The 115,343-nt window shown below is 61.9% G+C and carries 80 protein-coding genes and 2 pseudogenes (1 of these 82 only partly in view); 74 read left to right on the forward strand and 8 right to left on the reverse strand.

Translation table 11 applies throughout. The annotated features are described in order from the left end of the window. Positions 1-168: 168 nt before the first annotated feature. The 4 genes from IPI01_15835 to IPI01_15850 all read left to right on the forward strand — a co-directional run bounded on the left by IPI01_15835 (position 169) and on the right by IPI01_15850 (position 4,286). Complete coding sequence (locus IPI01_15835) at positions 169-897, forward strand: T9SS type A sorting domain-containing protein (protein ID MBK7259240.1); 729 nt, start codon at positions 169-171, stop codon at positions 895-897. Positions 898-1,068: 171 nt separating this feature from the next. Then, the gene (locus IPI01_15840) at positions 1,069-2,601 is read left to right on the forward strand and encodes a glycosyltransferase family 39 protein (protein MBK7259241.1); all 1,533 of its coding nucleotides are present in this window, start codon (positions 1,069-1,071) and stop codon (positions 2,599-2,601) included. Between the two features lie 89 nt (positions 2,602-2,690). Continuing rightward, complete coding sequence (locus IPI01_15845; protein ID MBK7259242.1) at positions 2,691-3,842, forward strand: tetratricopeptide repeat protein; 1,152 nt, start codon at positions 2,691-2,693, stop codon at positions 3,840-3,842. 33 nt (positions 3,843-3,875) lie between these two features. Next, on the forward strand, positions 3,876-4,286 hold the full coding sequence (locus tag IPI01_15850) for a DUF3788 family protein (GenBank protein ID MBK7259243.1): 411 nt from the start codon (positions 3,876-3,878) through the stop codon (positions 4,284-4,286). A 188-nt stretch (positions 4,287-4,474) separates the two neighbouring features. Here the strand turns inward: IPI01_15850 and IPI01_15855 are convergent, their stop codons facing one another. Both IPI01_15855 and IPI01_15860 read right to left on the reverse strand, forming a co-directional pair. Then, complete coding sequence (locus IPI01_15855; protein MBK7259244.1) at positions 4,475-6,802, reverse strand: carboxypeptidase-like regulatory domain-containing protein; 2,328 nt, start codon at positions 6,800-6,802, stop codon at positions 4,475-4,477. A gap of 75 nt (positions 6,803-6,877) precedes the next feature. Next, positions 6,878-7,447: a TetR/AcrR family transcriptional regulator gene (locus tag IPI01_15860; GenBank protein ID MBK7259245.1), complete on the reverse strand. Its 570-nt coding sequence runs from the start codon at positions 7,445-7,447 to the stop codon at positions 6,878-6,880. A gap of 262 nt (positions 7,448-7,709) precedes the next feature. Between IPI01_15860 and IPI01_15865 the strand changes: the two genes are divergently transcribed. From IPI01_15865 to IPI01_16190, 66 genes and pseudogenes are all read left to right on the forward strand, one after another. Next, complete coding sequence (locus tag IPI01_15865; protein ID MBK7259246.1) at positions 7,710-8,300, forward strand: TetR/AcrR family transcriptional regulator; 591 nt, start codon at positions 7,710-7,712, stop codon at positions 8,298-8,300. Further along, positions 8,297-9,064 (forward strand): outer membrane lipoprotein-sorting protein, encoded by a 768-nt coding sequence (locus IPI01_15870; protein MBK7259247.1) that lies wholly within the window; start codon positions 8,297-8,299, stop codon positions 9,062-9,064. Before IPI01_15865 ends, IPI01_15870 begins: the two co-directional genes overlap by 4 nt. Positions 9,065-9,066: 2 nt before the next feature. Beyond that, entirely contained in the window at positions 9,067-10,308 is a 1,242-nt protein-coding gene (locus IPI01_15875; protein ID MBK7259248.1) for an ABC transporter permease, read from the forward strand. A gap of 74 nt (positions 10,309-10,382) precedes the next feature. After that, positions 10,383-11,597, forward strand: a complete 1,215-nt coding sequence (locus tag IPI01_15880; GenBank protein ID MBK7259249.1) for an ABC transporter permease — start codon at positions 10,383-10,385, stop codon at positions 11,595-11,597. Positions 11,598-11,602: 5 nt separating this feature from the next. Next, positions 11,603-12,301, forward strand: a complete 699-nt coding sequence (locus tag IPI01_15885) for an ABC transporter ATP-binding protein (GenBank protein MBK7259250.1) — start codon at positions 11,603-11,605, stop codon at positions 12,299-12,301. A 176-nt stretch (positions 12,302-12,477) separates the two neighbouring features. Continuing rightward, entirely contained in the window at positions 12,478-13,671 is a 1,194-nt protein-coding gene (locus tag IPI01_15890; GenBank protein MBK7259251.1) for a hypothetical protein, read from the forward strand. A 334-nt stretch (positions 13,672-14,005) separates the two neighbouring features. Continuing rightward, entirely contained in the window at positions 14,006-16,894 is a 2,889-nt protein-coding gene (locus IPI01_15895; protein ID MBK7259252.1) for a TonB-dependent receptor, read from the forward strand. Beyond that, on the forward strand, positions 16,894-20,301 hold the full coding sequence (locus IPI01_15900; protein ID MBK7259253.1) for a hypothetical protein: 3,408 nt from the start codon (positions 16,894-16,896) through the stop codon (positions 20,299-20,301). Before IPI01_15895 ends, IPI01_15900 begins: the two co-directional genes overlap by 1 nt. Before the next feature lie 11 nt (positions 20,302-20,312). Continuing rightward, positions 20,313-21,362 carry a PorV/PorQ family protein gene (locus IPI01_15905; protein ID MBK7259254.1) on the forward strand — a complete coding sequence of 350 codons (1,050 nt, stop codon included), beginning with the start codon at positions 20,313-20,315 and terminating at the stop codon, positions 21,360-21,362. 18 nt (positions 21,363-21,380) lie between these two features. Beyond that, positions 21,381-22,856 (forward strand): peptidyl-prolyl cis-trans isomerase, encoded by a 1,476-nt coding sequence (locus tag IPI01_15910; GenBank protein ID MBK7259255.1) that lies wholly within the window; start codon positions 21,381-21,383, stop codon positions 22,854-22,856. After that, positions 22,853-25,897: a fibronectin type III domain-containing protein gene (locus IPI01_15915; GenBank protein MBK7259256.1), complete on the forward strand. Its 3,045-nt coding sequence runs from the start codon at positions 22,853-22,855 to the stop codon at positions 25,895-25,897. Before IPI01_15910 ends, IPI01_15915 begins: the two co-directional genes overlap by 4 nt. A gap of 72 nt (positions 25,898-25,969) precedes the next feature. Continuing rightward, complete coding sequence (locus tag IPI01_15920) at positions 25,970-28,498, forward strand: T9SS type A sorting domain-containing protein (protein ID MBK7259257.1); 2,529 nt, start codon at positions 25,970-25,972, stop codon at positions 28,496-28,498. Positions 28,499-29,209: 711 nt separating this feature from the next. Continuing rightward, on the forward strand, positions 29,210-30,226 hold the full coding sequence (locus IPI01_15925; protein ID MBK7259258.1) for a LacI family DNA-binding transcriptional regulator: 1,017 nt from the start codon (positions 29,210-29,212) through the stop codon (positions 30,224-30,226). Between the two features lie 104 nt (positions 30,227-30,330). Next, entirely contained in the window at positions 30,331-34,002 is a 3,672-nt protein-coding gene (locus IPI01_15930; protein ID MBK7259259.1) for a T9SS type A sorting domain-containing protein, read from the forward strand. A gap of 63 nt (positions 34,003-34,065) precedes the next feature. Further along, positions 34,066-36,762 carry a TonB-dependent receptor gene (locus IPI01_15935; GenBank protein MBK7259260.1) on the forward strand — a complete coding sequence of 899 codons (2,697 nt, stop codon included), beginning with the start codon at positions 34,066-34,068 and terminating at the stop codon, positions 36,760-36,762. 56 nt (positions 36,763-36,818) lie between these two features. Next, complete coding sequence (locus tag IPI01_15940) at positions 36,819-37,628, forward strand: hypothetical protein (protein ID MBK7259261.1); 810 nt, start codon at positions 36,819-36,821, stop codon at positions 37,626-37,628. A gap of 75 nt (positions 37,629-37,703) precedes the next feature. Continuing rightward, positions 37,704-40,076 carry a hypothetical protein gene (locus IPI01_15945; GenBank protein MBK7259262.1) on the forward strand — a complete coding sequence of 791 codons (2,373 nt, stop codon included), beginning with the start codon at positions 37,704-37,706 and terminating at the stop codon, positions 40,074-40,076. A gap of 13 nt (positions 40,077-40,089) precedes the next feature. Beyond that, positions 40,090-41,130 (forward strand): PorV/PorQ family protein, encoded by a 1,041-nt coding sequence (locus IPI01_15950; GenBank protein MBK7259263.1) that lies wholly within the window; start codon positions 40,090-40,092, stop codon positions 41,128-41,130. A gap of 20 nt (positions 41,131-41,150) precedes the next feature. Beyond that, positions 41,151-42,767 carry a hypothetical protein gene (locus IPI01_15955; GenBank protein MBK7259264.1) on the forward strand — a complete coding sequence of 539 codons (1,617 nt, stop codon included), beginning with the start codon at positions 41,151-41,153 and terminating at the stop codon, positions 42,765-42,767. Further along, positions 42,764-44,071, forward strand: a complete 1,308-nt coding sequence (locus tag IPI01_15960; GenBank protein ID MBK7259265.1) for a sugar ABC transporter substrate-binding protein — start codon at positions 42,764-42,766, stop codon at positions 44,069-44,071. The genes IPI01_15955 and IPI01_15960 overlap by 4 nt, the downstream gene beginning before the upstream one ends. Beyond that, positions 43,984-44,964 (forward strand): sugar ABC transporter permease, encoded by a 981-nt coding sequence (locus IPI01_15965; GenBank protein MBK7259266.1) that lies wholly within the window; start codon positions 43,984-43,986, stop codon positions 44,962-44,964. Before IPI01_15960 ends, IPI01_15965 begins: the two co-directional genes overlap by 88 nt. Further along, positions 44,961-45,770 carry a carbohydrate ABC transporter permease gene (locus IPI01_15970; GenBank protein ID MBK7259267.1) on the forward strand — a complete coding sequence of 270 codons (810 nt, stop codon included), beginning with the start codon at positions 44,961-44,963 and terminating at the stop codon, positions 45,768-45,770. Before IPI01_15965 ends, IPI01_15970 begins: the two co-directional genes overlap by 4 nt. Beyond that, positions 45,767-48,343, forward strand: a complete 2,577-nt coding sequence (locus IPI01_15975; GenBank protein MBK7259268.1) for a hypothetical protein — start codon at positions 45,767-45,769, stop codon at positions 48,341-48,343. Before IPI01_15970 ends, IPI01_15975 begins: the two co-directional genes overlap by 4 nt. After that, positions 48,340-49,713, forward strand: a complete 1,374-nt coding sequence (locus IPI01_15980; protein MBK7259269.1) for a hypothetical protein — start codon at positions 48,340-48,342, stop codon at positions 49,711-49,713. The genes IPI01_15975 and IPI01_15980 overlap by 4 nt, the downstream gene beginning before the upstream one ends. A 76-nt stretch (positions 49,714-49,789) precedes the next feature. Then, complete coding sequence (locus tag IPI01_15985; protein ID MBK7259270.1) at positions 49,790-52,627, forward strand: LamG domain-containing protein; 2,838 nt, start codon at positions 49,790-49,792, stop codon at positions 52,625-52,627. Further along, entirely contained in the window at positions 52,608-52,946 is a 339-nt protein-coding gene (locus tag IPI01_15990; GenBank protein ID MBK7259271.1) for a T9SS type A sorting domain-containing protein, read from the forward strand. The genes IPI01_15985 and IPI01_15990 overlap by 20 nt, the downstream gene beginning before the upstream one ends. 254 nt (positions 52,947-53,200) lie before the next feature. Continuing rightward, a complete protein-coding gene (locus IPI01_15995) occupies positions 53,201-55,654 on the forward strand; it encodes a glycoside hydrolase family 2 protein (protein ID MBK7259272.1) in 2,454 nt (817 codons plus the stop codon). 37 nt (positions 55,655-55,691) lie between these two features. Then, complete coding sequence (locus IPI01_16000) at positions 55,692-56,786, forward strand: family 43 glycosylhydrolase (GenBank protein MBK7259273.1); 1,095 nt, start codon at positions 55,692-55,694, stop codon at positions 56,784-56,786. A 47-nt stretch (positions 56,787-56,833) separates the two neighbouring features. Further along, a complete protein-coding gene (locus IPI01_16005; GenBank protein MBK7259274.1) occupies positions 56,834-57,910 on the forward strand; it encodes a glycosidase in 1,077 nt (358 codons plus the stop codon). 118 nt (positions 57,911-58,028) lie between these two features. Continuing rightward, on the forward strand, positions 58,029-58,814 hold the full coding sequence (locus IPI01_16010; GenBank protein MBK7259275.1) for a hypothetical protein: 786 nt from the start codon (positions 58,029-58,031) through the stop codon (positions 58,812-58,814). A 385-nt stretch (positions 58,815-59,199) separates the two neighbouring features. Further along, entirely contained in the window at positions 59,200-59,604 is a 405-nt protein-coding gene (locus IPI01_16015; GenBank protein ID MBK7259276.1) for a hypothetical protein, read from the forward strand. Positions 59,605-59,689: 85 nt separating this feature from the next. After that, positions 59,690-60,706 carry a tetratricopeptide repeat protein gene (locus tag IPI01_16020; GenBank protein ID MBK7259277.1) on the forward strand — a complete coding sequence of 339 codons (1,017 nt, stop codon included), beginning with the start codon at positions 59,690-59,692 and terminating at the stop codon, positions 60,704-60,706. 88 nt (positions 60,707-60,794) lie between these two features. Beyond that, complete coding sequence (locus IPI01_16025; GenBank protein ID MBK7259278.1) at positions 60,795-60,980, forward strand: hypothetical protein; 186 nt, start codon at positions 60,795-60,797, stop codon at positions 60,978-60,980. 2 nt (positions 60,981-60,982) lie between these two features. After that, positions 60,983-63,463 (forward strand): glycoside hydrolase family 95 protein, encoded by a 2,481-nt coding sequence (locus tag IPI01_16030; protein ID MBK7259279.1) that lies wholly within the window; start codon positions 60,983-60,985, stop codon positions 63,461-63,463. Between the two features lie 123 nt (positions 63,464-63,586). Next, a pseudogene (dmeF, locus tag IPI01_16035) lies at positions 63,587-64,430 on the forward strand (CDF family Co(II)/Ni(II) efflux transporter DmeF). Positions 64,431-64,583: 153 nt separating this feature from the next. After that, positions 64,584-65,144 (forward strand): cysteine hydrolase, encoded by a 561-nt coding sequence (locus tag IPI01_16040; GenBank protein ID MBK7259280.1) that lies wholly within the window; start codon positions 64,584-64,586, stop codon positions 65,142-65,144. Continuing rightward, a pseudogene (locus tag IPI01_16045) lies at positions 65,141-66,341 on the forward strand (MFS transporter). The gene IPI01_16040 and the pseudogene IPI01_16045 overlap by 4 nt, the downstream one beginning before the upstream one ends. A gap of 535 nt (positions 66,342-66,876) precedes the next feature. After that, on the forward strand, positions 66,877-68,274 hold the full coding sequence (locus tag IPI01_16050; protein ID MBK7259281.1) for a sugar porter family MFS transporter: 1,398 nt from the start codon (positions 66,877-66,879) through the stop codon (positions 68,272-68,274). A 3-nt stretch (positions 68,275-68,277) separates the two neighbouring features. After that, positions 68,278-69,222 (forward strand): ROK family protein, encoded by a 945-nt coding sequence (locus tag IPI01_16055; GenBank protein ID MBK7259282.1) that lies wholly within the window; start codon positions 68,278-68,280, stop codon positions 69,220-69,222. Beyond that, positions 69,222-71,003 (forward strand): class I mannose-6-phosphate isomerase, encoded by a 1,782-nt coding sequence (locus tag IPI01_16060; GenBank protein MBK7259283.1) that lies wholly within the window; start codon positions 69,222-69,224, stop codon positions 71,001-71,003. The genes IPI01_16055 and IPI01_16060 overlap by 1 nt, the downstream gene beginning before the upstream one ends. After that, complete coding sequence (locus IPI01_16065) at positions 70,990-71,562, forward strand: cupin domain-containing protein (protein ID MBK7259284.1); 573 nt, start codon at positions 70,990-70,992, stop codon at positions 71,560-71,562. Before IPI01_16060 ends, IPI01_16065 begins: the two co-directional genes overlap by 14 nt. Continuing rightward, entirely contained in the window at positions 71,559-71,939 is a 381-nt protein-coding gene (locus IPI01_16070; protein ID MBK7259285.1) for a phosphomannose isomerase type II C-terminal cupin domain, read from the forward strand. The genes IPI01_16065 and IPI01_16070 overlap by 4 nt, the downstream gene beginning before the upstream one ends. A gap of 70 nt (positions 71,940-72,009) precedes the next feature. Next, positions 72,010-75,969 carry a chitobiase/beta-hexosaminidase C-terminal domain-containing protein gene (locus IPI01_16075; protein ID MBK7259286.1) on the forward strand — a complete coding sequence of 1,320 codons (3,960 nt, stop codon included), beginning with the start codon at positions 72,010-72,012 and terminating at the stop codon, positions 75,967-75,969. Positions 75,970-76,307: 338 nt separating this feature from the next. Beyond that, positions 76,308-79,355 carry a chitobiase/beta-hexosaminidase C-terminal domain-containing protein gene (locus IPI01_16080; GenBank protein ID MBK7259287.1) on the forward strand — a complete coding sequence of 1,016 codons (3,048 nt, stop codon included), beginning with the start codon at positions 76,308-76,310 and terminating at the stop codon, positions 79,353-79,355. Positions 79,356-79,386: 31 nt separating this feature from the next. Beyond that, entirely contained in the window at positions 79,387-80,424 is a 1,038-nt protein-coding gene (locus IPI01_16085; GenBank protein MBK7259288.1) for a PTS transporter subunit EIIC, read from the forward strand. After that, on the forward strand, positions 80,421-80,720 hold the full coding sequence (locus IPI01_16090) for a PTS fructose transporter subunit IIB (GenBank protein ID MBK7259289.1): 300 nt from the start codon (positions 80,421-80,423) through the stop codon (positions 80,718-80,720). Before IPI01_16085 ends, IPI01_16090 begins: the two co-directional genes overlap by 4 nt. Positions 80,721-80,735: 15 nt before the next feature. Beyond that, on the forward strand, positions 80,736-83,246 hold the full coding sequence (ptsP, locus tag IPI01_16095; GenBank protein ID MBK7259290.1) for a phosphoenolpyruvate--protein phosphotransferase: 2,511 nt from the start codon (positions 80,736-80,738) through the stop codon (positions 83,244-83,246). A gap of 294 nt (positions 83,247-83,540) precedes the next feature. Beyond that, a complete protein-coding gene (locus tag IPI01_16100; GenBank protein MBK7259291.1) occupies positions 83,541-85,967 on the forward strand; it encodes an alpha-mannosidase in 2,427 nt (808 codons plus the stop codon). Continuing rightward, a complete protein-coding gene (locus tag IPI01_16105; protein ID MBK7259292.1) occupies positions 85,964-86,203 on the forward strand; it encodes a hypothetical protein in 240 nt (79 codons plus the stop codon). The genes IPI01_16100 and IPI01_16105 overlap by 4 nt, the downstream gene beginning before the upstream one ends. Positions 86,204-86,290: 87 nt before the next feature. Further along, entirely contained in the window at positions 86,291-87,463 is a 1,173-nt protein-coding gene (locus IPI01_16110) for a Gfo/Idh/MocA family oxidoreductase (GenBank protein MBK7259293.1), read from the forward strand. A gap of 11 nt (positions 87,464-87,474) precedes the next feature. Then, the gene (locus IPI01_16115) at positions 87,475-88,467 is read left to right on the forward strand and encodes a sugar phosphate isomerase/epimerase (protein ID MBK7259294.1); all 993 of its coding nucleotides are present in this window, start codon (positions 87,475-87,477) and stop codon (positions 88,465-88,467) included. Positions 88,468-88,694: 227 nt separating this feature from the next. Next, positions 88,695-90,017 (forward strand): Gfo/Idh/MocA family oxidoreductase, encoded by a 1,323-nt coding sequence (locus tag IPI01_16120; GenBank protein ID MBK7259295.1) that lies wholly within the window; start codon positions 88,695-88,697, stop codon positions 90,015-90,017. 28 nt (positions 90,018-90,045) lie between these two features. Beyond that, positions 90,046-92,922: a ThuA domain-containing protein gene (locus tag IPI01_16125; protein MBK7259296.1), complete on the forward strand. Its 2,877-nt coding sequence runs from the start codon at positions 90,046-90,048 to the stop codon at positions 92,920-92,922. 164 nt (positions 92,923-93,086) lie between these two features. After that, positions 93,087-93,644, forward strand: a complete 558-nt coding sequence (locus IPI01_16130) for a DUF1080 domain-containing protein (GenBank protein ID MBK7259297.1) — start codon at positions 93,087-93,089, stop codon at positions 93,642-93,644. Then, positions 93,556-94,002: a DUF1080 domain-containing protein gene (locus IPI01_16135; protein MBK7259298.1), complete on the forward strand. Its 447-nt coding sequence runs from the start codon at positions 93,556-93,558 to the stop codon at positions 94,000-94,002. The genes IPI01_16130 and IPI01_16135 overlap by 89 nt, the downstream gene beginning before the upstream one ends. Positions 94,003-94,016: 14 nt before the next feature. Beyond that, entirely contained in the window at positions 94,017-95,069 is a 1,053-nt protein-coding gene (locus IPI01_16140; GenBank protein MBK7259299.1) for a Gfo/Idh/MocA family oxidoreductase, read from the forward strand. A gap of 2 nt (positions 95,070-95,071) precedes the next feature. Continuing rightward, on the forward strand, positions 95,072-96,289 hold the full coding sequence (locus IPI01_16145; protein ID MBK7259300.1) for an MFS transporter: 1,218 nt from the start codon (positions 95,072-95,074) through the stop codon (positions 96,287-96,289). Positions 96,290-96,296: 7 nt separating this feature from the next. Then, the gene (locus IPI01_16150) at positions 96,297-97,559 is read left to right on the forward strand and encodes a Gfo/Idh/MocA family oxidoreductase (GenBank protein ID MBK7259301.1); all 1,263 of its coding nucleotides are present in this window, start codon (positions 96,297-96,299) and stop codon (positions 97,557-97,559) included. A gap of 14 nt (positions 97,560-97,573) precedes the next feature. After that, the gene (locus IPI01_16155) at positions 97,574-100,927 is read left to right on the forward strand and encodes a DUF1080 domain-containing protein (protein MBK7259302.1); all 3,354 of its coding nucleotides are present in this window, start codon (positions 97,574-97,576) and stop codon (positions 100,925-100,927) included. 19 nt (positions 100,928-100,946) lie between these two features. Beyond that, on the forward strand, positions 100,947-101,558 hold the full coding sequence (locus tag IPI01_16160; GenBank protein MBK7259303.1) for a Gfo/Idh/MocA family oxidoreductase: 612 nt from the start codon (positions 100,947-100,949) through the stop codon (positions 101,556-101,558). A 12-nt stretch (positions 101,559-101,570) separates the two neighbouring features. Beyond that, positions 101,571-102,269, forward strand: a complete 699-nt coding sequence (locus IPI01_16165; GenBank protein ID MBK7259304.1) for a hypothetical protein — start codon at positions 101,571-101,573, stop codon at positions 102,267-102,269. Between the two features lie 309 nt (positions 102,270-102,578). Continuing rightward, a complete protein-coding gene (locus IPI01_16170) occupies positions 102,579-104,138 on the forward strand; it encodes a hypothetical protein (GenBank protein MBK7259305.1) in 1,560 nt (519 codons plus the stop codon). Beyond that, a complete protein-coding gene (locus tag IPI01_16175; GenBank protein MBK7259306.1) occupies positions 104,135-104,791 on the forward strand; it encodes a hypothetical protein in 657 nt (218 codons plus the stop codon). The genes IPI01_16170 and IPI01_16175 overlap by 4 nt, the downstream gene beginning before the upstream one ends. Next, entirely contained in the window at positions 104,791-105,618 is an 828-nt protein-coding gene (locus IPI01_16180; GenBank protein ID MBK7259307.1) for a hypothetical protein, read from the forward strand. The genes IPI01_16175 and IPI01_16180 overlap by 1 nt, the downstream gene beginning before the upstream one ends. Continuing rightward, the gene (locus IPI01_16185; GenBank protein MBK7259308.1) at positions 105,615-107,168 is read left to right on the forward strand and encodes a hypothetical protein; all 1,554 of its coding nucleotides are present in this window, start codon (positions 105,615-105,617) and stop codon (positions 107,166-107,168) included. The genes IPI01_16180 and IPI01_16185 overlap by 4 nt, the downstream gene beginning before the upstream one ends. Next, positions 107,165-108,082: an FAD:protein FMN transferase gene (locus IPI01_16190; protein MBK7259309.1), complete on the forward strand. Its 918-nt coding sequence runs from the start codon at positions 107,165-107,167 to the stop codon at positions 108,080-108,082. Before IPI01_16185 ends, IPI01_16190 begins: the two co-directional genes overlap by 4 nt. On the opposite strand, the gene IPI01_16195 is transcribed toward IPI01_16190, so the two are convergent. Further along, positions 108,042-108,779, reverse strand: a complete 738-nt coding sequence (locus IPI01_16195) for a glycosyltransferase (protein ID MBK7259310.1) — start codon at positions 108,777-108,779, stop codon at positions 108,042-108,044. The genes IPI01_16190 and IPI01_16195 overlap by 41 nt on opposite strands. Before the next feature lie 305 nt (positions 108,780-109,084). Between IPI01_16195 and IPI01_16200 the strand changes: the two genes are divergently transcribed. From IPI01_16200 to IPI01_16215, 4 genes are all read left to right on the forward strand, one after another. Next, complete coding sequence (locus IPI01_16200; protein MBK7259311.1) at positions 109,085-109,627, forward strand: carbonic anhydrase; 543 nt, start codon at positions 109,085-109,087, stop codon at positions 109,625-109,627. A 42-nt stretch (positions 109,628-109,669) separates the two neighbouring features. Beyond that, positions 109,670-109,894: a hypothetical protein gene (locus tag IPI01_16205; GenBank protein ID MBK7259312.1), complete on the forward strand. Its 225-nt coding sequence runs from the start codon at positions 109,670-109,672 to the stop codon at positions 109,892-109,894. A gap of 61 nt (positions 109,895-109,955) precedes the next feature. Further along, positions 109,956-110,714: a prolyl oligopeptidase family serine peptidase gene (locus IPI01_16210; GenBank protein ID MBK7259313.1), complete on the forward strand. Its 759-nt coding sequence runs from the start codon at positions 109,956-109,958 to the stop codon at positions 110,712-110,714. Positions 110,715-110,733: 19 nt separating this feature from the next. Next, on the forward strand, positions 110,734-111,039 hold the full coding sequence (locus IPI01_16215) for a hypothetical protein (protein MBK7259314.1): 306 nt from the start codon (positions 110,734-110,736) through the stop codon (positions 111,037-111,039). Positions 111,040-111,118: 79 nt separating this feature from the next. Here the strand turns inward: IPI01_16215 and IPI01_16220 are convergent, their stop codons facing one another. From IPI01_16220 to IPI01_16240, 5 genes are all read right to left on the reverse strand, one after another. Beyond that, on the reverse strand, positions 111,119-111,535 hold the full coding sequence (locus tag IPI01_16220) for an acyl-CoA thioesterase (GenBank protein MBK7259315.1): 417 nt from the start codon (positions 111,533-111,535) through the stop codon (positions 111,119-111,121). A 215-nt stretch (positions 111,536-111,750) separates the two neighbouring features. Then, positions 111,751-112,251: a hypothetical protein gene (locus IPI01_16225; GenBank protein MBK7259316.1), complete on the reverse strand. Its 501-nt coding sequence runs from the start codon at positions 112,249-112,251 to the stop codon at positions 111,751-111,753. A 61-nt stretch (positions 112,252-112,312) separates the two neighbouring features. After that, a complete protein-coding gene (gene amrS, locus IPI01_16230; protein MBK7259317.1) occupies positions 112,313-113,377 on the reverse strand; it encodes an AmmeMemoRadiSam system radical SAM enzyme in 1,065 nt (354 codons plus the stop codon). Between the two features lie 204 nt (positions 113,378-113,581). Next, positions 113,582-114,334: an SDR family oxidoreductase gene (locus tag IPI01_16235; GenBank protein MBK7259318.1), complete on the reverse strand. Its 753-nt coding sequence runs from the start codon at positions 114,332-114,334 to the stop codon at positions 113,582-113,584. Positions 114,335-114,345: 11 nt separating this feature from the next. Then, positions 114,346-115,343 carry the 3' portion of a sodium:alanine symporter family protein gene (locus IPI01_16240; GenBank protein MBK7259319.1) on the reverse strand. It continues 364 nt past the right edge of the window, so the window shows 998 of its 1,362 coding nt (coding positions 365-1,362); its start codon lies off the right edge, out of view; its stop codon occupies positions 114,346-114,348.

The raw sequence follows: 115,343 nt of genomic DNA on the forward strand, positions 1-115,343 counted from the left end.
ACACCGGTCAGCATGCCGTGTCTCGTCGGCCCGTTGTCATCCATGGCCGATCTCAATAACGACGGGATGCCGGATCTCTGTTCGACCGATCCCTACACGGGGACCCTCCGCGTGTATTCCCATGAAGGGAATGGATCCTTCCGGCTGCGCCTCACCACGACCCCCGGTATGAACATCCGTCAGGCGGTGCCGGGAGATATGAATGGCGATGGTGCTTGCGACCTCACCGTCGGGGGCACGGGTGCCAATGGCCACGAGGGCGTCACGGTTCTCCGCAATACCGGCGGGTGGACGTTTGCCGCGCACTCCTTCGTTGAAGTGTCCAGTCATCCGTATGGCCATGCACTCGCGGACCTCGATGGTGACGGTGACCTCGACCTGATCAGTGCGAACACGATCGATGGGACCATGAACACCGCACTGAATGATGGCAGCGGCGTGGTCACGGTGCACCAGCATCTCCCGGTGGCGACGGAGCCTACGGATGCCTATGCTGTGGATATCGACAGCGACGGTGATCTCGATGTCGTGATCCGTGCGTACGTTGGCGGGGTCCGGTTGTTCCGCAACACGATGATCACATCTGCAGACGGCGGTCGGTCGGTGGTTCCCGCGGAATTCGGACTGCTGCCGAATTATCCGAACCCGTTCAATCCGTCCACGATGATCACGTTCGCGCTTCCCGCGGCGAGCCGCGTTCGTCTGGAGGTCTACAATACGATCGGACAGCGTGTTGAGGTCCTGAAGGATGGGATCATGGACGCCGGCACCCATCAGGTGCGTTGGTGGGAGTCGCATGCCCCTGCAGGGATCTACTGGTGCCGGATGCGGGCGGAGACGACCGGGAGCGCGCACGAGCGGTTTGAACGGACGATGAAGATGGTGTTGATCCATTGAGGGGATGGCACGCGTGGGCTGTTTGAAATGTGGGGTGCTTTCGGTATCATGAGGAGCACATCAGATCCGCTCGATCCGGTGGCGGGTGCCATGAGGGTCGCGCGGCAACGGGCGTCGATCGTGTTCCGAAAGACCGGAACGTGGTCGCGTGGAGCATGAAAAGGAACTCTCATGATGACCGGCCTTCACCCCCGGCGGATCTCCCGTCCGGCACTGGCACTCCTCCTTCCGGCCACGGTACAACTTCTCATCCATCTTTTCTTTGCCACAGGGTACGGACTCGGCGGCGACGAGCTGTATGCGATCGCGTGCAGCAACACTCCTGCCGCCGGTTATGTGGACCTCGCGCCTGCGCCGGTCCTCCTTCTTGCGCTCCAACGAACGATCGGCGGGGATGCGCTCATCGCGATCCGTTTCGTTCCTGCCGTGATCGCTGCCGTGGCCGTGTACTTCACCGGACTGATCGCGCGCAGGATGGGGGCCGGAGCCTATGGACAATTCCTTGCGGCCCTGTGCGCGCTCATCGCCCCGGCCCTTCTCGTCGCCGGACACGTTGCCACGCCGTTCGGTTTCGCCGTTCTGTGGTGGACGATAGGGACCTATGTTGTGGTCCGCTTACTGCAAGAGAACACGCGGCTCTGGGTGGATCCTGCTCGGCCTCGTGAGCGGGGCCGGGCTCCTCTGCAGCTTCAGCATGGCATTCTTCGTCGTGGCGGCATTCCTTGCGGTCGCCCTTACGCCGCTCCGCAAGCAGCTTCTCACGATCTGGCCCTGGGCCGGTGCCGCCACTGCGGTGGTGATGATGATCCCGTGGGCGCTCTGGCAGTCGGCGCATGCGTGGCCGACCATCGAGTGGATGAGCGTGGCCTACGGCCGCCATGCATCGGCAATGCCCATCCTGGATGTCCTCATCGATCAGGTGAAGCTCCTTCATCCGCTGACCATCGTGGTCTGGCTGCCAGGCCTCGGCGCACTCTGCTTCGCCCGGCCCTTCCGTCCATGGAGAGCCATCGGCTGGATGTACATTGCCACGCCATCCTCATGATCGCCGTGGCAATGGAGCCGCACTATCTTGTGCCGGCGGCCGCCGGACTGTTCGCCGCGGGTGCGGTGCTTGTTGAGAAGGTCCTTGCGCGGTCCTGGATGCGCGTGACAACGGTGGTGGTACTGGTGCTGGCGGGCGTTGCCACGCTCCCGATGGGCCTTCCGGTGCTCCCCGCGCGCACGTTCATCGACTACGAGAAGATGAGCGGATTCCGGATGACGATGGGGAACGCCGAATGCACCGACCGTCTGCCGGGGTACTACGGCACGATGTTCGGACGCAAAGAGCTCGCCACCGTGATGAATGCGGTGTTCACCACCATGCCTCCCGAAGAGCGGGGGCGGTACGGCATCTTCTGTGAAACGGCAGTGCAGGCAGCCTCACTGGACTTCTACGGGAAGGACTATAACCTCCCCGCTGCGGTGTCCGGCGACAGGCAGTACTGGTACCGCGGCCCCGGAGGGTACACCGGCGATCGGCTCGTTGTGGTGGGGGTGAACGAAGAAGATCTGCGCACGCTGTTCGGTGAGGTCCATCTCCGCATGCGGTTCCGTGACGAATACCTGCATCCGGGGAACGGCATGACGCCGGTCTGGCTTGTGGGGCGCCCCGCGCAACCGCTGGAGAAAGCCTGGACCCAGTTGTGGACGATACGGTAGCGGAAGGGATGGAGGAGGAATATGGAGAGTGGACCTGGAGCAGAAATGAACAGTTGTCTCCACAAGCATAAGGCATTGGTCAGGTCGCTATGACCATCACACGACACCGTCTGTCGCTGCTTGCCCTCCTCTGTGGCATCGCCGTGTGCGCGCCGCTGCGTTCGTCTGGCCAGACGCACGCCGACAGTGGACGCGCACAGTTCTTCCAGTTGCAGTATGCTGATGCCCTGGCGTCATTCGAACGTGCGGTGAGCAAGGATCCGTCGGACATAGAAGCCCGCTCGTGGTGCGCAGAGACACTCCGTCGCCTGGGAAGACCCGCGGATGCACTCCGGACGGCACGCGAGGCCATTCGCATGGGAGGTTGTTCCTCCCTCGCACATTGCGTGATCGCGCAGGCTGGCGCCGTCGACGAGGACACTGTCCGTGTGCATGCACGCGCAGCCATTGCCTGCGATCCCTCCGACCCGAATCCGTGGTTGATGCTCTGCGGCGAGGGGATGAAACGGAACGATCCCGTCCTGCACGACAGCGCCATCACCATGATGCGCACGACGGGGTTCTTTACGCCTGCAGCCCTTGCGTGGGGGCGCGCTGAACTGCGCACGCTGCCACCGGATGCGGTGCTCATCACTGCCGGCGACATGGACACGTATCCGGCCCTGGCCGTACAGATCACTGAAGGCTTCCGTACGGATGTGACGGTGATAGAACAAGAACACGCGGGCATCGATTGGGCTCAACGGTTCTACGGCCAGCAGAAGCATCTGAGCTTTCCCCGCGCGGAGGCCGCGTTGTCTGGAGGAAATGACACGGCCACTTCACGGCCGGCCCTGCCGGGATCTGCTGAACGGGCTTTCCACGCGCTGCTTGAAGCCCGCAGGCAGAGGGAGTTCTCGCGCCCCATCGCCCTTGCACTGACGCTGGATCCGCAGTTCCTTGCGTCCGAGAGAGAAGAATTCCGGTTGAACGGTACCTACCTCCTTCATGTGCCGGGCGCGCATGCCGCACCGCCTGACACTGCGGCTCTCCGCGCCTGCCTCGATGCGATCGTGCCGGAAGAGTTCGGGGATCATGGACAGGTGCACGGGACCGGAGCCCTGTCAGGCGATTCTACTCCGACGGACTTGCCGGGATCATTGCCGAATTGTACGGGACGTACGCCGGTGAACTCGCAAAGGCCGGACGGATCGCAGAGGCGAACGAGGTGCGCCGCAGGGCAGAGGCCTATATCCGTGTGACGACCGCGCCCAAACGTTAAAGGAGAGGCTCCTATGCTTACCGACCCCCGGGTCTTTCCGGACGACAGCATCATCGCGCAAGCCCTCGGGAAGACCCACACCTTGTGGCGGACATTCTTTCAGGAACTGCATGCGGCCCATCCGGCCCTCGAAGCCGAATGGCGGTACTACAACGACGGCAAGCGATGGCTCATGAAGATCACGCACAAGAAGAAGACCGTGGTCTGGCTGGGCATCCAGGACGGACACTTCCGCATCACCGCATATCTCACCGAGAAGGTCCGCGCCGCGGTCGAGGCGAGCGATCTCTCCGACGACTGCAAGGAGCAATTCGCACACAGCAAGCGCTACGGAAAACTGATCGCCGTGTCCGTGCCGTTCAAAAAGAAGGGGGCTGTGAAGGAAGGACTGGCGCTCGTGGGCCTGAAGCTGTCTCTGAAGTAGAGCCAGGTGCTCGACTCAGGGAGTGTGGCCCGGGGTGGTGCCCCGGGCCCATGCTCTCAACCTCCCGTTCTATCTTCCCGCTTACTTCTATCCCCTACCCCCTACCTTCCACTTTCTGTCTTCTTTATCCTACCTCCTTACCTTCAACCCTCTTCCCTCTCTCCTCTCTCTTATTGCTCTAGTTTCCTCTAGAATTCGATCTTCACCCCTCCCACCGGAAAGAATCCGATCTGGTTCACGTTCATCAATTCATGCGTCTTCTCATTCCAGACGGTCATGAAGAGGTTCTCTCGGGCGTACACATTCTGGATCTCGAAGTAGGTCACCAGATTCCAGCCTTCGAAATGCGCACGGTAGTCCATGCGGATGTCCAGCCGGTGGTAGTCGGGCCGGCGGACGGTATTGGCGCGCGTAAAATCATAGACGCTGCGGTTGTACCGTTGCGACGCGGCCTCGTTGAGCGGCGTGTACGGCCGTCCGGTGGCGTAGGTGAACCGCGTGGAGAATTCCCAGGCGCTGTTCAGCCGGTAGCCGCCGGTGACGGACACGAGGTGCGGCACGTCGAAGACCCCGACGCGACTGACGCCATCCAGCGCCGTGTACTTCGCCCGGGAGTATGAGTAGCTGATCTGCCCGTAGAACTGCTCGGTGAGCTTCTTCTGCAGGTACAGTTCGATGCCGCGCGTTTCGCCGGTCCCCTGGCTTGTAAGAGGGAAGAGGAATCCGGCGATGGTGTACTGGTCCCCGGCGTTCGCCAGGGTGATCGCCGGATGCTCGACGCTCACCGGGTAGTCCTTGTACTTCTTGACGTACGCCTCGACCGAGAACTTCAGGTCTTCCGCAGGATAGAGTGCGATGCCGGCCATGTAGTGATCGGCGCGGATCGGAGCGAGCGACCGGTTGGAGGGGATGGACAGGACGAAGACAAGTGGCGCCGTCTGGTAGTAGACACCCGTGGCCGCATGGAGTTCCACCGTGGAAGAGACATCAAATTTGAGTCCGATCCGGGGCGACCACCGCTGCGCATCCCCCTCCGTACCGAAGTCGTCGTACCGCATGCCTGCGGTGATGGACAGTGCCTCGACAGGTGTGACGGTCCACTGCAGATACGCCGAGGGTTGGGTGAGATGATGGGTCTCGTTGATGTTCAATGTATCAACACGCTTGTCGGCCGGGTCCCATGCGTTCGGCATACCGAACGGCTGGCTGACGAACAGCTTGCTCTCCACGAACTTTCCTGCGACGCCTGCCGTGAGCTGTCCGAATTTGCCTGTGTTGAGGACGGCATCATACTTCACGGTGGTCTGACGGTCGCGGGAGCGGTTCGCGAACACTTCCGCCATGTTGAGGTCGTGGTCGTAGGCGTCCTGGTCGTAGCCTTCGAGCGCATCCGAGATTCCCAGTGTGCCGTATCCTGCGTTGCCCCAGAGCCACTGCCAGTTGATGCCGGAGATCGTGCGCCAGCCGCCGCTGTTCACTTCCAGCGATGATGGTTCCTTCGTTTCGGCGGGATCGTATTTGAAGTCGATCTGATCGATGCCGCCGAGGCTGATGAACCAGAGCTTGTGCGCAACTGCGATGTCGTAGGTGGCCTTCGCCTGGTAGTTGCTGTATTTCGGGATCGCGGTGAGTCCGTAGTTGCCGGCGAGGAGATCGAGGTAGCTGCGCCGTGCCGCGATCATCCACGACCCGCGCGCGCCGATGCCGCCTTCCATGATGAGTCCGGCGCCGGAGAAGCCGAGGTCGAACATCCCGCTGAGGTTCCCGCGGTTCCCTTCACGGAGTCCGACGTTGAGGACCGACGAGAGGCGGTTGGCATACATCGCCGGGAAGCCGCCGGCGAGGAACGATGCTTCGCGCACGAACTCGGTGTTCAGCATGCTGATCGGTCCGCCCGTTGCGCCCTGCGCGCCGAAGTGGCTGAGGTTCGGGATCTCCACGTTGTCCACGATGGTGAGGTTCTCGGCCGGGCTGCCGCCGCGCACCACGAGGTCGTTGCGCTGGTCGCTGGTCGGCACGATGCCGGGCATGCCCGACATCACGCGGCTGATATCGCCGATGGCGCCGGGGGCGCGGCGGATCTCTTCATACGACATCGCGTAGCGGTTCACGACGATCTCGCGCGGGCGCGTGAAGAGGGAACCGGTAACGGTGACGTCGTCCGTGAGTTCGATCGGTTCCTCATCGAGTGCGATGGCGAGTTGCATCGGATGGCCGGTGCTGATCACGACGTCGGTGGAGGTTACCGGGCGGAAGCCGACGCAGGAGACGCGCGTGGTGTACGTGCCCACGGGGATCCCGTCGAGGGAGAAGTGGCCCGCGGTGTCGGTGCTTGCGCCGAGTTTCGTGCCGAGGAGTGTGATCACGGCACCGGGGACCGGTTGTCGTGTTGCGGAGGCGACGACGGTGCCGGTGAGTCGCCCGCTCTTGTCCGGCTCCTTTGCGAAGGAGACGGGGAGCGGGAGGAGGGCAGTGATGATGGCCGCCGCAAGGAGTACGCGGATGGTCAAAGTCATGGCTTCACCTTGTTGCGAGTATGAACGATACATGTTTTATGAACACTGTTCAGTGAGTGGGCAAAAAAATCATGGTCAAGGCTTGAGGGATTCCATGAGATACGTGAGGACAGGATCCACCATTCTTGTGACAAGTTCCTTATCCACCATGGGGATCCGTTGCCTGATGATGAGTGAAGCGAGTCCATGGACCGTGGACCAGATACCCATGGCGATGACATCCGGGTGGTTCGGCTTGATGCGCCCCGCGGCTATGCATTCTTCGACGATCGTGCGGAGGACCTGATATGTCCTGATGCTCACGCTCCAGTCGTATTTCTCTTTGTTCTGGATGCGGGGCACGGGGATGAGGAACATCAGATCGTACTTCTGCTGATTCTTGAGCGCGAAGTCGACGTACACCCGGCCGAGTGCCTGCAGCCGATCGAGGGGATCGGGGATGTTGGCGACGGTCATCTCGGCATCCAGGAAAGCGCTGAAAGCATCGAGGTGCGCTTCGTAGAGGATATCGTCCTTGTCTTCGAAGTACAGATAGATGGTGCCCGGGCTGTATTCGATACGGTCGGCGATACGGCGGATGGAGACCTGATCGATGCCTTCCTCGACGAGGATCTGCGTTGCTGTCTCGACGATCAGCTTCCGCATCTCCTGTCTGTCTCTATCACGCCGGTCTGATGTGCCCATATCCTGAACGATGTTTAGTTAGTGAACATAGTATACTACAGGGCAGATCGAAAGTCAAGTGGAGGGGAGTTTTTTTTTGGACAGGGTGGTGCATGCACCGCCCCTACAAAAGCTGGTTCGTTCACATCTGTTCGGGGCTATGCAGTACGCGGCTTGATGAAACTTGACATGAGTTCAGACGTATAGTATATTGACTGACCATTCAGTCAATACAAAGAGAAACATGTCGCCGAGAGCACCCGAAAGATCTGCTGAGCTTCGTGAACGAAGCCGCGCCGCGATCCTTGCAGCCGCAACCGACCTTTTTGCACGCAAGGGGTACGATGCCACCACCACGGAAGAGATCGCCGCCAAAGCCGGGATCTCCAAAGGGCTGATCTATCATCACTTCAAGAATAAGGAAGCGGTCCTCGAAGGGCTTCTGGATCACATCATGGCGCTGACGCTGGACATCCCGGCGTTGCGCTCGGGATCCCTCGAAGAACGGCGCGCGGCACTGGTCGGCTTCATTCATTCCTGGTTCCAGAACATCCGGACGAACCCCGCACTCGTGAAGCTCGGCATCCAGTTCCACAACGACCCATCGATGGTCCGCATCGCCCGCCGTAAACAGGCCGCGATGCTCGAGCAGTATCTTGCCACATTCTCGACACTCTTCCGGGACCTCGGCTCCGCCGACCCGGACGCGGAAACCTTCATGCTCGGCGCGCTGATGGACGGGATCGGATTGAACTACCATGCCATGCCCGATGCCGTGCCGCTGGACCGGATCGAGAAACTCCTCGTTCATTATTATCACGGCTTCCGATCATGAACCACCCACACGATCACACCGTTCTCAGAGCCCTGTTCCTCGCGGGTCTCGTTGCCACCGCGCCCGCACTCCACGCGCAGACGGCGAAGGAGATCGTGGCCCGGTCCAATGACCTCATGCGCGGGTCGAGCTCCTATGCGGAAGTAACGATGACGATCGTGAAGCCGGAATGGTCTCGCACCGTGGCCATGAAGATCTGGTCTGTGGAACCGGACTATGCAATGGTGTATGTGACCGCACCGGCGCGCGACAAGGGGTCGGTCACCCTCAAGCGGAAGAACGAAGTGTGGAACTGGCTGCCGTCCGTGCAGCGCGTGATCAAACTCCCGCCGTCCATGATGCTGCAGTCGTGGATGGGCTCCGACTTCACCAACGACGATCTAGTCCGGCAATCCTCGATCATCGACGACTACACCCACACGCTCCTGGGGGAAGAGACCATCGAAGGGCGGACAAGCTGGAAGGTGTCACTGGTTCCTCGCGCCGACGCCGGGGTCGTGTGGGGGAAAGTGATCATGTGGATCTCGAAGGTGGACTACCTGCAGCTCCGGACGGACTTCTATGACGAGGACGGCGAGCAGGTGCGGACGTTCACCGGCAGCATGATCCGGAAGTTCGGCGACCGCACCCTGCCGGCACATTTCGAGATGGTCCCGGTCCATGAGCCGGGGAAGAAGACCGTGCTGCACTACAACGAGCTCCGGTTCGACAAAGGCTATGAGCCGTCGTTCTTCTCGGAGCAGAACATGAAACGGGTACGCTGACCATGGCTCCCGCCGTCACAACGGCCGCCACGCGCGGACTTCTGTTCCGTCTTGCCTGGCGCAATCTCTGGCGCAACCCGCGGCGCACGCTCATCGCCTGCGCATCGATCTTCTTCGCGGTGTTCCTGTCCGTGCTCATCTCCTCCACGCAGGTCGGACAGAACCAACTGCTGATCGACACTATGGTAGGGTTCTCCACCGGCCACGTGCAGGTGCACGGCGCGGGCTACTGGGAGAAACGGTCGCTGGACCAGAGCATGCCGGCGGACAGCACCCTGCTCTCTGGCATCGCAGCCCTGCCGGGTGTCGACCATGTCGTGCCGCGGCTCGAGACCGTCGCGCTCATCGCGCACGGGAACGTCACCAAAGTGGTCCCGGTCTTCGGCGTCGAGCCGTTGCGCGAGGACGGCATGACGGGATTCGGCAAGCGGCTGGAACGGGGGACGGCGCTGGCGGCGTGGACAGACGGCGCGCTGGTGGGTGCCGGGCTTGCGCGTATGCTGGGCGCGAACGTCGGCGATACGCTGGTCCTGTACGGACAGGGGTATCAGGGCGTGACGGCGGCCGGTCTCATCCGTGTTGCCGGCATCCTGGCGTATCCTATTCCCGATATGAACAACAACGCGTTCTTCCTCACGCTCACGGAAGCGCAGCGAACGTTCGCCGCCGAAGGACGGGTAACATCGATCGCCGTTATGCTGGCCGATCAGGAGACAAGCGATGCTGCCGCCGCGGCCATTCGTGCGGCCGTGGGGAGCGGACGCGAGGTGATGACGTGGCGCGCGCTGATGCCCGAGCTCGTTCAGGCGATCAATGCGAACAACGGCGGCACGGTGATCATGCTGCTGATCCTGTACATCGTGATCGGGTTCGGGATATTCAGCACGGTGGTGATGATGACCACCGAGCGCAGGAAAGAGTTCCGGATGGTGATCGCGCTGGGCATGCGGCGCGGACGGCTGGCGTTGGTCACGGTGATCGAGGCTGTCCTCATCGCGCTCACGGGCGCCATGGCGGGCATCATCGGTTCGATCCCCGTGATCCTCTGGCTCCATGCGCATCCGGTCGTCCTCGGCGGAGAATATGAGAAAGTGATGCTCGCGTATGGCATGGAGCCGATCCTGCCATTCAGTGCGGATCCGCTGGTGTTCTGGTCGCAGGCGCTCATCGTCGGCACCCTGGGCATACTCAGCGCATTGTACCCGGTCGTCATCGTGTCGCGAATGACCACCTCGACGAAGTAATCATTCAGCATGCGGTTCAGATATCAGCTATCAGAAATCAGCCCTCTTCATTTCGTGACAAACAACGTCCTTACATGCTGATCGCCCTTGCCTGGAAGAATATCTGGCGTTCGAAACGCCGCAGCGCCATCATGATCGCTGCCATTGCCACCGGACTCTGGGGCGGTCTCTTTGCCGCCGGCATCTTCACGGGCATGTACGATTCCATCGTCAGCACGTCCATCGACCGCGACCTCGCGCATCTGCAGGTGCATGCCCCCGGTTTTACGGAGGAACGGCTGCTGTCGATGGCCCTGCCGGGCGCGGACAGCATCGAACACACGGCACGTGCGATCGCAGGGGTGACCGGCGTCTCGCCGCGCACACTGGTCGACGGCATGGCATCGTCCACCGTAACGGCCAGCGGCGTGCGCATCGTTGGGCTGGAACCCGCGAAAGAACGCGCGGCGACGGCCATCGCACGCCGGATCACGGAAGGATCATTCTTCGAGGGTTCGGAACGACTCCCCGTGCTCGTCGGCAAGAAACTGAAGGAAAAGCTCGGCCTGCGCCTGAAGGGGAAATTGGTCCTGAGTTTCCAGCGGCCCGACGGCACCATCATGTACAGTGCATTCCGCGTCGCCGGGATCTTCAATACGGAGTCCACCCCGTTCGACGGTACCACGGTCATGGTGCGCAGCTCCGATCTCGCGGAGCTCCTCGGTGCACACCCTGTGCACGAGATCGCGATCCGTCTCGCCACCAACGACAGCCTCGGTTCCGTGCAGCAGCAGCTCGCCGCGGCCTGGCCGGCGGCACGAGTGGAGAGCTGGAAGGATCTTGCCCCCGAACTGAAGCTTTCCGCCGAAAGCGCGGATGTCACCGCCGCGGTCTTCCTCGGCATCATCCTGCTCGCATTGCTCTTCGGCGTGACGAACACGATGCTCATGTCGGTGCTGGACCGCGTGCGCGAGTTCGGGATGCTGATGGCCGTGGGGATGAAACGCCGCCGGCTCTTCAGCATGATCATGCTCGAGACCCTCTTTCTCTCCCTGACGGGAAGCCTCGCCGGGACGGTGCTCGGCGCACTGACGCTGGCATGGGCGGGATCCGCCGGGATCGATCTCGCCTGGTTCTCCGAGGGACTCACGATGTACGGGATGAGCGCGATGCTCTACCCCGCCGTGCACGCGGTGCTCTATCCGACGCTCGGCGCGATGGTCATGGCGTCGTCGTTCCTTGCGGCACTCTATCCCGCGATCAAGGCCGTCCGGCTCGTGCCGTCGGCCGCTCTTTCAACGTTCGGATGATCTCCATGGCACTCATGACGGTCGACTCCATCATCAGGATCTATGACCACAGCGCGGTACCGGTGCGGGCGCTGGACGGCGTGAGCTTCGGCGTGGAACGGGGCGAATTCACCGCCATCGTCGGGCCGTCCGGTTCGGGGAAGACCACACTGCTGAACATGATCGGCGGGCTGGACCATCCCACCGAAGGCAGCGTCACGATCGACGGCGTGAACATCACCGGCATGGGGACCGATGCGCTGATCGATTTCCGTCTGCGGCACATCGGGTTCGTCTTCCAGGCGTACAATCTCATACCCGTACTGACCGCCGCCGAGAACGTGGAATTCATCATGCTGCTGCAGGGTGTCCCGAAGGCCGAGCGCGGTACGCGGACGATGGAACTCCTGGCATCGGTCGGACTTGCGGACCGTGCGGACGCGCGTCCCTCGGAACTCTCCGGCGGGCAGCAGCAGCGTGTTGCCGTGGCGCGCGCCCTGGCGTCGCATCCGTCGTTCGTGCTTGCCGACGAACCCACGGCGAATCTCGATGGAAGGTCGGCCGTCGCTTTGCTCGAGCTCATGGAGCATCTCAATGAGGAGCACGGCATGACGTTCATCTTCTCCACCCACGACCCACGCGTCATCCAGCGCGCGCACCGGGTGATCACGCTCGAGGACGGCCGCATTGCATCCGATGTGCCCGGTGCGGGGGCGCACGCATGAGACACGGGTCCGGAGTCCTTCCTGTGCTGATCGTGCTCATGCCAGCTGCAGGGGTACGCCCATGAACGGCCGGAACCCTTCTTGTCCTATCGCGCTCGGCCAGCCGCAGGGACGCCCATGAGCACGGCGGAACTTATTGTCCTGATGGTACTCATGCCAGCTGCAGGGGTACGCCCATGAGACACGTGACTGGAACCCTTCTTGTCCTGATCGCGCTCGTACCAGCCGTCCGCGCGCAACAGGAGAGCTATGAGATCGGCGGGTACGTGAAGTATCTCTTCAGCGGCAGCACTTCGCCGTCTGCCGATGTGCGGTACGATCATCTCGTGCACGGACGCTTCAACGCCCGATGGTATCCCACGGAGAGCGTCAGTGCAGTGATGGAGTTGCGTGCGCGTGCATTTCAAGGCGGCACGGTACGATCCACTCCGGACTTTGCCGGCACCCTGGGGCAGGACCGTGGCTTTGGAAGGTTGGGGGGCGTGCTCTGGAGTGCTTCGTCCTCTGCGGGGTATGCTGAGATGGACCGCATGTATATCAATGCCGTGGCGGGGAAGTGGCAGTTCACCGTGGGGCGGCAACGCATCGCATGGGGCACGAACCTGGTGTGGAATCCGATCGACCTTTTCAATCCCCAGTCGGTGCTCGACTTCGACTACGAAGAGAGGCCGCCGGTGGATGCGGTGCGCGTGCAGTACTACACCGGCGAAGTGTCGAAGCTCGAAGTGGCGGTGACGCCCGGATGGCATGGGGGTCACACGAAGGCCGGGTTCCAGTGGACCTTCAACAGGTGGGACTATGACGTCCACATTCTGGCGGGTCTTCGTGACCACGGCGCGTATGGAGGGCTGGCGTGGGCAGGCGACATCGGCGGCGGCGGCTTCCGCGGAGAGGCCCTGGTCTCGAGTTTCGATGATGGGCAGATGGCACAGGATGATGTCATACTTCCCGGGACCCCGTCACCGGTCAGATATACAGGCGCCGGCACCATGGTCTCCGTGGCGCTTTCGGGCGACTACACATTTCAGAACTCGTTCTACATCCATACCGAGGTGCTGTATAATAGTGAAGGCGCGGAGGAGAAGACGTTGTTGAACACCGGCCACGCCTCGCGCATCGGGCTGCTTTCGCCTGCCCGATGGTCCGTGTTTCAGGAATTCAGTTACGACATCACTCCGCTCGTCCGCGGCGGACTCTTCGCCATCTACAACCCATCCGATCGCTCATCGGTCATTTTTCCTTCCGCAACATGGTCCGTTGTCACCGACCTCGATCTGGCGCTTTTTGCGATGTTCTTTTCCGGAGGCCCCGGAACGGAATACGGAGAGGGGGGCACGGCTGTGTTTGTACGGTTGCAGTGGTCGTACTGATGGGATACGGCGTTGCAAGCACCGCCGCTACCGATACGCTGTTCGGTGCGACGAATCCTGTGCGTTATCTCCCGCCTGAAACCCCGTCCCCCTTCGCGCGTGCTCGTCCCCACTTTCCTGAGATACATCGCCATTAGTTGTTCACACCAACCAAATAATCAGATATGAATGGCAAAATAATTCAGCACAAATTCTGTTAATGTGTGTTGAATTGAATTTTATATTTGACTTGTAGCCCACTTGTTACTTTATTGTTCCCACAGTGAGACCCCGCACTCTCGCTGGGTGGTACATAAGCTGTTCACTTCACCACACACAACCCTCAGATCCTCTGATGAAAGCACGTACTATTGCCGTACGCATTGGTATGGTCATGCTCATTCTCCCCGTCTGGTTGCTCCATGCAGGTACGACAGGCAAGATCGCAGGCAGGGTCACCGATGCCGTCACGAAGGAGGCATTACCCGGCGCGACCGTCCTCGTTGAGGGAGCGAACCTCGGTGCAAGCGCGGATGTCGATGGATACTACACTATCATCAACGTCCCACCCGGTACGTATGCCGTGTCTCTCCGGCTTGTGGGCTATGCGCGCACGGTTGTGCGGGGCGTGAATGTGAGTGCCGACCGCACAACGACGATCGATATCAAGGCCGCCACTGAGGAGGTCTCCCTGCGCGAGGTGGTGGTCCAGGCGGAACGTCCCCCCATTCAGCGCGACAAAACCTATAGCGGTGCGATCGTCAATGCCCAATCCATCGAAGCGATGCCGGTCACCTCGGTTGCGGAAGTGATCAGTCAGCAGGCCGGCGTGGTGTCCTCGGGCGGTGAATTGCATTTCCGGGGAGGTCGCGGACGCGAGGTTGCCTATATGATCGACGGCATTCCGGTCTCCAACGCGTTCAACCAGAGCGGCGGCACCGAGGTCTCGGTCGAGAACAGCATGGTGCAGGAGATCGCTGTCCTCAGCGGTACCTTTAATGCCGAGTATGGCTCCGCACAGTCGGGGGTGGTCAGCATTGTCACCCGCCCCCCGGCACCGACCCTCAGTGGCAGCGCCTCCGTGTATGCGGGCGACTGGGTGAGCAACAGACAGGACGTCTTTCTCGGGATCCAGCGCGTGAACCCTCTCAGCGAGAAGGACGTGCAGTTCTCGCTGACCGGCCCGCTGCTCTTCGACAACCTCGGGTTCTTCCTTTCCGTGCGCCACAACCGGTCCGAATCGCCGTACTGGTACCAGCGCCGCTTCACCTCGCTTGACGGGTGGCGGATCGCGGCATACGAGCAGTGGTTCCGCGAGCACAACCCGGATGCGGTCGGACAGACGCAGGCGATCGCGATCCCCGATTCGCTCAGCACCGGCGACGGCGGTGGCGGGCCGCTCGGCACATCGATCGCGACTTCGTTCACCGGCAAGCTCGAGTTCGCACCTGTGGCACAATTGAAAGTGGCATACCAGATCTTCGGTTCAGTGGACGATACCTGGGGCGGCTCCTTATCCCGCAGATATCAACCCGACGAGCAGGGGAGCGGGCGCACCGTGGCGATGAATCACATCGTGACGATCCACCACTTCCCGGCAGAGAACTTCTTCTACAACATTGGTCTTTCCTACCAGCACGCGACATCGGATTCGTGGTACAGGAAGGACAATCTGGTTGCGCAGTTCCCGGGTGATGCGGGGATCCAGCCGATCGGCCTGTCTTCCAACGGGTTCTCGCTCGGAACAACGGGTGACTTCTACACGGGTGCGACCGGCAAGAATTACCGGAACGTGCTGTTGATCAATGGTGACCTGAACTGGCAGTTGGACCGCTTCAACCTCCTGAAGGTAGGGTTCGAATACAAGCAGCATGACATCAACACCTACAGCTGGACGTATCTCTCGACACCCGAGTGGCAGAACTACCGCTGGCCGTCATCGGAAGTGCTCGACGCCGCATCGATGCCGTATGAGGCATACTGGAGCGGATTGACCCAATACTGGAGGAACTGGCAAACGACGTTCGGCACATCCCAGTACCGGCGGGCCGCGGCATCAGAGGTCAACCTCTGGCGCGATTACACGATCAGCCCGCGGCAGTGGGCGGTGTTCGCTCAGGACAAGCTTGAACTCGGTGAGATCATCGTGAACGGCGGCATCCGTCTCGATGTGGTCGACCCGAATGAGAACGTCCCTCTCGTATGGAATACGGAATCCTACAACCTCGGACACCCGGCCAATCTGAAGCGGGCGACCGTGAAGTACCAGGTGAGTCCCCGCTTCGGGCTCTCGTTCCCGATCTCGGAGTCCGGTGCGTTCCACGCCGCATACGGGCACTTCTTCCAGATGCCGAGCTTTCAGTACATGTACAACACTCCGGTGCAGGCACTCACCGCGTTGCAGCTCGAGGGGATGACCCTCGGGAACGCGGACCTCGAACCGGAGAAGACCATCAGCTACGAGATCGGCCTCCAGCAGGAGGTGATACCCGGGCTGCAGGTGGACGTGACCGTCTACTACAAGGATTTCCGGAATCTGCTGGGTGTTGAGCGGATCACGACGATCGATGCTGTGGGGTATCAGCGCTTCATCAACCGCGACTACGGCTATTCGAAGGGGCTCACGCTTTCGGTCCGCCAGACCATGGGCATGATCACGGGCGCTCTCAACTACACGCTCTCCTATGCGCATGGCAGCTCCTCTGATCCCACGGCGATCCAGCTCATCAACGCCGCAACGCAATATGGCGGACAGCCCGTGCAGTTCGTGGACCGGCAGATCCTTCCGTTGGACTGGGACCAGCGGCACACGCTGAATGCTTTTGTGAACATCGCACGCGAGAATGATTGGAGCGTGGGCATCTATGCGTACGTTAGCTCGGGGCTGCCGTACAGTCCGACCTTCCTCGAACGCTTCGATATCCTGACCACGGAATACCGGCAGGCAGGCGAAAAGCCGGCACGCTGGAGTGTCGACCTGAAGGCGATGAAGTATCTCGACTTCTTCGGGCAGCGTCTCCATGTGTATCTCAAGGTGGACAACGTGTTCGATCATTTGAACGAAGAGGTCGTGTACGCAAGTACGGGACGGTCGACGAGTCCGGCCCGGTTGCCCGACCAGAAGCAGTTGCTCCTCACCGCTCTTGCGCAGGAGGGACTGTTCACGCTTGGTGAGATCGACACGCATCCCGAGTACTATTCGCTTCCCCGGAAGATCACCCTCGGACTGGAATGGAGGTTCTGATGATGAGCATGACATACCGCGGGCGTTTGGTCTGCATCCTTGCCGGTACGGCTCTGCTGCTTGGCGCTGTGCTGCAGACCGGCAACGCCGGTGAGCGGTACGACCTGAAAAAAGGCACGCGGGCAAAGTCGGGGTCCGTGAACGGGCTCACCGCCGAGGTGGGCAACGCCAAGTGGTTCCGGTTCGGCATCGTGGACGGCAACCTGGTCAACGGTGGCATCACGAATTCCGGGCTCCTCGGCTACCACTACGTCAGCGGCACGCCGTTCCTTGCATGGCCGAAGGGTGCGAAGACCGTCGAGTATCTGCACGGCGCGGTGTTCTACGTCGCCGGCCAGGTGATCGGGGAAGCGGGTGACACGCTGTACGTCAACTCGAACAACTACCGCCGCAATGGCGTCCAGCAGTCCATTGACGGTACCCACTGGTACTCGTTCATGCCGTTGCCGAAGTACTTCAACAATCATTCGTCGGGGTCCGTGACGTGGGACATGGACGGCATCAGCGAGGATGTGGGCGAGGATGGGATGCCCGGCACGCACGATGCGGGCGAGGGCGACGGGAAGTTGCAGACAGAGGAAGACTTCAACCGGAACGGAAAACTCGATGTGAGTATGGTGAACGGTGCCGGGTGGTTCTCGTTCAGCCACAAGCGCGAGACCTGGCCCCGGGTGTGGCCCCAGGGTTCCTATCCGGGTGATCTCCGTCAGCCCGGCGCAGAGGAGCCCGACGTGCGCTCAGGCCGGTGGAACGGGAAGTACGGCGCGTATGTCCGCGCCGACCAGGAATCATATACGGTGATGGACGACCGGGAGAACGATGAGTATCCGTACTATCCCTTCACCGATGCGGAATCGCGGCTGGCATTCCCGAATGGCCGGCGCGGGCTCGGCATCACCGTGGCCACGCGCAGCTATCAGTGGTCGTCGCCCCTTGCCGAAGACATCCTGATCACGACCTACGACATCACCAACTATGGCAAGAACCTGTCGAAGTGCGTTGTGGGGATGTACGTTGATCCCGATATGGGCGGCAGCCTTGAAGGAGACGACGCCTCCTTCGACAAGCTGCTCGACATCACGTACACATGGACCAGCGGGTTGGCACGCAACGGCCTGAAGGTTGGATACTTTGGCTTTGCATTCCTCGAGAGCCCGGGCATCGACTCGGACGGCATCGACAACGATCAGGATGGTTACGTTGACGAGAACCAGTACAACCACATCGACGAAAACCACAACTGGAACAAGTACACCGACCTGAATGGCAACGGCCGGTGGGATTCAGAGGACCTCAACCACAACGGTGTGCTGGATGTGGGTGAAGATAGCAACGGCAATGGTGTGCTGGACTACGAACCGATCAACGATGACATCGGATCCGACGGCATCGGGCCGGATGATGAGGACTACCCGGGCCCGGACATCGACGGGACCGAGGGGAACGGCCTGGCGGATTGGGGCGAGCCGGATTTTGACTTCACGGACAACATCGAGATCGACCAGGTCGGCCTGACCTCGTTCTATCTGCGCGATGTCAATGATAACATGTCGCTTGAAAAATACTACTGGAACACGGAGATCGTGCCGGGGCAATTCGTTGTGAAGCCCGGATTCCAGCGCGATATCTGCTTCAGTTATGGATGCGGCTATGTGCCGATCCGCAGCGGGCAGGACGGTTCCCAGCGGTATGCCATCTCCTGCGTCTTTGCCAACGACCAGGACGGGATCATCCGCAACAAGCGGACGATCCAGGTGATCTATGACGCGAACTACAACTTTTCCAAGCCTCCGCGGAAGCCTGTTGTGACCGCTCTGGCAGACGATGGCCGTGTCGTGCTGGATTGGGACGATGCTGCCGAACGTTCCAAGGATCCGGTGTATGGCCAGGATTTCGAGGCATACTACATTTATAAGTCGACGGATCCCACGTTCGAGGACATCAAGACGATCAGCGATGCATACGGCAACCCGTTGCTCTTCAAGCCCGTGGCGATCTACGATCTCAAGGATGGCCTGAAGGGCATCCATCCGGTCCGTCTCGGATCGAATCTGGGTCCCGACAGCGATCTCGGCGTGTCGTATCAGATGGGGACGGACAACGGTCTGCAGCATCGGTACATCGACACCGATGTGACCAATGGCCGGACGTACTACTACGCTGTTGTCGCGATCGACAAGGGATATCAACCGTCATTCTATCCGGTCCTGTCGGACCGTCAGGGGTTGCTGGAGATCCCGCCGACGCCGTGTTCGGCCGACATTCAGGTGGACCTTCTCGGGCGGGCGATCGCCACGGACAAGAACACCGTGATCGTCACGCCGGTGGAACGGAGTGCGGGATGGATAGCCCCGGTGGTCAGGGATGGGGTCGAACACGTGGCCGGGTATGGCACGGGATCGATCGCGGTCGACATCTACAATCGTACCGCGGTCGTGTCGGGGAGCGAGTACGAGATCAGCTTTACAGACGACAGCTCCTTCGTCCGATACTATGGCAACGGCTTGACCACCGCATTCATCCTGAAGAACACGACGACGAACACCGTGCTGTCCTATATCAACGGACCGGACACGAGTTCGAAGACCGGAGAGATCCTGGCGGAAGGATTCAAGGTCAGCATCGCGAACAGTGCGATCAGGATCGATACGGCACTGACCCGTTGGACCACCGGCACGTCGTCACTCCGCGTCTCGGCACCGCCGGAGTCGCAGTTCGCCGTGCCACGCGATTTCGAGTTCGTGATCGTTGATGACAGCAGTGTGGTGACAGCGAATGCGCGCCGGAGCAACGTGGAACTCTGGGACGTCACGAATACCGCAGCGAAGTTTCGCGTCCCGTACCGCTACACCGAGCTCTCGAGCAAACCGCTGAAAGGGCGACTGGGTGCGGGCGACCGGATCCTGGTCCTCTCCTCCGACTCGGTCTCACGTTCGTGGGCCTTTGACGTCGTGACCGCCGGCACCGAAGTGCGCCCGGTGAAAGGCGATATCTTCCACATTGCGACATCGAAGAACTGGGACAGGCTGGACCGGTACCGGTTCACGCTCGTCGGCAATGAAGTGGGCGGGCAGCAAGCAAGCGTCGCCATGGGCAACATTTACACCGTCCCCGACCCGTACCTTACCGTCAGCAGTCTCGAGCGGAAGATCATCAACGAATCGGAAGGGCGCGGTGACCGTCGCATCGATTTCGTGAACCTCCCGGCCCAGTGCAGGATCAGCATCTTCACAACCTCGGGCCGGATGGTGCGCGTGTTGCAGCATCAGGCGACAGAGAACAACTCCCGTGAAGCGTGGGACCTCCGGACCAAGGACGGACTGGAGGTCGCGAGTGGCATCTACCTCTATGTCGTCGAGGCGGATGGTGTGGGCACATTCCGCGGCCGCATGGCCATCATCAAGTGAGGACCGCAACGATGAACCCGATCAGTCGAATCTGTATCGCCGTGATGATCCTGCTTGCCTCACCTGAGGCCCCTGGGCAGGCGAACGCGGTTCCTTTTCAAGCCGATGTCTCGGCGGTCGGCACGAGTGCGGCCACGTTCCTGGAGATCGGCGTTGGTGCCCGGCCGATGGGCATGGGTGGTGCCTATGCCGCAGTCTCCAATGACGCGAGCGGACTCTATTGGAACCCCGCCGGGCTTGCCTGGACGTCCAATCTCGAGATCGAGGCGACGCACAACTCGTGGCTTCTCGGTTCCAGTCATGATTTCGTAGGCCTTGTGGTGCCCGTTCCTTCCCTCAACTCCACACTGGGCGTCAGCTTCCTCACGCTCGGCTTCGGCGACCAGCCGGTACGGACCGTGGACCGCCCCGGGGGGACCGGGGAGACCTATGATGCGCGCGATCTGGCCATCGGTGTGTCGTACGCGTACAGGCTCACCGACCGCTTCGCGTTCGGCGTGACGGCGAAGTACATTTCGCAGAGGATCTGGTTCGAATCCGGCAGCGCATTCGCCGTCGATCTGGGCATCTTCTATGCGACGCCGCTCGAAGGGCTTCGTCTTGGCATCAGCATGAGCAACTTCGGCACCTCGCTGCAGCTCGCGGGGAATAACCTGGCCTCGACGACCTCGCCTGATAAGACGGTGCAGACGTTCGACCGGGCACCGGTGCAGTATGAGACCTCAGCCGGCTCGCTGCCGGTGCTGTTCCGCGGCGGGGTCGCCTATGAAGTGGCGATCGGCGACCTCGGCACGGCACTTGTGACCGCGGATGTGAACCATCCGAGCAACGCCACGGAGAGCATCAACACCGGAGTCGAGCTAGGCTTCCAGGACATGTTCTTCATTCGCGGCGGATACTCCAGCCTGTTCGAACGCGACCGTGTGGCTGGTCTCACGCTGGGGGCCGGGATCGACTGGCGGCCGGATGAGCAGAGCTTCGGCGTCCGCGTGGACTATGCCTGGGCCGACTGGGGGATACTGCAGAGTGTCCAGCGTCTGAGCATCGGTATCATTCTCTAACGAAGGGGAACACCTTTGGTGCGTGCGATCAAGAACCATCCCTTCATGACCGTGGGTGTCATAGCGGTGATGACGGCGGCGGCAGTCGTTCTTTTCCTGAGGATCGGATCGCATCAACCGGAGCCGGACGATGTTGTCCTGGCACAGGTTGGTGACCGTGCCATTACGGTGGGCGATTTCCGGATGAACTATGAATTCGGCTATCCTCACCTGAAGCGGGGTGCCGATGGCGTGGCCAGGAAGAGAGCATATCTGGACGCGATGGTCGGCGAGCTGTTGCTGGCGAACGACGGGTTTTCCCGCGGCCTCGCCGATGCTCCGCGCGTGCATGTCAACGACCAGCGTGTGCTGGACGAACTGCTGATCGAAGAGCTCATCCGGGTCGAGGTTGTCGAGCGGACCACGGTCTCCGATCAGGAGGTCCGGGATGCGGTCAACAGGTCGAAGGCCCGGTTCAAGCTCCGGTACTGGGGCGAACCGACACAGCTCCGTGCAATGGGGGTCCGCATGGCGATGCTGCGCGACGGCTACATGCGCGTGGCAGACAGTCTCCGCGCGATGCATGCGGATATTCCCACAGACCCATCCATGTTCGAATCGGACTATCTGAACGCGTTCGATGTGGACCCCGTGGTGCTTGATGCAGTGAAAGACCTTGGTGCAGGCGATATCTCGATGCCCGTGCCGATGAACAGCGGATTCTACGTGTTCCAGGTGGTGGATGTGCGCCGGGAAGGGATCATGGAGCACGAGTACGCGGCGAAGTTCGAGAGCGTGAAGAAGGTGCTGCTGAACACGAAGTACGATGAAGGGATCGCGCGCTACGTGGAAGGGTTCATGACCCCTCAGAACGTGGTGACACGCGGAGAGCCCTTCTGGAAACTCTGTGACGCGGTCGTTGCATGGAAGGCAAGCGGGGATCACCAGACCATGATGCTGCGCGAAGCCATCGCTGTGCATGCGGCCCGGCCTGCGTATGCCGCACTGCGGACAGTCCTGGATCAGCCGTTGGTGACGTACAAGGGGGGGCAGAGGACCGTGCGGCAGTTCCTGGATGTCTTCTGGCCTTCATTGCGCGACATCGACACGGTGACGACAGCACGTACGCGGCATCTTCTGAGTGAACAGGTCGGACTCACGATGCGCGATCAATTGCTCGCTGCGGAAGCGCGGCGGAGGGGGATGGACCGGGCACCTGCCGTCGCCCATGAACGGCTCAAATGGCTCGAGAAGACAGTGTACGAAGAGGTCCGTGACGAGGCCGCGGCAATGGCTCCGGCCGCGGTGGCTGCCGGTGCTGTGCGTGCCATCCTGCAGCGAAGAGCCGACTCGCTGAAGGCCGCCTATCCGGTCACCATCCGGTACGAGATCCTGGACACGTTGACCGTTTCCGATTCTCCGGCATCGCGCCAGATGGGCCTGCAGCTGTTCAAGCTCGGCAGCAAACGGCTGGCCGTGCCGGTCACGGACGGGATCTGGGGGGCAGGGCTATGAGCATGAGGGGAAGCCGTTCACTGACGTCGGCATTTGTTCTGGTGGTTGCTGGACTCATGGTGGCGCCGCATGTCCAGGGCGCGATCACGCCGTACCTGCAGACACCGACGCAGACCTCGATCCATGTCTGCTGGCAGTCGACGTCTGCTGAATCGCCGTCCGTGCGCTTCGGCACATCGTCGCTGAACAATACTGCGACGGGAACGTCGGACCAGTTGGCGACGGGCGTTGTGTGGCACGATGTTGTGTTGAGAGGACTTCTTCCCGGGACCGTCTATTCCTACCGGTGTGTCCAGGGCGCCGACAGTTCGGCGGTCTTCACGTTCGCAACACCACCGGCCGCATCGGTCACGTCAGGCCATATCCGGTTCGGGATCATCAGCGATTCGCAGGAGTACTCCGCGCAGTCCGCCCGTGTGGTGGATTCCATGCGGGCCATGGTGATGCGTTTGTGGGGGAACGACCTCACGTCGGCACTGGCGCTCGTCATCCATTGTGGCGATATCTGCACTTCGGGAGGCGTCCTTGCGCAGTATCAGTCCCAGTACTTCAGCTCCATGGCGCCGCTCAGTGCTTCTGTCCCTTTCATGGTGAGCATCGGGAATCATGAAGGAGAGAGTGCATACTTCTACAAGTACATGCGGTACGGAGAATTCGGCGGGCCGGCGGGCGACAGATATTACAGCTTCCGGTACGGGCGCATCCAGTTCATCGCACTGAATACGAATACGCAGTATCGGAACGATACGCAGATCGCCTGGCTGGATTCGGTCTGCGCCGCCGCGGAAGGTGACGACACCATCGACTGGATCTTCTCCTACGGGCATCATCCGGCGCTCAGCGAGACGTGGCCGGATGGGAACACGCCGTACACCGAGACGCGCATTCTGCCAACGCTGGCGAAGTACTCGAAGACCACGCTCCACAGTGCCGGACATACGCACGCCTACGAGCGGGGAGCTCTGCAGGAATTTCCACTGCACACCCTCATCTTCGGAGGTGCAGGCGGTGCGCTGGACAGGTGGGGCGCGTATGCGAACCAGACCGACTATCCGTCCGTCAACCGCTCCCACGATCACCATGGGTATGCTTTGGTGGACATCGATCTGGCTGCCGGATCGTATACGTTTCGTGCGTTCAGTCTGGGGAGCCAGGATGTCACCGGCTCCGGATCGTCTCTCCCCAACACGCTCATGGACATGTACACTTCCTGGAAGCGCAAGCTCAAGCCGGTCAAGCCCGTCACAGCCGGTCTTCCGGATACCGTCGATCTGCCGGTCGCATTGACGTCGTCGGCATACAGCGGTTCCCGCAGCCATTGGAGCACACAGGTCCAGGTGAGGACCGCGACAGGGTCGTTCGCTTCCGGAGCGGGCGTGCCGGTGGACGTTCACAGGGATGCCGAGAACGTGTATCGCGATACCGGCTCGCCCCTGTATGCACCGATCGACAAGAATGCAGGCATCGACCTCACCCGCTTCATCCTGAGTGAATCCCCGAATCTGGGACCGGGGCGGCATTACTGGCGTGTCCGCTACCGCGATGCGAACCTTGACTGGTCCGACTGGTCCGCCGAACAGACGTTCGTGATCCGCGATCCGGCGTTGGCGGTCGACGAGAACCGGGCGGTGCGCTTCGATGGGGCAACTGCGTATGTTGAGGTGGCTTCATCACTTTCAGGCGCGGTTCTTCCTTTGCAGGGCATGACCGTTGAGGCGTGGGTTCGTCCGGAGTCCTTCCCGTTGTATGGAGGATTCATCGGCGCGTTTCAGGATAACACAGGGTACCAGAAGGGATGGGTCCTGGGAAATGTTCTCAATCACCTGAGCTTTGGACTGGCAAGCCAGGGGGCGGATGACGGGAACGGCGTGATGACGTACCTGCAGGATCCCTCCGTTGCGGTGGCGGGGCAGTGGTATCATGTTGCGGGGATCTATGATGGGTCTCTGATGAAGCTGGTCGTCAACGGCGTGCAGGTGGCATCGTCGCCGGCGCAGACAGGAAACATCCTGTATGATACCACGAGCCGCGTAACGATCGGGGCGTATCGGGATGCCGATGAGTTCACGAAGTACACGGGGGCCATCGATGAGATGCGCCTCTGGAATACGGCCCTCACGGTCGATGATCTGCGCGGATGGATGTTCCGCAAGATGAGTGCGGTCCATTCATCGTATCCGTCCCTCATCAGTTGCTGGCATCTCGATGGGCCGGCAGGGACGACGCTGACGGACATCACCGGCAGCAATCCGGGGGCGATCAACGGATTCAACGCATCATCCGTGATCCGTTCCACTGCGCCGATCGGCGTGGACGGATCGCTGTTCATCACGCAGACGGGGGGAATCGTTGGTGGAACCGGAGCGGGGGTGCAGTTCAATCCGGTTTCGCCGCTCTCCAGCGCGAACTACCTCGGCATCTACACGCTTGGCCGGGCGGCAGGGACTCCTGTGCAGAACGAGATCTTCCCTCCGGGGGTCCAACGCCGTGCGCATCTCTCCTGGGGATTCTGGGAGCATGGTGTGGTCACGGGCTCGGCGGCTTTGCGGTATGGCGAACTGACGCGGAGCGGGACGGATGCCGCGCTCCGACTTCTCCATCGTCCGGCCGTTGATACAGCCTGGACCGATGTCACGGACGAGCAGTATCACGATCTGACGAATACGCAGTACATCATTTCCGGGCCGATGGCAACGGGGTTGTTTGCGATCGGGTGGGATGGCACGGCATCGGTGGAGGGGGCGGACGGCACGGGCATCCCCACGTCGACGAGGTTGTATCAGAATTTCCCCAACCCCGGAAATCCGTCGACGGAAGTGCGATTCGATCTGGCGGCGGCGGGGGATGTGCGGTTGGACGTGTATTCATTGCTCGGTCAGAAGGTGCGCACGCTGGAGTCCGGTGCATTGCCGGCGGGGACGCACGTGAGACACTGGGATCTCGGTGATGACAACGGATCGCCGGTTGCCAGCGGCATGTATCTCTGTACGCTGCGCGGACCGTCGATCGTGTCCACGATCAAGATCCTGGTCATTCGATAAGACGCACACGTTCTCTGAATCATTCACATGCATCGCGCGATCTCAACCATCCACAATACAACAGGAGCGCATATGATGAAAACAATGCTACGATCTCTGGTCATCCTGGCCATCGGAGCGACCATCGCGTCGGCACAGGTCATGCCGACCAGCGGGCTGAAGGGGTACTGGAAGTTCGATGATGTCGGGAACCTCGGGAAGGCCGAAACCGGCAACCCTCTGCTCCTGAAGCATATGATCACAGCTGCCGGTGATGTGAACAAGTTCGTCGCGATCACGGGTCCGGCCCTGGGCGATGGTGCCGTCACGGTCGGCCTGGGCAGCTATTTTGAATGCACACCTGATATGAACGCCAACGGGGCCGACACGGCGACGATGGTGAACCGGTGGACCATCGCCATGGACTTCCGTGTCCCGGCGCTGGAATGGCATGCGTTCTTCCAGACCGATCCTTCGACCTATCCGGATACCCTCAAGGATGGACTGGGGAACCCGACGCGTACCGGTCCGCGGTTCACCGGAGACGCCGATCTGTTCACGCGTCCCGCGGGAACTGTCGGTGTCGGTGCTTCCGGCTACTCCCTGGATACGACGGGGGCGGGCAGGTGGTACCGTCTCGTTGTGACCGCCGATCTCGGCGCGCATTCGTTCCGGACGTACCTCGACGGGCAACTGCTCCATGTAGGAACGGCGAGTGGTTTCAATCTTGACAACCGTTTTGCGCTGCAATCGATCGACGGCATGAACAAGCTCATTTTCCTTGGCGACGATGACGGTGATGACGGTGAGATGGATGTCGCATTCATCGCGCTGTATGACCGTCCATTGACGGAGGCAGAAGTGTCCGGGTGGGGAGGCTATGGTCAGGCGGTCCGCACCCAGGCCCCGATCTCACAGTGGGATTTCGATGATTTGCTTCTGCCGTTGAAGGCGGCAGCGGGTAAGGACCTTGTGCTCGTCGGAACTGACGCTTCTGTTGATGGTCCGTCGGGTGCGGACAAGGCCCGCCGGATCACATCGGGGAATTCGTACACGGTCACCTCTCCCGTCCCGGCGAACGGCGACGTCAGCGCCACGCGCACGAACCTGTACGCGATGAAGATCGATTTCCGCGTCACATCGCTTTCGCAGCCGCATCCGCTCTACCAGACCGACAGCACCAATGCGGGCGGCGCAGAGCTCTATGTGTCCACCGGGGGGTTGATCGGCAATGGTGTGCTCGGCTATTCCGACGATGCGATCACGCTCGGGAAATGGCACCGTCTGATCGTGAATGCCGACCTGAACCAGAAGTATGAACTGTGGCTCGACGGCGCCCCGTTGTCGCGCAAAGGCCCACAGGCCTTGAACGGCAGATATTCGCTTGCGCCGAGCGGGTCGATCAAGTCCTTCCTGCTGTTCGCTGACAGCGCAACCTATGCGGGAAGCTCGATCGATGTCGCCGGTGTCACCGTGTGGAACCGCAGCCTGGATTCCACGGAGATCGTGCAACTCGGCGAGGTGCCGGTCACGCCCACCGATACCACGGCCGGTCCCGGGGGTTTCTCCATTTTCGGAGATGGGACCGCGACGAATCAGTATGCCCGTGTTGCTCCGCACGCGGACTTCGACTTTGATTCAACGAAGTCGTTCTCCATCGAGGTGTGGACCAAGGCGAATCAATTCTGGTCGGGCGATCAGGCGATCATCAGCGACAAGGCGTGGACATCGGGTGGAAACCCGGGTTGGGTGATCGCGGCCGATGCGGGCCGGAACTACACGTGGAAGTTCAACATGGCGGACGAGTACCGGAACCGTGTAGACATCAACATGAACAACGATTCGCTCTCGAACCTGAACGACGGCAAGTGGCACCACATTGTGGTGACCGTGGATCAGACGAACGACGTCGCAAAGGCGTACACGGATGGCAGATTCATCAGGAGCTCCGCGATGGCGAACCTGGTGGGTTCCGTACGCGGGCGCAATCCTGATGCGATGACCCAGTTCTATCCGATCTGTTTTGCGGAGGACGGGACCGAGAATTATCCTGATGCCGGCGCGTACGGCGGGTACATCGACGAAGTGCGCATCTGGAATGGTGTCGCGCTGGATTCTCTGACGATCCTGGCCTGGAAGGACAAGATGGTCACCCCATCCCATCCGTACTATGCTTCACTTGCCGGGTACTGGAAACTCGATGAGGGTACCGGCACGACAAGCGCAGATGCGACCGGCAAGGGTCATGCGGCGACGTTGCTGAACGGCATGATGTGGCGGACGTCGCTGGCCTTCACGGACGTTGCGCCGATCGATCGCGGCGTGCCGACGGGGTATGAACTGGCGAATGCATTCCCCAACCCGTTCAATCCGTCGACGACCATCCGGTTTGCGTTGCCCTTTGCTTCGAAGGTGCGTCTGGAGGTCTTCAATCTGCTCGGCCAGCGTATTGCGGTTCTCGCGGAAGGCTCGTTTGCCGCGGGGCATCACGAAGTGCAGTGGAACGCCCTTTCTGATGCGCGGCGGTCTGCGGCCAGCGGTGTGTACTTCTACCGGCTGGACGCAACGGCGTCCACGGGAGAGCGTTTCCTTGAAACCAGGAAGATCGTCCTTCTGAAATAGTATCAGGTGATACCAAGGTGTCGGTGGGTATTGCATGATACGTTCTGGTCCTTCAGGAGTCAAGCGGTACGAGATCGAGGTACTGCTTGACGATTGAAGGACTCAGTCGAATGATACGAGAGATGACGTCGACGATCATTGGACTGGAGCGACGAGAACACAACGATGGAGTGTGTGCAACGGGCCCCCGGAAGGGGGCCCGTTCGTTTTGGTACGCTCAGCATATCGTCTACTCTGATGGTGAGCGCTTTCTCGAGCGTTGATCGTCCAGCTTGAAATGAGACGCGCCTGTACCGGCAACTGCAGAGAGAACGATTCGAAGATCCGCGACCGGCTGCAGCTCCTGCCGCCCTTTGAACGGCACGGTCCTCCACCGGGGCCTCGCCGGGGTGGGTATCGCAGGGATCGTTGTGGTTCACCTGTCGACACCCGCCTGATCGATGTCCTCACCCCAACCCATTGTGACCCATGTTCTTGCGGCAGAACATATCAATAATGACTTTAACGTTTCGATTACCCTGTTGATAAATTATCGCATATTCGGCTCTTTTGGCTTGACTTTGAGTCCAAATCACCTTTCTTAGTAAAACGTTTCGATACAAATGAAGCATGAAGTCGATTTCTTCCCGTGCAGCCTCATTTACGTCACCAACTGGTGTGCTCATGAGCAGGCCGTCGATCAAGGATGTCGCTCGTCAAGCGGGATGCTCCGTGTCGACGGTTTCCCTTGTCGTGAACGGGCACGGGAACGTGAGTGACGAGACGCGGACCCGCGTCATGAAGGTTGTGCATGATCTCGGCTATTACGCAACACGCGCGGCGCGCGGACTCGCATCGCGCACCAGCGGCAACATCGGCTTCATCCTCCGCGAAGATCATTTCTCCCAGGTAGAACCGTTCTATACACGGGTCTTCCTGGGCGCAGAGTTCGCTGCACGCGATCACCACTTCTACGTCCTCCTCGCCACCGTCAGCCAGCGCTTCTCGGAAAAGAAAGACCTCCCGCGCTTCCTCCTCGAGCGCAACGTCGACGGCATCATCATCGCCGGCAAGGTGTCGCAGAGATTCATCGACGAAGCGGAAACATTCGGCATCCCCATCGTGTTCGTCGATTTCGAAGTGCGGAAGAAGAGACACGCCTCGATACTCATCGACAACAGATCCGGTGCGCGGGCTGCGGTGGAACATCTGCTCTCGTGCGGACACAAAGACATCGCATTCATCGGCGGCGACATCACGCATCCGAGTCTCGCCGACCGTCTGCAGGGATACAAAGAAACTCTTGCCGAACACGGGATCGCGGTGCAGGACCGCCTGATCGACACCAGGGAGGCGGACACCCGGATCCCGAATGGTGCGAATGCCATGGCGCGGCTCCTCCAGCTGCGTCCGCGGCCGACGGCGGTCTTCGCCGCCAATGATGCGATGGCCATAGGATGTATCCAACAGATCCGCGAGCATGGGCTCTCCATCCCCGGCGAGGTCGCGGTCGTTGGCTTCGATGATGTAGAAATGAGTTCCCTCATGCTTCCCCGGCTCACCACGCTGCGCGTGTTCAAGGAAGAGCTTGGCAGTCAGGCGGTGAATACCCTCGTTGAGATGATCCACCATGGCGAGAACGTTGTCGTGACGAAACATCTCCCTGTGGAGCTTATCGTTCGTGATTCCAGTTGTACCCCGGTCCCTGTGAAGGATCTCACTGCCGCGCAGGATCGGATCACGCGATAGTAATTCATCTCCGCAACCGCACAGACTGCTCTCACGCACCCTCCGTACGGAAACGGATCACCCTTCTTCACTTTTCAGTGCTTCACTTCCCTATGGAGGTATATATGACCTTGCGTCCAAAGTTCCTTTGGCTGGGCTTTGCTGTCGCATTCCTTTCCACTGCCGTGATCTCCCAGCCGACCAACCTGAACACGATCGGAACCTTCGAAGGTTCGATGCCGTCGTTCTGGAACGTCGGCAATGCCGGTGGTGCAAAGTTGACGTGGGCAACGGACCAGCACCGGTCAGGTCTTCGGTCCCTCAAGATCGAAAAGACCACGACCGGCGACAGTGCCTCGTTCGTGTCGGACAACATGGCCGACATCTGGGCCCCGTTCCACAACAAGAACGTCGACATCTTCCTCGGCGCATGGGTCCGCACCCAGGGCGTCAACACCGCCCCTGCGAACGACGATGCGCGGTGGTTCATCATCCACGAATTCTACGATACGCTGGGTGTGAAGATCGGTACCTTCAAGCTGCCGGTGCCGCAGACCTCCGCATCGACGGGTGGCTGGGTGGCTGACACGAGTGCTCCGGGTGATGTGATCCTGCCGAAGGATTCCTACCGGACGATCGTGAAGCTTGTTGCCGGTAAGAATGCCACGGGTACGGTGTGGTTCGATGACATCATGTTCTATGGCCGCAGCGCATGGGCCGGGCAGAACTGGGGCACGAACCTCGAATTCCCCTCGGGGTACTACTACTGGCTCCCGCCGGTGGGCGGCAACGACGGCGTGCTCGACAGCGGCTTCGAGAACAGCGTCCTGACCACCGAAGCGGCACACAGCGGCCTCACCTCGTTGAAGTTCGTCCTGCCTTTCAACCGGGTTGCACATGACGGCTTCATCGGTGCGAAGCGCCTGCTCTTCAACAGCTTCGGCACAGGGATCAAGCCGGGCGACAGGGTGCGCCTTTCCGTATGGTTGAAGGCGAGCGATCTTGTGCCCGATTCCGCGGCGTTGTATCCCGGCACATGGTCGGTCGGCTTCACGCCACTCTGGTTCGCGAAGGTCGGCAACAACGACGGCTATGATGTCCTCTCCTCGAACGACTTCACGTGGCAGTTCCCCGCCGTGACGGCCTTCGACTGGAAGCAGTATACGCTCGATGTCGAGGTCCCCGCGAACGCGAAGGGGCTCGAGGTCCGCATGCACATCTATGCCCGCTTCACCGGGACGATCTACTGGGACGATCTCACCGTCGAGAAACTCGATGTCCCGACGATCACGGAAGTCGGCGGCTTTGAAGGCACCATGCCGGCATTCTGGAACACCGGCAACGTGGGTGGCGCGAAGCTGTCGTGGGCGACCGACCAGCACCGTTCGGGCCTCCGTTCGTTGAAGATCGAGAAGACCACGACCGGCGACAGTGCGTCGTTCGTGTCGGACAACATGGCTGACATCTGGGCCCCGATCCACAACAAGAATGTGGATATCTTCCTCGGCGCATGGGTCCGCACGGAAGGCGTGAACACCGCCCCGGCAAATGACGATGCACGGTGGTTCATCATCCACGAGTTCTATGACACACTGGGCGTGAAGATCGGTACCTTCAAGCTGCCGGTGCCGCAGACCTCCGCATCGACGGGTGGCTGGGTGGCCGACACGAGCGCTCCCGGCGATGTGATCCTGCCGAAGGATTCCTACCGGACGATCGTGAAATTGGTAGCGGGCAAGAATGCCACCGGTACCGTGTGGTTCGATGACGTCATGTTCTACGGCCGCGGCGCATGGGCCGGACAGAACTGGGGCACGAACCTCGAATTCCCGACAGGCTGGTACTACTGGCTCCCGCCGGTGGGCGGCAACGACGGTGTCCTCGACAGCGGCTTCGAGAACACGGTGGTCTCCACCGAACAGGCGCACACCGGAATGAAGTCCGTGAAGTTCGACCTGCCGTTCACCCGTGCGTCGCACGACGGCTTCATCGGTGCGAAGCGCGTGATGTTCGCATCCACGCCGACATCGTTGTCGTCGATGGCTCCGGGTGCACCGCGCGACATCGCGCAGATCTCGGGTGTCAATCCTGGCGACAGGCTGCGCCTGTCCGTATGGCTGAAGGCGAGCAACCTCGTCCCCGATTCCGCAGCGCTGTATCCGGGCACCTGGTCGGTCGGCTTCACGCCGCTCTGGTTCGCCAAAGCCGGCAACAATGACGGCTACGATGTGCTGTCGTCCGCCGATTACACGTGGCAGTTCCCGGCCGTGACGTCCTTCGGCTGGTCGCAGTACACGCTGGATGTCGAGGTCCCGGCGAACGCCAAAGCCCTTGAGGTCCGCCTGCATGTGTATGCACGTTTCACCGGTACCATCTACTGGGACGATCTCACCGTCGAGAAGCTGGACATCCCGGCGCTCGCGGAACCCGGGACCTTCGAAGGCACCATGCCGGCGTTCTGGAATGTCGGCAATGCTGGTGGAGCAACGCTCTCATGGGCAACGGACCAGCATCGGTCAGGCCTCCGATCCCTGAAGATCGCGAAGACCACCACAGGCGACAGTTCGTCGTTCGTGTCCGACAACATGGCCGACATCTGGGCCCCGATCCACAACAAGAACGTGGACATCTTCCTCGGCGCATGGGTCCGCACGGAAGGCGTGAATACCGCCCCGGCGAACGACGATGCGCGGTGGTTCATCATCCATGAGTTCTACGACACGCTGGGCGTGAAGATCGGTACGTTCAAGCTCCCCGTGCCGCAGACGTCAGCATCGACCGGTGGCTGGGTGGCAGACACGAGTGCTCCGGGCGATGTGATCCTGCCGAAGGATTCCTACCGGACGATCGTCAAGCTGGTTGCGGGTAAGAATGCGACCGGTACCGTGTGGTTCGACGACATCATGTTCTACGGCCGTGCCGCATGGGCAGGCCAGAACTGGGGTACGAACCTCGAATTCCCGACAGGCTGGTACTACTGGCTGCCGCCGGTGGGTGGCAATGACGGCGTTCTCGCCGATGGTTTTGAGAACACGGTGGTCTCCACCGAGGCCGCACATACCGGGATGAAGTCGCTGAAGTTCGACCTGCCGTTCACGCGCGCATCACACGACGGCTTCGTCGGGTTGAAGCGTGTTGCTCTCGGCACCAACGTGAAGTCCGGCGACGTCATCCGCATCACCGCGTGGTTGAAGGCATCCAACCTTGTACCGGATTCCGCGGCACTGTATCCCGGCACGTGGTCGGTCGGCCTCACTCCGCTCTGGTTCGCAAAGGGCGGGAACAACGACGGCTACGATGTGATGCAGTCAAGCGACTACACATGGCAGTTCCCGGCAGTGACGTCCTTCGACTGGACGCCGTATACGCTGGATCTCGTTGTGCCGGAAAACGCCAAAGTGCTTGAGGTCCGGACACATATCTATGCACGCTTCACCGGGACGATCTACTGGGACGATATCACGGTCCAGGTGATCGGCGCACTCACCGGCGTGGCAGGTGCGAAGGACCAGATGCCGAAGACGTATGAACTGGGCGAGAACTATCCGAACCCGTTCAACCCGTCGACGACGCTGCAGTTCGGCTTGCCGACGGATGGACAGGCATCCATCGCCATCTTCAACACGCTGGGTCAGGAGATCCGGAGGCTGGCGGATGGCTTCTATGCCGCTGGCCGCTATGAAGTCGTGTGGGATGGCCGCGACAACAGCGGTCGGACGGTGGGCACGGGCGTGTATCTCTATCGCCTTGTTGCCGGCCAGACGGCCGTGGTCAAGAAGATGCTGCTTGTAAAGTAGCAGGTCACGCAGGGGATGCCCGGTCCGGGCATCCCCTGTTCTGTTTACACGGAGAGCATGACCATGAGGACTGTCCTAGTAACCTGCCTGATCGCCGTCCTGTGTGGGACCGCGGCTGTCCATGGCGGAACGACAGGGAAGATCGCGGGGAAGGTCACGGATGCCCGGACCGGTGAGCCACTCATCGGTGTGAATGTGCTTGTTGTCGGCATGACGCTCGGGGCAAGTTCGGACGTTGAAGGTGAATACTATATCCTCAATGTCCCTCCCGGCACCTACACCATCAAAGCGTCGTCCGTGGGGTATGCCCCCATGACCGTGAACGCGGTGAGGGTGACCGTCGACCAGACCACGCGCATCCCGTTCCAGCTCGGTTCCCAGACGGTGGAGATGGGCGATGTGCTCATTACCGCCGAACGTCCCATCGTGCAGAAGGACCTGACCTCCACGACCTCATCGGTGAGCGGCGACGAGATCGCTGCGCTGCCGCTGGAGGATGTGGCATCGGTCGTGAATCTGCAGGCCGGTGTGGTGGACGGGCATTTCCGGGGCGGTCGATCCAATGAAGTGAAGTATCTCATCGATGGTGTGGCGGTGAACGATGTGTTCTCCGGCGGGTACACCATGCAGGCCGAAGTGAACAGCATCGCGGAAGTGCAGGTGTTGAGCGGCACATTCAATGCCGAATATGGCGAGGCCATGTCCGGTATCGTGAACCAGGTGACAAAGATCGCGGGCGAACGGTATACCGGTGAGGCTTCCGGCTACATCGGTGGATATATGAGCAACAGGACGGACCTGTTCACCGGTCGAGCGGCAAAGAAGTTCCTCGGGTTCCTGCCCGACCTCTATTCTACGGTGTACAACGTGCAGGCGAGCCTGAGCGGTCCTCTTCCGGTGTTGCCCGAGCTTTTCAGCTTCTTCGCTTCGGGGCGTTCTCTGGATGACCACGGTTCGATCTATGGCACGCGGCAATTCAATCCCTCCGATTCCTCCAATTTCTCCGCCAACGATCCCGCCGCATGGCATATCGGGAACACCGGCGATGGCACCGCGGTCGCGATGAATTCCTCGCGCCGCCTCACGCTGCAAGCCAAGCTGCAGGCGCAAGTAGGAAGCGGGAAGGGGATCGTCCTCCAGGGGTTGTATCAGCAGAATACCTACCGCGAATACGACCATGCGTTCCGGCTGAACCCGGACGGCGATTACGAGCGGCACCAGACAAGCGTTCTGGTGAGCGGCGGCTACACCCATGTGTTCGGCGGATCGTCGTTCCTGGACGCCACGGGGTCGGTCTATGTCAGCGATTACAAGCAATACGTCTTTGAGAACCCGTACGACGCACGCTATGTGAACCCCGAGCGGCTGCAGGATGCAGGTGGGAACTCGTTCCTGACCGGGGGGACGGCCAACTGGCATTTCAAGCACACCACCACCACGGCAACGGGACGTCTCGACTTCACCTCGCAGCTCACTGCGGTGCATCAGTTCAAGATGGGAGTGGAAGCACAGTTGCACACGCTGAAGTATGAAGACTTCCAGATCCGCATCGATGCGACCACCGGCTACCGGCCGCAACTGCCCCCGGTGGGGAGCTTCGACTTCAATGCGTACACGAACCACCCGAAGCAGTTCGCCGCCTACATCCAGGACAAGATCGAATTGGAGTACCTGGTGGTGAACGCCGGGCTGCGGTTCGATTACTTCGAGCCCGACGGGATGACGCTGGTGAATGCGGACAGTATCGCGTCTCTGGACACCATGCAGCCGCCGTACTCCGGTCCGCTCTTCGCAAAGGCAAAGGCCAAGTTCCAGATCAGCCCGCGCTTCGGCATCTCGTATCCGATCACCGACCGGGGCGCCGTGCATCTTTCCTATGGCCATTTCTTCCAGATCCCGGCCTTCTCGTACCTGTACAAGAATCCCAGTTTCCGCATCCCGCTCACAGGCAACTATCCCGAGTTCGTCGGGAACACGATCGGGAATGCGGACCTCGAGCCGCAGCGCACCACGATGTATGAGATCGGCCTCCAGCAGGAGATCGCTCCGGCCATCGGTGTGACGTTGACCGGCTACTACAAGGACATCAGGAACCTGCTGGGCCTGGAGATCCACACCAAGAATGATTTCAAGAAGTACGGGAAGTACGTGAACCGGAACTACGGCTCCGTCCGCGGCATCACGGTCTCCTTTGAGAAGCGGCTCACCGATGGGTTCGGTGCCAACGTCGACTATACCTATCAGATCGCCCGTGGCGACGCATCGGACCCAAGCGACGACTACAACAAGGCGCAGGCGAGTCCGCCCATCGAGAGCAACCGGGCCTTCGTGCCGTTAAGCTGGGACCGCAGGCATTCGTTGAACGCCACGCTCACGATGGGGACGCCGGGGGACTTCATCGCGAGCGTCATTGCCCGCTTCGGTTCGGGGTTGCCGTACACGCCGTCGCTGGTGAACCAGCGCACGGGATTGGAGAACTCCGACAACCGTCCGGCGATCCTCAGCGTGGATCTGTACGGCACCAAAGAGTTCGAGCTCGACGGGCTTGTGCTGTCGGTCTTTGTGAAGGTCTACAACGTGTTCGACACGGCCAACGAGCTGAACGTCTTCGGCGACACCGGCCGTGCCGGCTATACGCTCGAGTTGACCCGGGCGCAGGAGGCACCGCGCGGTGCCAACACCCTCGCGCAATACTATACGCGCCCTGATTTCTATTCCGCACCGCGGCAGGTGGTTGTCGGTGCTTCCGTAGGTTTCTGAAGCCTTCTGTTCACGAGAGGGATCTCACAGCAACGAGGTTGGATATGCAGTGGACGATGCATAACGCGTGGCGCCTGATGGTCCTGGTGCCCCTGTGTGCGATGCTCACCGGTACCGGACAGGCGCAGGTCCTGGTGGACAAGAACAAGGGAACGCACAATGAGACGAAGAAGGGATACATGGACGGGAACCTGGTGGGGACCGTCTATTATAACTTCGGCGAGGTGGCGGACTGGCAGAACGAACCGGTGCGGAGCGGCGTGTGGCCGAAAGGCACGAACCACACGTATGTCGATGGCGTCGCCATGATCGTCCAGGCCGAAGCCACGGCCCCGGACCCTGCGAACCCGGCCTCGACGCTCCTGTTCCATCCCCTCGAGACGAACTACTATGAGTACACCCGCTACGACCGTTCGACCGGCGTGACGTACGGCTGGTGGCCGTTGCCGGGATACGCCGCACGCTTTCAGAACAGTCCGGCCGTGAGCAACGACCAGAAGACCTGGCCGACACACTGGCCCGACCGGCTGTCGGATTGGGATGGGTACTGGAACGGGTATTTCGGGAAGGGTATTCAGAATGCGGACCTGGAAACGTACTTCGTGTATGACGACAACGAGGACCAGGAGTACGCATCGCGATACCGGTTCTATCCGGATGCAGCCGACACCACGCGCGGTGGGCTGGGGATGCAGGTGCGCGCGCGTGGCTTCCAGTGGTCGCAGGTCCTTGCCGAGGACGTGATCTTCTGGCACTATGAGATCACCAACATGTCCACCACCGACTATGCGCGCACATTGTTCGCACAGTATGTGGACTGGGGGATCGGCGGACACGACAACTCCTCCAACAACGCGGGCGATTAAAACAAGCTGCTGAACATCTCGTATGCGTGGTCCACCGTGTCGCGCGGCAACCCCGGCAACTGGAGTCCCGTCGGCATGTCCGGCTATGCGTTCCTGGAGAGCCCCGGACTGGCGAACGATGCGAAGGACAATGACCTGGATGGGCTCACGGATGAGCGGCGTGACAACATCGCACGCGTGTTCATCACCGATCCGTTCAGCGATCCGTACCTCAGGGATGTCGCGCATGATACGGCGGCGTTCCGGACATTCTACGGCCTCCCCTGGAAGGCGCACTGGGATGCGGATGAGAACTGCAACTGGCGGCCGTTCGAGGATGTGAACAAGAACACCAGCTGGGATGCCGGAGAGCCATTGAACGACGATGCCGGGTCGGACGGTATCGGTCCGCTCGATGAAGGGTACCTCGGGCCGGATGTGGATGGGACCGAAGCGAATGGCCGTCCGGACCAGGGTGAGCCGAATTTCGGGATCCTGGACAAGGACGAATCGGACCAGCTCGGCCTGACGGGATTTCTTATTTCGTCCGTGCATACCTACGATCTGAACAATGACGAACGGAACTGGCAGGCGCTCTCCTCGCTGCCGGCGCCGCATGGCGGCGAACTTGTGGGTGTCAACCTGGCGAACCACTTCTCCAGCTACCTCTTCCCACTGGCAGGGCGGAACAGTTATGGCGCGCAGACGGGGACGATCGGGGAGACGGGGGGATCGGAGCGGTTCTCCATGGCGATGATCTACGGCATGGACCTGAGCGATCTGTTCCGCCGCAAGCGCACCGTGCAGCAGATCTACAACGCCAGCTACCGCTTCGCAAAGCCTCCCGAGAAGCCTTCGGTGAAGGCCATTCCGGGTGACGGGCGGGTGACGCTGTACTGGGACGACCGTGCGGAGAAGACGTTCGATGCATTCTATCAGCGGTACAATTTTGAAGGATACCGGATCTACAGGAGCACCGATCCGAACTTCCTCGAGGCCAAGACCGTCACCGACGCCTATGGCAAGGCGACCTACCGGAAACCGCTCGCGCAGTTCGATGTCGTGGACGGCGTCACCGGCCTCCATCCGGTGGATGTGAACGGCGCGCTCTTCTATCTGGGTGATGATTCGGGGTTGCAGCACTCGTTCGTGGATTCGACGGTGCAGAACGGGCAGACCTATTACTACGCCGTGGTATCGTACGATCAGGGGTTCACGACGACCACCATCCAGGGAGAATTCCTGGGCATCCCGCCGTCGGAGTGCACCAGCATCATCAAGACCGACATCAACGGGCAGGCGAAGACGGACATCAACACCTCGGTGGTGATACCGCGGGCGGCGGCGGCGGGATACATCGCGGCGCAGCTCCCGATGGTGGCGGTGACAGGCCCGGGCACGGGCACCGTGACCGCCCGGATCCTGGATCCCGATTCCCTCCGTCCGAAACATATGTACAAGCTCGCCTTCATCGATTCCACGGCATACCACACCGCACCCAATCCGTACTACTACCTTGTGGACATGACGCGGGGCGACACGCTCATCAGGCCGCAGCGGATGACCGGACGGAACGTGACGACCCCGGCGCTTGCCGGTTTCGCGCTGACCCTGCAGAACGACCAGACGGTGGACATCGACCGGGTGAAGACCGGATGGAAGACGGGGAGCAGCAACTACGTCGTTGAGGCGGGTTTCAACTCGGCGTTCGGACAGGGAGCGCTGGCGATACGCCGCGTGAACTATCCGGCAGACTTCGAGATCCGGTTCACCGCGCCGGGGCAGGGTGTGGTGGCGCTGCCGCGCTCCACGTTCTCCGAACCGAATCCTTCCAACGTGATCGTGAAGAACATCACCGAGAACCAGGACAGTCTCTCCATCGTGTTCTTTGACGAGAACAGCAATGCGGAACTCGAACCGGGCGAAGCACTCTTCATTGCCGTCGGCGATTCGGCGGGCAAACGTCCGGCATCGTTCCGTGAGGCACAGTTCACCTGGTCCATCGCCTTCACGAAGGATACGCTGCTGTCGGTGCAGCGGGCGCCCGTTGCCGGGGATGTGTACCGGATCATGACCACGAAGCCCTTCCGGACCGGCGAGTACTTCGGGTTCCAGTCGGTGCCACCGGGGTATGATGCGGCTCGTGCGCAGACCGATCTCGCAAAGGTCGCGGTGGTCCCGAACCCCTACGCAGGTGCAGCCTCGTGGGAGCCGGCGACCACATCGGTCGGCCGCGGAGAGCGGCGCGTGTTCTTCATCCACCTGCCACGCACATGCTCCATCCGCATCTACACGATCGCAGGGCGCCTGGTGCAGACCCTCGAGCATGCATCATCGATCGACGACGGCCAGGAGTCGTGGAACCTTGTATCGCGCGACGGCATGGACATCGCCTTCGGTGTGTATGTCTTCCACGTCGACGCCCCCGGGATCGGGACCATGATCGGCAAATTCGCAGTCCTCAAGTAAAAGGAGAGCACGTATGAACGTGCATCGCAGTGTGCTCGTAGTGCTCGCGCTTGCCCTCCCGCTGCAGGGGTTCGCGCAGATCGGTTCCCGGAACGTGGCAAAGACCGGGACCGTGGGGGCTGCCTTTCTGGAGATCCCCGCGGGGGCTGCGGCCGTCGGCATGGGGACAGCATTCGTCAGCCATGCATCGGACGCCTCGGCACTCTATTGGAATCCGGCGGGTGCCGCCCGCTTCGAGAAGAACCAGGTGCTTGCCAATCACATGTCCTGGATCGCTGAGACGCGGTTCGATTTCGCGGCGCTGATCCTCCCCCTGGGCGAGGCCGGCACGGTCGGCGTGAGCTTCCTTTCGCTCGGCATGGAGGACATGAAGGTCCGCACCGTGGATATGCCCGAAGGGACCGGAGAGTACTTCAGCGCGAACGACCTCGCGGTCGGGCTTTCCTACGCGCGCAAGCTCAGCGACCGGTTCGCGGTGGGTGCGTCCGTGAAGTACATCCAGCAGAGCATCTGGCATGAGACCGCCAGCGCATTCGCACTGGACATCGGTACGCTGTTCCGGACCGACCTGCTCGGCGGCATGGTGATCGGTGCGTCGCTCTCGAACTTCGGCACGTCGTTGACACTGGATGGCCGCGACACGCGGCAGTTCGGGCGCGTGGATGAGACCATTCTGGGATCGAACGACCGTATCCCTTCCACGATCGAGATGGATTCCTGGGAATTGCCGCTGCTCTTTCAGATCGGCGTGTCCTTCGACCCAGTTGCGGTGGATGCATACCGATGGACCGTGGCCGTGGATGCGCTCCATCCGAATGACAACGACGAGAGCATGAACATCGGCACGGAACTCGCCTACAGCGAGGCGCTGTTTCTCCGTGCCGGCTATCATTCATTGTTCCTGCCCGAGTCCGAAGGCGGGCTGTCGCTCGGCTTCGGCGTCACATCGGCACTGCTGTTCTCATCCACGACCGACGTACAGCTCGACTATGCCTATCGGGACATGGGGCGGCTGGGGGGGGTGAACATGATCTCCTTCGGCGTACGGTTCTGAAACGGAGAGGATGACACGGGATGAGGTGCAAGGCGTCGACAGGCATGGTGGTGCGCGGGAGCGCGCTTTTCCTCGCGGGCATACTCGTGCACGGCCTGGCCGTTGCGCAGGGTGCTGGCAGCCGCGACCTTCCCCTTCTCCATACCCTTGACCCCCTGATCGCGAACACCGTTGTTGCCCGTGTCGGGCCCATTGCCATCACCGCACAGGAATTCTTCGACAGCTACGTCTTCGGGCCGGCGTTCGTGAAACGCCATGCCGATGGACGGCGGCGCCATCTCGATCACATGATCAGCGAAAAGATCCTTGCCCTCGGCGAACGCGCGAACGGGAACGCACACGATCCGCGTGTCGTGGCCGGCGTGGATGCCGTGGAGGGCGATCTTGCCACGGAAGAGTTGTACAGGGAGGATGTGCTGTCCGGCGTGCACGTGAGCGGCGAAGAGGTGGACCTTGCCGCCCGTCGCCGCAGTGTGGAAGTGACGGTACGCTGGCTGTATGCGGCAGAGCGGAAGGGGATCGACACCCTCGCGCGCCGGCTGGAGCGGGGCGGGAATTTCGATCGCTTGTTCGCGGAAGAGTGCCGGACCGTCCCGCGTGAAGACCGTTCCATGGTGGTGACCATGATGGACCTCATGATGCGCAATGCGTCGATGGGGCGCATCGTGGAGAACCTGCACCCCGGTGTGCCGTCGGGCGTCATCATCGTTCCGGATGGACACTATATCGTTCAGGTCGATTCGGTCTGGACCACCGCGATCACCACGGCCACAGCAAAGGCGGAAGCACAGTCCGATGCGCGGCGTGCACTCGCGCAGCACAAAGCCGACAGCCTGTCGGGTGTGTATATCCAGGGACTCATGCTCGATGCGGGCCCGGTCATTCAGCGCCGCAGCTTTGACATCCTGCGCGCATATCTGGGGTCGCAGCTCGTGGACGATCCCACCTTTGATGCGTGGGGGTTGGCGGATCGCTTCCGGTCGACCGGCGACAGTGTGGCCTTTAGGGAGATCGGGCGGTATGAAGAGGACACGCTTGTGACGCTCCGTACAGGAGGCATCAGCATCGGCAGTTTCCTCGGGTGGTACCATGTGCGCGAGCGGAACCTGAAGCTCCGCATCACCGGTCCGCAGGAGTTCTTCCTGTCGCTGCAGGATTTGGTGTGGCGCATGGTGCGCGATGAGCTGTTGGTGGAACGGGCCATGGCACGCAGGCTCCAGGAACGTCCGGCCGTTGTGGCGCAGAAGCGGTGGTGGGAAGACAAGCTGCTCTATCAGGTGGCGAAGGATTCGCTGGCGAAGACGATCACGTGGACAGATTCGACCCTGCGGGTGTACTATGATGCCCATCCGCGCTTCCGCCGGAACGCGTTGGGCAAGCAGCAACGTTTCGAAGATGCGCGCGAAGATGTGCTGCGCGAATGGTATGGCATCGCCCTCAATGAGCGGGTGCTCCGGCGGTTGAACGAACTCAGGAGCAGGTATCCCGTCATGGTCGATGACAATGCACTTGCTCGGGTGCCCGTGGATGCCCAGGATGATCCGCGCGCCATCGATGTTGCGGTCGCGAAGAAGGGCGGCACGTTCCCGCGCCCCGCGTTCCCGTCGATAGATCCGTACTGGCAGACATGGCAGTGAACACGACACGGGTGGTGATAGGATCGCTTGCGGCCCTCCTGGTGATGGGTGGCTGCGGGAACCAGGAGCGCCGTACGGCGGAAGGGGGGGCGGTCATCGAGCTGACCTACTGGCCCGCACCCAATCCGCAGGAGATCCAGCTCGCCGATACGCTGGTGCGGCGATGGAATGCGGCCCATCCGGGCATCCAGGTGCGCATGCAGCCCATCCCGGTGAGCCAGTCCACGGAGGAAGTGCTCCTCGCCGCCATCGCAGGGAGGACCACGCCGGACGTCTGTTCGAACATCCAGCCCGGTGCGATGTATGAGTTCACGCGTACCGGCGGGCTGTTGCCGCTGGACGGGTTCGAGGGATTCGACTCGCTTGCCGAGATCCGTGCCGGAGCGGAATTACTCGAAACATTCCGGAGCCCGGACGGGCATGTGTACCAGCTTCCCTGGAAATCCAATCCCGTGATGATGTTCTATAATAAGCGCCTGCTGCGCGAGGCGGGGTACGCCGATGTGCCGCGCACCTACAGTGCGTATCTCGAAGCCGGGCGACATGTCACGCGCGACATCAATGGTGATGGTGAGATCGACGTCTGGATGGGCGAGCGGGACATACGTCCGATCTGGTGGCAGAGACTCTTCGACTTCTATCCGTGCTATATCGCCGCATCCGGCGGGAAGACGCTCTTCGAGCGTGAAGCCTTCCATATGCACGACAGTGCGGCAGCGGAGGTCTTTGCATTCTTCCAGTCGTGTTATCGGGAAGGGATCTTCCCGCGCACGTTCTTCCAGGGTGGCGATCCCTTCATCCTGGGGAAGAAGGCAACGCACTTCTCCGGCCCGTGGGAAGTGGCGACATTGCGGAAGTTCGCGCCGGACATGGAGTATGGCGTTGCACCCCTGCCCGTGCCGGATGCCATGACGGGGCCTGTGTACACGTACGGTGATTTCAAGAACATCGCGGTGTTCAGCACATGCGAGCATCCGGAGGCAGCCTGGGCGTTCGCGCGGTACCTCGTGCAGCCCGAACATGATCTGCTGCTGCTCGAACTCTGCGACCAGATCCCCGTGCGGACCGACCTTGTGACCCATCCGTTGTTCGCGGACTACTTTCGCAGGAATCCGGTGATGGCGGAATTCGGCAAGCAGCTCCAGCACATCCGGGGGATCGATGCGGCACCCGACCTGAAGGAGATCTTCGATACCCTGTCGCAGGTGTATGAGAAATGTTCGGTGTATGCCACCATTGCGCCGGCGGATGCCGTGCGGGAACTGCGTGCGCGGACCGTGATGATCGTGGAGTGGAACAAGTGAGCACCGTGAGCACGCGGCAGACATGGAAGAGCAGGTTCGGCGACCGGAGCGGCTACGGCATGGTCCTGCCGTATGCCATCTTCTTCCTCGTGTTCGTGGCCTATCCGCTTGCCTTCTCGCTCCTGCTCGTCTTCCATCGCTGGAACATCGTCACACCGATGGAGTGGATCGGCCTCAAGAACTTCAGCCGCCTGTTCCAGGACCCGCTGTTCTATGCATCGCTGTGGAACACGCTGGTCTTCCTTCTGCTCCATATCCCCGCGCAGGTCATCGTGGCGTTGGGTTTTGCGCTGCTGCTCAACGGCCGGTTGCGCGGGCGGGGGTTCTTCCGGGCCATCTACTTCCTTCCCGTCGTGGTCTCGGGCGTCGTGGTCACGATCCTCTGGCAGCAGTTGTATGCCTACGACAACGGGCTGCTGAATGGCATGTTGACGGCGATCGGCCTGGGGCGCGTGCCGTGGCTTGTGGATCCGCACGTGGCGATGCCCGCCATTGCGGTGATGGCCACCTGGAAGAATGTGGGTATTTACATCGTGTTGTTCCTTGCCGGACTGCAGACCATCCCGACGGAGGTCTACGATGCCGCGAGCGTGGATGGCGCATCACCGTTCCGGCAGTTCCGGCACATCACGCTGCCGATGCTCCAGCCCACCATGATCGTCATCGTCGTGCTCTCCACCATCGGCGGGTTCTCGCTGTTCATCGAGCCCTACGTGCTCACCGGCGGCGGCCCCATGCAAAGCACGTTGTCAGGCATGCTCTACATTTATAATCAGGGCTTCTACTTCAATCATATGGGATATGCCGCCACGCTCGGGTTCGTGTATGCCGTGATCATCCTGCTTATTGTGCTCGTGCAGCGCAGGGTCCTCGGGAAGGAAGAGGCGGCATGAAGACCACCCTCCGGTATCTCGTGCTGACCGTCGGGGCCGTGGTATTCGCGTACCCGTTCCTCTGGATGATCGCCGGCTCGTTCAAGCCGGAGATGGAGATCACAGGCTTCGGCCTCTGGTCCCCGAATTTCTCCCTGCACGCGTACGACATGGTGTTGGGCAAGATCCCCCTGGGCCGGGCGTTCCTGAACAGCTGCATCGTCTCGGGAGCGACCACCGCATCGGTCGTGCTCTTCGGGTCCATGGTCGGCTACGCGCTCGCGCGGCTCCGGTTCCTCGGATCAAAGGCGGTGTTCACGCTGCTCCTGTTCACCATGATGGTCCCGTTCCAGCTCGTGCTCATCCCGCAGTATATCCTGATGGTGAAGCTGGGGCTGACCGACACCTACATCGGCATGATCGCGCCCACCATGATGAGTGCGTTCAGCATCATTCTGTTCCGTCAGTTCTTCATGGCGATCCCGCAGGGGTTCATCGATGCCGCGCGGCTGGACGGTGCGGGCGACCTCACCATCCTGTTCCGCGTCATCTGGCCGTTGTCGCGCCCGGTGATCATCACCGTGGCGATCCTGACCTTCATGACAAGCTGGAACGAGGTGCTCTGGCCCATGCTGGTGGTGCGTGAGCGGACGCTCATGACCATGCCGCAGATCGTCACCATCTTCACCATCGGCGGCGAGAGCGAGGCGCATCTCGGTTCGCTCCTGGCGGCGGCCACGCTCCTGGCGCTTCCCGTGATCGCGGCGTACGCCTTCTTCCAGAGGTACTTCATCGAGAGCATGGCATCTTCGGGGATCAAGGGATGAACAGATACCACATCATGGGGCTATTGGTGGCCCTTTTCGCCGGGACCGACGCTTCCGCACAGCCGGGGTTGGCGTGGGAAGGCCCGTATGCGGTCCGGTTCGAAGGACGGTACGGACAGGTGGAAGCCGGAGGGCCTCTGGCCGGTATCGAGCACCACGACAGCCGACCGTTCCCATCGCGCATCAGCTTCTACGTCCCCGTGGCGAACAGCATCGACCTCAGCACGGACTATTGGAAGCGGGGGGGATCCCGTCCGGTCGTGGCGGGGATCCGTGTGGATGGCGGTGCGCGGCACTGGATCGGCAAAGAGCCCTGGAACTACGTGCAGTCGCCGCACAGCGTCCGGTTCGATCGCGGGGATGGTGATCTCCGGTTCGCGGTGCAGTACGACTTCGGGGGGCGGACGGCCGCGGCCGTGATGCGGATCGTTGTCAGGAATGCGGGGACGGGCGCACACGACATCGAACTGTACACGCATACCATGCTCGCACTGCGGAGCTGCCAGACGTACACGCGGTACACCCCTGTCCGCACGCGGTATGACACCGCACATCGTGCCGTGGTCGCGGAGTACGATGACCTGCAGCTTGCAGAGGCCAACGTGATCGTGCAGAATGCCGGACTTTCACCCGCCTCCTGGTCGACGAATGGCGCGGTCCTCGCGGCCGCGGATTCGGGGTGGTCCAACTGGATCGATCGCAACGGTGCCTTGAGCGGCGTAACGTCTGTGCGGGGGACTGCGAACACGCCCGTCGCCGCATTCCAGTACGTTGCCCGATTGGCGCCCGGCGATTCGCTCCAGGTGATCCTTGTCTACAGTTGCGCGCCGGCGAACGCCGTGACCGCCACGCTGAGCAGGAACGCACGCGGTTGGTTGGATGACATCGACGCATACGCGGGTGATGTGGAACAGTCGGCAGCGGCCATCGCCGGTTTCCGCACGGGCGACGCCTGGACCGACAGCAGCGTGCACTACGCCGGGGCATTGCTGGCGTCGAACCATCACATGCTCGACGGAGCTCTGCTGCCCATGCCGTGCCCGGCAGAGTACAACTTCTTCTTCACCCATGATGTGCTTCTGAGCGGACTCTCCGCGGTGGCGTATGATCCGGCCCGGGTGAAGCGCGACCTGGAGTACATCGGCAGGCATGCAAAGGACGGGATCATCCCGCACGCCCGCTACTGGAAGGACGACGGATACAAGACCGAGTACTGTCAGCCGGGGAACTGGAACCATGTATGGTTCATCCTGGATGCTGCGGCCTATCTGCGCCACACCGATGATACCGAGGAGATCCGGTGGATGATGCCGTTGCTGACGGGGTCGCTTGAGCAGACGCTCCTGCGCAGGAAGGGGAGCATCATGCACGGCACGGAGCCCGACTGGTGGGACTTCGGCAAGGCGGAAGGCGGTCGCGCGTACCTCACGATCCTGACCATCCGGGCTCTGGAAGAGTATGTCTATCTTGGAGCGCGGACGCGCTCCGATCTCAGCAGGCTTGCGGGGTTCGCATCAGCCGCTGCGGAGCTGCGCACCGGCCTGATGCGGGAACTCTGGAATGAGGATGCCGGCACGTTGCTGAACACCATCGGGACGGACCGCGATCAGCACGTGTACATGGGGCCGTTGCTGGCGCCGGTGTTCGGTGCGGTGCCGGGTGTGGCAGGCAGGCGGATCGTGGAGACCGTCCGGCAGCGACTGTTGGATCCGGCGGTCGGCGTGCGAACGGTGGACCCGGCGGATTTCCATACCGACAGCGTGAAAGCCCTCTACAGTGTGAAGGGGAACGAGGCCGGGGAAGCGTACTGGTATGCGAACGGAGGGATCTGGTATCTGGGCAATGCATGGTATGCCGCGGCACTGCACGCCGTGGGTGAGGCGGACAGTGCACTGGCGTTCTACAGGCGCACCATGACGCTGGACGGCATCACGCGGAGTCCGAACGGGCAACCGGCGCTGTACGAGTATCGATTCGGGGATCCCGCATCGCCGCAGCGCGGGACCGTGGACAAGCCGACCATGATGTGGGCCGCGGGGTTCTGCATCGGCACCGCCTACCGGCTGGCGGGGATCCAGGACAATATCTGGAACGTCACAGTGGCAGGCAGCATGCCGGCAGGATTCACCGATATCTCCGTCCCCTATGCGTTCGGAAGGCAGAAGCATATCGTGCGGACGGGCAAGGGAGCAATGCTCACGCGGATGACAGCGGACGGCCGCCAGATCGCATCCCGCATCCTCCCGCTCGATGCCGCGGATGCCGGGCAGATCGCCATCACGATGGGGCCGGTCCTGTATCCGTTCCTCGACAGCCTGAACGCCGTCCTCCATTCCGCGAACGTCGATCCACAGCGGCGCACGTTCACCTGCACCGCATCGTCCTATCCGGGACATGTCACCACCATGAGGATCATCACTCCCTGGCTTGCGGAGGGTGTGACGTTGAACGGGAAACCCTGGACCACCTGGCGTACCGTGTCTACGCCGCCCGGAACGATCGTGGTGGAGATCACGTATCCGGGTTCGGACGGCATGGACCGGGTCGAGGTCAGCTTCGGAGGGAAGAAATGAAGAACGTGCTGGTGGGCCTCGTGATCGGATGGACCGGACTGGCAGGATGCCATGGCGCTCAGGACCAGGGGGTCGTGAATTTCAAGCACCTGGACCACCTCACGGAGAACGTCGTGGTCGGCGGCGACTCCGTAGCGATCGTGCACGTCTATGCGAACTACCCGGACTACGCATGGGTGGACGCGAAGGAATCGGGGCCGGAGGGGATCGCGTGCGTGGATGATGCTGCGCGTGCCGCCGTGGTGGCGCTGCGCGACTTCGAGTTGCATGGGCGTCGTGAAAGCCTTGAGCGTGCACGTCCGTTGCTCCGGTTCGTGCTGGCGATGCAGACCGGGGACGGGCGGTTCTACAACTTTGTGTTGAAGGACCTCACGATCAATCGGGAGGGGAAGACCAGCTTCTCGTCGTTCGGGTGGTGGGCGGCCCGCGGGGTGTGGGCATGCGGGACCGGGTACCGCATCTTCAAGGATATCGACACCGTGTTCGCAGCGCAACTCCGGGCCGCCATGGAGCGGTCGTTGCCGCAGGTCGAGCACATGCTCGCAACGTATGGTCAGACGGAACAGGAAGGCGGCTTCACGATGCCGCGCTGGCTTCTCTATGGATCAGGCGCCGATGCGACCTCCGAGCTTCTCCTCGGACTCCTTGAGTTCCAGCGTGCCGCGCCTTCGCTCCGCGTGGAACGCATGATCAGGAAGATCGGAGACGGGCTCATGCTCATGCAGGATGGTGATGTCGCCACGTTCCCGTTCGGGGCACACCGGTCCTGGCGCACGTTCGTGCATCTGTGGGGGAACGCTCAGGTCGTGGGGCTTGTAACGGCGGGGGGCCTCCTCGGCGACAAAGCCATGCTCGCTTCTGCCCAACGGTCGGCACGGGGCTTCTTCACCCGCGTCGTCTGCAACGGGATGTTCAAGGAATGGGACCTCCGGGAGCCCGGCGGCAAAAAGGAATTCGATCAGATCGCGTATGGCGTCCGGCCGATCGTGCTCGGGTCGCTCCGGATGTATGATGCTTCGGGAGATACGGACTATCTGCGCCTCGCCGGGCTTGCGGCATCGTGGTTCTTCGGCAACAATCCGGCGGGCAAGGTCATGTACGACACGCTCACCGGCCGGTGCTATGACGGCATCAGGGACAGCAGTACGGTGAATCTGAATTCGGGGGCGGAATCCACGATCGAAGCACTCTATTGTATGGTGGAACTCTCGGCATACCCGCAAGCCATGCCCTACGTGCACTGCCGGCAGGTTCGGCTGACGTCCACCGCGGACATGATCACCGGCGTGTTTGTGTATCCGGGCGGCAAGCAGACTGTGGTATATGTGGACCTGCGCAAGGGCCGGTTCTGGTTCGACGAAGAGGGATGAGCGTCGCGGGCACATCGAGGTGGGAGAGACAAATGACGGGCGTGGGCGCATCGAGGGCAGAAGAGGGATGAGGATCGTGTTCAGACCGAGGTACATAGCAGCAGGACTTCTGCTGGCCGCCGTCCCGCTCTGCCTCGCTCCGGCGCGAGCGCAGCAGATCGCCATCCCCCGCATCGAGCAGATGCCCGCCATGCCGTCGCCGTATCTCATGCGCGATTGGAAGTCGGTGGCCCGCGGTTACGATTCGCTGGCCTTCGACCTGGACCGTACCGGACAGTATCTGCCGCTCGTGTTCCTGAACACCGGCACGGTGAATTACCCGGGTACGACCAGCTTCGGCCTCCACTCCTACGTGGGCGATGACCGGTCGGAGAGCGGCGAGGCGATCAATGTCCTTCCCGCCGTCCTGAGCGGCGTGCTCAACGGCATCGACAAGCGGAGCCAGAACGGCCGCGATTGGGTGGTGATGAGCCAGGAGTATTTCAACAACCGTCCGGCGGAGGATGTGTATCTCAATTCTCCGGCATCCAACAGCGGATCGGACTGGTGGTATGATGTGATGCCGAACGTCTTCTTCTACCAACTCGCGGGCAAGTACCCGGGTGCGGGAGACGAGGCGCATCAGTTCACGCGTGTGGCGGAGCGCTGGCTGCAGGCGGTGACGGCGATGGGTGGCTCCGTTGCGCCGTGGTCGCACCCCGGGCTCGAGCACCGGGGGTGGCATCTGTCGACCATGACCCCCAACAATGCGATGCCGCATGAGCCGGAAGCCGGCGGATCCATCGGATGGATATTGTATCATGCCTGGGTGGTGACCGGTGATGCGCGATACCGGTATGGCGCGGAACTCTGCATGGAGGAGCTCAACGCCTACATGACGAATCCCGCGTATGAATTGCAGCTTGCCTATGGCACCTCTCTTGCAGCGCGTATGAACGCGGAGGCGGGAACCGCGTTCGATGTGGAAAAGATGGTGAACTGGTGTTTCGACATCTCTCCGATACGGAGCTGGGGGGCGACGGTCGGGAGGTGGGGCAGTTACGATTGCGCAGGGCTGATCGGCGAGGTGAACGGCTCGAATGACTATGCGTTCGCGATGAACACCTTCCAGCAGATCGGGGCGCTGGTGCCACTGGTCCGGTATGATGCACGGTTTGCGCGGGCGATCGGCAGGTGGGCCCTGAACGCGGCGAATGCATCGCGATTGTTCTATGGCGACTACCTGCCGGATGCGAACCAGGACAGCAGGGCATGGTCGCGGCAGTACGATCCGGCGTCGGTCATAGCGTATGAGGCACTGCGCCAGCGCGGAGCGGGAACGGTGGCGCCGTATGCGACCGGTGATGCCATTGCCGGTGGATGGGCGCCGACGAATCTGTCGCTGTACAGCTCTTCCCATGCGGGCATTCTCGGAGCGATCATCGACACAACGGAAGTGCGTGGCATCCTGAAGCTGGACCTTCTGGCAACGGATCATTTTCATGCGCCGGCCTATCCGTCGTACCTGTTGTACAACCCCGACAGTATCGCGCATGGTGTGCAGTTGGCCGTTGGTGCTGGCAATGCGGACGTCTATGATGCGGCTGCCAGGGCGTTCGTGGTGCGCGGGGCGACGGGTGCCGCAACGGTCACGATCCCTGCACGCGGCGCCATCGTTGCGGTCATCACGCCCGCCGGCGGTGCGGTGAGTTACGATGAAGAGCGGATGAAGGTGAACGGGGTCGTCGTCGATTTTCATTCGGCGAACATTCCTGGCGTCCACCGCCCGCGCATCAAAGGGATGGGTGCAGCGCCATCGCTTCTTTTCCTCAATGGAACAGCGGCGCTGTACTGTACGGCAACGGACAGGGATGGCGATGTGCTGTCGTATCATTGGACCGCTTCGGCCGGGGATCTTGCCGGCAGCGGTGCAAGCGTTGCATGGAAGGCCCCCGGGGTGAAGGGGACATACGTTGTGGCCTGTACCGTCGTGGATGCGCAGGGCGACAGTGTTACCGGCCAGGTGAACATCGGCGTGGTGGATTCAGCGCTGTCGGTGCCGGTGATACGGTCGATCGTTGCGGTACCTGGCAAAGTCGACCTCGGTGCGCAGGCAACGGTCACCTGCCAGGCGTCCGAGGACTCCGGTGCACTCCTGAGCTACGCGTGGCGCGCGAGTGCGGGATCGATCACCGGTGCCGGATCGACCGCCGTGTGGACCGCTCCACAAACCGCGGAGAATGTGTATATTGTGTGCTCGGTGAAGAATAGCGTGGGCGGCGCCGATGCGGAGAGCGTGCTGGTACCGGTGCGCGACCTCTCGAAGACCGGCTCAGGGAGTTGCATCCTGAACATCCCGTGCAACGGGACACTGGCGGATGTGAGCGGTTCCAACGGCCAGGTGCATGGCACAGACATCACATTCGTTGCCGACCGCGACGGAACGGCGGGGCATGCATGCGGGTACAACGGGGCGAGCAGTGCGTTGCGTGTGACGGAGAGCGCGGTCCTGAACTGCGACTCCGCCATCACGGTGAGCTTCTGGATGAAACCCGGGATCGCCGCCAACAAAGAGATGTTCCTGATCTCTCACGGAAGCTGGCAGAACCGATGGAAGATCTCGCTCACGCCGGAGCGGAGGATACGGTGGACCGTCAAGACGAGCGTTGGCGTGAAGGATGTGGATTCGCGTACCGTGGCCGCCTCCGGGACATACTATCACGTCGCCGGCGTGTTCAACGGCACCGATCTGGAAGTGTATCCCGTTGACGGGGCGGATGCTGACACCGGCCATCGATCTGATGGTGGGGCAGATGCTGCCGACGGACGCCAATTACAACTTCGCGGGTGTCATCGACGACATCGCCATTTTCAATTTTGCCATGATGCCGGCGCAGATACGAGACCGGTACGGGGTGTCCACGGGCGTCCATGAATCGCCCGGCGGCGACCTGCCACTGCGTACAGGCCTCACCGGAGCCTATCCGAATCCTTTCAATCCTTCCACCGTGATCGGGTTCACTGTGGGGAAGGAGAGTGCAGGCGGTGAGGCCGGACAGGCGCGCATGCAGGATGTGCGTGTGGTGGTGTATGATATCCTCGGCAGGGAGGTGGCCCGGCTCGCGCACGGTATGTATGCTCCCGGCCGGTATGCGGTGACGTTCGATGCACGCCTGGCCGCAAGCGGCGTGTATCTCTGCCGCTTCACGGCAGGGGATCATGTGGAAAGCGTTCGGATGTTGCTCCTCCGATGAGCAGGGTTGAAGCGGTCAATGCTCATGAGAGCGTACGAGCTCCAGAGGCATAAGCAGAATGAGAAACAGTAATAGTAACAGTAACAGAATCAGTATTAATAGTAGTATCAGTAGCAGAACCAGAACCCGCCCAGAATCAGAATGACAATCAGAATCAGAACCAACGGCGAAGCAGAATCAGATCCAACGGCAGAAGCAGAACTAGAACCAGAACCAGAAACAGCAATAGAAACAGAAAACAGGAGACAGCTCCAATGAAGTCCATCGATCTGACTGGCGCATGGCAATTCCGCTGTGATGACACTGAAGGCGTGGTACCGGGGAGCGTTCGCAATGTAACACGATGGATGCCCGCTGTGGTACCCGGGACGGTGCACACGGACCTCATGGCGGCCGGGAAGATCCCTGATCCGTTCCACCGGAAGCAGGAACTGGATGTGCAGTGGGTGGATATGGCGCGGTGGATCTATCGCACCACCTTCCGCGTGCCGGAGGATCTGCTTCAGGAGCGCAACATTGTTCTCGTCGCTGATGGGCTGGACACCTTCGCCAGCGTCAGCATCAACGGAACGCGGGTTGGCACGTCTTCCAATATGTACATCGGCCACCGGTTCGATGTGCGTGGCGCATTGGTCGCCGGCAAGAATGAGATCGAGATCGCCTTTGACTCTCCGGAGGTCACGGCCCGCGCCCTCGAACAGACCCACGGCAAGCTCGAGGTCCCGCTTGTCACGGAACGGGTCTATACGCGCAAACCCCAGTACTCGTACGGCTGGGATTGGGGTCCGAAGCTGACGACCTCCGGTATCTGGTTACCCCTCCGTATCGAGGCCTGGTCGGGTCCGCGCCTGCGCCACCCGGCGGTACGCGTGGACGAACTTGCCTTGGAAGGTGCGAAGCTGGTGTTGAGCACGGGGTTGGAGGGTATGGAGGGGCAGAGGGGGCAGCTCGAGGTCCGCATCACCGGGCAGGGCGAGGAAGTCAGGACGCAGTCGCCGGTGGAAGGCAATGGCGTGCTGCTCAGTTGCATGCTGCCGTTCCCGGAGCTCTGGTGGCCGAACGGTCTCGGCGAGCAGCCGTTGTACACAGCGGAGTTCACGTTGCGTACCGGCGACACGGTGCTGGACACGGTGCGCGTGGTCTTCGGCGTACGGACCGTGCGTCTCGTGCAGGAGCAGGATGAGGAAGGGCGGTCGTTCATCATCGAGATCAACGGGCGGAAGGTCTTCTGCAAGGGGGCGGACTGGATCCCGGCGGATACCTTCGTCCCCCGCATTCCGGATTCGCGTTACGAGCGCCTGCTGACGATGGCGAAGGATGCATCGATGAACATGATCCGCATCTGGGGCGGCGGGATCTATGAGAAAGAGATCTTCTACGAGACGTGCGACCGGCTCGGCCTGATGGTCTGGCAGGATTTCATGTTCGCCTGCGCCGAATATCCGGAGTATCCATCGTACCTGCAGGAAGTGAAGCACGAAGCGGAAGAGGTGGTGCTGCGGCTCCGCAATCACCCTTCCATCGTCCTCTGGTGCGGCAACAACGAATGCGAATGGGGGTACTGCACCAATCATCCCGGCAGCGTGCCGGACAAGATGCGCGGTGCCACGATCTTCCGCGACCTCCTCCCGCAGGTCGTGCAGGCGCTGGACGGGACCCGTCCGTACTGGCGCAGCACGCCGTTCGGCGACGGGTTCCCGAACGACGAGGGGAACGGCAACCACCACGAATGGGATGTGTGGAGCTTCTGGAAGGACTACACGGCCTACCGGAAGGTCAATGCACGGTTCATGGCGGAGTTCGGTTTCCAGGCGCCGCCGGACCGCCGCACGATGGAGCGGGTCATGGATCCGGCGGACCGCACACCGCAGTCGGCGGTGATGGAGCATCACAACAAACAGGTGGAAGGGCCGGAGCGCATGTACCGGTTCATGGCCGCGCACTTCCCCGTGCCGGCGGACTGGGAGTCGTACTTCCACACCGGACAACTGTTGCAGGCGGAAGCGCTCCGCTGCGGCGTGGAGCACTGGCGCAGGAGGAAGTATCGCACCGCGGGTTCGCTGTTCTGGCAGCTCAACGATTGCTGGCCGGTCACGAGCTGGGCGGTGATCGACAGCGACCTTCGTCCCAAGGCGGGCTACTTCTATGCGAAACGTTTCTATGCAGAGACCCTCGTGTCCTTCGCTGAACACGATGGTATGATCTCTGTGTGGGGGACGCACGACGGTGATGGGGCGGTCGACGGACGGCTTGTGGTGAAGCTCCGGACGCTCAAGGGGGCGACGCTGTGGCGCCAGTCCGTACCCGTTGCGTTGCCGCCCGATTCCTCGCAGGTCCTGTATCAGATCCCCGCGTCCGTCCTCATGAAGGCCGATCCGGCGACCGTGACCCTGACCGCGGAGATCGTGGTCGGGAGGCGGCCCATCGCCGCCAACAGGCATTTTCTTGTCGAGGTAAAGCATCTTGCGTTGGCGCGTGTGCGGCTCCAGTGTTCGGTGCACGTCGTTGCCCGCGGGCGTTACCGCGCGCGGATCCGGGCGAATGCCGCCGCCGTGGCGGTGGCGCTGAGCATGTCCCGCGGCGAGGCGGAGTTTCAGGACAACTGGTTCACGATGGATGCCGGGGAGACGCGCGAGGTGGAATTCACCTCGGCGTTGCCGCTGGCTGCTGTGCGCCGGGCCATCAAGGCCCGCGCTCTCAATTCATAGCTGGTGATCACAAGGTGTCTCCATGAAAACAATTCCCATGACAGTTGAACGCTGCAACAACGGCAAGCCGGTCGTGTCGCCGACGGTCAACTGGTGGGAAACGGGGGTGACGTTCAACGCCGCCGCCGTCTATCTGGATCGGTCCACGGTCAATGACCGGATCATCCAGACGCTTCTTCCGATGTTCCGTCTCAACGACCCGGCGCTCGCCGACGGTGTCGTGGCAGTTCACTACCGTGCCCGGCCGGAACAGGATCCCGGCGTTCCCTTCGTTCGCAGTTTCATCGGCCTGGCGATCTTCACGCCGGAATTCCGTGAACTCTACCGGTACAAGGAACCGGTGATGTTTCCCGATCCGATGGATGACGGAGACGATGTGCTGGGGGTTGAGGATCCGCGCATCACGCGGATCGGCGACACCTTCTATATGATCTATTGCGGTTTGAAGAAAGATCCGGCGACCGTCTATTTCACGCAGCTCTGTTCGGCGCGGTCGAAGGACCTGCTGCACTGGGAGAAGTTGGGGCCGATGAAAGGGGATGTGAACGCCAATCGGAACAAGGATGGCGTGCTCTTCCCGGAGAAATTCAACGGGAAGTACTGGTTCCTGCACCGTCCGTGGTGGGACGGGTTGGCGCACAGGGACTATGCGATGCATCTCGCGGTGTGCGATACACCCGAAGGGATCTGGAAGGACCTCGGGCAGATCATGCGTTCATTCCCGAATCCGCAATTCACGGAATCGTGGATCGGTGCGGGGTCGGTGCCTGTTTCGCTGGGTGGCGGGCGCTTCATGGTGATCTACCATACAGGGAACAGCAGAGCTGACGGCTCGATGGAATACGATCTGGACGCCGGGCTGCTCGACCTGACAAAGTCCGAGCAGGACCCGGGCTCCGTCGTGCGGGGGCGCATCGAACACTTCATGGTGCCCGAGACACCGGAAGAGCTTCGCTCCGAATCGTCGCTGCAAGTGCAGAACGTTCTCTTTGCGTGCGGTTCGTACGAGTACAAGGGAGACCTGTACATCATCTATGGCGGGGCGGACACGTATCTGCTCGCCGCGCGCATCAAGACGGCCGAACTCTGGCGCGCCCTGGAAGAGGCGGACTGCGCCAATCCTTTTCAGTAGGACGCGAGCATACCGTTGGGACCATCAGCACATCCATGGGGGAATACATGACAGTACCCGCACCACGCGTCGAGCGGCTGCATGCCGGCCGCCCGGTTCTGGAAAAGAACGACGGACATCCATGGGAGAACAAGGTCGTCTTCAACACGGCGTGCATCCTTGTGGACACACCCGGGCGGATCGGGAAGTTGGCAGAGGCGCTGCCCGTGGATGCTGCAACGAAAGCCATCGTGCAGAAAGAACGGGCGGTGGTAGCCCTGGTGTACCGCGCGCAGGGGGCGAAGACCGCTGAGAAGGATCACACACGGTCCACGCTCGGCCTGGCGCTGTTCACACCGGATCTCCGTCTGCTCGTTCGCCTGCCCGAACCGATCATGTGCCCGGAGGAGCCGTATGAGGACCTGGGCGTCGAGGACCCGCGCATCACGCGGGTGGGCAACCAGTACATGATGGTGTACACCGGGTATGCGTCGGGAGCTGGCGCGAACCGCGTACGGATCATCCTTGCAACGTCGACCGATCTGGTGCACTGGACAAAGCACGGCGTGCTGCGGGGCGACTTCAACACGATCGACAACAAGAACGGCATGTTGTTCGAGCCGATGCCCGACAAGCCGTGGCGGATGCTGCACCGTCCGATGGAGGGGAAGGACGCGATGATGGTGCACTGGGCGGAGAGCACGCACCTGTTCGGGGAATGGAAGAGCAGGGGTGTTCTGCTGCCGTGGTTGCCGGATCCGGCGTTCAAGGAGGTCTGGACGGGTGGTGGAGCGCCGCCGTTGCTGCTTGCCAATGGGAGCCACCTTGTTCTGTATCACATCGGGAACAGGGATGCCAAGGGAAAGCGGGAGTATGATCTTGGCATTGCGCTGGTGGATCTGGACGCGGCGGACCCGGTGGTGTTGCGTGCTGAGCCGTTGATGCGCCCGGAGACGCCGCAGGAGACGATTGGCGACGAGGATCTCGGCGTGAACAACGTCGTCTTCATCTGCGGCGCGTACTTCTGGGAAGGGGATCTGTATTTTCCGTACCAGGGATCCGATACACGGATCCTGGGTGCGCGGATCGTACGGGGGGAGCTGGACCGATTCCTGAACGCGCGGCCCTCCCTCAGGATTCCGTGACAAAAAAGTAACATTGTGGATGTGTTTCAGTCATGTCTCCCTTGTATATTGGAGCAAGCAAGGGATCCCCGTTCGGACCCACCGTACTCTCCCAATTCACGTTCCGTTGGAGTCACTTATGGATATGAAGAACCGCCTTCTTCTGGCAGCCCTTCTTTTCATGGCGGCCGGCGTGCTGCGCGCGCAGGACCGTCCGTTCCTTTTCACCTTCACGCCCTCTTCGGCGGAACAACCCGGTGTCTTCCTGCAGTACGCGGCGGCCTACGGGAAGCAGACATTCGAACCGCTGGGTGGTGATGCCTGGGAGCAAAGCATCGGGGTGCAGGCAAACATCACGGCCGACTGGACGTTGCTCGGCCACTTCGGGCTGGCGATGCATGAAGCAACCAGCCGTTCTTCACAGCATGTGGAGCTCCTGGCGCGTGTGCTGAAAGCGGATGCCCATGTCGTCGATCTCCGCGCCGGTGCGGGTCTGAGGCACGAGTACAGTGGCACGAACGTCCTGCTCGGCCGCGCATCGATCGGCCGGCGGTTCAGCTCGATCATGGCCTATGGCAATGTTCTGTTGGAGAAACCGTTGTCCTCCGACAGGGACGCCGTGGATATCATGTTCACCATGGGTGCATCCTACGACATCTCGCGATCGCTCCGCATCGGTATCGAAGCGGTCGGACAGGACCTCGAGGGTTTCTGGGACGATGAGGAGGCTGAAGGGGGGGCGCGTCTTTTCGTCGGACCCACCGCGAGTCTTGCCATTGAAGGCACACCCTTGCATGTTACGCTCGGTGGAGGTGCGATCATCCGGGCCACGACAAGCAGCCGTGTGAGCAGTGCGCTGCGTGAACTCCCGGCAACCACCGGGAATGGCTTCCTCATCCGCACCATGATCGGGTTCGCGTTGTAGATCTCCTCCTTCTGACCGCAGGGGCGGTGCATGCACCGCCCCTACACCCCGTATCTCACCGGATATATCCGATCCAATTGTTCTGCTTCCATCCGGACACGCCGTTGCGGGCGGTGCATGCACCGCCCCTACACCCCGTATCTCACCGAATATGTCCAATCCAATTGTTCTGGTTCCATCCGGACATGCCGTTGCGGGCGGTGCATGCACCGCCCGTCCGCGCGCATTGACAATCCCGTGGCCCGGTAGTATCTTTGTATCGTACTATCAGGGGAACAAAGGGTTGTGATATGCCTCTTGTCCAATATCATGGATGGGAGGCATTCGTGTTTCATGAAGGGTGCCAGCGTCGGCACAATGCTTTATCGTCGTCCGTGAGGATCCAATGCATCGATCATTGTTGCTCATCGTGACCATGGTGTTCCTTGGTGTCTCGCTTCCCGGGTGTTTCCAGGAAGCGGTCCGTGACCTGGATTGTCTGTCCGGATCGCATGGAGAGAAGATCCATGTTCAGACAAAGGACGGGTCCCGCTACTGGTTCAGCGGCGGGGAGTACTCGGTCGGACTCGATTCGACCGGCTCGAAAGTGCTGATCGGGACCGGCAGGCGGGATCGGGGAGACAACAAGTCGAGCGAAAAGTTTGCCGGCGCCGTTCCCTTTGCGTCGATCGAAAAGGTGACCGTCGCTGAAACCAACCCCTGGCTCTTCTTTGGCTTCGGTGTGCTGAGCGGGATCGTGTTGTTCGCCGTTGTGCTCCTGGTATCTTTCAGCGGATTCCGGGTGGGGTGATGGTGGCGGACAGTCTCGGGATGCATTTCGCCGTGAAAGAAACTCCGTGTCCGGGACGCGGGGGTCCATATGGAAAGACAATTCAATGAACCGAGCTATCACTGTTCTGTCCCCGGGTATCCGATCTCAGGTCGTGGTCCTTCTCTGTGCATTGTGGCCCGCGGTCGCGTTCAGCCAGGAGGCCAAAGAGGTGCGCCTCCATTCACCCGCGGAGATCATGAAGATCATGGAAGATTCCGACCTGATGTATGAGATCGGTCCGGACTTCATAGCTGCTCCCGCGGATTCCCCGATGGTGCTGTCAAACCAAATGTATCTGCAAAAGACGGGGCAAGGCCTCTCTCTCGTGATGTTCTCGATCTCCGAACAGGCCCGATCCGTGTTCGACCGGGCGGAAGAAGCCTTCCGCGGCGGCAAGTTCACGGAGGCGATCGTACACTACAGGCGTCTTCTTGAGGTTCAGCCGGACTACCTGCACGCCGTGACGCTGATCGGCGATGCCTACTTCTGCATGCAGGAATTCGACAGTGCAAAGGCGAACTTAGAGCGCTCCATCGAGCTCAACTTTGTCGACTTCTATGCGCATTGGTTTCTGGCTGATACCTATGCCAGGATGGGTGACGTGGAGTCGGCTTCGAGAGAGGCCACTATAGCGCACGTACTGAACGTGAATCACGCCAATCTTCAGAAGGCGATCCGGCACCATCGGAAGATGGCCGAACATCCCTGGAAGGAGTGGGCGTTCACGCCTGAATACACGATCTCCAAAGAGGGCAAGACGGTCAGCATCCAGACCTCCCTGGAATGGATGGGATATGCCATGGTCAAGGCTGTGTGGGCATACGAACCCGGTTATGCCGCATCGATGCTCGATCGTCCCCGGGAGACCCTGGCGATCGTGTGGCCGGAAGAGAAGGAGGCGATCGTGATGCTGCTTCCCAACAAGGAGAAGTTCCAACACATCAGCGATATCATAGACGCGGGGTATTTTCAAGAATTCGTCCTCTATGAGATCACAGCGCGCCGGCATCCGTCGGTGCTGGTTGTCCTCCCTCACGAACAGTTTATGAGAGTCGTTGAGTATGTGAACATGTTTCACTAGTGGGTCCGCTCGCCTGAAGAGCAGAATTCGTGGACATCACGTAGGCATCCTGTGGTCGCGTAATCCGCCGGCGTGAACGGAAGGCCCTATGAGACGAGCCTTGAGATATATGCTGATGGTGTTGATCCTCTCCCTTGTACTTCTCGCATCGATCGAACAGGTGACAGCGGCGGAGACCAATCCCTGGCTTAGCTTCTCGCTGGGCGTGCTCACGGGATTCGCCCTCTTCGTGGTCATTGTGATCGCTTCATTCAGTGGATTCAAGGTGGGGTAAGAATGAGAACTCTTCAACGGTCAATCCTGCTTCTTGTCATCCTCGGGTCCAGTTGCCCCGGTGGTACGCCTGCATCGACGCATCCGTTGCGATTGTGGTACAGTCACCCGGCAACGGCAATGCCTGCCGACACCGGCCACGGGCAGAACAACCCGGAATGGCTCAAGGCCCTTCCTGTCGGTAACGGCTTCCTCGGTGCCATGGTCTTTGGCGATGTGAACCGGGAACGGATCCAGCTGAATGAGAAGAGCCTCTGGTCCGGCAGTCCGCAGCAGAGCGACAATCCCAATGCGTATCCCGCTCTCGACAGCATCCGACAGCTGCTCTTCCAGGGAAAGTACCGTGAAGCAACGGACCTGACGCTCAGGACCCAGGTGTGCAAGGGCCCCGGGTCCGGAGCCGCGCTGGGCGCGGAGCTTCCTTACGGCAGCTATCAAACCCTCGGCGACCTCTGGATCGACTTCGGAAAGACCAACGCTTTCGAGGAGTATTGCCGTGAACTCGATCTGCATCGGGGTGTCGTCACGGTGTCCTACCGACAGAAAGGAGTAACCTTCACGCGCGAGATCTTCGCCAGTTATCCTGACCGGGCACTGGTGATGCATCTGACAGCAGACCGAAAAGGAGCCGTGTCCTTTTCGGCGGCGTTGCAGCGCCCGGAACGCTTTGCGACCCGCAGATCTGGTGATGCGCTCGTCATGACCGGCAGCATGAAGGATGGAAAGGGCGGCGAAGGAATGCGCTACGCCGCCCACCTGAAGGTGATCCCCGATGGTGGCACCGTGCGGTATCGTGACAGTGCTGTTGTCGTGTCGGGGGCGGATGGTGCGACACTCATCCTGACCGCAGCAACCGACTATCGTGCCGATGCACCGGAACTTCGCGCAGCCGATCCTGTCGGAGTGTCTCTGAACCATGTGATGCGTGCAGCATCCCGAACATATCAGACGCTGCTCGAACGGCATATACAAGACTACGCTGCACTCGCGGGGCGGGTTCATCTGGATCTGAAGTGCGCGGATGTTGACACCGTGCCGACCGACATCAGGCTGGCGAATCAGGCAACGCATCCGGATGACCCACACCTGGTGGAACTCTATTTTCAGTTCGGGCGGCATCTCCTCATCTCGTCGTCGCGCGAGGGTTCGTTGCCGGCGAATCTGCAGGGGATCTGGGCCGACGGGATCCAGACCCCGTGGAACGGCGACTACCACACCAACATCAACGTGCAGATGAACTACTGGCCGGCTGATGTCACGAATCTGCAGGACTGCTACGGTCCGTTCATCTCCCTGATCGAGTCGCTTGTGCGCCCCGGAGAACGAACTGCTGCGGTCCAGTATCATGCGCAAGGATGGGTCGTCCATCCGATCACGAATGTCTGGGGATATACCTCGCCCGGCGAGCATCCCGGCTGGGGAATGCACGTGGCAGCAGCAGGATGGCTTTGTGAACATCTGTGGGACCATTACGCCTTCACCATGGACAGGGAGTATTTGCGGAGGGTGTACCCCGTCATGACCGGTGCGGCCCGCTTCTATCTCGATTGGCTGGTCAAGGATCCCCGTACGGGCGCATTGGTCTCCGGCCCGTCGTCCTCCCCGGAGAATGCGTTCATCGCGCCCGACGGAACAAGGGCTTCTGTCAGCATGGGGCCATCGCACGATCAGGAGATCATCCACGAACTCTTTACCAACGTGCTCGCCGCGGCTGCGGCCCTCAACGAATCGAACCCATTGCTTGCGGAGATCAAGAGCGCACGTGAACAGCTCGCCCGGCCGCGGATCGGTTCGGATGGCCGGCTCATGGAGTGGCCGGAGGAATTCAAGGAAACCGAGCCGACACACCGGCATGTATCGCACCTCTATATGCTCTATCCGGGAAACGAGATCGACCCGGAAACAACCCCCGAACTTGCGTCCGCCGCGAGACAGACCCTGGAGCGTAGGACCGACATAGGCACCGGTTGGTCGCTCGCATGGAAGGTCAATTTCTGGGCGCGGCTCAGGGACGGCGACCGGGCGTACCGGTTGTTGAAGGGCCTCCTCCGGCCGGTGAAGAACTATGGCTTCGACTATTCCAGCGAAGGTGGGACCTACGACAACATGTTCTGTGCGCATCCGCCATTCCAGATCGATGGCAATTTTGGAGGCACAGCGGGCATCGCCGAAATGTTGTTGCAGAGTCATACCAGGGAAGGAAAGGGATTCGTCCTGCAGGTATTGCCGGCCCTTCCGGGCGGTTGGACGGAGGGCGAGGTGAAAGGGCTGCGGGCGCGTGGGGGCTTTGAAGTGGACATCAGATGGAACGAGGGGAAGCTCACATCGTGTGAGATCGTCTCTCTCGCGGGCAGCCCATTGAAGGTGTGCTACGGCGGACGTACATTCCATGTGAAGACGAACGCCGGTCAACGATTCTCTCTCACTGGCAGCCTTGAAGAGCGCGCAGCCGGGAGAGGAAACAGGGAAGGCAAGTCGAAATGAATCAAGGTGTCCGGTCCGGAGAGGAGTTCCTGCCAAGTGCATACGCATGATCTCTCCAGGTGGCAACACGGTCATGTGTTCGATACCGGAGATCCCCTGGCGGAGCGCGGTGCCAAGGCGGTGATGTGGATAACGCTCCTCATGATGGTGATCGAGATCGTGGGGGGCTGGTGGTACAACTCCATGGCATTGCTGGCCGATGGCTGGCATATGAGCTCGCACGCCCTGGCCCTCGGGTTGAGTGCGTTCGCGTACGTTGCCGCGCGGCGCTACGCTCATGATCCGCGATTTGCCTTCGGTACATGGAAGATCGAGATACTGGCGGGGTATACGAGTGCCATTCTTCTGGTCGTGGTAGCCGCCATCATGGTTTCCGGTTCCATTGAACGGCTTCTCTCCGAAGCCCATTCACTACCAGGAGGCGATGCTCGTTGCAGCTCTTGGCCTGGCGGTGAATCTCCTGTGTGCATACATCCTCGGTGGCCCCCACCATCAGCACGAGCACCATCATGGGGGTCATGATCACGTGCACCATGATCTCAATCTGAAGTCGGCATATCTTCATGTGATCGCGGATGCCGCGACATCGGTCCTGGCCATTGGCGCGATCGCCAGTGGTTGGCTGTTGGGCTGGGCGTGGCTTGATCCTGTGATGGGCATCGTCGGTGCGGGGCTCATCCTCGTGTGGGCACGCGGCCTGATCGTCGACACCGGCAAGGTGTTGCTGGATCGGGAAATGGATCATGGCGTGGTGGAAGAGATCCGTGAGGTGATCGACACGGGTTCGTCAGAAAGCGGCACCAGGTTGGCCGATCTGCATGTGTGGCGGGTTGGCAAGGGTGCCTATGCTGCGGCATTGGTCATTGTTACGCATGATGCCGCACTTACGCCTGAGCGTGTCAGGACGGCTCTGAGCATTCACGAAGAGATCGTTCATGTTACCGTGGAGATCAATCAATGCGGATAGTGGCAAACGACACGAAGAACATGGGGAGAAGGGATATCCGGCCTATGTGCTTGATGTATTTGAGCGTAAGAAGGCCGACGTCCGGAAGAGCGAACACATCGAAGACGGCATGATGGTGATCGCAACGATACAAATATTGTGACACGGGTCTCAATGGCTATCGCACTTCTCCTCATCGACATTCAAAACGACTATTTCCCCGGTGGGGCGATGGAGGTCGTTGGCGCTGAAGCCGCTGCCGCACAGGCAGCGACACTGCTCGCTGCTTTTCGCCAACGAGTGTATCCCATCGTTCACATCCAACACGTGTCGGTCCGACCGGGGGCGAAGTTCTTCCTCCCCGATACGCCAGGCGTGGCGATCCATGAGTCCGTTCGTCCCGCAGCCGGAGAGATGATCGTTCAGAAGAACTTTCCCAACAGCTTCCGGAACACACCGCTTCTTGAACTGCTTCGCGATCGGGAGGTCAAAGAACTCATGATCGCCGGGATGATGACGCACATGTGCGTCGATACCACCACGCGCGCGGCGTCTGATCTCGGCTTCTCGTGCTCTCTCGCACACGACGCCTGTGCGACGAAAGCCCTGTCGTTCAACGGTGTGCACGTTGAGGCGGCGGGCGTCCACGCCGCATACCTCGCCGCGCTCAACGGCCTTTTTGCCAGGGTGCTTTCTGCGCGTGAACTCTGCGCAGGCCTCCAGCCCACCACATGAGTATCCTGACCCACGCAAGACGCCACCCTCAACTCGGCCTCATCGTACTGGCCTTCATCGCCTTTGTGGCGCTCGGCCTGCCCGACGGCTTGCTCGGCGTCGGCTGGCCATCGATCCGGACCGGCTTTGCCGTTCCTCTGGATGCGATCGGCATGCTTCTGATCGCCAGTGTTGCCGGGTACATGACCTCGAGCTTCCTCAGCGGATTCCTGCTTGCACGAATGGGTGTCGGCCGCGTACTTGCCGCAAGTTGTTTCCTCACCGGGCTGGCACTCGTCGGTTATACGCTGGTCCCGCAGTGGTGGATGATGATCGCCCTCGGAGCGTTCGCAGGCCTGGGAGCGGGTGCGATCCGATGCAGGGCTCAATACGTATGTCGCCACGCACTTTGGCGAAGGGATGATGCAGTGGCTCCATGCCAGCTGGGGCGTCGGGACAACCCTGGGCCCGATCATCATGACCTTCGGGTTGACGGCCCTGAGCACCTGGCGGTTCGGTTACCAGGTGGTGGGACTTTCTCAACTCGGGCTGGCGGCCTGCTTCATGATTACCCTGTCCATCTGGGACCGGCACAGCGTGTACGCGAACAGCGGGCCGGAAAAGAAACTCACCGATTACAAGACCCCGCTCGGCAGCACGATGCGCAAACCGCAGGCGTGGCTGAGCATGGCGCTGTTCTTTCTGTATGTGGGAGCAGAAGGCGGGCTTGGCACCTGGACGTACAGCCTGCTCACCGAATCCCGTGGAGTGGACACAACGACGGCGGGATTCTTCGCCGGAAGTTACTGGTTCACGTTCACCATGGGAAGGATAACGGCGGGAGTGGTCGCAAGCCGGGTGGGCGTCAACACGCTCGTCTTCGGCGGGCTGATCGGAGCGCTGCTGGGAACGGGGCTGCTTATCTGGAACCCCTCCGAGATGGCCAACGTGGTGGCGGTGGCGATCATCGGCCTTTCCATTGCACCCATCTTCCCGGCGATGATGTCGGGGACAAGGAAACGGGTCGGAGATAAACACGCGGCCAATGCGATCGGGATGCAGACGGCAGCGACGGGCCTGGGGATGGCCGTCATTCCCGGACTCATGCGCGTCCTGGCCCGTTGGTATTCACTGGAGGTCATCCCGGTTTTTCTGTTGGTGGTGTACACTGCGCTCCTGGGACTCTACATACTGTCCACGAAGCAACAGAGGACCTGACTGTCGGTGTAGTGTGCAGCATACTGCGCCCCTGCAAGCTGCGCGACGACAGGTGCATGCACCGCCCCAACAGTATGGTGCCTGGGTAGTCCCGGCAATGAGCCACAGGGCCCGGGCAACGATGAATGGTCAGGTCGGCTCCTATACGGAAACGATTCGGGGCAGGAGAGAGATTCTATAATGTTCTGGTCAGGAACGGATGGCTGCATTTTCAAGGGGACGTCCAGGATTTCCGCCTTACAGAGCATCTGCCGGGATTGTTCTTCACCCCGGATGGTGAGGCCGTTGACCTCCGCATGTCATCATGCACGTTCAGGAACATCAGGCTGTATAAGGTCTGTGACTGATACGAGAGATCCTCGTCCTGCATGAAGGGATCGATCAGTAGCATGCCGGCGCGGGATCGCTACGAATATCCTCTTCGCGTTCCGGTTCCTGCTTTTCTTATCGTTCTTTCGCTCCGGAAGTTTGCATTTTGAGGGAATTTGGGGGATATTCCGTAACTGTCCTCATTTCCAACTCCGGAACCAGACCCATGCACCACGACACAGCCGACCGCGGCTCAGCGGCTTACCTCGCACTGATCGCCGGCAGCGGCGCACTCGGCGGACTCCTCTTCGGCTACGACACTGCCGTTATTTCGGGTGCCATCGGGTTCCTGAAGGATCATTTCCACCTGGCGGCCGACATGACCGGCTGGGCCGCCTCCAGCCTCCTCATCGGCTGCATGGTCGGCGCCGCCGTCGGCGGACCCCTCGGCGACCGGTTCGGACGCAAGCCCATGCTTTTCGTCTGCGCCGCTATCTTCGCCCTGTCGGGCATCGGCTCCGGACTCGCCGCCGATCTGACGCTCTATACCTGGAGCCGGCTCCTCGGCGGACTCGCGATCGGCGCCGTCTCCGTGCTCTCGCCGCTCTACATCGCGGAGATCTCGCCGGAGAAGAGCCGCGGACGCCTCGTCTCGCTCTATCAACTCGCCATCGTCGTCGGCATCCTCGTTTCGTTCTTCGTGAACATGCTCATCCAGCAGTACGGCACCACCCAGCCCGATGTGATCCTGAACGGCATGACGGAATCCTGGAACACCGCCTACGGATGGCGATGGATGCTCGCCGTGCTCGTCCTCCCTTCGGTCATCTTCGGACTCCTGCTGATCCCGCTCCCGGAAAGTCCGCGCTGGCTCATGAAGCGCGGCCGCCGCGCCGAAGCGGAGGTGACCCTCGCACGCATCAGCGGCAAAGAGGCCGCCGCACGCGAACTCGACCAGATCGAACAGGCACTCGGCGAAGAATCCGGCAAGGTCTCGGAACTCTTCCGCGGCGGCTTCGGCACCGCGATGATGATCGGCATCCTCCTCGCGATCTTCAGCCAGTTCGGCGGCATCAACGCCATCATGTACTACGGACCGGAACTCTTCAAGACCGCGGGCGCAGGGGCCGACCAGGCATTCCTGAGCACCGTGATACTCGGACTCGTGAACCTGCTCGCCACGTTCGGCGCCATCGCGCTCATCGATAAGATCGGCCGCAAGACCCTGCTGATCATCGGCGTCAGCGTGCAGGTGGTCGCCCTCGCCCTCGTCGGCACACTCTATCATATGCAGGGGAACCCGTACGTCCTCCTCGCCGCCATCATCGTCTTCCTCATCGGCTTCGCCGCATCCACCGGCGCGGTGACGTGGGTGATCATCTCCGAGATCTTCCCCACGCGTTTGCGCGGACAGGCGATGGGCATCGCGGTGCTGTTCCTGTGGGGCGCGGACTATGTCGTGTCGCAGACCTTCCCGATGCTCATCGAAGGCATCGGCCCGGCGAACACGTTCTATATCTATGGCCTCTGCGCACTCGCGGGGCTGGTCTTCACGATCTTCAAGGTGCCGGAGACCAAAGGCCGCACGCTGGAAGAGATCGAACACTCGTGGCTGAAGGGTTGATGCATGGCCGTCCTGGTCTGTGACGCGGGCGCGACCCGCATCAAATTCGGCATCGTGGACAACGGGAAGGTGCTCGCGCACGACAGCATCCCGTCGCGCTCGGAAGGTCCGCTCGCCGTGCGCCTGCCGGACCTCGCCGCGGCGCTGCGCGGGATCTGCCGGATGAACGACCTGCCGCTGGCGTCGTGCCGCGGCATCAGCATGTCCGTGCCCAGCATCGTGGATGTGAAGACCGGCCGGATCCTCGCGGAGTACGGCCGCTTCCGCGACATGCCGACGCTCGACCTGCGCGCATGGGCGCGGGAAGAATTCGACAAGCCGCTTGCCATCGAGAACGATGCACGCATGGCCTGTATCGGCGAATGGCGCGTCGGCGCCGGACGCGGATGCGACAATATGGTGATGATCACGCTCGGCACCGGACTCGGTGTCTCTGCCGTGATGGAAGGGCGCCTCGTGCGCGGCGTGCACGGTCAGGCGGGGATCCTCGGCGGACATATCACGGTGAAGTACGGCGGCACGCCCTGCCCCTGCGGCAACATCGGCTGCGCGGAGTCTGAAGCTTCCACCAAAGTGCTCGCGGATGTCGCCCGTGCGCATCCGGCATTCCCCGGCAGCGCCCTGGCGCGGGAAGAGTTGCTGGATTTTGCGGCGGTGTTCCGCAACGCGGCCGCGGGCGATGCCTGTGCCCTCGCCGTACGCGAACACAGCCTGCAGGTGTGGTCCTCCCTCGTCGTGAGCCTTGTCCATGTGTATGACCCCGAACTGTTCGTGATCGGCGGCGGCATCATGGCAAGCGCGGATGTGATCCTCCCGGCGGTGCGTTCGTACGTCGAACGGCACGCGAACACGCCGTGGGGGAAGGTGACGATCGTTCCGACAGCGCTGGGCGATACGGCGGCGCTGGTGGCGGGTGAGTGGCTTCTTCAGGATCAGTTCCCACAATGATGGCACGTATGCGAACGACCGGTTACGACAAATTCCCCTGTGTCGATGTTCCCTCGAGCGATGGCCTCAGTTGGACCGGCTGGAACGCTGTTGCGCAACAGCTCTCCGCTGCCCTGGGCAGGGTTGCATCTCCCAAACGCATCCTCGTGGTGGAGTGCTACACCGGCGTCGATGAAGATGCGGTGATCCGCGAATTGAGTTCACGCCTCGCGCCCGCGCTCACGCTCGATGTGCGCACGGCCATGCTGCCTCCGGATGCGATCGACCGGCTGGTGGCGCCGTTCCTCGGCGGGAATGATCCTGTCTTCGGTTATCTGACGAACCTCACACTCCCGCAGTTCTTCGACCCTGCTGCTGTGCAGACCATGAAGGAGAAGGTCGCGGCCGTGCGCGAGGGGCTCGTGCTCATCGTTGGCTGCGGAGCCCGGCTCATCGCAAATGGCGATGTGTTCGTGTATGCCGATCTCGCGCGGTGGGAGGCGCAACTCCGCTACCGCCGTAACGCGGCGTCCAATCTCGGCGTGTCCAATGCGACCGCATCCACCGGTGTGCAGTATAAACGCGCGTTCTTCGTGGACTGGCGGGTAAGCGACCGCTGGAAGCGCCCGCTGATGGCGCAATGGGATTACGTGCTCGACACGCATAGTGCGGATGAACCCAAACTCGCCGACGGCGAGGCCGTGCGGCGCGGATTGCGGCATGCCGCCACGCGTCCGTTCCGGGTCGTGCCGCTCTTCGATCCCGCCCCCTGGGGCGGACAGTGGATGAAGGAAGTCTGCGACCTCGACCGCAGCGTGAAGAACTTCGGATGGTGCTTCGATTGCGTGCCGGAAGAGAACAGCCTCCTGCTCGGGATCGGCGACGCGGTGATCGAACTGCCGTCCATCGACCTCGTGTTCGACCAGCCGCGGAAACTGCTCGGCGATGCCGTGCACGGCCGCTTCGGCGACGAGTTCCCCATCCGCTTCGACTTCCTGGACACCATGGACGGCGGCAACCTGTCGTTCCAGGTGCACCCCCTCACCGAATACATCCAGCAGCAGTTCGGGATGCACTACACGCAGGACGAAAGCTACTACATGCTGGATACCGGTCCCGATGCCACGGTCTATCTTGGTTTGAAAGAGGGCGTGGATAAGGAAGCGATGGTGGCCGACCTGAGAAAGGCGCAGGAAGGCGGTTTCATCTTCGATGCTGAGAAGTATGCGAACCGCTGGCCTGCGAAGAAGCATGATCACTTCCTCATTCCTGCGGGCACCGTCCATTGCTCCGGTGCCAACTCGATGGTGCTGGAGATCAGCGCAACGCCCTACATCTTCACGTTCAAGATGTGGGATTGGGCGCGGTTGGGACTCGACGGCAAGCCGCGGCCGGTGCACCTGAACCATGGTGTGGCGAACATCCAGTGGGACCGCACCACGGCGTGGGTGAAGAAGAACCTTGTGAACGTGACGCAGGTGCTGGGCAGCGGACACGGGTGGCGGGAGGAGCGTACGGGGCTGCATGAGCGCGAGTTCATCGAGACCCGCCGTCACTGGTTCTCGGGCATGGCGCCGCACGATACGAAGGGCGGCGTGAACGTGCTCAACCTCATTGAAGGCGAGGAAGCGATCGTGGAAAGCCCGGCGCATGCCTTCGAGCCCTTCGTTGTGCATTACGCCGAAACCTTCATCATCCCGGCCTCTGTCGGCGTGTATACCATCCGCCCCCACGGGCCTTCCATAGGGAAGACCTGTGGCACCATCAAAGCATACGTCCGGACCGGCGATGAAGGACATTGAGAAGATCCTGGCGGAGTTCGATCCGGCCACAGGGGTGATCGACGGCGCGCCGCTGACGCAGCGGCATTTGCACGATCTGCGCGGATGCTTCGCGGACAGTGCGGCGTTCGAACGTGCCGCGGCCGCCGGCAACCCGCTCATCTATACGGTCTCCGGTGTGGAGCCGGGTGCGGGCGAAGGCGACCTCCACTATGGCGTCGGGATGATCATGCCCGGGAAGATCGGCGACGAGTACTACATGACCAAGGGGCATCTGCATTCGTGGCGGGACGCGGCGGAAGTCTACTGCGGTCTGGCAGGAGAGGGGATGATGCTCCTCGAAGATGAGGATGGCGGGAACAGCCGCATGGTACCGCTTGGCGCGGGGAAGGTGGTGTATGTTCCCGGCCGCACCGCGCACCGCACGATGAACACCGGCACGGTACCTCTGACCTACATCGGCATCTATCCCGCGAAGGCGGGGCACGACTATTCCACGATCGCGCTGAAGAATTTCTCGTGCGTGGTCGTGGAACGGCAAGGGAAACCCGTGATGCTCCCGAGAGAGAAGAAGGCATGACCAACTACGTCACCAAGCCCATCCCGGCGGAGAAACCGGAACCGTCGTATGTGGAACGGCCCTGGGGGTCGTTCCGGCAGTATGCGCACAACAAGGAATGCACGGTCAGCCTGATGACCGTCCTGCCGGGGCAGAGGCTCAGTCTGCAGTCGCACAGCGGCCGCGGAGAACTGTGGATCGTGATCGACGACGGTGCCGTGGTGCAGGTGGGTGAAGAAGAACGCGCGTGCCGGGCCGGGGACGAGATCTGGATCCGTGCGAACGAGAAGCACCGGCTGTCGTGCACGGGGGAGAAGAGTGTCCGTGTCCTCGAGGTTGCCTTCGGCAACTGGCAGCAGGAGGACATCACGCGGTATGCGGACGATTACCGGCGCTGACCGGCCGCATGCTGCATCATCATCCCGCAACGCGGGACGCAGTACCCAACATCAGTACAGGAACATCCCCATGAAACAGCGTCACTCTCTTCTTGTCGCCCTCTGTGCGGTTTCCATTCTTTCCCTCTCCATGGTCGTGCCGGTGCAAGCACAAGGCACCGCGCAGCCCGCCGTGCAGTCGCAGCCGGCGGCACCCGACCGCACACTGCATGTCGTCGGTACGGCGCATCTCGATACGCAGTGGCGGTGGACGATCCAGACGACCATCGACGAGTACATCAAGAGTACGCTCCACGATAACTTCAGGCTGTTCGAACGGTATCCCGCCTACCGGTTCAGCTTCGAAGGTGCGTTCCGGTATGAGCTGATGAAGGAGTACTACCCGGCGGACTACGAACGTATGCGCGGGTATGTGGCATCGGGACAGTGGAACGTGACCGGCAGCAGCTACGATGCGGGCGACGTGAACATCCCCTCGCCCGAGTCGATCTTCCGCCACGTGCTGTACGGGAACGGCTATTTCAAGAAGGAATTCGGGAAGTCGAGTGTGGACATCTACCTCCCGGATTGCTTCGGGTTCGGGTATGCGTTGCCCACCATCGAGCGTCATGCGGGCCTCTCGGCGTTCAGCACGCAGAAGCTCACCTGGGGATCGTTCGTCGGCGTCCCCTTCGACATCGGGATGTGGGAGGGCGTGGATGGATCGCAGATCGTTGCAACGGTGAACCCCGGCGACTATGGCGCACAGATCCGCGAGGACCTGAGCACCAGCCAGCAGTGGCTGAAGGCGATCGACTCCCTCGGGAACCGTTCCGGGTTCTACCGCGGGTACAAGTACTTCGGCACGGGGGACATCGGCGGCGCGCCGGATTCGCTGTCGGTGGACTGGCTGATGAAGGGGATGAACGGGAAAGGACCGATCCGGGTCCTCAGCGCTCCCGCGGATTCCGTCGCGCGCGAGGTCACACCGGAGATCGCCGCGAAGCTCCCTCATTATAAAGGAGAGCTGGTGATGTCCACGCACGGCACGGGCTGCTATACATCGCAGGCGGCCATGAAGGTCTGGAACCGGCGGAACGAGCTCCTCGGCGATGCGGCGGAACGGGCATCGGTGGCGGCAGCATGGGCAGGCGGACTGCCGTATCCGTCCGCGCGCCTTACCACGAACTGGAAGAGGTTCCTCTGGCATCAGTTCCACGACGACCTCACCGGCACGAGCATCCCCGAAGCGTATACGTTCTCGTGGAACGATGAGCTGCTCTCGATCAAGGACTTCACCGCGGTCACGACCTCCGCGGTCGGATCGCTGGCGGCCGGACTGAAGACGAACGTGGCGGGGATCCCGGTCGTCGTGTATAACCCGCTCTCGCAGCAGCGCGAGGACATGGTCGAAGGGACGTTCACGTTCCCGGAGCGTGCTCCTCAGGCGGTGAAGGTCGTTGATGCCGATGGCCAACAAGTGCCTTCGCAGATCCTGAGCGTGGATGGCCGGAACGTCCGGGTTGCGTTCCTGGCGACCGTCCCGCCGGTCGGCATGCGCGTGTATGCGCTGCAGTCCGCTGCAAAGCCGGCCGTTGCGCAGACCGGACTGAGCGTCACCAAGAACTCCATGGAGAACGACCACTACCGCATCCGCATCGACGACGCGGGGAACGTGGCAAGCATCTATGACAAGAAAGAGAATCGCGAGATGCTCGGCGGCCCCCAGCGCCTCGACCTTTTCGCCAACAAGTCCGTGAAGTGGCCGGCGTGGGAGATCATGCCCAACACGGTGGCGGTGCCGCCGCGCGCGTCGGTCGGCGGACCGGCAGTGGTGAAGATCGTGGAAAACGGCCCGGTCGTGGCCGGACTCGAGATCACGCGGACGATGGACGGATCCACGTTCGTGCAGCATGTGCGCCTTGCGGCAGGAAGCGCTGGTGAGCGCGTGGTGTTCCACACCACCATCCACTGGAACACCAGGAAGACGCTGCTCAAGGCGACGTTCCCGCTTGCCGTGCAGAACGAGAAGGCCGTGTACGACCTCGGCATGGGCGTGATCGAACGCGGCAACAACACCGACAAACTGTATGAAGTGCCTGCCCAGCAGTGGGCAGTTGTGGATGCGAAGGATGGCTCGTACGGCGTCGCGATCATGAACGACAGCCGGTACGGATGGGACAAGCCGGACAACAGCACACTGCGGCTGACGCTCGTGCACACGCCGGAAACGGGACCGGGCTACAGCGACCAGGCAGCGCTCGACCTCGGCACGCACCGCGTGACATATGCGGTGTACGGCCACAAAGGGACCTGGCAGGACGGGAAGGTCGCGTGGCAGGCCGCGCGCCTCAACCAGCCGCTCATGGCGTACCAGACCGCCGGGCATCCCGGCACCCTCGGTGCGGCATTTTCCATGCTTTCGAGCAACACCGATGCCGTGATGGTGACCGCGGTGAAGCGTGCGGAGAACAGCGACGACATCGTCGTGCGCCTCCGCAATCTGACCGGGCAGCCGGTGAACGGTGTTGCGATCACGTTCGCCTCGGCACTCACCGCCGCGGCGGAATGGAATGCATCCGAAGAGCCTGTCGGCCCCGCGAGGTTCGACGATGCGGTCCTGAAGATCGGCACGATCGGTGCGTATGCACCGAAGACCTTTGCGGTGCGCCTCGCCGCTCCACGGACAGCGGCCGCAACGCCCTCCTCACAGTCTGTCCCCCTGGCATTCGACGGCGATGGGATGAGTCTGGATGGGAACCGTGCCGACGGCGATCTGGACGGCGCGGGTCATACGTTCCCCGGTGAACTCGTCCCTGCCACGTTGAACATCAGCGGCGTGGAGTTCACGCTCGGTTCTTCAGCCCCTGGCGCACAGAATTTCCTCTCTGCGAAGGGGAACACCGTGCGTCTGCCGAAAGGCACGTTCGATCATGTGTATCTCCTTGCGGCGGCCACGGAGGATGCGCAGGTGACGGTGAAGACCGGCACGGAGTCGCATACGGTCGTGATCCCGCGGTTCATCGGTCCGAGCGGACAGTGGGACAGTCCTCTGCTGAACGGCAAAGCTCTGGCCCTCGGCCGCATCAACGGGGCACCGCTCGAGAGTCCGTTCTTCACGCCGGCATTCACGAAGCCGCAGCAGGCGGCGTTCATTGCCACCCACACCCATGACCGGTCCACGGACCGGAACCTTGCGTACGTCTTCAGCACGATGTACTGCATCACATTGCCGGTGAAGCCCGGCACCACCACGCTCACGCTGCCATCCGATCCGCGCGTGCGTGTGTTCGCGGTGAGCGTTGCGGCCAATGCGCTGGAGGCAACGCGGACCGCCACCCCGATCGCCGAGACCGCGCCCGTGGTGATCATCGGGACGCCGGCGGGGAGCACTGCGTTCACCGACGTGATCACGTTCACACTGGCATCGTCCAGCGGTGCCGGTACGATCCGCTACACGCTGGACGGGACCGATCCGCAGCTCAGCTCGCCCGCGTACACGTATCCCGTGCGCATCAAGCAGAGCGCGAAGGTGAAGGCCGCAGTGTTCGGAAAGAACGGCCGCATCGGCGAGGTTTCGTCGGGCACGTTCGTGAAGGCGGAGTACCTGCCCGTGACCGGGAACAAGCCCGGCTCGCAGGGGCTCCGGTGCGACTACTTTGAGGGAACGTGGTCACAGGTGCCGGACTTTGCATCGATGACGCCGATCCGTTGGACCGTCGTGCCGCGATTCGAATATCCATTGCAGCACATTCAGGACAAATGGGGGGCGCGGTATTCGGGCTACATCACGGTGAAGGCGGATGGCATCTATACGTTCTCGGTAAACGCGGATGACGGCGCGAAGCTCTCCCTGGGTTCGCTGGAGATCGTGGACAACGATGGGTTGCACTCGGCGCATGAAGCATCGGGTGCCGTGGCCCTGCGGGCAGGAACGTACCCGATCGCGGTATCGCATTTCGACCGCGGGTCGGAGGATATCCTGGAAGTGTGGATCAGCGGGCCGGGTATGGATCGTCAGATCATACCGACGTCGATGCTCACGCACTGACGGACTGACGCGCTGAAGTATGAGCGCGCCGACGGACTAAGCGCTGAAGTATGCACGCCGGACTGCGCGCTGAGTAGCGCTCCGACGGACTGAAGTGCTAACGCACTGACGCGGTGCGTGCTGCGTCGCTTGCGTACATGAGTATGCCACCGCGGGAGGACTCCGCCCTCGCGGTGGTGGACCCTGATGTAATAGTTTGGCTTGTGCATCAACTATTGCCGCTCCGACTGATCTTGCCGAACAAAGTGAAGGCAAGATCTGTCGGATGTGGGCATCGCCAACGCTGCGAAGCGAGGATCCGCTTCAGCGACCGTTCACCACGCACGGGTAGGTGCATCATGAGAACATATGCAGCGATCGGCTTCGCCGGCGCGATGGCGCTCGTCCTGTGGTCATGCACTGCCACCTCCGACCGTGAGTGGGTCAGCACCGCACCTGCCGGGAACGAATACACGCACATCAAACGCGACGGCGCGACGGTCATCCCGAACGGCCGCTTCATCACGCCGCGCGGTACGCAGATCGGCACAGCACCCCATCCGTACGGACTCGTGCTCAGCCCCGATGGCTCCATCGCGGTGACCGCCAACTCGGGCACCGGACCGTTCTCCGTGACGATCATCAGGAACGTGACCGGCGAAGAGCCGCAGGTGCAACAGGTGCCGGAAGGGCACCGCACCGATGCAGGCATCCTCGCTTCCGTGTACATGGGGCTCGCCATCGCGCCGGACAACCGGACGTTGTACGTGGCGGGCGGACAGGAAGGGAAGGTGTACATCATCGATTGCATCACGGGGAAGCGCACCGGCGAGATCCTGTGCGATGTTCCCGTGCATGGCATCGCCTACGACGATAGCTATATCGGCGACATGGTGATGAGCGCCGACGGCACCCGACTCTACGCCGTGGACCAGATGAATTTCCGGATGCTCGTCATCGATCCCGCGGCGCATGCGGTCGTGGCGAACGTTCCGGTCGGGCGTTATCCCTTCGGCATCACGCTTTCACCCGGTGGCACGATGGCCTATGTTGCGAACGTCGGCGTGTTCGTGTACGAGCGCATCAAGAGTTTCGATCCGAAGGATCCGCACCGCACATCGCTTGCGAAGCCGCCGTTCGCCTATGGTTCGCGGGAGATGCGTGAAGGGATCGTGAACGACAGCATCAACGTTCCGGGGCTCGGCGACCCGAACGTGCCCGAATCCTTCTCCGTGTGGAGCGTGGACATCCGCGATGAGCATGCACTGAAGGTGATGTCGAAGGTGAAGACCGGGTTCCTTGTCGGCGAGGTCGTCGAAGGCATCCCCGCGCTGGGCGGTGCAAGTCCGAACTCCGTGGTGGCGACGGACCGCTACATCTTCGCCAGCAACGGGAACAACGACTGCATCTCGGTGATCGATGTGCGGTCGGACAGCGTCGTCACGAACATCCGACTCGTGCCGGAGCCGAAGATGGCGAAGTACCGCGGGTTGATCCCGTTCGGACTCGCACTTGCGCCCGATGGCAAACGGCTGTATGTGGCGGAGGCGGGCATCAACGCGGTGGGTGTCATCGATGTGGCCACGCTCAGCGTCATCGGCCACCTCCCGGCGGGGTGGTTCCCCTCCAAGCTGAAAGTGAGCGCCGATGGGAAGAAGCTCATCGTCGCGAATGCGAAAGGATACGGCAGCGGGCCGAACGGCGGAGGCGATGCGGATAAGGACCCGCGCGGGACGTACATCGGCAGCCGCATGAACGGCACCGTGTCGGTGATGGATATCCCCTCGGATACGGAACTGGCGGCGGAAAGCCGCACGGTCGTGGAGAACAACTTCCGGTTCGTCTCTCCTGATGCGCCGGAGCTGCGCTGGCGGCGCGCGAACCCGATCCCGATGTTCCCAGGTGCGAAGGAGTCGCCGATCAAACATGTCGTATACGTGGTGAAAGAGAACCGCACGTACGATGAGATCTTCGGACAGCTTCAGAACGGCCGCGGCGACTCATCCCTTGCGCGGTATGGCAATGGGCGGACGCTGCAACTTCCGAACGGACCCGTGCTCCACGACATCGCCGTGATGCCGAACCATCACAAACTGGCGGCGCAGTTCGCGGTGTGCGACAACTTCTATTGTGATTCGGATGTGTCGGCGGACGGTCACCGGTGGCTCTCCGGCACTTATCCCAATGAGTGGGTCGAGGTGAATGTTGCCTCCGCATACGGCGGCGGAAGGAACCCGAAACCGGTGTCCACAGCCCCCGGCGTGCTGGCGATGACCGGTTCCTCCGGTGCGGTGTATCCCGAGGACCTCAACGAAGCGGGGACGCTCTGGGACCACTTCGAGCGGAACAAGGTCGACTTCTTCAATTTCGGGTTCGGCCTGGACCAGGTGAACACGATCGAGGACATGGCGTTCAAGCATACCGGCGAGCGGTACACCGTGAACTATCCCATTCCGGCGCCGCTGCACACCCGTTCCTCCGACCTGTTCCCGACGTGGAACATGGCGATCCCGGACCAGTTCCGGATGGACATGTTCATCAGGGAGTTCAAGGACCGGTGGGTGGGCGAAGGGAAGACGATGCCGCAGGTGCTTACGGTGTATCTCCCCAACGACCACGGTGCCGGGGTGAGGCCCGGGGCCGGGTACCCGATGGTGGAAAGCTACATGATGGACAACGACCTGGCGTTGGGGCGGCTGGTGGATTTCCTGTCGCATACCCCGTACTGGAAGAACATGGCGATCCTGGTCACCGAAGATGACCCGCAGGGGGGTGTGGACCACGTGGATGCGCACCGGAGCATCGCGATGGTCATCTCGCCCTATGCGAAAAAGGGCCACGTCAGCCACGTCCACACGAGCTTCGGAAGTCTGATGAAGACCATGTGGAATGTCCTTGGAGTTCCGTACCTTAATCAGTATGATGCCTCTGTCGCCGACATGGCGGACTGCTTCATGGACTCGCCGGACCCCACGCCGTACGTAGCGCTGCCTGTGGACACGGACATCTTCGATCCGGAGAAGGCGATGACGCCTCTGGACGAGAACTTCGATTGGGAAGCATTGTTCGCGTCGCCGGAGCTGGACGATCCCGAGACCATGAAGGAGTGGAGCGAGGCCGACCGCGAGGAGCGGGGGAGGATGGCGGCGATCGTCTTCCCGCCGGTCATCGAGCCCGCGGGTGGCGCATTCGCCGGCAGCCAGGAGGTCCGCATCCGCAGGGTCGGACCGTCGGGCACCGTGCACTACACGGTGGACGGCAGTGCACCCGATGCCTCATCACCGGAATACACGACACCGTTCACGATCACGGCAAGCACCACAGTGCAGGCCGTCACGATCGGGCGCGACGGCAAAACGAGCAGGATGAAGAGCGCGGTGTTCACGAAGGGCTCCCGCGCGAAGTAAGACGACGTACACAATGATGAAAGGTGGTTCCATGCCAAGTCCAGCAGAACAGGTCAAACGCTATCTGCTCGCCGGCGTCTCGTACGCGATACCATTCGTGGCCGCGGGCGGCATCATGATCGCCACCGCGATCGCATTCGTGCCGATGACCCCCACGGGTCCTGACTTCACCAACGCACCGTTCCTCAAGATGGTGCTGGATATCGGTGTGGCCGCGTTCTCGTTCCTGGTGCCTGTGCTGGGCGGCTATATCGCCTTCGGCATCGCGGACCGTCCGGGATTGGTTGCCGGCTTCGTCGGCGGCTACATCGCCAATCAGGTCGGCGCCGGGTTCCTCGGCGGCATCGTCGCCGGACTCATCGCCGGCGGCGTGGTATTCGGGTTGAAGAAGATCAAGCTCCCCCCGTATCTCCGTCCGGTCATGCCCATTCTTGTCATACCGGTGATCTCTTCCCTCGTGGTCGGGTTCATCATGTATCAGGTGATCGGATCCCCCATCAAGGACTTCATGAACTTCCTGACCGAATGGCTGAAAGGTATGAGTGCGGGGAGCAGCGTGGTGCTTGCGCTGATCATCGGTGCCATGATCGCATTCGACATGGGCGGACCGGTGAACAAAGTGGCATTCTTCTTCGGCGTGGCGATGATCAAGGACGGCAACTTCGCCGTCATGGGCGCCGCCGCCGCGGCGATCTGCATCCCGCCGATCGGCCTCGGCCTTGCGACGGTCATCGGCAAGAAGCTCTGGGCGGAAGAAGAACGTGAAGCGGGCTATGCAGCATTGGCCATGGGCATGATCGGCATCACCGAGGGCGCGATACCGTTCGCCGCCGGCGATCCGATCCGCGTCATCCCCACCATCATGGCCGGGTCCATGGTCGGTGCGGTGATCGCCATGCTCGGTGGCGTGGGCGACCATGCCCCGCACGGCGGTCCGATCGTGTTGCCGGTGATCGACAACCGCATCATGTATATCATCGCCATCGCGGCCGGGTCGCTGACCGTGGCCTTCCTCATCAATACCCTGCGCAAGATCGCGGCAGCAAAACTGGAAAGGACAGCAGCATGAAGATCGTCGCCGTCACCGCCTGCCCCACGGGCATCGCACACACGTACATGGCCGCCGAGCAGCTGCAGAAGGCTGCAAAGAAGTTCGGACACAGCATCAAGGTGGAGACCCAGGGCTCCATGGGCATCGAGAACGAGATCTCCCAGGCCGAAGTCGATGCCGCGGACATCGCCATCTTCGCCGTCGGCATCCCGGTGCTGAACAAGGACCGTTTCGCGAAGATCAAGGTGCTGGAAGTGGGCGTCCAGGAAGCCATCAAGAAGCCCGACGCCATCTTCGAGAAACTCGGACAGTAAAGAAGACCCCTTCTCATGCCCCGTGATCTGCAGTTCGTCTTTCCCCTGAAGAACGGGTTCCATGCGCGGCCTGCCAGCGCATTCCAGGAACTCGCGAACCGCTATGCGTCCACGGTCACGGTCGTGAACGAGATGTCGGATGCCACCGCGAACGGGAAGAGTACCCCGGCGCTCGTCAGCACCATGACGAAGGAAGGCGACCGGTGCGTCGTGCGGATCGAAGGGACCGATGCGGAGCGCGCCGCCGATGCGATCCAGATGTTCCTGGACGAAACGCTGCCGCATTGCGATGACGATATGCCCGCGCCGGTCGCACCGGTCTGCGGGCGTGTCCCACGTCTTCTGCGCGACACCGCTGCTGCCGTCATGCATGGGATCCCCGTCAGCGCGGGCATCGCCTGCGCGCCGGCGCATCTGGTACACGCGCGTACGCTCACATTGCCACCTGCGGCCGCGAAATCCACCGGACCCAGAAAAGAGCGGGAACGGCTGCATCATGCTCTGGAAGTGCTCGAGTCGTCGTACCGCTCCGGCCCCGCGCGGCGAGGCACCGAAGCGGAGGTTGCAAAGGCGCATCTGTCGATCGTGACGGACGTGGAATTTCGGACGGAGCTCGAGACCAGTATCGCGGACCACGGCATGAGTACCGGGCAGGCGGTCATCCGGACCGCCGGGCGGTATGTGGCATTGCTCGGCAGTGCGGACAGCGAGTACCTGCGCGAGCGTGCGGTCGATATCCGCGATGTTGCGGCGCAGATCATGGACGCCGCCTACGGTGCGCCCGAAGAGTCACACGATGCACCGCTGAAGAAGGATGTGGTGGTGGTGGCGGACGATCTGACGCCGTCGCAGTTCATGGGACTCGACAAGAGGCGTTTGAAAGGGTTGGCGCTGGCACACGCGGGGGCCACATCGCACACGGTCATCCTCGCCCGTTCGCTCGGCATCCCGTGCGTCATCGGCGTACCGGACGCGGTGCTGCATCTGACACCCGGAGATATGGTGGTATTGGATGCGGTGCGCGGCATCGTGGTCAGCGCTCCGTCGGAGCCCGTGCTCGCCTTCTACAGGGCAGAGCAGCGGACGCAGGAGCGGATCGCGCAGCGGTTGACGGTGCATGCGGGGCGTGATGCGCGGACGGCCGACGGCACACGCATCGAGGTGGCGGCGAATGCCGCATCCGTGGAAGAAGTAGAGAAGGCGTTCCGCGATGGCGCGGAAGGGATCGGACTGTTCCGGACCGAGATGCTCTTCATGGACCGCAGTGCGCCGCCCACGGAAGATGAGCAGTTCGCGGTGTATGCCGCGACCATGCGCGCGGCGAAAGGGCGTCCGGTCATCTTCCGCACGCTGGATATCGGCGGCGACAAAGGGGTGGAGTATCTGGGGTTGCCGGAAGAAGAGAATCCGTTCCTCGGTTACCGTGCGGTGCGGCTGTATCCTGCGTTCCAGGAAATGATCGACGCGCAGCTCCGTGCCTTGCTGCGCGCATCGGCCCTGGGCAAAGCGAAGATCATGATCCCCATGATCGCATCCGTTACGGAGGTCCGTGCGATGCGCGTGTGGATCGACAGGATCAAAGAAGAACTCGGCGCGGCGAAGGTGGCGTTCAACCCGTCGACGGAGATCGGCATCATGGTCGAGATCCCGTCCGTGGCGTTCGTCATGGACCAGCTCGCGCCGCTGGTGGATTTCTTCAGCATCGGCTCGAACGACCTCACACAGTATTTCCTCGCGGTGGACCGCGGGAACCCGAAGGTGCGGGGATTGTATTCATCGTTCACGCCCTCGTTCCTGCGCCTGCTGAAGATGATCACGGACGGCGCGCACCGTCATGGCCGGTGGGTGGGCATGTGCGGCGAACTCGGCGGGAAGATCCCCGCGGCGCCGTTGTTCCTTGGACTGGGGCTGGACGAGATCAGCCTGGCGTCGCCGGGCATCCCGGCGATGAAGGAACGGATCTCGCAGTTCACCGCGGCCGATGGCGGGGCGATCCTGACACAGACGCTGGCATGCGAAACTCCGGAAGACGTGGAGGCCATGCTTGCAGCCGCTGCCGGCAGCAGACTCGCCGGGAAGCCGCTGATCGATGGGAATATCATCGTGCTGGAATCGGAGAACAGCGACAAGGCACTGGTGATCCGTGAACTGGTGAACGCACTTCATGCCGATGGGCGCACGGCCGATCCGGATGAAGTGGAAGAGGCGGTCTGGCGGCGCGAGGAGACCTTCTCCACGGGCATCGGGTTCGGCGTGGCGATCCCGCACTGCAAATCGGCGGCGGTGATGTCGAGTTCCATCGCCTTCCTCCGTCCGGCGAAACCCTTCCTCTGGGTGGAGGGTGACGAAGACCCGGTGAACATGGTGATCCTGCTGACGATCAATGATGCGGCGCCGGGCGACGAGCACCTGCGCATCATCGCGAAGCTGTCGCGCAAGCTGATGCATGATGAATTCCGTGAGAAGCTCATCGGCGCACCGTCGCCGTCGGATGTGGTGGCCGCATTGAGTGAGGCCATGCAGTAGGTGTCAGGGTACCAGCGCACCCTGCGGGGGGGGGGGGGGGGGCGGGGGGGGGGGGGGGGGGGGGGGGGGGGGGGGGGGGGGGGGGGGGGGGGGGGGGGGGGGGGGGGGGGGGGGGGGGGGGGGGGGGGGGGGGGGGGGGGTGTCAAAGTCACCGTGCGTGCCCGGCTCCATGTGTCCGGGTTGCCATCGGAGCCCTGCGAAGGTTTTTCGGGGGATGCAATGACGACCCCGTCATTGCCGGCCCTTGCTGTCGTCTGATGTCCGCAAAATAGACTGAAACAAAGGAGTACCCGGATGCGATCTCTCCGTTGGATCCTTGCTTGTGCTGCCTTCTGCCTGCAGGCGGAAGCCATGGCACAGCCATCCGGCCCATCAGCCCATGCTCTCCCACCCGCCGTTCCTCCTGTTTCCGATACCCTCCGCAGCACCATTCATCTGATCGGTTCGAGTCATCAGGACATCGCCTGGATGGACAGCCCCGAGAAGTGCAAGGAGCAGCGTGATGTCGTCGTGATCACGCCGGCACTGAAGATCATGCGCGAGCATCCGGACTTCCGGTACGGGATGGAGAACACCCTCAATCTTGTGGAGTACCTCGAACGCCATCCGGACCGCTACGACGAGGTCCTGCGACTGACCCGCGAAGGGAAGATGGAATGGGGGGCGACGTACAACCAGCCGTATGAATCGATGTTGTCGGGCGAACAGCTTGTGCGGGAGCTCTACTTCGGACGGAAATGGATACGCACGCATTTGCCGGGCTGCGATGCACGCGTGGCATGGAACCCCGATGTGCCGGGGCGGGCGACCCAGATGCAGCAGATCCTGGCCAAAGCCGGCGTGCCGTACCTCATGATCAGCCGCCAGAAGGAGAACCTCTTCCGCTGGAAGAGTCCGGACGGCTCGAGCGTCATCGCCTACACCCCCGGCCACTATTATAATCACAGCCTGATCCTTGCCGAGACCACGGCGGTTGCCGCGGAGAAGCTCGGCAAGAAGTACGACGAATGGCAGACGTTCTTCGCCGGGCGCGGAATGCCGGCGCAGTTCGGCGTGCTCAACAGCGCGGATGCGATGGGTCCGCAGTACTTCGGCAAGCTTGTGGACCGCTGGAATGAGCTTCCGTCACCGGCTAATGCGTCACGGCCGGTGATGAAACATTCGTCCGCGGAGGACTTCTTCCGGTCGGTGGATGTGCCGGGTGCGCGGCTGGATACGATCACCGGCGAGCGTCCGAATGTCTGGTTGTACATCCATGGCCCCACGCATCACTGGGCGATCTCCGCGAAGCGTCAGGCGGGCGTGTTGCTTCCCGCGGCCGAGGCGTTCAGCACCATCGATGCGTTGCTCGCCGGATCGTGGACAGGGTATCCGCAGAAGGAACTGAATACCGCGTGGGCGGCTTCCATCTATGACGACCACGGCTGGGGCGGTAACCAGGGACAGGTCACGGATCAGTTGTTCCGCAGCAAGGCGGATACCGCACGGACGATCGGCAAGGCGTTGCTGGGTCGGGCGCTCGGAAACATCGCAGCACGTGTCAAGACCGCGACGGCGAAAGGGACACCGGTCGTCGTGTTCAATGCGCTCTCCTGGCCGCGCACGGAACCCGTGCGGGTGGTCCTTCCGGCGGGATCATACAGGATCACGGATGCATCGGGGAAGGCTGTTGCCTCGCAATCGGTTGCTGTGCCTGCGGGAGCATCGGAAGGCGGTACCGCCGTGACGTTCATCGCGCGGGATGTCCCGTCGTACGGTTACGCAACATACTACGCCGTGCCTGATAAGGCCGGCCCGTCGCAACGGATCGTCAGTCCCGCGCCGTTGACATGGGAATCGAAGCACTACACGATCAGGTTCGCCCCGGGCGGACTCCAGAGCATCTACGACAAAGAACTGAAGCGCGAGTTGTTGCGCACGGGAAAATTCCTTGGCGGTGAGATCTTCACCATGCGTTCGGTGGGGACCGGTGCCGGTGAATTCACGCGCGTGCAACAGCCTACGATGGAAGGGTTCGACAAGCTCAGCAACCATGCACCGGTGTGGCGCATGGAGGAGAACGGTCCGGTCTATGCGGTGTTCGCCCTGCGCCAGCCGCTTCCTACATGCACCATCGTGGAAAAGGTGACAGTCTATCATGAGGTGAAGCGGATCGACGTCGATGTGGCGATCCTTGGCTGGAACGGCGACCGCTATCGCGAGTTCCGCATGGCGTTGCCGCTGGCAATGACCGCACCGGAGATCGCCTACCAGGTGCCGATGGGCATCGCGCGCTTCCAGAAAGACGAGATGCCGGGTGCGGCTGGATATGCCTATGGCAAGGTCGATTATTCCCAGCCCAATGTGGACGTCCGTCCGCGCGAAGTACAGAATTTTGTGACTGCCAGCGATGCAACCTGCGGCGTGACGATGAGTTCCGATGTTGCCGTCATGGACTTCCTCGATCCGACCGACCATCCCGTGGACCATCCGGTGTTGCAGCCCATCCTGCTGGCATCGCGGCGGAGCTGTCATGGCCTGGGCAACTGGTATCTGCAGGAAGGGGACCATCAGTACAGGTTCTCCATCACCTCGCATGCGCCGGGGTCAGCCGCCGGCCAGCGGCAGGCTATCGGCGTGAACGATCCGCTCATCGCCGTGGTGCAGGAACGCCGTGACGCGGCGCGGCATTGCCGCCCGTGCACGGGTTCCTGTCGGTGTCGGCGCAGAACTGGGGCGTGACGGCATTGAAGAAATGCGATGACGATGACAGTGTGGTGCTGCGAGTGTACGATATGGAAGGGAAGGATGCGGAGGGGGCGGTGCAGTTCATGATGCCGCTTGCACGCGTTCGTGCGGCGTCCATCATCGAAGACGATGGCGTGGAGGTGGCCCACGCCGGTGCGCGCATCCCGCTGCGCATCGGGCATCACGCCATCGAGACCTACAAGTTATATCCGGGAACGCCGGTCCGTTAACAGACGGCGCGACGGATGAGAATGGACGGACCACGGGGCGTGGTCCGCGAACCCGCATCATCGTACTGCAGACATCAAGGAGTGATCATGGCATCTGACAGACCATTACGCATGGGGATGGTGGGCGGAGGGCCCGGGGCATTCATCGGCGAGGTGCACCGGAAGGCATCACGGATGGACGGCGGCATCGTGACCGTTGCCGGCGCGTTCAGCCGCTCGGCAGAGCAGTCGCGCGCCACCGGCAAACAGCTTATGCTCGATCCCGCCCGGGCGTACGCATCGTACCAGGAGATGATCGAGAAGGAAGCGCGGCTCTCCGCGGGCGAAAAGATCGACATCGTTGCCGTGACCACGCCGAACAACTCGCACTTCCCGATCGCGAAGCTGGCACTCGAATCCGGCTTCCACGTCATGTGCGAGAAGCCCATGACCTTCACGTCGCAGGAAGCGCGCGACCTCGTGGCGGTCGTGAAGAAGACCGGCAAGGTCTTCGGGCTCATGCACAATTATACCGGCTATCCGATGGTCAAGCTGGCCCGCGACATCGTCCGCGGCGGCGAGCTCGGCGAGATCCGGAAGGTCGTGGTGCAGTATCCCCAGGGGTGGCTCTCCACCCCGCTGGAGGCCACCGGACAGGTGCAGGCATCTTGGCGCGTGGACCCCGGCCAGAGCGGCGTGGCCGGCGCGATCGGCGACATCGGCACGCACTGCGAGAACCTCGCGGAGTACATCACCGGGTTGAAGATCACGCAGGTGTGCGCGGACATCACCACGTTCGTTGCCGGCCGTCGGCTGGACGACGACGGCAACTGCCTGTTGCACTTCAACAACGGTGCACGCGGCATCCTGCACGTCAGTCAGATCGCCGTGGGCGAAGAGAACGGACTTGCGATCCGGGTGTACGGCACGAAGCTGGCGCTGGAATGGCATCAGGAGCACCCCAATGCGCTGATCCTCAAGGACCAGAACGGACCCGACAGGATCTTCCGGCGCGGGAACGGGTATGTGGCGGAGAAGAGCGCAGCGGCGGCGCGTGCGACACGCCTCCCCTCCGGACATCCCGAGGCATTCCTCGAGGCCTTCGCGAACGTCTACTGCAACTTCGCCGACACCATACGTGCGGTTGATGAAGGCAGGAAGCCCGACGCGTTGGCTCTGGACTTCCCGAACGTGGAGGATGGATTGCGCGGGATGTTGTTCATCGAGACCGTCATTGCGAGTGGCAAGAGCACTGAAAAATGGACCAACATGCCAGTCTAAGGAGGACCATCATGGGACGACCGGTAACACTCTTCACAGGACAATGGGCGGACCTGCCGCTGGAGGTCCTTGCGCAGAAGGCAGCATCATGGGGGTATGACGGGCTCGAGCTTGCGTGCTGGGGCGACCATCTGGATGTCGAGCGCGGGGCCGTGGACAAGGACTACTGCGCCGGGAAGCTGGCGCTGCTGAAGAAGCACAACCTGAAGCTGTTCGCGATCAGCCATCATCTTGCCGGACAGCTCGTGTGCGATCTCAACAATGATGCCCGGTCGGATGGCTTTGCACCGGCATCGTGCGCCGGTGATCCGGAAAAGAAGCGCGCATGGGCGGTGGCCACCATGAAGAACGCCGCGCGCACGGCGCGCAACCTGGGCGTGCACGTCGTGAACGGGTTCACGGGCTCGCCCATCTGGCATCTGTTGTACAGTTTCCCGCCGGTGGCGGATGCGACGATCGAGGACGGGTTCCGCTCTTTTGCGCGCATGTGGAACCCGATCCTGGATGTGTATGATGAATGCGGTGTGAAGTTCGCGCTGGAAGTGCACCCCACCGAGATCGCGTTCGACATCATCACTGCGCACCGCGCGCTCGAAGCGATCGGGCACAGGAAGACCTTCGGATTCAATTTCGATCCGAGCCATCTCCACTGGCAGATGGTGGACCCGGTGCAGTTCATCCGTGAATTCACCGACCGCATCTATCATGTGCACATGAAGGATGCAGCGCTGCAGCTCGACGGCCGGAGCGGCATCCTGGCGTCGCATCTGAACTTCGGGCATCCGGCACGCGGGTGGGACTTCCGTTCGCTCGGCCGCGGCGGGATCAAGTTCGAAGAGATCATCCGTGCGTTGAACCATGCGAAGTATGGCGGTCCGCTCTCCGTGGAATGGGAGGACAGCAACATGGACCGCGAGCACGGTGCACGTGAGGCGTGCGCGTTCGTGAAGCATCTCGATTTCGCGCCGTCGGGGGTTGCCTTCGATTCGGCGTTCGACAAGTAGAGGTTAGGTGTGCTGGGCTCGGGGAGTGGCCCCTGCGCCACGAAACCTGTCTGATGAATGCGCGAATTGTGAGCCGCGGGGGCCACTCCCCGATCCCTCCCACCAGTGAGGGGGCCGATGAGAAAAGCCGGAGTTACTAGTGGGGGCACCACCCGGGACCGCACACCGAAACACAAGTCTTTGAATTCACTCGTTAGAGAGCATCTGCTACACACAGGAGAACCCAGATGAAGCAGCACCCATCCAACACGCGGCGCGACTTCCTGAAGAAGGCCGGCCTCGCCGCCGTCGGCGCCATCGGCGCGCCGATGATCCTGCCGTCGAAGGTCTTCGCCCGCAACGGCATCGTTGCCCCCGGCTCGAAGATCACCATGGCCTGCATCGGTATCGGGAATATGGGCACCTATAATATGGGTGCGTTCCTGCAGAAGCCGGAGGTGCAGATCGTTGCCGTCTGCGACGTCGATGCCAAACGGCTCGAAGAAGGGCGTGCGGCGGTGGACAAGCACTACGGCACGAAGGGGTGCGCGGTGTACAGCGACTTCCGTGAGCTGCTCGCGCGGACGGACCTCGATGCGGTGAGCATCGCCACCCCCGACCACTGGCATGCACTCCTGGCTGTTGCTTCGATCAAAGCCGGACTGGATGTCTACGGTGAAAAGCCGCTCGGCTTCTCCATCCCCGAAGGGCGCGCCATCGTCGATGCGACGGAGCGCTACGGTGCCATCTGGCAGACAGGCAGCTGGCAGCGCTCGGAGAAGAACTTCCGGTATGCCTGCGAGCTCGTACGCAACGGGCGCATCGGCAAGGTGCATACCGTTCGTGTCGGACTGCCCAACGGGTTCAGCATCAACGACAACGGCGGCTATCATGTCACCACGCCTCCGCCGGGCTTCGACTATGAGATGTGGCTCGGTCCGGCGCCGAAGACGCCGTACATCCCCAACCGGTGCCACTGGAACTTCCGGTGGATCAGCGATTACGGCGGGGGACAGCTCACCGACTGGGCCGGCCATCATTGTGACATCGCGCAGTGGGGCATGGGCACGGAGCTGAGCTCGCCGGTGGAGATCGAAGGGGTCGCGGAGTATACGGACGCCGCGGACGGACTGTTCGATACGCCGACGAAGTATTCGTTCACCTGCAAGTATGCCGAAGGGTTCACGATGATCGTTGCGGACCGCACGAAGCAGCCGAAAGGTATGGGCGTGCAGTTCGAAGGGAGCGAAGGCTGGATCTGGGTGGAACGCGGCGGCGTCCTCGAATCGTCGATCCCCGGCGTCACCACCTCGGTGATCGGGCCGAACGAGATCCATCTGTACAAGAGTGACGACCATCACCAGAACTTCATCGATTGCGTGCGCAGCCGCCGGAAGACCATCACCCCGGCGGAAGTGGCACACCGGTCGATCATGATCGGCCATCTCGGTATCATCGCCATGAAGCTCGGGAGGAAGGTGCAGTGGAACCCTGCCACCGAACGGTTCGTGAACGACCCCGAAGCGGACCGGCTTCTCGGCCGCACCATGCGTGGCCCCTGGCATCTGTGATCACCCGATCTGACAAGGACGAAACATCATGACCTCCACCATCATCAAACATCTGTGCATCACCGCGGTGCTGCTGCTCACCGCCGCGGACATCCTGCAGGCGCAGATCCCTGCCGCGGATCTGCAACGCATGGAAGCGGCCGCACCGGTACGTGCGACCGTCCAACCCGCAAAGCCCCGCAAGCTGCTGGTCTTCACCCTCTCGCAGGGGTACCAGCACAGCTCCATCGAACGTGCCACCGCCACGCTGAAGATCCTGGCAGCAAAGACCGGGGCGTTCGAGCCCACGTTCAGCGCCGACACCACCGTCTTCCTGCCCGCTTCATTGAAGCAGTTCGACGGCATCCTCTTTAATAATACCACCTGGCTGTTGCTGTCCGATCCGGCGGTCCGGAAGAGCATCATGGACTTTGCCCGCAATGGCGGCGGCATCATGGGCATCCATGCGGCCGTGGACAACTTCTATTCGTGGCAGGAAGCGCAGGAGATGTTCGGCGGCTGGTTCGACGGCCATCCGTGGACCGGCGACGGGACCTGGGCCGTGATCCTCGAAGACCCCGGCCACCCGCTCATGAAACCGTTCGGCGGGAAGAACTTCACGATCCATGACGAACTCTACCGCATCGCGCCGGTGAAGCTGCGCGACAACTGCCGCGTGCTGATGCGCATCGATTCCAACGATCCGCACAACCGCACGGCAGCCGGCATGCGGCCGTCGGACCGCGACCTGCCGATCAGCTGGATCCGTACCTTCGGCAAGGGGCGCGTGTTCTACTGCTCGCTCGGACACAACGACGAAGTGTACTGGAACCCCGCCGTCCTGCAGCACTACCTCGACGGCATTCAGTATGCGCTCGGCGACCTGCCGGCAGATGCGACGCCGCGGCCGTTCGATCCGATGATCATGCTCGATACCGATTCGCTGCGCATCGCTCTCGCGGGGATCGCCACGTATGAGGCGGGCACGAGCCGCTACCCCATGATCGTCTTCGACAGGGTCGTGCGCCGTGCGGGGGATGCACCGGCGGTACGGACCAGGATCGAACAAGCAATGCTTACGGCCATGCACGCGGGGGTCACGGCAGAAGGGAAGCGGTTCCTCTGCACGCGGCTGGCAGAATTCGGCACCGATGCCGCCGTTCCGTTGCTGGCGGCGATGCTCAAGAAGCCTGAGACATTCGACGTGGCGCGGTATGCGCTCGAAGGCATTCCCGGGAAGGTGTCCGAGCAGGTACTGCTCGATGCGATGGATGCTGCAAGCGGCGACCAGCTCATCGCGCTCGTGAACACCATCGGCAACCGGCGCATCGGTTCCACGATCCCGAAGTTGAAGTCGCTCCTGGCCTCGTCCGATGCCACGCTGGCATCAGCCGCGGCAGCCTCGCTGGGCCGCATCGGCAGCGTGCAGTCGCTGGATGCCCTTACGGCCTCCCGTGCGGTCACGTCCGGAGTGGTGCAGCAGAGTGTATTGGAAGGCATGGCAACGGCGGCAGATCTCCTCGCCGCGGCAGGTGACAGGGTCGCTGCGCAGGCAGCGTATCGCACCCTGCTCAGCGCGGAAATGCCGGCACCGCTCCGCATGCGTGCCGTGCGGGGTGTGGTGCACGGTGGCGATCCCGGGATGACCGATGCGGTGATGGGTATCCTTGCGGGGAAGGACGAGGTTGCGCGTACGTCCGTGCTCGAGGCAGTGCAGCAGATGCCGTCGGGCGAGACCGTCCGCCGCATCGCGGGGATGCTCCCTCAGTTCTCCAATGGCGAGAAGCTGCGGCTCGTGTCCGCGCTGGCGAAGCACCCCGAGTCAGCCGTCCGTGACATCGTCACCGGCGCGCTCAAAGACAGGTCCGTTGATGTGCGCGTTGCGGCATTGAAGACCCTGCGCGTGATCGGTACCGCGGCCGCTGTCCGCCCCATGGCCGCTGTTGCCGTCGCCTCGAAAGGTGAAGAGCAACGTAAAGCCCGTGAAAGCCTCACATCGCTCGCATCGCCGGGTACGGACGATTCGCTTGTCGTGCTGTTACGGGGCACGCAGAACGATCTGAAGGCCGAAGCGGTGAAGGCGATGCGTGAACGGCGCGTGCCGGCATCGGCAGGGCCGCTCGTTGTCGCATTGCAGGACCGCACCCCGAAGGTCCGCCAGGAAGCAGCCCTTGCACTCCGCCTGATCGCGCAGGACGGTGATATCCCCGAGATGCTGGGCGCCCTGCAGTCCGAGAAGACGGACGCCGTGCGGAAGGAACTCGAGAACAGCATCGTGGCAACAGCGCTCAGGATCAACGATCCCGCGCAGCGCGATCCGCTCGTCATCGGTGTGCTCGGGACAGCGAAGGACCGTGAGAACAGGTCGTCGCTCATCCGGATCCTCGGGCGTATCGGTACTCCGCAGGGCCTCGCGACGATCGTTCCCGCACTCAAGGACCGCGACAAAGAGGTCATGATGGCGACCGTCCGCGCGCTCTCGGAGTGGCCCACGCCGGCAGCATACAACGATCTGCACGCGCTCGCAACGACATCTACCGACCGCACCGTGCGGACCCTTGCCGTGCGCGGCGTCGTGCGCACCACGGGGCTGGATACCTCGCTCACCCATGACGCAACACTCGGACGGTACCGTGAGGCTTTCGGACTGACGAAGGATGCCGAAGAGAAGAAGCAGTTGCTGGCCCTGATGGGTGCCGCGCCGTCCCTGGCGGCATTCGCAATGACCGCGGACTGCCTGAAGGATCCCGCACTGAAAGCCGATGCGGAGATCGCGCTCGTTACCATCGCCGAGCCGATCGCGAAGGACCACCATGCGGCCATCTCACCTCAGCTGGAACGGCTCGCGTCCTCCACGAATCCGACGGTGGTGGAGAGAAGCAAGAACCTGCTGGCGCGCATCGCACAGTTGACCGGCAAGAAGTAACTGAACACGGATGATCAAAGCCTCGCACACGCTGAAAGGAAGAGCATGAACCTCAACAAGATCGTGAATACCCTCCTTCCGGTGTCTCTGGCGCTCGGCCTCGCTGCCTGCGCCACGACAAAGGAAATGCCTAGGCGGCCGGAGCCGCGGCGGGCGATGCCCTCATGGGTGATTGGCAGGGATATCGTGTCTCGCCGTCGGGCACCGTCCTTCCGCTCGCCGTGCAGCTCGTTTCCTACGGCGAGAACACCTATGACGCCACGGTCCTGGAGAGTTTTGAGCAGCGCGATCCCGAACGGTTCGTCCTTCCGTTACGGAAAGACGGTGATGCGCTGTCCACATCGTCGGATCCCGGCTTCCGCGCCTCGATCAGGGATGGCGTCATCAACGGCTCGTCGCCCCGCGGCAACATCGCAAGCTTCACGCTCCGCAGGGTGCAGCGCACATCGCCGACGCTCGGCGCGCAGCCGCCTGCGGGTGCGGTCGTGCTGTTCGACGGCAAGGATCTCTCGCAGTGGAAGGTCGCCGGCAAAGAGGAACGTCCCGCGGCCTGGAAGCTCGCGGACGGTACCATGGAAGTGGCCCCGAACGGCGGGACGATCGTGACGAAGAAAGGCGTTCGGCGATTGCGACCTGCACCTCGAGTTCCGCACGCCGTTCATGCCGACCAAGCGCGGACAGGAGCGCGGGAACAGCGGCGTGTACATGCAGGGACGCTATGAGATCCAGGTGCTGGACAGCTACGGCCTCACGGGTGAGGACAACGAGTGCGGCGGCATCTACAAAGTGGCGCAGCCGCGCGTGAACATGTGTGCGCCTCCCGGACAGTGGCAGACGTATGACATCAGCTTCCGCGCACCGCGGTTCGATGCGAACGGGAACAAGACCGCATCAGCGATGGTGACCGTCCGCCACAACGGCGTGATCATCCACCAGAACCTCGCCATCCCCGGACCCACCGGTGGAGCGATCGATGAACGCGTCGGCGAACCGGGCGGATTGTGCCTGCAGGACCACGGGAATCCGGTGCAGTTCCGGAACATCTGGCTTGTCGAGCCCGCCAACGCGAACGGACGTTGAACCAAGGAGCAAGCATGAGTGATCTGCGTGTCATCGTCATAGGATGCGGGAACATGGGCTCGTCCCATGCCCGCGCCTATGCCGCAGTGGAGGGGTTTGCCCTCGTGGGACTCGTTGATCGCGACGAGGCGCGGGCGAAGCGGCTTGCGGCAGAGACCGGCAATCCGGCGGTCTATACGGACATGGATGTTGCGATGGAGCAGGCACGCCCGGATGTGGTATGCATCTGCACCTATCCGGATACCCATCATGCCCTCGTGATGAAGTGCCTGAAGGCCGGGAAGCACGTCTTCGTGGAGAAGCCGCTGGCGCAGACCGTGGCCCAGGCGCAGGAGATCGCGCGCACAGCGCACGAGCGCAAGCTGAAGGTCGTCGTCGGTTACATCCTCCGACACCATCCGGCATGGACGCGGTTCATCGACGAGGCACGCACGCTCGGCACACCGCTCGTCATGCGCATGAACCTGAACCAGCAGAGTTCGGGAAGCGAGTGGGAAGTGCATAAGCGCCTCATGACCTCCATGTCGCCCATCGTGGACTGCGGCGTGCATTATGTGGACATCATGTGCCTCATGACGCGGTCGGAGCCCGTGCGCGTCACGGCCATCGGCGCGCGGCTCACCGATGAGATCGCGAAGGATATGTACAACTACGGCCAGCTGCAGGTGACCTTCGCCAATGGCTCGGTCGGCTGGTATGAAGCGGGGTGGGGACCGATGATGAGCGAGACCGCGTTCTTCGTGAAGGATGTGATCGGTCCACGCGGATCGGTGAGCATCGCCGACGCGCATGATACGGGATCGGCGGACATCGATTCCCACACGAAGACCAGCCGGTTGCTGAAACATGATGCGGCATCCGGCGAGAATCTGTACATCGATACGGGCGAAGACCCCGGGCATCAGGGATTGTGCAATGCGGAGCAGCGGTATGTCCTCCGTGCGGTGCGCGAGGACCTCGACCTGACCGGCCATCTGAACGATGCCGTGAACAGTCTGCGGATCGTGCTCGCCGCCGACGAATCTGTCCGCACCGGTGCGGTCGTCCATTTGAACACCAAGGAGTGACAATGAAAAGTGCGAACTTTCTGCGGCTCAGCGGGATGATGTTCCTTGAATTCTTCGTCTGGGGTGCATGGTACGTCACCGTCGGCAACTACATGGCCGCCGTCGGCATGAGCGACGCGATCTACTGGGCGTACACCGTCGGGCCCATCGGCGCGATCGTGTCGCCGTTCTTCCTCGGCATGGTCGCCGACCGCTTCTTTTCCACGGAGAAGGTCCTCGGCGTCCTGCACATCATCGGCGGTATCGCCATGCTGCTGGCACCGATCGCAGCGAACGCAGGAGAAGCCGGCATCTTCATCATCCTCCTGCTCGTGCACATGCTGTGCTACATGCCCACCGTCGGACTCGCGAACGCGCTCGCGTTCCATCATATCTCCGATCAGGAGAAGCAATTCCCGGTGGTCCGCGTGTTCGGCACCATCGGCTGGATCGTGGCAGGCGTGCTCGTGAGCATGGTCCTCGGCGCAGACAAGACCGACGTGCCGTTGCGCGTCGCGGGTATCGCCGGACTCGTGATGGGCGTGTATGCATTCTTCCTCCCCCACACCCCGCCCACACCGAAGAAGGCCGTCTCCTTCCGCGAGATCGCGGGTATCGATGCCCTCGGCAAGCTCTGGAGCCCGTCGTTCCTTGTGTTCATCATCGGCTCATTCCTCATCTGCATCCCGCTCTCGGCCTACTATGCGTACGCGCCCGTGTATGTGTCCACGAGTGGCGTGGAAAACCCCGCCTTCCGGATGTCGTTCGGGCAAATGTCCGAAGCGCTCTTCATTCTGGCGTTGCCGCTCTTCTTCCGCTGGATGGGCATCAAGTGGGTGCTCGTGATCGGTATGCTCGCGTGGGTGCTGCGCTACGTCCTCTTCGCGCTCGCCGCGCCGGCCAGCGTTGTCTGGATGATCATGGGGGGCATTCTTCTCCACGGCATCTGCTATGATTTCTTCTTCGTGGCCGGACAGATATACGTGGACAAGGTCTCGACGCCCGCCATCCGCGGGCAGGCACAGGGATTCCTGGTGCTCATGACGTACGGCATCGGCATGCTCATCGGTGCGCTGATCTCCGGATGGATCCACAATGCCATGATCACCGAGACCGGCGGCATGGCGCAGTGGCAGAACTTCTGGGCCATCCCCGCGGTGATCGCCGGGGTGATCCTGGTGGTCTTCACGATGTTCTTCAAGAACGCGGAGCCGGCCACTGCCGGCGCAACGAAGGGATAGGTGCAACATGGGATCTTCACGCCGTTCATTCCTCAAGCAGGCGGCCGCGGCCGGACTGTTCACGATCGTCCCCCGGCATGTGCTGGGCGGACAGGGCTTCACCGCTCCCAGCGATCAGCTCACCAAAGGCATCATCGGCATCGGCGGTATGGGCCGGTGGCATCTCGGTGAAACGGGCGATCGTCTGATCGCCGTATGTGACGTAGACGCGAACCATCTGCAGCACGGCCTCACCCGCGGCGGTCCGGACGTTAAGGGGTACCACGATTTCCGCGAGTTCCTGGAGAACAAGGACATCGACGTCGTGCACATCGCCACCCCGCCGCACTGGCACGGGCTCATGGCCATCGCCGCGGCACGTGCAGGGAAAGATATCTGGTGCGAGAAGCCCATGACACGCACCATCGCGGAGGGCGAGAAACTCATCGAAGCCGTGCGCACGCACGGACGCGTGCTGCGGGTGAACACCTGGTTCCGCTATTCCAAGGAGATCTTCTACGGCTGCGGCATGATGGTGCGAGACATGAAGAAGATCGTGGACAGCGGCATCCTGGGCAACCCGCTCCGCGCCACGATCAGCGGCGCCACCGGCTTCGAATGGAAGTTCTACTGGTGTGGCAAGACCGACCTCACTCCCGAGTGGATCCCGGAAGCGTTGGATTATGATATGTGGCTCGGGCCCGCACCGTATAAACCGTATCACCCCCACCGCGTGCATGCGACATTCCGCGGATACTGGGATTACGATGGCGGCGGACTCGGGGACATGGGTCAGCACTACATCGATCCCGTGCAGTACATCCTCGGGAAGGACAATGAAAGTCCGGTGGAGATCATTCCCGATGCCGATCAGCAGCATCCCGATGCCGCCGGTTCGTTCCGGAAGATCACCATCCGGTACGCCGACGGTACGGAGATCATTCTGGACGGCGTGAACAACACCGGCGACGGCGCGTTCCTGGAAGGGCCGAAGGGGGCGTTGTACAAGGACATGCGGTGCAGCGTGCCCGGCGTGAAGGATGCCGTTGCCTCCATGCCCGACCACGAGCCGCCGATCACGGACTTCATGGAATCCGTGCGCACGCGGAAGGACTTCCCGTTGAACGAGCGGAACGCCCACCGGTCGGCTTCGCTCGTGAACCTTGCGAAGATCGCCTGGCAGCTCGGGCGGCGTATCCAGTTCGATCCGGCAACACAGCGCTGTCCGGGTGATGATGCGGCCAACCGCCTCATCGACCAGCCCATGCGCGCACCATGGACACTGCAATGATGGAGAACGCCCCGATGAAGCAGATCAGTATGGTCATTGTCCTCGCGGGCCTCGCAGCAGGCATTGCCGGCTGCGGCTCCTCGCACGCGTCGTTGCCCGTGGCAGCGCAGCAGCAGTTCACCGTCGCCGAGTTGACCGGACGCCTTCCCGCGCGGGACACGCTTGAAGCGCGGTGGATCTCCGGCGAGCTCATCAAGGCCGGCCCGGAAGCCGTGCAGGAGTTATGCGCGAAGGTCGCCAACCGTGACAGCGCCACATCCCTGCGCGCTGTGCATGCCGTCAGCGGATTAGCGTCGTACGTGAACGGCCGCGGCCGCGAAGCCGAGCGGCTGCTCTTCGCCGGCGCCGTGGCGCGGGCGCTGCAGAAGTCTGCCGGACCGGAACACGCGGTGTTTCTGATGGACCAGTTGAAGTCCGCAGGCCGTGCGGAATCGCTCGAACCGCTGTCACGTTATCTTGGTGACGAGCGGCTGTGCGAACCCGCGACGCAGGCCATGCTGGCCATCGGCGGCAATGCGGGATCGTACTTCCTGAGCGCGTTGCCGGCTTCCACGGGGAAGCCGCGCCTCACGCTCATCCATGCGCTTGGCGAGACACGCACGGCAGCGGCGACGCCGCTTCTGCTCGAGGAGTCGCGGAATGACTGGCGGTCACGTTCCGTAGCGGCATTGGATGCACTGGCCGGCATCGGCGATCCGCGCACGGAAGACACCCTGCGTGCCGTGCTCCTACTACCGGCAGGGAACAGGGCTGCCGGACTTCACCGCTTGCTCACCTTTGCGGACCGGCGACTTGCGCTGAACGACGCTGCCTCTGCGAACGAGATCGCAACGGATATCCTCGCGGCGACCGGATCTCCTGATGAAGTGGCCTACCGTGTTGCCGCCCTCGAACTTCTTGTGCGTGTGAACGGCGAGAAGGCCCTCGACAAGTTGGTCACAGCATTTGCCGATACATCGGCAGCGGTCCAGGGCGGTGTCTTGCGCATCGCGCACCGGATCCCCGGATCAGCGGTCACCGCACGGTGGGTGGGTCAACTCGCAACGGTCCCCGCACCTGCGATGATGCGCATCTTCAATATGCTCGGGGATCGTGGAGACCCGACCGCAAGTGCCGCAGCCATCGCAGCGATCAACGAGGCCGACCCGATGGTGCGCAACGCCGCCATCAACGCGTCGGTGAAGCTCGACCCGCAGAAGACCGTGCCTGCACTCCTGGACCGGCTCAAGAAGACCGATGAACCCGCCGATGTCGCTGCCGTGCGGGAAGCCCTGGCACGTATCCCAGCGACACAGGTCGCTGCGCCGGCCGCTGGCGCGCTCGCCGGTGCGGGTCCGCGCGGCACGGTGGCACTGCTGGACCTCCTCGGCTCCATGAAGGCCCGGGTGCCATCGGCGCCGGTGCTTGCGCTCACGAACGATGACCGCGCACCGGTCCGTGGTGCAGCGATCAAAGCCCTGGGATCGATCCTTGCGCCGTCAGAAGCCGGAGCGCTTGTCGAACTCGTGGCGAAGGGGAAGACCGATGCCGACCGTTCTCTCGCGGCCAAGAGTCTGGCGATGGTCCAGGAACGCAACGCGGACCGTGAAGCACGCGCAGTACCGGTGATCGACCGGCTTGCCACGGCCGCTCCGGCCGAACGTCCCGACCTGCTCAAGGCACTTGCGCGCATCGGGGGAAGCCGCGCGTTGCGGGTCGTCGCCGAACAGGGGAAGAGCAAAGACCCCGGGACGAAGGAAGCAGCATTGCGGGCAATCACGGATTGGTCGTCGCTGGAAGCATTCGACAGCCTCATCGTGCTCGCGCGCAGCAAGGAGAAGCTCCCCGTGCGCGTGCTTGCGCTGCGTGCCTGCGTCCGTCTTGTGGAGGCATCCCCGTGCAGCGCCGTGACGGCCGTGCGGTATCACGAGCGGACCCTTGCGGTCGCCGAACGCATCGAAGAGAAGCGGCTCGTGCTGGGGGCGCTTGCGAACCTGAATTCACCCGATGCCCTCCGGCTCCTCGTGCCCTACATCGAGGATGATTCCCTCGGACTCGAAGCCGCGGTAGCATCCTGGAAGATCGCGAAGACACAGAACGACCCCCGCTCCGAGGATGCTGTGCGGCGGCTCATCGAGCCGCTGCTCAAACCGCACTTCCGTACACAGGCGGCGCGCATGTTCGATGCGCGCGAAGGGCTCAACGATGCGCCGGAAGGATTCCGGCCGTTGTTCAATGGCAGGGACCTCACCGGGTGGAAGGGGCTCGTGGAGAACCCGGGTGTGCGGGCGAAGATGACGCCGGAAGAACTTGCTGCTGCCCAGGCGAAGGCGGATTCCAGCATGCGCGCGCACTGGTCGGTGGTGGATGGCGTCCTGGTCTTCGATGGCAAGGGCGAGAGCCTGTGCACACTGAAAGACTACGCCGACTTCGAGATGCTGGTGGACTGGAAGATCGAGAAGCTCGGCGACAGCGGCATCTATCTGCGCGGAAGTCCGCAGGTGCAGATCTGGGACCCGGCGCAGTGGCCGGAAGGCTCGGGCGGACTCTATAACAATCAGCGCGGTGCGTCGCACCCGCTCGTCATCGCCGACAAACCGATCGGGGAGTGGAACACCTTCCGGATCACCATGATCGGCGACCGGGTGACCGTGCGGCTGAACAACGTGCTCGTGGTGGACAATGTGCCGATGGAGAACTACTGGGACCGGTCCATCCCGATCTTCCCTTCAGGGCAGATCGAACTGCAGTCGCACAATAGCCCGCTGTATTTCCGGAATGTGTTCATCCGGGAGATCCCGCGTGCGAAGCAGGTCTCCGGCGAGACCATCCCCCTGCTGAACGGGAAGGACCTTACCGGGTGGGAAGTGATAGAGGGGAAGGCGGAGTCGTGGGGTGTGAACGATGGCGTCCTCTCTACCACCGGCGAACATGGCGGCTGGCTCTCCACGTTGAAGGAATACGACAACTTCCAGCTCGACCTCGATTTCAAGGTCGTGGCCGCCGGCAACAGCGGTGTCTTCCTCCGTTCCCCACACAAGGGTGATCCGGCGTATGTCGGCATGGAGATCCAGGTGCTCGACGACTATGCACCCGAATATGCCACGCTCAAACCATGGCAGTACACCGGCAGCATCTACGCCGTGCAGGCGCCGTCCTCGCGCGCCACGAAGCGAGCCGGCGAGTGGCAGCATATGCAGATCACCGCACAGGGGACGCACGTGAAGGTCGTCCTGAACGGCACCACCACCATCGACGCCGATCTGCTGCAGCACATGGACAAGGAAAAGGAACATCCCGGGCTCAAGCGGCGCGGCGGCTTCATCGGCCTGCAGAACCACAGCACCCGGGTGGAGTACAGGAATATCACGATACGAGAACTGGAGTAGAGACGCGACGATGACGGATATGCAACGACGGAGTTTCCTCCGCTATGCGGCAGCGACCGGTGCAGGGTTGCTGCTTGCCTCACACGACAGGGCCCTGGGCGGTGAAGAACCGTCCTCATCCGATGACCTGCAGATCGCGCTGATCGGTGCGGGTGCGCAGGGACAGGTGCTGATGAACGCGTGCCTCAAGATCCCGAACGTCCGTTTCCGGGCGGTCGTGGATATCTGGGAGGCCTATAACCTGCGCCGTGCCCACCGCATGCTGCAGAAGTTCGGACACAAGGCGAACGCGTACATCGACTACCGCGAAATGCTGGCGAAGGAGAAGGGGCTGGATGCGGTGCTCATCGCCACGCCGGACCACTGGCATGCCGAGCAGACCGTGGAATGCCTGAAGGCCGGCCTGCACGTGTACTGCGAGAAGGAGATGGCCAATACCCTCGAAGGCGCACGCAGGATGGTGCTGGCCGCGAGGCAGACGAAGAAGCTCCTGCAGATCGGTCATCAGCGGCGGAGCAATCCGCGCTACCTGCATTGCTACAAGAAGCTGATCCAGGACGCAAAGCTCCTCGGGCGCATCACCGCGATCAACGGGCAGTGGAACCGTTCCGTGCAGCCGGACAACGGCTGACCAAAGGATGCGGTGATCGGTCAGGCCGTGCTGCAGCGGTTCGGATTCAAGTCCATGCATCAATTCCGCAACTGGCGCTGGTACAAAGGCCTGGGTGGCGGGCCGATCGTGGACCTTGGCTCACACCAGATCGACATCTACTCGTGGTTCCTCAATGCCAATCCGCACACCATCGTTGCCAGCGGCGGCACCGATTACTACGACAAAGCCACGCACGAATGGTACGACACCGTGCTCGCCACGCTGGAATACAACACCCCGGCCGGCAAGGTGCGAGCGTTCTATCAGACGCTCTCCACGAACAGCAATCAGGGATACTTCGAAACGTTCATGGGCGATCAGGGGACGCTGGCGATCTCCGAATCGGGCGGACGCGGCGGCGTGTACCGCGAGCCCGCGGCCCCGGAATGGGAGAAGTGGGTTTCGATGGGGTATCTGAAAGCACCTGCACCCGAACCGAAGAAGGCCGCGAGCGAGGCGGTGCTGGATGTGCGGGAGACCATCGCGCCGGCGCATGAGATCCCGGTGAAGTTCGACGACCCGTATCACAAGCCGCATCTGGAGAACTTCTTCAATGCCATGCGGGGAAAAGAACCGTTGAACTGTCCGGCGGAGATCGGGTACGAGACCGCCGTGACCGTGCTGCGCATCAACGATGCCATCGAGCGGGGCGCGAAAGTGACCCTCGATCCGTCGGCATTCAGGATCTGACAGGATGCGCACCATGACCCTACGATCAGTGTTCCTGTTGTGCATCGCGGCAGCGGCTCCGGCCCTCGCGCAGAAACCGGAGTTCATCGGTGATGCGCCCGATGGCACGCGCTCCGCTCCCGTGCATCTCATCCGCATCTATGATGAGAACGGCGTGTTGATCACGCCGGGCGATACGCCGGCGATGCCGTATTCCCCGCACCACGTGCGGCAAAGTGCCACGACTATGCGAAGATCCGTCACGGCTGGCACTTCAATGCGGCGGATTCGGGTGCGGCGACCGGGCGTCCGGGCGAACCGTGGATCCTGGTGGATCGCGGGGCGGGCGTGCAGGTGCCGTTGTCCTACCGTCCGTGGAAAGGGACCTTCCAGCCCGGGCAATTCGGACTCACCACGCTCGGCTTCCTGAAATCCTTCGGGCGTCATGTGCCGGGGGGCGGTGTGGGCGAGATGGAAGAGAAGCGGGACCAGCGCGACTACGTCCGCTGGGAGATCTCCGGCTCGCTCGATGTGAACTGTCAGAGTTGCCACAATGCCGATCCGGCGCAGCATCCAGCCGAGTACGGCGTGCAGGTAGCGCGGCAGAACTTCCGCTGGGCACCGGTCGCATCGGGCGGCTTCGCGATGGTGCAGGGATCGGCGGGCGAGATGCCCGACAATTTCGACATGTTCACCAGCGTGCCGCCCGAGGCATCGGACAAAGTGCCGCCGGGTGTGCGCTACAACGCCGCGAAGTTCGATGCATCGGGCAAGGTCTTGTTCCAGGCCGTGCGCTCTATCCCACCGTCGCAGTGCTACTTCTGTCATTCGTCGAAGGTCATCGACGGGAGCGTGAAAGAACGCTGGCAGAAGGACGGGGATGTGCACATCAGTGCAGGCATGATCTGCGTGGATTGCCACCGGAACGGGCTCGATCATCAGATGGTCCGCGGGTATGAAGGCGAGGCCGTGCAGGGCTCGCATACAACGCTCACCTGTCGCGGGTGTCATCTTGGCGACGCAGAGGCGGGTGGACGGCGGCGCGCACCGCGTCCGGAGCACAAAGGCATTCCGACCGTGCATTTCGAGAAGCTCTCTTGCACCACCTGTCATTCAGGTCCGATGCCTGAGGATGCGACGACACTCGTGAAGACCTCGCGAGCTCATGCGTTGGGGATCCCGAAAGCATCGCGTGACGACGACGCGCTGCCGCACGTCACCACGCCCGTGTATGCGAAAGACCGCGATGGTGTGTATGAGCCATCGAATCTCGTGTGGCCGTCGTACTGGGCATTTGAAACCGGCAGCGCCGTGGTTCCCGTGCTGCCCGAACGCGTGAAGCCGCTCATCGCCGCATTGCATGAAGGCGACAGCACGTACGTTCCGGGCCGCTGGCCCCGGTTCACCAGCGATGACGTGGCGACGGTATTGCGCGGTCTGGCGGCGATGGACAGCAGTGCCGGGGATCCCGTGTACATCAGCGGCGGGAGGGTGTTCCGGATGTCGCCTGAGGGAAGGCTCCTCAGCCGCGCTGGTGATGCGGCACAGCCCTATCTGTGGCCCATCGCGCATGATGTGCGTCCGAAGGATCAGTCGCTGGGTGCGCGCGGATGCGACGACTGTCATGCCCCCGGCGGACCGTTCTTTGCGGGTACCGTCCGTTCCATGTCGCCCTTCTTTGCAGGCGATGACACCACGGCGAGCATGACCGCGTTCCAGGACCAGGGGCCGGTGTATCCGTGGCTTCTTTCCACCTCGTTCTATTTCCGTCCTGTGCTCAAGGCGCTCATCATCCTCGCGTTCCTCATCATCGCGGCGGTCGTGCTGCTGCATATCATGCGCGGGATCGGCTACGTTGTGCGCGCGTTTGGCAAGGGAGGTGCGCGATGACATTCGCGATCATCAGCATCCTCGTTGCCGTGGCGGTCAAGGGTTTGATCGCGCGCGATGCCCGGCGTCGTTTCGGCTCGTGGGGTACGGCGGCACAGGTCATCATCACCGCGGTCCGTTCGGCCTTCACTGCCGGTGATGCGGTGGGGAAGGGGTGGTGGCCGCGGACCATCGCCGGAGCGCGGCAGGCAGCGTATCTTTCGTCGGCGGTCCTTGCATGCATCCTTGCCATCACCGGGTTCATCCCGGCGGTGTTCACGGCGTCGTCGCCATCCGGGACGCTTCTGTTGATCCATATGATCGCCGCCCCGTTGTTCGCGTTGACTCTTGCCGCAGCATCGCTCCTCTGGTCGCACGACCAACAGGTGCGTGAAGAAGATCTTCCGCTTCTTGCGCAGGTGGTGCGAACCGGCACGCTGTACGGGGCCGTAACGCTGTCGGCGGTGGCGCGCGCGTTGTACTGGCTCATCCTCGTGCTTACACTTCCGCTCTTGCTCTCGATCATTCTCTCGCTCTTCCCCCTGTTCGGCACGGAAGGGGAGCACTGTCTGATCGGGCTGCACGGGTACAGCGCCCTTGCGCTGATGGTGCTGGCGCTTCTTCATGGATATATTCGTATCTTACTGACGCTCTCAGGAACACATCAAGGTTGATGGAGGAAAGAACAGTGAAGACTTCAGGAGTACTCATCATTGCACTGGTGCTGGCAGCGGCACTGATGATCGTTGCATGCGGAAAGACCCCGGAGAAGCAGGAGACCCCTGCCGCCGGACAGACCGCGGCACCGGCACCGGCCGGGGACCAGCAGCAGGCAACGCCGTCGCAGCCGACGGGCAACACCGAACAGGCCGCACCGCAGACCGCAGCGCCGGAAGGGAACGAGCAGCTCGTGCCCATCGACATCAAGCTGCCCAAGCCCATGTTCGTCGGGACCCCCACGAACATCGCCGTCCCGAATCTCGAGAAGCCGCTCGGCAAACAGCGTCCACCCTTCCTTGCACCGGCGGGGACGAAGAACGTGGCGGCCGGCAAGCCGGTCACGAGTTCCGACGAGCTGCCGACCATCGGTGAGCTTACGATGGTCACCGACGGCGATAAGGACGCTTCCGAGGGAAGTTATGTGGAACTCGGGCCGAAGCTGCAGTACGTGACCATCGATCTCAAGGCGCAGCACACCATCTCTGCCGTGGTCATGTGGCACTTTCACAAGCAGGCCGTCGTGTACCATGACGTCATCGTGCAGGTCGCCGACGATCCCGATTTTGTGACGAACGTGCGCACGATCTTCAACAATGACATCGATAACACAGCGGGACGCGGTGTGGGCAAGGACATGAGCTACATCGAGACCTCTGAAGGAAAGCTGATCGATGCGAAGGGTGTGCAGGGGCGGTATGTGCGACTGTACAGCCGCGGCAACACCGCGAACGAGCTGAACCACTATATCGAAGTTGAGGTATTCGGCAAACCGGTCAAATGAACCGTGGTGCGCTGATCCTTCTGGCCGTGCTCCTGGCAGGCGCGCTCCTGCGCCTGCCGGACCTGGCCGTCCGTCCCATGCACACCGATGAGGCCGTGCATGCGGTCAAGTTCGGTACCCTCCTCGAGTCCGGCGACTACCGGTACGACCCCTACGAGTATCACGGCCCCACGCTGAATTTTCTCACGCTCATTCCTGCGTGGATGGGTGGCGTGCACATGTACGCTGCGCTGCAGGAATGGCACCTGCGCATCGTTCCGGCTGTGTGCGGCATACTCCTGCTTGCGCTCTTCCTTCTGTTCGATCCTCACCGTGCGCTGGCCCTGGGGCCGCCGTGCTGGCCGCCGTCTCCCCTGCGATGGTGTTCTACAGCCGCTACTATATCCAGGAGATGGTGCTCGTCTTCTTCACCCTTGTGCTTCGCGGCGGGGATCCATCGATATCTGCAGGTTCGGACGCGGGGGTGGGCGGTGTTCACCGGTGTTGCCGCCGGACTCATGTTTGCGACGAAAGAGACGAGCGTCATCACGTTCGGGGTGATCGGAGCGGCATGCATCGTGGTCTGGCTCATGCATCGGCAGCGAGGCGAGAGATCGGCATTACCCCCACTCGCGCACTGGCTCATAGCAGGCGCTTCCGCGTTCATCGTCATCATCGTGTTCTACTCCTCATTCGGCAGGAACCCGCGGGGCGTACTGGACGCCTTCGGCACATTCGCGGTGTATGTGGAACGTGCAGGGACGACCGGCCGCCATCTGCATCCGTGGTACTACTATTTGCAGATGCTGGGGTGGTCGCATGCGCCCGATGGGCGTTTGTGGACCGAAGCCGGCATTCTGCTCTTTGCCGGTGCAGGGTTCGTGCGGGCGTGGAAGGAGCGGTTCGTGGTCAACGATCCCGCCGCGGCGTTTCGTGTGACCACGGCCATTGCCACGTTGCTCATGCTTGCGATCATCTCCGTGATGCCGTATAAAACTCCATGGGTCATGCTCACCGCGCTGCTCGGACTGATCATCATGGCTGGGAGCGGCATCGAAACATTCCTTGCCGGCGCCGACCGGATGCGGGTGGTGCGATTCATGCTCGTGGCCGGGATCGTGATCCATCTTGGATGGGAGGCCTGGAGTGCATCGTTCGCGTACGCTGACCGGCCAGGCAATCCGTATGTCTATGCGCATCCGACAGGCGACGTTATCGAGATCGGCAAGGCCGTGACCGCGTTGGCGGCGGCAGCTCCATCGCCGATCAGCGTCGTGGTGTGCTATCAGGATGGCGACTACTGGCCGATGCCGTGGTACCTCCGCACGATAGCGCAGACCGGATGGTGGTCATCCGTCCCCGACTCGCTTCCCCGGGCGGACGTCGTGCTGGTATCCCCTGAGCTTGAGTCTTCCGTCACGAAAGCACTCTATGAGCGCTCTGCACCGGGCGAGCGTCCGTTATACGTCACGCTCTTCAGCAGGCCGGCCTACGTCCGTCCGGGGCGTGAGATCCGTGTGTACACCACGCTGGCATTGCGCGAGCTGGGCCAACGGGCCGGAGGCAAATGATGTCTGCCCCAGCCATGCACCGGCACTCCCATCACGCCATGGCCACGCTCTTCGAGGTGTTCATTGCCGGCGAGGATCCCGGCTTCGCTGCCGGTGCCGCACAGGCCGCCTTCGAGGAGATCGACCGGCTCGAGCAGGAGTTCAGCCGGTATCGTCCGAACAGCGACATCGCACGCATCAACAATCTCTCCCCCGGCGGCGAGACGCGCGTCAGCGCCGACACCTTCGCCTGTCTGCAGCTTGCGCATCAGTACTGGAAAGCCACCAACGGCGCATTCGACATCACTATGGGGGCGCTCATGGATGTCTGGGTGGCACCCGACAGGTCACTGAAGAACCCCGATGTGCGTGAGGTCGAAGAAGCCGTCCGCCGGTCCGGCATGCACCTCCTCACACTGGATGAAGAGACCTATCTTGTGGGTGTGGGCGACCACGTGCCGCGGATCGATCCGGGAGCGATAGGGAAGGGGTACGCCGTGGATGCGTGCATCGAGCTCCTGCATGAATGGGGTGTCGATGCTGCGCTCGTGCATGGCGGGACCAGCACCGCGAAGGGATATGGGCACGCATGGCCGGTGACGGCGAGCAGCTTTGCGGATCCGTCGCGCGTACTCAGGGAGTTCACGCTCGATGCGATGGCGTTGAGCGGATCGGGCATGAAGAAGGGTCGTCACATCATCGACACGCGGACACACCAGCCGGTGGCCGGCCGGCATGCGGCCTGGGTGTGTGTACCATCGGCAACGGAGAGCGATGCGCTCTCCACGGCGTTCATGGTGATGTCCATGGCAGAGATCGCTGAGTTCTGTGCTGCCCGCAGTGACCTCCGGGCCATCGTGATCGATGATGATGGCGCGTCGGGTGAACGGGTACTCAGCTACGGGTGGGGAAGCGGCGGCTCAGCCGGCGGATAGCAAGAAGGTCAGTGATGACCTGCATGGCGTGGCTACGCGCCTTCAGACGGCTGTCACTGTCGCAGCTCCACGACACAGGGAACTCGGTCATGCGGTAGCCCTGTTGGAGGGCAAGGACCAGCACCTCCACATCAAAGAGGAAGTGCTCGGTCGTGCACCGCGAGAACAGAGCGCGGGCGACATCTCCCTGATACATTTTGAACCCGCACTGCGTATCCGTGAGCTCCTTTGGCAGGGAAAGCGTGCGGAGGAGGATCCAGCGGACGATGCGGGAGAGCTTCTGCCGCCAGGGGTCCTGTGGCTTCTCGATCCTGCTTTCCGGCAGCCAGCGTGAGCCGTGGGCGAGCTGATATCTGCCGCTCTTCAGGAGTGCAAGCCCGCGGAGCGCGTCGGTATATGGCACCGTCAGCCCTGCGTCGGCGAACATCACGTATGCTCCCTCGGACTTCATGATCCCGGCGCGGACCGCAGCGCCTTTGCCGGCGTGGTGCTGGAGGGTGATCACGGTAAGGGGTATGCGGAATTGCAGCATCCCCCGCAGAGCAGCATCGCCCGTGCCGTCCGTGCTGCCGTCATCCACGACGATGATCTCGCCGTCGATGTTGTTGTCGGCGAGGAACATGCCGGCCGCATCCACATCAGCAGCGATCTTGCGTGCTTCGTCGAAGGCAGGAATGATGATCGAGAGTTCCATCATGGGGTGGGGGGGGACTCTTCAGCGGCGGCAAGAAGTTCCTGGTGGAGTTCCCTGTTGATCATGCGGATACGATAGGAAATGGCCATGCAAAAATCAAGTTGTGCTTGAGTTCTGCAAAACTCACCCGGGGTCCATCTTCTGATCGGGGAGACGCTCTGCCGGGAGAGAGATCCGACCCCGACGTGCGTCCTTGACTTTGCAATGAAACGGCGGGATATTGTGTTTACTTCTGTGGTCTCCGGCCAGACGGTGGCCGGCCGCGGTTCCCTGCGTGCAGCATTGCTCCGAACGAACCATAGGTCCTGATGGAACGATTGTGTGCTGTTGAGAAGGCGGTTGATATCCCGGCACAGTACCGCGGCACGCCGATCGCGGACATGCTGGAGTTCCACAACCTGGACCGGCCATACCAGACCTACGCCAGCTCGCAGTTGCTGATCGGGATGTGCATGGACAACCGGAAGCACCTGCATATCCCGGACAACTTCGCGTACATCATCCGTTCGGGCGGCGCGAACCTCCGCTACAGCGAGTTCAAGGTCTCGTATGCGATCGGTGTCGGCGGCGTGCGGTGCATCGCTCTCGTGGGGCACGACCAGTGCGGCATGGTGAACCTGGTGGCGCGACGGCAACTATTCGTTGACGGGCTCGTTGAACATGCAGGATGGACGCTCCAGGCCGCGGAAGAGCATTTCAACACGTTCGCTCCGATGTTCGAACTGACCAACGAAGTGGATTTCATCCTCAGCGAGGTCCAGCGGTTGCGGTCACGGTATCCGGCGATCCTCGTGGCGCCGATGATCTACCGGATGGAAGACAACCGGCTCTACATGATCCGCGAAAGCTGACGGTCAGGCCACCGAAAATCATCAATGAATGAAGGAGTAACTGTGGAAGAGACGAAGGGTACCGGGGAAACAGGTGCGAAGAAACGTCCGCAGGGACGGGCGCTCGCTGTGAGCATCGGAGTCGGTGTGGCTATCGGCGCGGGCGTCGGCGCTGCAACGGGCAATATGGGGTTGTGGCTTGGCATCGGCGTTGCGATCGGTGCAGGGCTCGGAAGCGCTCTCAATGCCAGGGATGCGGGATCATCACAGAACAAACATGATTCATGACAGAGGTGGTACCATGACGCAGTGGAAACGTGGTATGCTGTCCATTCTTATCGGAGGGTGTATGCTCTCGGCAGGTCTCCAGACCACGGATGCACAGTCGAAGGTCGAGACGGGATTCCTCAACCGCACGGTGGATGTGAAGGGGGCGACATACAAGTATCAGGTGTATGTGCCGGCGGACTATGCCTCGTCTCAGAAGTGGCCGGTGATCCTGTTCCTGCACGGCGCAGGCGAGCGCGGCAAGGATGGCCTGCTGCAAACGCAGGTCGGGTTGCCTGCCGTGATCCGCGGCGATGTGAAGAAGTATCCCGCCATCGTGGTGATGCCGCAGGTGCCGCCGGATTCGATGTGGAATGGTGCCGCGGCGCAGGCGGCGATGCTGGCGCTCGAGACGACCTTGAAGGAGTATGCCACGGATGCGGACCGGGTGTATCTCACCGGACTGTCGATGGGCGGGAATGGTTCGTTCTATCTTGGCTACCGCCATGCGGAGAAGTTCGCCGCAGTGGTCCCCATCTGTGGCTGGATCACGCCCTGGACCGAGCGCTGGCGTCCTGCCGATGTGGTGGCGCCCGGCGACGGGGCGACCGCATTCGAGCGGATGGCGGAGAAGCTGGCAAAGACGCCGGTGTGGATCTTCCACGGCGAGATGGACCCCGTCGTACCGGTGGAGCAGTCGCGCAAAGCGGCTGAGGCGCTGATGAAGATCAACCCGCTGGCCAAATACACGGAGGTTGCGGGCGTGGGACACAACTCCTGGGACAATACCTACAACTCGGGATCATTCATCGCGTGGTTGTTCGCGCAAAAGAAGCACTGATAGGAAGGAGGAATGTTTGATGTTCTCAATACTGAAGACACCACTCGTTGCGCTGGCGGTCCTGCTGCTCTGCGCGTTCATCATGGCGGGGTGCTTCCCCGGCGGACAGTCCTTTTCCGAGAACGAGCCGGCGGGATTCTTCTCCGGCATCTGGCACGGCTGGATCGCGCCCATTTCGTTGATCGTCGGTTTCTTTGACAGCAGTATCCATATCTATGAGGTGCGGAACACCGGGTGGTGGTACGAGCTCGGGTTCTACATCGCTGTGATCTCGGGTTTCGGAGGGATCGCGCTGACGAGGCGGAAGAAGAAGAAAGACCACTAAAGCTTCTGCCTGAAACAGAGAAGGACGGCACATGCCGTCCTTTTCTGTTTCAAGAGCATCACACTACCAGCAAGGGCGGTCACGCATCTCCCGCGGCGACCTTCACAGCCGCTTCGTACGCGGTGATAAGTTGTGCGGGTGCCGGCACCGGCCGGCGGGTCTTCAGATCCACGAAGATGCCCTCCTGTGTTCCCGTACAGCACACCCTCTCGCCGACACGGATCTCAAAACCGATCTGCCACTTCGACCTCCCCATCGACTCGATCCACGCCTCACCCGTAGGTTGGTCCTGGATCGTGATGGGCCAGCGGTAATGAATGTCCGTGTGTGCCAGGATCGGCGTCACACCCGCAGCGAGCATCACCCGCAACGGGTGATACTTCTCGAGGAATGCGGTGCGCAGGTCCTCGAACCAGCGCACATACACGATGTTGCTCACGATCCCCATGGCGTCGATATCGTACGCAGGCACGGTGAAGCGCAGGTCGATCTGCATGCTGTGAGGTTGTCGGGTGGGGGGATTCATAGATATTTCCGATGGTCGATATGGGGACACCATCTCCAAGATACAAAGAATGCAGAAGAGAAGCGCCGGATGCTCTCCGGGTCTGTGGGACACCGGGCACGAGTGCAGGGTACGGCTATCCATGAAATACCAAGGGCCCGCTCGTCTCTCCGACGGCGGGCCCTGATGCTGTGTGATGACGTCGGCTACTTCTTGTCCATCGCTGCCGGAGCCGGTTCAGGCATCGGCGGCATGGTATCGTTGTTCCAGGTCTCCGCCTTGATCCTCAGCTTGCCGTCCGCCCCACGCTCGTAGATGTTGATGTACTTTCCCTTGTCCGTCATCGTCCCCATGCCCGGCATCTCCATCGTCATCTCGTACGTGCCGATGTCGTACACGTACTTGCCGCCGGCGCTCACGTCGATACTCGTGAACTTCACGCTCGTGAACTTCATCCCCATCGACATCATCTGGCCGAAGAAGTCTTTGATCTCTGCCTTGCTACGAAGCAGCGGACCGTTGTTCGGCAGAGAAAATGGAGCATCGACATACTGGGTCATGGTGGTGTCTATCGTGCCGGCTATCATATCCGCTGTTGCCTGCGCGAGGAACGCATCGACCTCGGCCTTGATCTTGGTGTGGTCCGGTTCCTGCGAACAGGATGCGACAAGCAGGGCGGTGAGGGTAAGAAGAGCCAGAGCTCTCATAGAACCTCCAGTGAATGTGAGGAAAGTGGTGCATCAGGAGCACGTGCGAGCGTGCTGTGGGTTACTGCCAGACACCCGGTATCTGCTGGTGGCAATCGGGACAGGTGCCGTTCTGCATGCGGTTTGCCCGTATCCGGTAGCCGGTGCGCTCGATGATGGTGGCGTTGCAGCCCGGACAGCAGGTGTCCTCCAAACGTGCGGTGCGCCCCGGAAGGTTCCCGGCATAGACGAAATGCAGCCCCGCATGCCGGCCGATCTCCGCGGCGCGAACGAGGGACGCTGCAGCCGTGGAGGGCCGGTCCGTCATTTTGTAGTCCTCATGGAACGCGGTCACATGCCAGGGGATGTCCTTCGAAACTGAGGCCAGAAATCCTGCGATTTCACCCAATTCTTCGTCGGTATCATTGAATCCGGGGACGACGAGCGTGACCACCTCCACCCAGATCTTCATCTGTACGAGACGCCGGATGGTGTCCAATACGGCTTCCAGCTTGCCGCCCAACTGCTGGTAGTTCTTCTGCCGGAAGCTCTTGAGGTCGACCTTGTAGCAACTCACATACGGCGCGAGGTACTCCAGCACCTCCGGTGTCGCGTTGCCATTGGAAACATAGGAGCACCGGATGCCATGCCGCTTCGCGAGTCGGAAGACCTCAACGGCCCATTCGGAGGTGATGAGCGGTTCGTTGTAGGTGCTGGTGATGACCGGGATCCGGTTCTCGAGGGCGATCCCGACGATCTCATCGGCGGTGATGTCGCGGCGCGGGGCGCCGGCCTCCGGATCGCGAAGGGTCTGCGAGGTGAACCAGTTCTGGCAGTACGCGCAATGATAGTCGCAACCGAGCATGCCGAAACTCAGCGCACCTGCCCCGGGGAGGACATGGAAGAATGGTTTCTTTTCGATCGGGTCGATCTGGAGTCCGGCAACGTACCCATGCGGGACCATGAGAACGCCATCGGCGTTGAAGCGGACCTTGCAGATGCCATCATGATCGGGTGCGATGCGGCACCGGTGGCCGCAGGCGGTGCAGGTGACCCAGCCGTTGTCGCCGCGTTGGTACAGTTCACCCGGGCGGGTGAGGTGGGCGAGGGAGGCCCGGAGGGGTATGTCAGAGGCTGCATGTTCCATGGTGGACCATACCGTCGATCATCGATCGCAGGGGCGGTGCATGCACCGCCCCTACATGGGTACACATCGTCCCCCATGGATATACGATATCAATCCGTGGTGGTATACCGTCGCATGGGATACGATATCAATCCGTGGTGGTACCGTCCCCGGCACGGGGCGGTATACCGCCCCCACATAAACGGCCCGTGGGACCGGCCGGCGTTACGTCCGCAGATACGACGCGCAATTGGCGTCGATGATGCACCCCGTCAACGCATCCGTGCCATCGGATGCCAGGAACATGATCGTCCGCCCGATCTCTTCGGGCGTTGCCACGCGGTGCATCGGGCTCTGTCCGAAGATCTCCTCTCGGCCCGGGCCTTCAAGCATCGGTCGCGCCATATCCGTATCCACCCACCCCGGTGCGATCGCGAACACATAGATCTTGTGCGGCGCGAGTGCCTTCGCCAGCGACTGGCTCATGGCGTTCATCCCGGCCTTGCTTGCGCCGTACGCCGGCCCATCCGGTTCACCGCGGAATGCGCCGCGCGAGGTGATGTTGATGATGCGTCCGCCCCCCTGGCGGATCATTGCCTGTGCCGCGCCGTGCGCCACGTTCGCCGCGCCCAGCAGGTTCGTACCGATGGTCGTCTGCCACGCCGCTGCCCATTCGTCGAACGCGGTCTTTGCGGGATGATGATCCACCCAGAGCCCTGCATTGTTCACCAGGACATCGATGCGCTGCATCTTTGCCACGACCTCATCCGTGAGGCGCTTCGCCTCGGCCGGCACGCCGAGGTCGGCCTGGAAGATCGCGTGCCCCTTCCCGGGGAGTGATGCCAGTGTCTCTTCTGCGCTTTTCTTGTTGGCGTTGTAATGGACCGCGACCCTGGCCCCGTCAGCAGCGAACATCTGTGCCGCGCACCGGCCGATACCACGTGATGCACCTGTGACGAGTACGACTCTGTCCTTCATGATGCCTTCCCTCAGTGTGTGGTGTCCGTGTTCTTCATGTCTGCATCGATATTGTCATTCCAGAGGTACGTGCGGGTCTCGGCGATGATCACGCCGGTGAGTACGAGCAGCGTGATGAGGTTCGGGATCGCCATGAGTCCATTCGCGATGTCCGCGAAGGTCCACACGATCGGCAGAGAGAGGACCGAGCCCAGCATCACCGCCACGACCCAGAGCCAGCGGTATGGCGCGACGACGCGCGGGCCCCAGAGATACTCCGCGGCCTTCTCGCCGTAATACGACCAGCCGAGGATGGTCGAGAAGACGAATGTCAGGAGTCCGATGGTGAGCACGATCGAACCGATGATCGGGATATCGGTGAATGCCGCATTGGTGAGTTCCGCGCCGCGCAGACCGTTCAACCACTCACCGGAATTCACGACCACCAGTCCGGTCATGGCGCACACCACGACGGTATCCCAGAATGTACCGGTGGAGGAAACGAGCGCCTGCCGAACCGGGTTCTTCGTCTGTGCCGCGGCGGCCACGATCGGGGCGCTGCCGAGTCCGGATTCATTGGAGAAGAGTCCGCGTGCGATACCGTAGCGGATGGCTTCCTTCATGCCGGCTCCCATGAACCCGCCGATCGCCGCCTGTCCGCTGAACGCGGAATTGAAGATCAGGCTCACCGTGGCGGGGATCGTTTCGTAGTGCATGCCCAGGAGGATGAGGCATCCCAGCACATAGAAGATCGCCATGAAGGGGACAAGCGCTTCGCATACTGTGGCGATGGACTTAATGCCGCCAATGATCACCACGGCCGTCAGGGCGGTCATGGCCATGCCGGTGATCCATGGGGAGACGCCGAACGTATGATCCACCATGGTGGAGATCGAGTTGGCCTGCACCATGTTGCCGATGCCGAATGCTGCCACGGCGGTGAGTGCGGCGAAGACCACGCCCAGCCACTTCATCTTCATGCCGCGCTCGAGCACGTACATCGGTCCGCCGGCCATGGTCCCGTTGGCCG

The organism is Ignavibacteriota bacterium (genome assembly GCA_016707525.1).
Classification (GTDB): domain Bacteria; phylum Bacteroidota; class Ignavibacteria; order UBA10030; family UBA6906; genus JAGDMK01.

Coding starts and splice junctions, on each gene's coding strand:
- IPI01_15835 (MBK7259240.1), top strand. CDS start 169: ATGAACATCCGTCAGGCGGTGCCGGGAGATATGAATGGCGATGGTGCT.
- IPI01_15840 (MBK7259241.1), top strand. CDS start 1,069: ATGATGACCGGCCTTCACCCCCGGCGGATCTCCCGTCCGGCACTGGCA.
- IPI01_15845 (MBK7259242.1), top strand. CDS start 2,691: ATGACCATCACACGACACCGTCTGTCGCTGCTTGCCCTCCTCTGTGGC.
- IPI01_15850 (MBK7259243.1), top strand. CDS start 3,876: ATGCTTACCGACCCCCGGGTCTTTCCGGACGACAGCATCATCGCGCAA.
- IPI01_15855 (MBK7259244.1), bottom strand. CDS start 6,802: ATGACTTTGACCATCCGCGTACTCCTTGCGGCGGCCATCATCACTGCC.
- IPI01_15860 (MBK7259245.1), bottom strand. CDS start 7,447: ATGCGGAAGCTGATCGTCGAGACAGCAACGCAGATCCTCGTCGAGGAA.
- IPI01_15865 (MBK7259246.1), top strand. CDS start 7,710: ATGTCGCCGAGAGCACCCGAAAGATCTGCTGAGCTTCGTGAACGAAGC.
- IPI01_15870 (MBK7259247.1), top strand. CDS start 8,297: ATGAACCACCCACACGATCACACCGTTCTCAGAGCCCTGTTCCTCGCG.
- IPI01_15875 (MBK7259248.1), top strand. CDS start 9,067: ATGGCTCCCGCCGTCACAACGGCCGCCACGCGCGGACTTCTGTTCCGT.
- IPI01_15880 (MBK7259249.1), top strand. CDS start 10,383: ATGCTGATCGCCCTTGCCTGGAAGAATATCTGGCGTTCGAAACGCCGC.
- IPI01_15885 (MBK7259250.1), top strand. CDS start 11,603: ATGGCACTCATGACGGTCGACTCCATCATCAGGATCTATGACCACAGC.
- IPI01_15890 (MBK7259251.1), top strand. CDS start 12,478: ATGAGACACGTGACTGGAACCCTTCTTGTCCTGATCGCGCTCGTACCA.
- IPI01_15895 (MBK7259252.1), top strand. CDS start 14,006: ATGAAAGCACGTACTATTGCCGTACGCATTGGTATGGTCATGCTCATT.
- IPI01_15900 (MBK7259253.1), top strand. CDS start 16,894: ATGATGAGCATGACATACCGCGGGCGTTTGGTCTGCATCCTTGCCGGT.
- IPI01_15905 (MBK7259254.1), top strand. CDS start 20,313: ATGAACCCGATCAGTCGAATCTGTATCGCCGTGATGATCCTGCTTGCC.
- IPI01_15915 (MBK7259256.1), top strand. CDS start 22,853: ATGAGCATGAGGGGAAGCCGTTCACTGACGTCGGCATTTGTTCTGGTG.
- IPI01_15920 (MBK7259257.1), top strand. CDS start 25,970: ATGATGAAAACAATGCTACGATCTCTGGTCATCCTGGCCATCGGAGCG.
- IPI01_15930 (MBK7259259.1), top strand. CDS start 30,331: ATGACCTTGCGTCCAAAGTTCCTTTGGCTGGGCTTTGCTGTCGCATTC.
- IPI01_15935 (MBK7259260.1), top strand. CDS start 34,066: ATGAGGACTGTCCTAGTAACCTGCCTGATCGCCGTCCTGTGTGGGACC.
- IPI01_15940 (MBK7259261.1), top strand. CDS start 36,819: ATGCATAACGCGTGGCGCCTGATGGTCCTGGTGCCCCTGTGTGCGATG.
- IPI01_15945 (MBK7259262.1), top strand. CDS start 37,704: ATGTCCGGCTATGCGTTCCTGGAGAGCCCCGGACTGGCGAACGATGCG.
- IPI01_15950 (MBK7259263.1), top strand. CDS start 40,090: ATGAACGTGCATCGCAGTGTGCTCGTAGTGCTCGCGCTTGCCCTCCCG.
- IPI01_15955 (MBK7259264.1), top strand. CDS start 41,151: ATGAGGTGCAAGGCGTCGACAGGCATGGTGGTGCGCGGGAGCGCGCTT.
- IPI01_15965 (MBK7259266.1), top strand. CDS start 43,984: ATGTTCGGTGTATGCCACCATTGCGCCGGCGGATGCCGTGCGGGAACT.
- IPI01_15970 (MBK7259267.1), top strand. CDS start 44,961: ATGAAGACCACCCTCCGGTATCTCGTGCTGACCGTCGGGGCCGTGGTA.
- IPI01_15975 (MBK7259268.1), top strand. CDS start 45,767: ATGAACAGATACCACATCATGGGGCTATTGGTGGCCCTTTTCGCCGGG.
- IPI01_15980 (MBK7259269.1), top strand. CDS start 48,340: ATGAAGAACGTGCTGGTGGGCCTCGTGATCGGATGGACCGGACTGGCA.
- IPI01_15995 (MBK7259272.1), top strand. CDS start 53,201: ATGAAGTCCATCGATCTGACTGGCGCATGGCAATTCCGCTGTGATGAC.
- IPI01_16000 (MBK7259273.1), top strand. CDS start 55,692: ATGACAGTTGAACGCTGCAACAACGGCAAGCCGGTCGTGTCGCCGACG.
- IPI01_16005 (MBK7259274.1), top strand. CDS start 56,834: ATGACAGTACCCGCACCACGCGTCGAGCGGCTGCATGCCGGCCGCCCG.
- IPI01_16010 (MBK7259275.1), top strand. CDS start 58,029: ATGGATATGAAGAACCGCCTTCTTCTGGCAGCCCTTCTTTTCATGGCG.
- IPI01_16015 (MBK7259276.1), top strand. CDS start 59,200: ATGCATCGATCATTGTTGCTCATCGTGACCATGGTGTTCCTTGGTGTC.
- IPI01_16020 (MBK7259277.1), top strand. CDS start 59,690: ATGAACCGAGCTATCACTGTTCTGTCCCCGGGTATCCGATCTCAGGTC.
- IPI01_16025 (MBK7259278.1), top strand. CDS start 60,795: ATGAGACGAGCCTTGAGATATATGCTGATGGTGTTGATCCTCTCCCTT.
- IPI01_16030 (MBK7259279.1), top strand. CDS start 60,983: ATGAGAACTCTTCAACGGTCAATCCTGCTTCTTGTCATCCTCGGGTCC.
- IPI01_16040 (MBK7259280.1), top strand. CDS start 64,584: ATGGCTATCGCACTTCTCCTCATCGACATTCAAAACGACTATTTCCCC.
- IPI01_16050 (MBK7259281.1), top strand. CDS start 66,877: ATGCACCACGACACAGCCGACCGCGGCTCAGCGGCTTACCTCGCACTG.
- IPI01_16055 (MBK7259282.1), top strand. CDS start 68,278: ATGGCCGTCCTGGTCTGTGACGCGGGCGCGACCCGCATCAAATTCGGC.
- IPI01_16060 (MBK7259283.1), top strand. CDS start 69,222: ATGGCACGTATGCGAACGACCGGTTACGACAAATTCCCCTGTGTCGAT.
- IPI01_16065 (MBK7259284.1), top strand. CDS start 70,990: ATGAAGGACATTGAGAAGATCCTGGCGGAGTTCGATCCGGCCACAGGG.
- IPI01_16070 (MBK7259285.1), top strand. CDS start 71,559: ATGACCAACTACGTCACCAAGCCCATCCCGGCGGAGAAACCGGAACCG.
- IPI01_16075 (MBK7259286.1), top strand. CDS start 72,010: ATGAAACAGCGTCACTCTCTTCTTGTCGCCCTCTGTGCGGTTTCCATT.
- IPI01_16080 (MBK7259287.1), top strand. CDS start 76,308: ATGAGAACATATGCAGCGATCGGCTTCGCCGGCGCGATGGCGCTCGTC.
- IPI01_16085 (MBK7259288.1), top strand. CDS start 79,387: ATGCCAAGTCCAGCAGAACAGGTCAAACGCTATCTGCTCGCCGGCGTC.
- IPI01_16090 (MBK7259289.1), top strand. CDS start 80,421: ATGAAGATCGTCGCCGTCACCGCCTGCCCCACGGGCATCGCACACACG.
- ptsP (MBK7259290.1), top strand. CDS start 80,736: ATGCCCCGTGATCTGCAGTTCGTCTTTCCCCTGAAGAACGGGTTCCAT.
- IPI01_16100 (MBK7259291.1), top strand. CDS start 83,541: ATGCGATCTCTCCGTTGGATCCTTGCTTGTGCTGCCTTCTGCCTGCAG.
- IPI01_16110 (MBK7259293.1), top strand. CDS start 86,291: ATGGCATCTGACAGACCATTACGCATGGGGATGGTGGGCGGAGGGCCC.
- IPI01_16115 (MBK7259294.1), top strand. CDS start 87,475: ATGGGACGACCGGTAACACTCTTCACAGGACAATGGGCGGACCTGCCG.
- IPI01_16120 (MBK7259295.1), top strand. CDS start 88,695: ATGAAGCAGCACCCATCCAACACGCGGCGCGACTTCCTGAAGAAGGCC.
- IPI01_16125 (MBK7259296.1), top strand. CDS start 90,046: ATGACCTCCACCATCATCAAACATCTGTGCATCACCGCGGTGCTGCTG.
- IPI01_16130 (MBK7259297.1), top strand. CDS start 93,087: ATGGGTGATTGGCAGGGATATCGTGTCTCGCCGTCGGGCACCGTCCTT.
- IPI01_16140 (MBK7259299.1), top strand. CDS start 94,017: ATGAGTGATCTGCGTGTCATCGTCATAGGATGCGGGAACATGGGCTCG.
- IPI01_16145 (MBK7259300.1), top strand. CDS start 95,072: ATGAAAAGTGCGAACTTTCTGCGGCTCAGCGGGATGATGTTCCTTGAA.
- IPI01_16150 (MBK7259301.1), top strand. CDS start 96,297: ATGGGATCTTCACGCCGTTCATTCCTCAAGCAGGCGGCCGCGGCCGGA.
- IPI01_16155 (MBK7259302.1), top strand. CDS start 97,574: ATGAAGCAGATCAGTATGGTCATTGTCCTCGCGGGCCTCGCAGCAGGC.
- IPI01_16160 (MBK7259303.1), top strand. CDS start 100,947: ATGCAACGACGGAGTTTCCTCCGCTATGCGGCAGCGACCGGTGCAGGG.
- IPI01_16175 (MBK7259306.1), top strand. CDS start 104,135: ATGACATTCGCGATCATCAGCATCCTCGTTGCCGTGGCGGTCAAGGGT.
- IPI01_16180 (MBK7259307.1), top strand. CDS start 104,791: ATGGAGGAAAGAACAGTGAAGACTTCAGGAGTACTCATCATTGCACTG.
- IPI01_16185 (MBK7259308.1), top strand. CDS start 105,615: ATGAACCGTGGTGCGCTGATCCTTCTGGCCGTGCTCCTGGCAGGCGCG.
- IPI01_16190 (MBK7259309.1), top strand. CDS start 107,165: ATGATGTCTGCCCCAGCCATGCACCGGCACTCCCATCACGCCATGGCC.
- IPI01_16195 (MBK7259310.1), bottom strand. CDS start 108,779: ATGATGGAACTCTCGATCATCATTCCTGCCTTCGACGAAGCACGCAAG.
- IPI01_16200 (MBK7259311.1), top strand. CDS start 109,085: ATGGAACGATTGTGTGCTGTTGAGAAGGCGGTTGATATCCCGGCACAG.
- IPI01_16210 (MBK7259313.1), top strand. CDS start 109,956: ATGCTCTCGGCAGGTCTCCAGACCACGGATGCACAGTCGAAGGTCGAG.
- IPI01_16215 (MBK7259314.1), top strand. CDS start 110,734: ATGTTCTCAATACTGAAGACACCACTCGTTGCGCTGGCGGTCCTGCTG.
- IPI01_16220 (MBK7259315.1), bottom strand. CDS start 111,535: ATGCAGATCGACCTGCGCTTCACCGTGCCTGCGTACGATATCGACGCC.
- IPI01_16225 (MBK7259316.1), bottom strand. CDS start 112,251: ATGAGAGCTCTGGCTCTTCTTACCCTCACCGCCCTGCTTGTCGCATCC.
- amrS (MBK7259317.1), bottom strand. CDS start 113,377: ATGGAACATGCAGCCTCTGACATACCCCTCCGGGCCTCCCTCGCCCAC.
- IPI01_16235 (MBK7259318.1), bottom strand. CDS start 114,334: ATGAAGGACAGAGTCGTACTCGTCACAGGTGCATCACGTGGTATCGGC.